The following is a 115,343-nucleotide window of genomic DNA, read 5'->3' on the forward strand; positions in this document are numbered from 1 at the left end:
CGGATCTGGAACAGGATGAGTTCAGGATCGTACTTTCCGCAACCGGTACGGGCGGTGTCGATACCGAAAGACGGCGGTCGAGGCACTCGGATCCTAGGAGTGCCCACCATCGTGGACAGGATCGCGCAGACCGTGGTCGCGGGACGTCTGGAGGTCCGCACGGAGCAGATTTTCCATGTGGACTCGGACGGTTACCGGATCGGCNGGTNGGCGATCGATGCGGTGGNGAAATGCNGGGAACGCTGCTGGAGAGACGACTGGGTTCTGGACCTGGACGTCGAGACGTTTTTCGACAGCTGCCCGCATGACCTGATCGTCAAAGCGGTGGAGACGAACACCGATCAGAAGTGGATCGTGTTGTATGTGAAGCGCTGGCTCGCAGCGCCTACACACCAGCCGGACGGCTCTCTGATCACGCCAGGTCGCGGAACCCCGCAGGGATCGGCGNTTTCACCCGTGCTGGCGAACCTTTTCCTCCACTATGCGTTCGACATGTGGATGGCCCGGAATTATCCGGACGTCCGGTTCGAGCGCTATGTGGATGACGCGGTGGTGCACTGCATCTCCCGGCGGCAGGCAGAAATTTTGCAAGCCGCAATAGGGCGACGCATGGAACAGGTGGGGCTTCGGCTCAACCCGGCGAAGACGAAGATTGTGTACTGTCAGGATTCGAACCGGCGCAAGAGCTATCCAGNAGTCGCGTTCGATTTCCTTGGCTACATGTTTCGTCCCCGGGCGGNCGTCAACAAGCGAACAGGTAGGATGTTCACCTCGTTCGCCCCGGCAATGAGCCAAGACAGGCTGACCGAGAAAGGCCGGCAGGTCCGCCGCTGGCGGATCCACCTACGCACCAATCACACCCTGGCCGATCTCGCCGAGCGGATCAACCCGCTGGTGCGGGGTTGGATGAACTACTGGGGTCATTTTCACAGGTCCCAGATGTTCGGCCTCCTGCGACGCATCAACGCCTACCTAATGCGCTGGGCCCNCAAGAAATACAAACGGCTCCGCAACGCCGGTCGCCTGCAACGGTGGTGGGAAAGGGTCATCGGAAACGAACCGGCCCTGTTCGCCCACTGGACGTGGGTCACGGACTGCGGATTCTCCTTCGCCGGACGGTAAGAGCCGTATGAACCGAGAGGTTCACGTACGGAACTGTGGGAGCCGGCGGGTGAGATTCCCGCCGGCTACCCGACTGGAGAAGCTGTCCGAGAGCGCACCCATGGACGAAGCCGAACGGAACTCCTCAAAGAAGTCGAACGGGTGACCGAGGAGACGGTCGCCGTGCTGGTGCCGGAAATCGGTGTGACCGCGGCGTGNGCGGCGGCTGGCAGGTCCCGGGCCGGGCATTACCGGCGGCATCGGAAGAGTCCGCCGCCGGCCCGGCCGGCGCCGGTGGCGCACCGGGAGCGCGCCCAGCCGCGGGCGCTCGCCCCGGCCGAACGGGCCCGGGTGCTCGACGTGCTGCACGATCCCAGGTTCGCCGACGCCGCGCCGGCGCAGGTCTGGGCGACCCTGCTCGACGAGGGTGTCTACCTCTGTTCCCAGCGGACCATGNACCGGCTGCTGGCCGAGGTCGGGGAGTCCGGCGAGCGCCGCGCCCAGGCCACCCACCCGGCGAAGGTCAAACCCGAGCTCGTCGCGACCGGCCCGAACGGGGTGTGGTCGTGGGATATCACCAAACTCCTCGGTCCGAAGAAATGGACCTACTACTACCTGTATGTGATCTTGGATGTGTACAGCCGTTACGTTGTCGGGTGGATGCTCGCGGAAATGGAGTCCGCCGCCCTCGCCGAGGCCTTGATCGCCGAGACGTGCGCGAAACAGGGCATCGGCCCCGACCAGCTCACCGTTCACGCCGACCGGGGTAGTTCGATGACGTCGAAACCCGTCGCGTTCCTGCTCGCAGACCTCGGGATCATCCAGTCGCATTCCCGCCCCCGGGTGTCGAACGACAACCCCTATTCCGAGTCCCAATTCAAGACGATGAAGTACCGGCCCGACTTCCCCGGCCGTTTCGATAGTATCGAGGAAGCGCGGGCACACTGCCGCAAATTCTTCCAGTACTACAATCATGGCCATCGGCATTCAGGGTTGGGTTTGCTCACCCCGTCGGCGGTGCACCACGGCCAGGCCGAAGCCGTCCACGCGGCGCGTGGCACCGTGCTGGACTCCGCCTACGCCGCCCACCCCGAACGGTTCGTCCGCCGCCCGCCCGTCCCACCCGGACTACCCAGGCCGGCGTGGATCAACCCGCCGGAGAACATCCCAACGCAACAAGACAGTGACACAGAGCAGGAGACTCGGTAGTTCCTACAAAATCTTGCCTCGAACAGGTTGACAGGTTCCGCCGGCGTCGGGCGGAGGCAGGGGGCTGGACATCGGTGCACCGGATCTTCCGCAGTGGCGGTGTAGACCCCGGATGGCCTCTACCGCTCAGGTGGCAAGCCCCGGGGTTTTGTCTGTCCGCCCACCCTATGGCGATCAACGTGTCCGCACTCGCGTCCCCACGGAGACCACCGCTCGCGGCTGGTGCAAGGCTGGTGGGGTGACTCTGTTATGACCTGGGTAATCCCCGGAGCCGGGAGCGGTCTTGTGTCTCTCGTGTGTACTCGGGTCGTTGGAGATCGTTTCTGCTCGTATGGTCGACGGAGGTCTGGTCGATCACGTCGAGGAGGTGGCGGTGAGCGCTTCGCCAGGTATGGCGGGGACGGCTAGGCTGATCTCCATGGAGCGAGCGGCGCGGCTGACGGCTGTCGTCACGCACGAGGGCGACTGGTACGTGGCGCGGGCCCTGGAGGTCGAGGTAACCAGCCAGGGAGCCAGCGTCGAGGAGTCGCTGGCGAATCTTCGTGAGGCGCTGGAGCTGTACTTCGAGGATCAGCCGTTCCCCGTCACCGCCGCGGACGGTCCCATCGTCGCTCCGCTGGACATCCGCCTGTCGGCGTGACACCCGCGCTGCCTCGGGTCTCCGGGGCGAAGGTGGTGAAGGCGCTGGGGCGTGCCGGCTTCGAGGAGGTCGCCACGCGTGGCTCGCACTGCAAGCTGCGGCACAAGGAGAACGCCCGGGTCGTGATCGTCCCGCTTCACCGGGAGCTGGCGACAGGAACTCTCGCCTCTGTTCTGCGCCAGGCAGGCATCGAGGCGGAGGAGCTTAGGACGTTGCTCACCTGAGCTGCGCGTGGTTCCGGGTGCAAGCTGGGTGGGTGACTCTGTCGAAGCGTGCGTCCTGGTTCCTGATCGCGGTGGGTGTGTGGACGTGGGCGATCTGGCCGAACTTCCTGCGGAACATCTGGAAGGATGATCGTTCCTGGGACGACGGCCCGACCGGCTTCTTCACCGTCCACCTGGTTCTGACCGTCGTCTCCCTCGCGGTGGGCACTGCGGTCGGGTGGCTTGGCATCCGCGCGGTCCGCGCCGGTCGTTCGAGCGTCGCCGAAGACGTCGCCCCGCCCAAGCAGCTGGTTGGCTCGGATTCTTCCCTGACGTAGGTACTTCGGTATCGGCCGGCGACGACTTTCGGCGAGATCACGCCGACCTGCCGACCTGCCGACCCGTTGCTCAGGGTCAGCGCCTGATGTGATGAAGGAACGGGGCCTCCGCTCCTTCCGGGATGACCTGGGCTGTTCCGGTTCTGTCGGTGGCATCGGGTAGACACCTGTCCATGGCGGTAGACGAAGCGAGCTCGGCACATCCGGTGGCCGACGGGTCCGTGGCGGGGACCGGCCCACAGCCGGCCGACGTGGCCGTCGCACCCCGGGCGGTTCCCGCGGCGGCGTCCGCGCCGGCGGCGGGCGGCGGGGCGCTGCGGGCGCGGGCGGAGGAGCTGCTGCGCGCGTTGGCCGGGCCGGCCGCGGTGCTGCGGGAGGACCAGTGGCAGGCGATCGACGCGTTGGTCACCCACCGGCGTCGGGTGCTGCTCGTGCAGCGCACCGGCTGGGGCAAGTCGGCGGTGTACTTCCTCGCCACCGCCCTGCTGCGCGGCGAGGCCGGACTCGGTCCGGTGGACCTGGGTCGGCGCACCGGGCCGACGGTGATCGTCTCGCCGCTGCTCGCCCTCATCCGCAACCAGGCGGCGGCCGCCGCCCGGCTGGGGATCCGTGCGGGTGAGATCCATTCCGGCAATGTCACCGAGTGGGACGAGGTCTACGCGGCGTTGCGCGCCGGCGACCTCGACGTGCTGCTCGTCGGGCCGGAACGGCTGAACAACCCGACGTTCCGCGACGACTATCTGCCCGAGCTCGCCGCGACCACCGGCCTGCTCGTGGTCGACGAGGCGCACTGCATCTCCGACTGGGGGCACGACTTCCGCCCGGACTACCGTCGGCTGCGGACCCTGATCGCCGGGTTGCGCCCGCAGGTCCCGGTCCTCGCCACCACCGCGACCGCCAACCAGCGGGTGGTCGAGGACGTCAGCGAGCAGCTTGGTGCCGGTGCCGGTGCCGGGGCGGGGGCCGGGTTGGAGTCGGAGCCAGGGACAACCCCGGGCACGCTGGTACTGCGCGGGTCGCTCGACCGCGAGAGCCTGCGGCTCGCCGTCGTCGACCTGCCCCGGGCCGAGCACCGCTTCGGTTGGCTCGCCGAACGGCTGGGTGAGTTGCCCGGCTCCGGGATCGTCTACACGCTGACCAAGGCGGCGGCGGAGGAGCTGACCGCCTTCCTGCGCGGCGAGGGGTACCCGGTCGCCTGTTACCACGGGGGCACCGAGGCCGCCGAACGCATCGCCGCGGAGGAGGACCTGCTCGCGAACCGGGTCAAGGCGCTCGTCGCCACCAGCGCGCTCGGGATGGGCTTCGACAAGCCCGATCTGGGCTTCGTCGCGCACGTCGGGGCGCCGTCGTCGCCGATCTCCTACTACCAGCAGATCGGCCGGGCCGGCCGGGCCGTCGAGACCGCCGAGGTCGTTCTCCTGCCGGCGGCGGAGGACCGCGCCATCTGGCGCTACTTCACCGACACCTCCTTCCCGCCCGAGCGCGTGGTCCGTGCGGTTCTCGGGGTGCTCGCCGACGCCGGCCGGCCGATGTCCACCCAGGCGCTGCTGGCCGCCGTCGACCTCGGCCCCAGCCGACTCGACCAGATGCTGAAGGTCCTCGACACCGACGGCGCGGTCCGCCGGGTCAAGGGCGGCTGGACGGCGACCGGAGCGCCATGGTTCTACGACGAGGCGCGCTACCGGCGGGTCGCTGCCGCGCGGGCCGCCGAGCAGCAGGCGATGCTCGACTACATCGCCACCCCCGATTGCCGGATGGAGTTCCTGCGCCGCCAGCTCGACGATCCCCACGCCGCCCCCTGCGGGCGGTGCGACCGATGCACCGGCCGCACGTGGCCGTCAGCCGTCTCGACGGCGGCCAGCACGCGGGCCCGTGAGGAGCTGATGCGCCCGGGGGTGGTCATCGAGCCGCGCCGGATGTGGCCGACCGGCATGAACCGGCTGGGCATCAGCCTGTCCGGCCGCATCCCGCCGACGGCCGGCGCCGAACCCGGACGCGTGGTGGCGCGGCTCGGCGACATCGGCTGGGGCAACCGCCTGCGGCCGATGTTCGCCGCCGGACCGGCATCCGGCCCCGACTCGGGGCCCACCGGCGGCCCCGGGCGCGATGCCGGGCTCGACAGCGGGGCCGGGCTCGACAGCGGGGGCGACGGCCCGTTGCCCGCGGAGCTGGTGGAGGCGGTCGTGGGCACGCTCGCCCACTGGGACTGGACGCGCCGGCCGGCCGCGGTGATCGCGATCCCTTCGCGCAGTCGGCCCCGGCTGGTGGCCAGCCTCGCCGAACGCATCGCCGCCATCGGCCGGCTGCCGCTGCTCGGCCAGTTGGACCGGGTCGGCGGCGGCCCGCACGCGGGCCAGGTCCACAACAGCGCCCACCGGCTTGCCGGTCTGTGGGAGGCGTTCGCCGTCCCGCCGGGCCTGCGCGGCGCGCTCGGCGCGATCGACGGCCCGATCCTGCTCGTCGACGACCGGATCGTCACCGGCTGGACGATGACGGTGGCCGCCCGCCTGCTGCGCAAGGCGGGGGCGCCCTCGGTGCTGCCGTTCGCACTCGCCGTCGACACCACCTGACGACGCCCTGGCCCCCCGGCGGGCAGCATCGCGCGGGGCGGCAATCGGGTCGGAGACCGGCGCAAAGGGAATGTTCCCACCAATGACGTTTCGGCAGCCGGTTTGGCACGCTGTGCGCACACCGAACATCACGCCGGCAAACGGTGTGACATCGAGGTGAAATCGGCCGGCTGACCATGGACATCCCCGGTATTCGTCCTAGCCTTGGCTCGCGGGGATTTCGGGACCGGCCGATCGGTGGGCGGACGAGACGGAGAGCGGGCACTGATCAAAATGTGGGAAGGCGACCGTTGCACCGCGATGGTGATGGGGGGCGGGCGGGGCTACGTCGCCCACCGGTGTGGCAAACGAGCGATCGGGAAGGACCCGGACGGGCTGTGCCGGACCCATCGCCTGGAGCGGGCGGGCGCGCAGGACACCGACGTCGGCGAGCGGAACTGGCTGCGGGACAGGGAGACCGAGCGGCGGCTGAATGAGCTCGCCCGCCACCTCGACGACTTCTACAGCCTGCCCGTCCGGCTGGAATACGCCGATTCCTCGCCGACCCGCCCGCCGACAGGGCGACTCCTGATCGATGCCGACGATCTGCTCCGGGTGCTACGCGCCCAGGACCTGATGCCGCGCCGCGCCGTCTGACCCGTACCTGCCAGCTCCGGCAGAACACGGGGAAACGTGAAGGCTCCCGGGAATCTGGCGGTGGATCGCGGATTTCCCGCGCGCGCCGGTCTCGGTCGATCAGAGGCGGCGGAACAGCAGGGCCCGCTTGACCTCCTGGATCGCCTTGGTGACCTGGATACCCCGCGGGCAGGCATCCGTGCAGTTGAAGGTGGTCCGGCAGCGCCAGACGCCCTCACGCTCGTTGAGGATCTCCAGCCGCTCGTCGGCGCCGGCGTCGCGGCTGTCGAAGATGAAGCGGTGCGCGGCGACGATCGCCTGCGGCCCGAAGTAGTCCCCGTCGTTCCAGAACACCGGGCACGACGTCGTGCAGGCCGCGCACATGATGCACTTGGTGGTGTCGTCAAAGCGTGCCCGGTCCTCGGGGGACTGAAGCCGTTCCCGGGTCGGCTCGTGGTCATCCGTGATCAGGTAGGGCTTCACCGCCCGGAAGGCGTCGAAGAACGGTTCCATGTCGACGATCAGGTCCTTCTCGACCGGCAGGCCCTTGATCGGTTCGATGGTGATCTCGGGCCCGAGGTCCTTCACGAGCACCTTGCAGGCGAGCCGGTTCACGCCGTTCACCCGCATCGCGTCCGACCCGCACACGCCGTGGGCGCAGGAGCGGCGCAACGCCAGCGAGCCGTCGACGTTCCACTTCACCCACATGATCGCGTCGAGCAGGCGATCGCTGGGATCGAACGGCACCTGGTAGCTCTCCCAGCGTGCCTCCGCGGCGAACTCCGGATCGAAGCGACGGATCTTGAGCGTGACGGTCACGGGCGCCGGTCCGGTCGCGGCCGGACCCGGGGCCGCGGCGGGCCGGGAGTCGACGACGGTCATCAGTACTTGCGCTCCATCGGCTCGTAGCGGGTGACGACGACCGGCTTGTAGTCCAGCCGGATGTCCGCCTCCGGCGAGGCGGCGGCCAGCGGTCCCGACCGGTAGGCCATCGTGTGACGCAGGAAGTTGACGTCGTCCCGGTTCGGGTAGTCCTCCCGCGAGTGGCCGCCGCGGGACTCGTTGCGCGCCAGCGCCCCCACCACCAGAACCTCGGCGAGGTCGAGCAGGAAGCCGAGCTCGACCGCCTCCAACAGCTCGGTGTTGTAACGGCGGCCCCGGTCGGACACGCCGACCTGCTGGTAGCGGATCTTCAGCGCGGCAATGTCGCTGAGCGCCTGCTTGAGCGTCGCCTCGGTGCGGTAGACCGACGCGTTGACGTCCATCGACTCCTGCAGCTCGGCGCGGATCGCGGCGGCGTTCTCGGTGCCGGCACCCGCGCGCAGCCGGCCCAGCATGTCGTCCACGAACGACGCCGGGTTCGTCGGCAGGTCGACGTGGTGCGGGGTGGCGCCTGCGTACTCGGCGGCGGCGATGCCCGCCCGCCGGCCGAACACGTTGATGTCGAGCAGCGAGTTGGTCCCCAGGCGGTTCGCGCCGTGCACGGACACGCAAGCCACTTCGCCGGCGGCGTACAGGCCGGGGACGACGGTGTCGTTGTCCGCGAGGACCTGCGCGTCGATGGTCGTCGGGATGCCGCCCATCGCGTAGTGCGCCGTCGGCTGGATCGGAATCGGGTCGTCGTACGGTTCGATGCCGAGGTAGGTGCGGGCGAACTCGGTGATGTCCGGCAGCTTCGCGTCGAGCTGCTCCGGCGGCAGGTGGGTGAGGTCGAGGTACACGTGGTCGGCGTCGGGGCCACAGCCCCGGCCGGCGCGGATCTCGGTGTAGATGGCCCGGGCCACCATGTCGCGGGGGGCGAGGTCCTTGATGGTCGGCGCGTAGCGCTCCATGAACCGTTCGCCGTCGCGGTTGCGCAGGATTCCGCCCTCGCCGCGGGCGCCCTCGGTGAGCAGGATGCCCATCTTCCAGATGCCCGTCGGGTGGAACTGGAAGAACTCCATGTCCTCCAGCGGAATGCCGCGGCGAAACGCCAGGCCCATGCCGTCACCGGTCAGTGTGTGCGCATTCGACGTGACCTTGAACACCTTGCCGAACCCGCCCGTGGCGAAGACCACCGACTTGGCCTGGAAGACGTGAATCTCGCCGGTCTTCAGCTCGTAGGCGACCACGCCGGCCGCCGCGCCATCCTGCAGCAGCAGGTCGAGGACGTAGAACTCGTTGTAGAACTCGATGTCGTGTCGGACGCACTGTTGGTAGAGCGTCTGAAGGATCATGTGGCCGGTGCGGTCGGCCGCGTAGCAGGACCGGCGGACCGGCGCCTTGCCGTGGTCGCGGGTGTGGCCGCCGAAGCGGCGCTGGTCGATGCGACCCTCCGGGGTGCGGTTGAACGGCAGCCCCATCTTCTCCAGGTCGAGGACGGCGTCGATGGCCTCCTTCGCCATGATCTCGGCGGCGTCCTGGTCGACCAGGTAGTCACCGCCCTTGATCGTGTCGAAGGTGTGNCACTCCCAGTTGTCCTCCTCGACGTTGGCCAGCGCGGCGCACATGCCGCCCTGGGCCGCGCCGGTGTGCGACCGGGTCGGGTAGAGCTTGGTGAGCACGGCCGTCCGGCAGCGCTGCCCCGCCTCGAGGGCGGCGCGCATGCCGGCTCCGCCCGCGCCGACGATGACCACGTCGTACCTGTGGAGCTGCACGCCTACCTCCTTACAGGTCCGGGGTCACAGATCGGGGTCGAAGGTGAAGATGACCAGCGTGCCGAGGGTGACGACCAGGAACGCCGAGGTGTAAAGCAGCATCTTCAGCCAGAATCGGGTCTGTGCCCGTTCGGCGTAGTCGTTGATGACGGTCCGCAGGCCGTTGGTGCCGTGCAGCTCCGCGAGCAGCAGCATCACCAGGTCCCACGTGCGCCAGAACGGTGATGCCCAGCGGCCCGCGACGAAACCGAAGTTCACCCGCTGCACGCCGCCGTCGAGAACGTTCATGATGAACAGGTGGCCGAGCACCAGGAAGAACAGCAGCAGGCCGCTGATCCGCATGAACACCCAGGCGTAGAGCTCGAAGTTGCTGCGGGCCTTCGCGGCGCCCGGCTTCGTCCGCCGCCGCGGCGAGCGCGGGGTGGCCAGCTCCGGCGCGCCCCGCTCCGCCGGCACCGCCGTCGTCGCCATCAGGTCGCGCTCCCGAACAGCGTCTCGGCGGTGTGCAGCAGCATCCGGTAGGCCGCGGGGACGAGCAGCACCACGAACAGCACGAGTTCGATGTACAGCATCTGCTTCTGGTACTTCGGTCCGGACTCCCAGAAGTCGATCAGGATGATCCGGATGCCGTTGAGCGCGTGGAACAGCACGGCGGCGACCAGGCCGACCTCGAGCAGGTTCACGATCGGGCTCTTGTAGACCTCGATCACCTCGTTGTACGACGAGGGCGAGACCCTGACGAGTGCCGTGTCAAGCACGTGCGCGAACAGGAAGAAGAAGACGAGGACGCCCGTGATCCGGTGGGCGACCCAGGACCACATTCCCTCTCGACCGCGGTACAGCGTGCCCGCTGGTGCCTTCGGCAATGAAAGCTCCTCCGGATCGGCCCAGCCGCTCGGCCAGAAAAGATCACGTCAGCGACGCCCGCGGCGCCTCGGGGTCGGCGATGCGTCGCCGGGACGGCACCGCGCGCCTTCGGCCGATGCTAGTGCCGGGCCTGGTCAGCGGCGGGTCCGGGCCCGGCGCCGGCGGGTGAACTATGCCACAGCGCGCCCGGTCGCCGCCGTCACTACGCCGCCGGTGGCGGGCCGGTCGACGGCGGCGGTGCCGGTGCGGTGGCCGGCGGTGTCCTGACGGGCGGGGTCGTCGCGGGGGTGGTCGGCGCCGGCTTGGTCGGGGGCGGCGTCGTCGGCGGCGGCTGCTGCTGGGTCGGCGACGGCGTCGGTGTGGGCGCGGCGGTGCTCGGCTGCGCGCTCGGTGGGGCCTCGGTCGCTGGGGGCGTCGTCGACCGCGGGCGAGGGGAGCGGTGCGGCGTCCCCGGGGCCACCACCGTGGGGGAGGTGAACTCCGGGGTCGTCGCCGGTGGCGAGGTGGGCACGGCGGTCGCGGGCGGGGCGGTCGTCTTCGGCGCCGTCACGTCGGTCGGCTTGGCCGGCGAGCTACCCCCGGACAGGCCCAGGGTCAGGGCGATCGCCGCGCCGGCCAGGACGACGACCGCAGCGGCCGCGATCGCGATGGTCCGTCGCCGCCGCTCCCCGTCGCCGCCGGCTCCCCGGCCGTGGCCGTTGCCGTCGGGACCGCGCTGGTGCGCCGCCTCGGAGCGTCGGCGGGCCTCGTCGAGCGGGACGAGTCCGGCGGCATGATCGTCGTCGAACAGCCCGAGGCTGGCCGTCGACGCCACGACGGGCACGACGCCGATGCGGGTCTCGTCGTCGTCCCCACCGTGCGTCGGCCCTGTCGCCTGGGCAGGCGGCCCGATCCTGGTCTGGGCATCGTGATCGGCCTGGGGTCGGGTCCGGTTCGGCGCAGTGGGTCGGACCGGCTCGTGTCGGGGTGGTCGGGGGCCACCACCGGTGGCGGGCGAGATGGCGGTCTCGTCCAGCGCCCCGAGGACGGGATCCGCGGTGATCTCGCCGTCGGCGGACTCGGCTGGCCCGCGGGACGAGATGGGGCCGCCGACGGGCGGTACCGGACCACCCGTGGTGCGTGGGCCGGTGCCGCTGGGCTGGCCGGACGCGGCGGCGCCCGCCAACGGCCCGCTCCACGTCGAGGGCCCGGTCCGGCCGCCGGGACGCCCCGCTGCCGACCCGCCGCCGTCGATCGAGGCCGAGGGCGGCGGGGCCGCCGGTTCGTCGAGGTTCTCCAGACCGACGTCGGCAGCGCTCGCACCCGCGTCGTCGTCCTCGGAGCGCGGCCGGGCGTGCATGACGGAGGCCGGCACCGGGTTGGCGTTGCGGGCCACGGGAATCAGCCGCCGGCGGATCTCCGTGACGTCCGGGCGTTCCTCCGCCGGACGGTCCATCAGGTCGCTGAGCAGGTTGCGCAGGGGACCCGCCAGCCGGAAGGCGCGGCGGCGGCCCTCGACCACGGCGGTCAGCACCGCGTAGGTCTCCGGGCCCTCGAACGGCGGCTGGCCCTCGACCGCCGAGTACAGGGTCGCGCCGAGGCCCCACAGATCGCTCGCCGGGCTGCCCGAGGAGCCGCGGACCCGTTCGGGGGCGATGTAGGCGGGGGAGCCGACGAGCGCGCCGGTCCCCGTCAGGGTCACATCACCCTCGGTCGCGGCGATGCCGAAGTCGGTGAGCCGGACCCGGCCATCCCGGCCGAGCAGGACGTTGCCGGGCTTGACGTCGCGGTGCAGCACGCCGGCGGAGTGCGCCGCGGCGAGTGCGTCGGTCAGCGCCAGCCCGATCGCCGCGACCTGGTCGAAGGGCAGCGGGCCGTGGGTACGGATCACGTCGCCGAGGCTGTCCGCGTCGACGAGCTCCATGATGATCCAGTGCCGCTGGTGCTCCTCGACCACGTCGTACACGGAGACGATGGCGGGGCTGTGCAGGCGGGCCAGCGCGCGGGCCTCCCGCAGCACCCGCGCCCGGATCGCGTCGCGCTCGTTCTGCGCCCCGGCCATCGGGACGAGGATCTCCTTGATGGCCACCGGCCGCTGGAGTAGTTCGTCCTCACCGCGCCAGACGACGCCGGCTCCACCACGCCCAATGGGCGTGTCGAGACGGTAGCGCTGAGCTACGTAACGAGGCGTGCCGTGCCGAGAGGTGTCCGGGGGCACGCTTGCCGATTTGGCCATCGTGTCAAGTCTGACAGACGGATGGATCCGCGCGCCCGACGGTCGGCGTGTTTCCGGCCGCCGGGAGAGTCGGAAACCCGACGAATGCTGACATCACGGACCGGGCCGGAAGGCGCCGAAGAGCTGGTGCATCAATGCTTGATCCTGCAACCACAGATCCTCCCGGGTATGCCAGTAGAGGGCATATCCGTGGCCGTTGCGAATCGCGCCCCGGTTGAGCACATGCACCATGACCCCGTCCGACCTGCGATACCCGAACTCCCAGTCGGCCTGCTCGGTGCCGTCCCCACCGTCGCTGGGAGCCAGCCGTACGCGCCGATAGTCCTGCACACTCCGAACGAAACCGGCCTCGTTGTGTTGCCAGTCACCGATCGCGGAGGTGTTTGCCCGACTGACGCTACCGACCCNCAGGAACGCTCTGGTAGCCGGGTCCACGAAATCGACGTTTCCGGGGCCGCCGGGGCCCTGCTGGCGCTGCCAGGTCGACGGGTAGGCCACCGACCAGCCGCCCTCGGGATCCACATAGGAGACCCAGCCCGGGGGTGCGGTGGCCGGGGTGGTGTCCCGGGCCACCGGATCGGCGGCTCCGGCCGGCGGGTCGGCCGGGCGGACGCTGGCCGCGCCGCTCGCCGCCGCGGTCCCCCGGCCTCCGGGTGTCCCGGCGGTGGCGCCGGGGCCCGGACCGGTCGACCCCACGGGTGCGCCGGCCCCGCCGCGCCCGGCGGCGACACCGGTGGCCCCGGAGCTCCCCCCGCCGCTGATCAGGACCAGGATCGCGATGATGATCGCCGCGGCCAGCACGGCGAGCGCCGACACAGCGACGAGGCGGCGGCGCGGATCGGCTTCGCGGCCCGCAGTCCGACTGCCACCCGCCGGCCCTGCCGGCGTGGACTGCCCGTCGCCCGGGTCGCCCGCCCTGCCGGCCGCGGGGCTGCCGGGAGACGCGGGGCTGCTGGGAGACGCGGGGCTGCCGGGAGACGACGGCGCCGCGGGGACGGCCGGCGCCGCGGGGGAGACCGGCGCCGCGGGGACGGCCGGCGCCGCGGGGGAGACCGGCCTGATCCGCTGCGGGATGCCTCCGCCGGCCGTGCGGGTCCCGACCCCCTCTGCGGCGCCGGCCGGCCCCACCGGCCTGATCGGAGCAGCGGGCCGGGCGGTCGTCGGGGCCGTCTGGGCGCCGCGCCGCGCCGCCGCCGCGGGGGGCGCGGAATCGGTCGCGAGGGCGGCGGGGCCGGCCGCGGTGCGCGGTCGGGTCCACGGCTGGCCGAACCGTCCGCGGCGCGTCGCGGCGACGGGTGCGGTCGGAGCCGTCGCCGCCCGGCCTGCGCCCGCGTTCCCGGCGGCCGCGCCGTCGGACGTCGTCGCAGCCGCGAGGCCAAGGCCCGGGGAGGTCGAGAGCGGATCATCACTCGCGCCGGGCGTACCACCGGCGGCAGCGGCGGTGTCCCAGGGTTCCTCGTGTCCGGCCTCGGCCCCACCAGCGGACTCAGTGCCGGCCCCGGCACCGCGACCGACCAGTCGCGCCCGCGCCGGGATCCCGCCGAGCGCCCGCATCCGGTCCATCGAACGCATGCGCTCGAGCGGGCTGGTCAGGCGAGTCCGCATCGGCTGCGCGCGCACGGGTGCGGGGGAGGCGGCCGCCACAGGCCCCGGCAGCGGTTCCACCGACTGCACCGGGGCCGCCGCTGGTGGGGGATCCTCGGCCGGACCGGGCGTCGGCGCCTGCCCGGCGGCGCCGGGCGGTAGCGTCCCGGCTGAGCCCGAGGGGTCGGCGTCGAGCGCAGGCCGGGTCGCCGGGACCTCCGCCGGTCCGGTCTCGGCTGGTCCGGTTCCGGCCGTGTCGGTCGGTGGTCCCGTGTCGGTCCGTCCCGCCTCGGTCGGGGCTGCGCCGGTCCGGGTTGTCTCAGTCCCGGCTGTCCAGACCTCGGCGAAGCCGGTTCCGACGGGCTTCAGCCCGTGGGTCCCGCTCGCGAAGGTCCCGCTCGCGAAGGTCCCGCTCGCGAAGGCCTCGGTCGCGAAGGTCTCGGCCGGAACGGTGTCCGTGCCTGCGCCGGGCGGGTCGGCGGTGCCGCCCGCAGGCGCGGAGAGCGGCACGGCGGCCGATTCGATGATTCCCGCGGAGGAGACCGTCGGTACGCCGATCACCGATGCCGGGGGCGCCGATGCCGCGGCCGTCAGTTCGGAATACCCGGGGACGGTGGCGCCGGTCGAGGATCTCACGGGCGTCACGGTCGAGGCGGGCGCGATGGATTCCGCGACATCGGGGTGTTTCGTGGCCTGCGTCTCGCCAATCTCGTCCCGATGGCTTTCGGCCGCGCCGTGTTGCTCGACTGCGATGCTTTCATCGTCAGTGCTGTGTTTTTTGGTTGCTTTCGATCGTTCGCGAGGGGGACCGGTGTCCTTGCCGGGAGGGTGGGGCGGGTCGTCGCCGGGAGCCTCGTCGATCAGCGGCCGCGAGCCGTGGCCGGGTGAATCATCGCCGTCACCCGGCTCATCCAGGGCGCGTGCATCGTCCCCGTCGTGGGCATGACCCGCATCATCGGGATCGGCTCGGCGGTGCGGATCGTCCGTGCCCTGCGGGATGGTCTCCTCGCGGAGTCCGTCGACCGTGTCGACGGACTCGCGACGGTCGGCCGGGTCGGGCGGCGTGGGCAATAGCGGCGTGGTGGGGGCGGTGCGGGCCGGTGGGCGCGGCCGGGCGGGGCGCGTCGGCCGGCCTGTCCGGGAGGAGCGCCGCTCGCCGCCGCGCTCCAGGATTTCGCGCAGCCGCTTGCGCACGATGGACAGCGGGGGACGGCTCAGCCCGTGCGGCGCCATCAGATCGTCGATCACTGGCGCCAGCGGGCCGGCGAGGCGGAAGGGCTGGCGCCGTCCCTGCATGAGCGCGGCGAGCACCGAGATCGGGTCGCCGCCGGCGAAGGGTGGACAGCCCTCGACCGTGGTGAACAGCGTGGCGCCCAGCCCCCACCGGTCACCGGCGGCGTTGCCCGCGTCCCCGCGGGCCCGTTCGGGCGGCAGGTAGGCCGGCGAGCCGAGCACCATCCCGGTGCTGGTGAGCCGGGGATCACCGTGGCTGACCGCGATCCCGAAGTCCGTCAGCCGGGCCCGACCGTCGGGGGTGACCAGCACGTTGCTGGGCTTGACATCCCGGTGGACGATCCCGAGTCGGTGCGCCGCCTCCAGCGCGTAGGCCAGACTGATGCCGATTCGGCAGGCCTCTTCGACCGGCCTCGGGCCGTGGTCCGCGATGATCCGCGACAGGGACTGACCCTCTACGTATTCCATGACGATCCACGGCAGGTCGCCGTCGTCGATGACGTCGAGCACGGAAACCGCCCCCGGGTGGTGCAGCCGTCCGGCGGCGCGCGCCTCGCGCAGCACCCGTTCCCGCGCTCGGTCGCGTTCCAGACCACTCTCGGTGATCGGTAGCCGGACCTCCTTGACCGCGACAACCCGCTGGAGCAGCTCGTCAGTGGCCCGGTGCACGACGCCGAAGCCGCCCTGCCCGAGGACGCCGTCGAGCCGGTAGCGCCCTCCGACGAGGGCTACCGCCTCGGCCGGACCTGGGTCGTCCGGGGACTCGCCTGCCATCCCTTCGTCCCTTCCCGATCGCCAGTGAGGCTCGCGTCCATGGGATCACACAGGTGCCGGCCCGCGAAGGTCGGGCATGCTGGCGTCAGCGCCCGATCGGACCACGGACTCCGACGAGAACACGAGGTGGCGAGATCAAGGGGTGCGGCGAGACCGAGGGATGTCGCGAGACCGAGGGGTGTGTCGAGACCGAGGGGTGCAGGGACATGGGGTGGAGTGTGGACGACAGAAGCTGGGAACGGCTGCGGAACGCCGCTGTCCGTGTCGCGCAGAGTGCCTACGCTCCGTATTCGGGCCTGCGGGTCGGCGCCGCCGCGCTGGTCGTCGACCGCCCGGACGCCGACGGCCGCACCACCGGGGACGAGCCGTGGATGGTGGTCGGCTGCAACGTCGAGAACGCCTCGTACGGCCTCACGCTGTGCGCCGAGTGCGGCCTCGTCTCGGCGTTGCACGCTCGGGGCGGCGGCCGCCTGTTGGCGTTCGCGTGCGTCGACGCGGACGGGCGGCCGCTGGCGCCCTGCGGTCGCTGCCGTCAGCTCCTCTACGAGCACGGCGGTCCGGATCTGCTGGTGGCCACCGCCGGCGGGATACGCCGGCTGGCCGAACTACTTCCCGGCGCGTTCGGTCCGCTCGACCTGCCGGACCCGCCCGATCTGCCGGACCCGCCCGATCTGCCCGACCCGCCCGACCCGCCGGAGCCCGCGACCGCGGCCGACGCGCCACCGCAGGCCGGCTCCCCCGCCGGTGCCACCCCGTTCGGCGGATCGGGGGCGTCGTGAGCGCCGACTTCGACGTCGTCGACCTCATCCGGGCCAAGCGTGATGGCCGCTCGCTGCCGCTCGAGGCCGTTGACTGGCTCATCGACGCCTACACCCACGGCTGGGTCGCGGACGAGCAGATGTCGGCCTACCTGATGGCGGTGGTGTGGCGCGGGATGTCCCCGGCCGAGCTCGATCGCTGGACCGCCGCGATGATCGCTAGCGGCGAGCGGCTGGACCTGACGGGGGTCGGCCGTCCCACCGTGGACAAGCACTCGACCGGCGGGGTCGGCGACAAGGTCTCGCTGGTGCTGGTTCCGCTGGTCGCCGCGTGCGGCGTCGCCGTCCCGCAACTGTCGGGACGGGGCCTCGGGCACACCGGCGGGACGCTGGACAAGATGGAGTCGATCCCGGGCTGGCGTGCCGACCTGCCGGTCGAACGGATGCGCCGCCAGCTTGCCGAGGTGGGCGCGGTGATCTGCGCCGCCGGGGCCGGGCTGGCTCCCGCCGATCGCCGGCTCTACGCGTTGCGTGACGTCACCGGGACGGTCGAGTCGATCCCGCTCATCGCCTCGTCGATCATGAGCAAGAAGATCGCCGAGGGAACGTCCGCGCTGGTCCTCGACGTGAAGGTCGGCTCGGGTGCGTTCATGACCTCGCTGGACGACGCCCGGGAGCTGGCGCGGACCATGGTCGGGCTCGGCGCGGCCGCCGGCGTCCGGACCGAGGCGGTGCTGACCCGCATGGACCACCCGCTGGGGCGCACCGCCGGCAACGCGCTGGAGGTCACCGAGGCGGTCGACACGCTGCGCGGCGGCGGGCCGAAGGACCTGGTGGAGGTCACCGTCGCCCTGGCTCGGGTGATGATCGAGCTGGCCGGCGCGAGGCGGGCGGACGGAGCCGGCGGGGCGCCGACGGCCCGTGATCCGGCCGAGGTGCGGGCGGCCCGCGATCCGGCCGAGGTGCTGGCGGCCGGGGACGCCTACCCGGTGTGGCGGGCGATGGTCGCGGCGCAGGGCGGCGATCCCGACGCGGTCCTGCCGCGGGCGACCCACGTCGAGACCGTGCCCGCACCCGCGTCCGGCTACCTGGCGAATCTGGACGCCCGGGCGGTCGGCATCGCGGCCTGGCGGCTGGGCGCGGGGCGGGCCCGCAAGGAGGACGCGGTGTCCGCGGCGGCGGGCGTGCGCTGGCGGGCGGGCATCGGCGACCGGGTCACCGCCGGGGAGCCGCTGCTGGAGCTGCACACCGACGATCCGAAGACCCTCGGCCGCGCGCTGGCCGCACTCGCCGGCGCGGTGACGGTCACCCCGCAGCCGCCGCCTCCCACCCCGCTCGTCCTCGACCACCTCCCCGCCTGAGCACGTCGGCGGAGGCGGAGGCGACCCGGCCAACGCGGCGTCGCGGTTCTGTCGGACCCGTGGCCTACGGTCGGCGCAGGAGACGGAGGAGCCGATGACGAACGACGCACCGCCCGGCCCGATCACGGTCGACGAGATCCGCCGGGTGCCGAAGGTCCTGCTGCACGACCACCTCGACGGCGGGCTGCGGCCGGCCACGGTGGTCGAGCTCGCCGACGAGACCGGCTACCGGGACCTGCCGTCCACGGACGCGCACGCGCTGAGCACCTGGCTGCGGGGAGGGGCGCACAGCGGCTCGCTGGTGCGCTACCTGGAGACCTTCAGTCACACCGTCGGCGTGATGCAGACCCAGGAGGCGATCCGGCGGGTGGCGCGCGAGTGCGCCGAGGACCTCGCGGCCGACGGTGTCGTCTACGCCGAGGTGCGGTTCGCTCCCGAGCTGCACGTCGAGCGGGGCCTGTCGCTGGACGCGGTCGTCGAGGCCGTCCTCGACGGCTTCCGCGCGGGCGCCGCCGGTACGCCGCTGCGCATCCGCGCGCTGCTCACCGCGATGCGTCACCAGGCCCGTTCGCTGGAGATCGCCGAGCTTGCGGTGCGCTGGCGGGACGCCGGGGTGGTCGGTTTCGACATCGCCGGCGCCGAGGCGGGCAACCCGCCGACCCGGCACCTTGACGCCTTCCAGTACATCCAGCGGGCGAACGGGCACTACACCATCCATGCGGGCGAGGCGTTCGGGCTGCCGTCGATCTGGGAGGCGGTCCAGTGGTGCAACGCCGACCGGCTCGGCCACGGGGTGCGCATCGTCGACGACATCACGGTCGATCCGGACGGTAAGGCGATCCTCGGGGATCTCGCCAACTACGTGCGCGACGTCCGGGTACCGCTGGAGATGTGCCCCACCTCGAACGTGCACACGGGCGCCGCGCCGAGCATCGAGCGCCATCCCATCGCCCTGCTGCGTCGGCTGCACTTCCGGGTCACGGTGAACACGGACAACCGGCTCATGAGCGACGTGTCGCTGTCGAGCGAGTTCGCGACGCTCGTCGACGTCCACGGCTACGACTGGTCGGACATCCGCTGGCTCACCCTGAACGCGATGAAGTCGGCCTTCCTGCCCTTCGACGAACGTCTCGACCTGATCAACGATGTCATCAAGCCCGGCTACGCGCCCTACGTCCGTGAGGAGCTCGCCCGATGAGCACGAGCGTGGCAGGAACCGAGCCGCCCGGCACCCAGGCGGCGCCGGCCGGCCCGATCCCGAACCGGCCCGCCCCCGCGGCCCCCGCGGCCCCCGCCGCCCCCGTGGCCGCCGTGGCCGGAGCCGACGGCCGGGCGCGTTGCCCGTGGGGCCTGTCGGCGCCGGAGTACGTCGAGTACCACGACCAGGAGTGGGGCCGCCCGGTCCGGGACACGGTGGGCCTGTTCGAACGCCTCACCCTCGAGGCGTTCCAGTCCGGGCTGTCGTGGTTGACGATCCTGCGCAAGCGGCCGGCGTTCCGGTCGGCCTTCGCCGGGTTCGACCCGGGGGTGGTCGCCGGGTTCGGGGCCGCCGACGTCGAGCGGCTGCTCGGCGACGCCGGCATCGTGCGTAACCGCCGCAAGATCGAGGCCACGATCGTCAACGCCCGGGCGGTGCTCGCCCTCGACCGGCCGCTGCCCGAGCTGATCTGGTCGCACCGGCCGCCGCGGCGGGCCAGGCCGGCCACCCTCGCCGACGTCCCGGCGAAGTCCGCCGAGTCGGTGGCGCTGGCGAAGGGGCTGCGCGCGGCCGGCTTCGTGTTCGTCGGCCCGACCACCGCCTACGCGCTCATGCAGGCCTGCGGTCTCGTCGACGATCACCTGGCGGACTGCTGGGTGCCGCACGTGCCCGAGTAACCACATCTCGGGGTGGGGTCGGCCCGGGTCGGATCAGGTGGGGAAGCCGGCGAGGACGTCGGCGGAGGCGGACAGCCCGAGGCGGGTCGCGCCGGCCTCGATCATGGCCATCGCCTTCTCCGCCGTCCGGATGCCACCGGAGGCCTTGATCCCGAGGCGTCCCCCCACCGCTTCGGCCATCGCCCGCACCGCCCGCACGCTGGCTCCCCCGGCCGGGTGGAATCCGGTCGACGTCTTGACGAACTCGGCCCCGCCGGCCTCCGCCGCCCGGCAGGCCGCGATGATGTTCGCATCGGGCAGCAGCGCCGTCTCCAGGATCACCTTGAGGATCACGTGCGGCGGCACCGACAGGCGGACCTCGGAGATCTCGGTCTCGATCGCCCGCCAGTTCTCGTCCATCGCGTTGGCGATGTCGATGACCATGTCGATCTCGGTCGCGCCGTCCGCGACGGCCCGACGGGCCTCCTCGGCCTTGATGACGGTGAGATGCGTGCCGTGCGGAAAACCGATCACCGAGGCGACGGCGAAGGCGGGCTCGGCTTCGCGGCTGCCGCGGTACGTGCTCGCCGCGGCGAGGTAGACGTGGGTCGGGGCCACACAGACCGCGCCGACGCCCAGCTTGGCGGCCTCGGCGCACAGCGCGAGCACCTCCTCGTCGGTCGCGGCCGGGGCCAGCAGCGTGTGGTCGATCAGCCGGGCGACCTCGGCCCGCCGCAGGGTGGGCCGGGCGCCCTCGGCCGAGGTGGGGGAGCCGTCCCCCGGTTCCTCGGCGGGACGGTCGGGTCCGGCGGGATCGGTTGTCATACGTTGCATCATTGCCGATCCCGTCCCGCGCTCGAGGAGTCAGTCCGTGCATCTGCACGTCGTGGACCATCCCCTGGCGGCCTCGTCGCTCACCGTGCTCCGTGACGAGCGCACGCCGCGCTCCCGTTTCCGGCCGACCCTGCACGACCTCGCCACGATGCTGGTCTACGAGGCGACGCGGGCGCTGCCGACCATGNCCGTGACGGTGACGACGCCGCTGGCGACGACGACCGGGGTGCGGCTGGCCGCCGAGGTGGTCCTCGCCCCGGTGCTGCGCGCCGGCCTCGGCATGCTGCCCGCGGCGCTCGACCTGCTCCCCGACGCCCACACCGCCTTCATCGGCCTGGCCCGGGACGAGACCACGCACCGACCCGCCGTCTACCTGGAGGCGGTGCCCGCCGACCTGACCGGCCGGCCCGTGCTGCTGCTCGACCCGATGCTCGCCACCGGCGGTTCGGCGTTGCACTGCCTGCGGCTGCTGCTCGACCGCGGGGCGCGGGGCATCACGGTCGTCGCGGTCGTCGCGGCGCCGGAGGGGCTGGCGGCGCTGGAGTCCGGCCTGCCGGCCGCGGCGGCGGCGGAACTGACGGTGGTGACCGCGGCCGTCGACGAGCGGTTGAACGACACCGCCTACATCGTCCCCGGGCTCGGCGACGCCGGCGACCGGATCTACGGCGAGATGTGAGGCGCTGTCGGCGGTCGGCCTGGGAGCGCGATGCGCGGTCCGGCGGTTATCCGAGGCGGGCGATCAGATCATCGATGGCAACGGTCAGCTCGGCCAGCCGGGACCGGGCCCGCTCGCGGGCCGCCGCGACGGCGGTGGCCGCGCCGGCCGCCACCGGCTCGACAACCTCGAGATACACCTTCAGCTTCGGTTCGGTCCCGCTCGGCCGGAAGGTCACCCGGTCGTCGCCGAGGAACAGGACGAAGACATCGGCCGCCGGCAGGACGCCGGCCGCCGGCAGGACGCCCTCCGCCGGCAGGACGCCGTCGCTGAGCAGGTCGCGCCGGCCCGTCACCGCGCGGTCCGCGAGCCGCGGCGGGGGCTGCGAGCGCAGCCTCCGCATCGCCGTGGCGATCCGGGTGACGTCGGTGAAGCGGACCGAGCGCTGCCCGGTCTCGTGCACGCCGATCCGCGCCGCCAGCTCGTCGAGAAGATCCAGCAGGGTCCGGCCGCGCCGCTTCGCGGCGGTGGCGATCAGCGCGACGGCCAGCGCCGCGGTGATGCCATCCTTGTCCCGCACCAGATCCGGGACGAGGGCGTAGCCGAGCGCCTCCTCGTAACCGAAGACGAGCTCCGGATCCGCTCGCATGATCCACTTGAAGCCGGTGAGCGTCTCGCGGTAGGTGACACCGGCGCACCGCGCCAGCGCGCGCAGGCCGGACGAGCTGACCAGGGTGGTCGCCACCGGGCCGGGCCGGCGGCGGAGCACCTGATCGGCGAGGAGCAGGCCGATCTCGTCGCCGGTGAGCAGCCGTCCGCCCACCGCGACGGCGCAGCGGTCCGCGTCGGGGTCGGTCGCCAGCACCAGATCCGCGCCGATGCGTTCACCGAGAGCCAGCGCCCGGTCCATCGCGCCCGCCTCCTCCGGATTCGGCCAGGGGACGGTCGGGAAGTCCGGATCGGGCGCGGCCTGCTCGTCGACGAGTGTGGCAGCCGCGAGCCCGGCGGCGGCGAAGACGGCGGCGAGGGTCTGGGCGCCGACCCCGTGCAGCGGGGTGTACGCGACGATCGCCTGCACGGGTTCGGGCTCACCCGGGTCGGCCGTCGGCGCCGAGTCGGCCGTCGGTGCCAGGTCGAGGACCGCCGCCACGGCGGCGTGGACGTAGTCCTCGACGATCCGTCCGTCGAGCCGGCGCCAGGTCTCGGCCAGCGGGATCGCGGCGGCCGGACCGGCGGCGGCGATGCGCCGTTCGATGTCGGCGTCGGCAGGGGCGACGAGTTGCGCGCCGCGTCCCGGGTCCGGTTCGGCGCCGCCCAGGTACACCTTGTAGCCGTTGTCGGCGGCCGGATTGTGGCTGGCGGTGACCATCACACCGGCGTCGGCCCGCAGGTGACGCACGGCGAAGGCCAGTACCGGTGTGGGCAGCGGCCCGGGCAGGACCAGGGCCCGCAACCCGGCCCCGGCGACGACCCGCGCGCTGTCCAACGCGAACGCCTCGCTGCGGTGCCGGGCGTCATAGCCGATGACGACCAGGGCAGCCGCGGCCGGGTTGCCGCCCCCCGCCCCCGGCCCCGAGCCCGTCGCCGCCCCTGAGCCCGCCGCCGTGGCACGCAGCCAGGCGGCCAGGCCTGCGGCGGCCCGGCGCACCACGGCCGTGTTCATTCCGCCGGGCCCGGCGCGCAGCGGCCCGCGCAGCCCCGCCGTCCCGAACCGCAATGGCGCCCGAAACCGGTCGTCGAGTTCGTCGAGCGCCGCCGGGTCGCGGACGGCCTCGGCGCACAGCCGGGTCAACTCGGCCCGGTCCGCGGCGTCCGGGTCGTCGGCGAGCCAGGCCCGGACCCGTCCGGCCAGCGGATCGGGCAACTCCGGCGGCAGGGCGGTGGCCGGCACCGTCACGATCTCGCCGTCCCTAGAGGCGGGCGGCGACGTCGGCGAGCAGGACCCCCATGCGCTCCGCCGCAGCCGCCCCGGCGGCCAGCACCTCCAGGTGGTTCAGCGGCTCCCCGGTCATGCCCGCCGCGAGGTTGGTCACCAGCGACACGCCCAACACCTCGGCGCCGGCGGCCCGGGCGGCGATCGTCTCGTGCACCGTCGACATGCCCACCAGGTCGGCGCCCAGCACCCGCAGCATCCTGATCTCCGCGGGCGTCTCGAAGTGTGGTCCGGGCAGGCCGGCGTAGACGCCCTCGGTCAGCGACGGGTCGACCTCGCGGGCCAGGGCGCGCAGCCGTGGCGAGTAGGCGTCGGTCAGATCGGTGAAGGCGGGTCCCACCAGCGGTGACCGCCCGGTGAGGTTGAGATGGTCGGCGATGAGGACCGGCTGGCCGATGGTCATGTCGGCGCGCAGCCCGCCGGCCGCGTTCGTCAGCACGATCGTCGACGCGCCCGCGGCGCAGGCCAGCCGCACTGCGTGCACCACCCGCGACAGTCCGTGGCCCTCGTACGCATGTACCCGGCCCAGGTAGACGAGCATCCGGCGGCCGTCGAGGCGCAGCGAGTGGGCGACCGCCCGATGACCGGGCACCTCGGTGCCCGGGGGGAAGCCCCCGAGCTCGGCGAAGGTGACCTCGGTGACCTTCTCCGCCCGCCGCGCGAGCACGTCCGCGGCCGGGCGCCACCCCGAGCCCAGCAGAATCGCCACGTCGTGCCGCCCGGCCCCGGTCAGCTCCGCCAGCCGCGCGGCCGAGGCCGCCGCGTTCGGTTCCTCCGCCTGCTCCCGCACCCGGCGACTGTACGGGGTGCGTGGGGGAGACTGGCCTCCGTGCCCCTGTTGCCGTCCCACCGCCGGCTCCCGTCCGTGCCGCTGGAGTCCGGTGAGTTCACCGAGGTCGTGTTGCGTGGACGGCTGACCGACCCCGGCGGGCCGGGGCGGCTGACGTCGAAGGTGGAGACCTTCGTCGGCCACCGGGTCGGCGCCTCCCGGTGGATCGTGCTCACCGACAGGCGGCTCCTCGTCGTCGCGCCGTTCCCGCGAGAGGGCGACTGGTTCGACGTCGTGTTCGACCGTCGCGAGGTGAGCGCCTCCCGCGGGGTCAAGCATGGCGACGTCATCACGGTGGAACTCAGCACGCCCCGCGGACGCCAGGTCCTGCGCGTCCCGGCTCGGCTGCGGACCGAGGCCGGCCGCTTCATCCGCGCGCTGCGTCGCTAGTCGGTGGTTGCGCGTGCCGGACGACCGGGACCACCTTCTCGCGTGGGTGCGCGACCTGACGCGAGGCGCGGCGGCCTGACCGGACCGTGGCGACGCAGCGGCCGATAGGGTCGGGACGGGATCCCGCGGCGGGCGTGACGATATCGCCACAGCACAGGCGTGACACCGCGCCCGGTGGGCCGAACCGGACAGCGATGGGAACAACGGACCGATGACTACAACCCAGCCGGCCACCGGCAAGCTACCGATCCCGGAGCCGGGGGTCTCCGCGGCCAGTGGGCAGCGTACGGCCATGCGCACCCACCTGTGCGCTGACCTGCGGGCGGATCACGTCGGCCGGACCGTGTCGGTGTGCGGCTGGGTGGCGCACCGCCGCCAGCACGGGCAGTCGCTGACCTTCGTCGACCTGCGAGACCACTCCGGCCTCCTCCAGGTCGTCGTCGACGGATCCGTCGACGTCCGCTCCGAGTACGTGCTGCGCGTCACCGGCACGGTGGCCATCCGGCCGGAGGGCACGGCGAACCCGGCGCTGGCGACCGGGGAGGTCGAGCTGCGCGACTGCGCGGTCGAGGTCCTGTCGGTCGCCACCCCGCCGCCGTTCCCCCTCGACGACCGGGCCGACGCCGTCGACGAGTCCACCCGGCTGGCCTACCGCTACCTCGACCTGCGCCGGGAGCGGATGCAGCGCAACCTGCGGACGCGCTCCGCGGTGCTGGGCGCGATGCGCACCGTCCTGGCGCCACTCGACTTCGTCGAGGTGGAGACGCCGCTGCTGATGCCGTCGACGCCGGAGGGCGCCCGGGAGTTCATCGTCCCGTCCCGGCAGTTCCCGGGGAGCTTCTACGCCCTGCCGCAGTCGCCGCAGTTGTTCAAGCAGTTGCTCATGGTGGGCGGGACCGACCGCTACTTCCAGTTCGCGCGTTGCCTGCGGGACGAGGACCTGCGCGCCGACCGGCAGTACGAGTTCACCCAGCTCGACCTCGAGATGAGCTTCGTCGACCAGGACGACGTGCTCGACGTGATCTCCGCCGCGGTGCTGGCCGCGGCGCGGGCGGTGCGGACCGACGCCGTGCCGCCGATCGAACGGATCACCTGGCACGAGTCGATGAACCGCTTCGGTGTCGACAAGCCGGACCTGCGGTTCGACCTGGAGCTCGTCGAGCTCACCGCGATCTTCGCCGGCAGCGGCTTCAAGGCGTTCGCCGGCGCCGAGGCGATCAAGGGCATCCGGGTGCCCGGTGGCTCGGCCGCGCACAACCGGCGCCGACTGGACGATCTCACCACGCGGGCCAAGTCGCTGGGGGCCAAGGGCCTGGTGTGGATGCGGGTGGGCGCCGGTGGCGCGCTGGAGTCGCCGGTGGCGAAGTTCCTCTCGGCGGACGAACTCGCCGGGATCGTCGCCGCGACCGACGCCGTCGAGGGCGACCTGCTGCTGCTGGTCGCCGACGAGTGGGCGACCACCTGCGAGGTGCTCGGGCAGCTCCGCAACGACCTTGGCCGCCCGCCGGCCGGGCAGGGGCCGCTGCGGTTCGTGTGGGTGGTGGACTTCCCGCTGTTCGTCGGCATCGACCCGGCCACCGGGCGGCCGAAGCCCGGGCACCACCCCTTCACCCGCCCGCATCCCGACGACATCGCGAAGCTCGAGAGCGAACCGCTCGCGGTGCGCAGCCGCGCCTACGATCTGGTGCTCAACGGCTGGGAACTCGGGTCCGGTTCGATCCGGATCCACGAGAGCGCCCTGCAGCAGCGCATCTTCGGCCTGCTCGGGATCACCCCCGAGGAGGCGAACGCACGGTTCGGCTTCTTCCTCACCCCCTTCGGCTACGGCGCGCCGCCGCACGGCGGTTTCGCGGTCGGCATCGACCGGTTGGTCGCCATCCTGGCGGGTGAGGAGAACATCCGTGAGGTCATCGCCTTCCCGAAGACCCAGTCCGGTCTCGACCCCCTGACCGGGGCTCCCACCCAGGTGACTGACCGTCAGCTTCGTGAGCTGGGCGTACGGGTGATTGCCCCGGCCACCCCGGCCACCCCGGCCACCCCGGGCGGTGATCGGGGGTAGGAACGGCTCGAATGGGTAATCAGCTCCTGCTGTCCGTGAGCCGAGCGGAACGGTGACGGCTGCCCGACACCGGCATCGGCCCCGATCCGAGGAGCCCAGGTGCAGATTCCCTTCTCGTCCTCGACGAGCTCCAGTCTCGGCATCGAGTGGGAACTGCAGCTCGTCGACCAACAGTCCCGCGAGCTGCGCGGGGAGGCCACCGTCATCCTCGACGAGCTGCGGGCGAAGGCCGGCGAGCGGGAGGCGGCGAAGGCGAAGCACGAGCTGTTCGAGTCGACCGTCGAGGTCATCACCGGAGTCTGCGGATCGGTGGGGGAGGCGACCGCCGACCTGGCCGGCACGGTGTCGCTGCTGCGCGACCTGGCGGAGCGGCGCGGGGTCGGCCTGATGTGCAGCGGTACCCACCCCATCAGTGACTACGCCGGGCAGCGCATCACCGACGACAACCGGTACTCGCGGCTGGTCAGCCAGATGCAGTGGCTGGCCCGCCGGCTGCTCATCTTCGGCGTCCACGTCCACGTCGGGGTCCGGTCCCCGGACAAGGCCATGCCGATCATGAACGCCCTGATGGTGTACATCCCGCATTTCCTCGCCCTGTCCGCGTCGTCGCCGTTCTGGCTGGGCGGGGACACGGGCCTGGCCTCGTCGCGATCCCAGGTGTTCGCCAGCCTGCCCACCGCGGGCCTGCCCTACCCGCTGGAGGACTGGCCGCGGTTCGAGTCCTTCATGGAGACGCTCATCGCGGCGGGGACGATCGAGACGATCCGGGAGGTCTGGTGGGACATCCGGCCACATCCCAACTTCGGCACCGTCGAACTGCGGATCTGTGACGGGCTGCCGACGCTGCTGGAGGTCGGGGCCGTTGCCGCCCTCGCGCAGTGCCTCGTCGACCGGATGAACACCCAGATCGACCGCGGGTACCGGCTTCCCACGCCGCAGCGGTGGCTGGTGCAGGAGAACAAGTGGCGGGCGGCCCGTTACGGCCTCGACGCGCAGATCCTGATCGACGGTCGCGGCGGGGTGCGGTCGGTCCGCGACGACCTCGTGGACCTCGTGGAGGATCTGCTCCCGGTCGCCCACCGGCTGGGCTGCGCGCAGCAGCTCGCCGACGTCCTGGTGATCCTCGAGACCGGGGCGAGCTACACCCGGCAGCGGGCGGTGGCCCGGCGGGCCGATGGAGATCTCACCCGAGTCGTCGATACCCTGCTGGAAGAGATGAATACCGGCCGTCCGGTCGTTGACCGCTAGGTGCGTCGGCGCGGCCCCGACGGCCCGGTATCCGCACACGGCGCGCGTCAGGGCCCGCGCGACGCCCGCAGGGAGGAGCCCGGCCGGCAGATGGAGGCCAACGAGACCGCGGCGGTCGCCCGCTGGGTGACCGCGCATGAATCCGAGCTGGTCGCGTTGCGCCGTGACCTGCACGCCCATCCCGAGCTCGGCCGGCAGGAACAGCGTACGGCCGGGCAGGTGGAGGCGAGGCTGCGCGCCGCGGGGTTGTCCCCGCAGCGGTTGCCGGACGTGCCCGGGCTGTGGTGTGACATCGGGGTCGGGGCGGACCGCGATCCGGCGGCCCCGGTGGTGGTCGTCCGGGCCGACCTGGACGCGCTTCCGCTGCCGGACGTCAAGGACGTCGCGTACCGCTCGACGGTGCCAGGCGTGGCCCACGCCTGCGGGCATGACGTGCACACCACCGTGGTGTTGGGCGTCGGTCTGGCCCTCGCCGAGTACACGCGCACGACCGCGCTGCCGGGCACCGTGCGTCTCGTCTTCCAGCCGGCCGAGGAGCTCATGCCCGGCGGGGCCCTGGACGTGATCGACGCCGGCGTGCTGAAGCCCGCCTCGGCGGCGATCGCCGTGCACTGCGATCCCGCGCTGGACGTGGGCACCATCGGGCTGCGAACCGGGCCGATCACCTCCGCGGCCGACGCCATCGAGATCACGATGGCGGGGCCGGGTGGCCACACCTCGCGACCGCAGAACACGGTCGACCTGGTGTATGCCCTCGCCCGGCTGGCTGCCGACATGCCGGCCGCGCTCGGCCGGCTGGTCGATCCACGGTCGGCGTTGTCCCTCGTCTGGGGGCAGGTGCAGGCCGGCACCGTCGCCAACGCCATCCCCCGTACCGGGCAGCTACGCGGGACCATCCGCACGCTGTCCCGGGAGACCTGGGAGTCCGTTCCCGCCCTCGTGACCCGGGTCGCCGAGCAGCTCGTCGCCCCCTACGGCGCGCAGATCGTGGTCGACTACCGGCGCGGTGTGCCTCCCGTCGTCAACAGCGCGGACGTCGTCGACGTGTTCCAGAGCGTCGTCGACCGCACCCTCGGCCACGGCGCGTCCACCACCGTCGCCCAGTCCCTGGGCGGGGAGGATTTCGGCTGGTATCTCAACCACGTGCCCGGCGCGCTGGCCCGGTTGGGTACCCGCGTTCCGGGGGGCCCCACCTACGATCTTCACCAGGGTGCCTTCGACGTCGACGAGCGCGCTGTCGGCATCGGGGTGCGGCTGCTGGCCGGCGCCGCCCTGGAGCTGCTACGCCGCCCACCGGCCTCCTCCTGACCGCGCTCTGCCGGCTAGGCCGTCGGCCGGGAGCGGAGCTCCTTGACGTAGTCGGCGGGAGCCCCTGCCTTCTCGGCGGAATCGGCGATCATGTCGAGGTACCACCGGGAGGGCAGGCCACCCTCGTAGGAGTTCAGCACATAGGTCCAGGCGAGAGCCTCGCCGTCCAGAGTGGACACCCTGACGCGGATGCGGGTGTACAGGCCGGTGTCCGCGCCCTCCCACACGTCGAGCCGCTCCAGGTCATAGCGGTCGAGGTCGTACAGCAGCACGTACGCATGGCTGCCGGGGGACTCGACGATCGTGGCCAGCGCCCCGTCCCAGCCCACGTTCTCACCGCCGAAGGTCAGGCGCCAACCGTTGATCCATCCAGTGCCGGTGACGGGCGAGTGGGGGGCCCGCTCCTTCATCTGCGCCGGGTCGAGATTGCCGGCGTACGCCGCGTACAAGGTCATCGTCGTCTCTCGGGGTGACGGTGCGTGGCTATAGCTGCTATTTCCGTTTCAAAGTCGGAAGAAGGGTGTCTCGTGGACTTCGCGCCTGTCGGCATCCGCCTGTGATCCTACGGAGCTCTCCGCACCGGGAGGAGCGCAGCCGTCGGGGCGGGGGAAGATGAAAGGAGAAGATGTCGGATCGGGAGGGCACGTGACGCGCATCGTCATTCTCGGTGGAGGGCCTGGCGGCTATGAAGCGGCGCTCGTGGCAGCGTCGCTGGGCGCGACGGTCACGGTCATCGACTCGGATGGGATCGGCGGCGCCTGTGTGCTCACCGACTGTGTTCCTTCCAAGACGCTGATCGCGACGTCGGAGACTATGACCAATCTCGCACTGGCGCCGGGGCTCGGTATCCGCCCGCACGGACTTGGTGCGGGGACCGAACCGGTGCTGCCCGCGGTGGCGTGGGGCATGCNAAGCGGCCTGGACGCGGGTGTCCCCCCGCTCACGCCGCCGGAGGTCGTCAGCGTCGATCCGGAACAGGTGTACGAAAGGGTCCGGGAACTCGCCAAGGCGCAGTCCCTGGACATCGAACGCCGCCTCGAGCGGGAAAGGGTCGAAGTGGTGCACGCGGCCGGCCGGCTGGTCGGGCCGCATGCGATCGAGACGAACACCGGTGAGACCTTCGTGGGCGACGTGATTCTTATCGCAACGGGGGCGAGCCCACGGGATCTTCCGACCGCCCGCCCGGACGGTGAACGCATCCTCACCTGGCGCCATCTCTACGATCTCAAGGAGATTCCGGAGCATCTGGTCGTCGTCGGCTCCGGCGTCACCGGCGCCGAGTTCGCCAGCGCCTACCGGGCGATGGGCGCCGAGGTCACCCTCGTCTCGTCCCGCGAACGGGTCCTGCCCGGCGAGGACCCGGACGCGGCGCGCGTCATCGAGGATGTGTTCGTGCGGCGCGGCATCGAGGTGCTCAACCGCTCGCGCGCCGCCTCGGTCCGCCGCATCGGCGACGGCGTGATCGTTGAGCTCACCGACGGCCGCACCGTCACGGGAAGCCACGCTCTGATGGCAGTCGGGTCCGTTCCCCGCACGAAGGGGCTCGGCCTGACCGATGTCGGTGTTCGCCTCGGTCCCGGCGGGCACGTGAACGTCGATCGAATGTCGCGCACATCCGTGCCCGGCGTGTATGCGGCAGGCGACTGCACCGGCGTTCTGCCGCTCGCGTCGGTAGCCGCGATGCAGGGCCGGATAGCAATGTGGCATGCCCTCGGGGAGGCAGTGAGCCCGCTGCGACTCGGGACCGTCTCCTCCAACATCTTCACCGAGCCGGAGATCGCCACGGTCGGAGTCACCCAGGTGATGAAGGACACGGGTGCCGTCGCGGCAGAGGTGACCACTGTGCCACTCTCGCGTAATCCTCGCGCGAAGATGATGGGGATCGAGGACGGTTTCGTCAAACTGTTCTGCCGGCCGGGTAGCGGCAGTGTCCTCGGTGGTGTGATTGTCGCCCCGCGCGCGTCGGAGCTCATCCTTTCTGTCTCGCTAGCGGTCGAACATGGTCTCACCGTCGACCAGATCGCACATACCTTCTCCATCTACCCCTCGTTGTCCGGCTCGATCACCGAGGCCGCCAGGGTTCTGCGTCCTCGGGACTTCTTCGCGGGCTTCGACAGCGCAGGGTGAAACCGACCTCGGCCGGCGTCGACCTTCGGTGGAGTGATGGCCGCGGCGGCTCCGGCCGGCGCGTCATCGGCCGGCGCGTCACCGGCCTGCGTCAGCCGTGCTTCCGGCGAGCTACCCGTGGCAGGTGGCGCAGTGTATTCGTTTGCTGAATTCTGGAAGGCGAATGATCCGGGCGGAGGATCCGGCGGGGCAAAGGACGCTGATGCCCCGGATCCGGCTGCCGCGGCTGCGGCTGCGGGCGTGCCGAGGCCGGCATACTGGAATCGCCGTTCGTGCCCTGGGTGGCGGATCTCGACGCGAGTGACTGCCTACGGCTCGACGTACAGATCGCGCGGGAGATCGCGCGCTGGGAGGCCGCCCGGCTGGTCATCCGGGCGAGCCCGGAAGGGCGCACATATCAGGTCGGCCCGGAGCGCCATGACCAGGAATGATCAGTTGCGGGCGCCGATCAGGCGGGGGACCGAGCGGCGTCGATGGCTACTCGTCATCTTCGTCATCGTGCGGCGGAAACACCGGTGGGAAGCCGTGTTGCTCCAGCCGCCGGTTCCGGAAGAATCCGCTGGTGGCGAAGCCCAGCCCCGCCCCGGCGACCAGGAGGAACGCAACCGTCGCCGCGCGGACGACCGCCCCGCCCGGAAGCAGGGCGAAGATCACGGCAAACGGCAGCATCAGAACGAAGGGGCGTGCCGCCTGCCGCATCCGCCAACCAGGGCCGGTCAGATCCCGGGAGATCCACGCGTTGTAGGTGGGAGGAAGCGTCCCACCGAGGAGATAGTGGACACGGCCCGTCAGCGGTGGCTGTTGCGCCACCGCCGGCGGCGCTGCCGTCCCCGTGTCCTGTCCGCGCACCGTTGCGCTGTCTTCACCGCCGTCCATACCCGCAGCTTACGAAGTCGACGGCCGGCAGGAAGACAGCCGACGGGCGGAGAGCCAGATCAGTCCTTGATCTCACAGAGGACGGCACCACTTGTGACCACCGCACCTACGGCAGCGGCCAGACCGGTGACAGTGCCGCCGCGGTGAGCGTTGATCGGCTGCTCCATCTTCATCGCTTCCAGCACGATGATGAGGTCGCCGGCGGCGACCGTGTCGCCGTCGGCGACAGCAACCTTCACGATGGTGCCCTGCATGGGACTGGTCAGGGCGTCACCGGTCACCTTGGCGGCCGCCGCGCCGCGGGCCGACCGTTTGGGCGCGGCGCCACGCGACGCGGTCGACGTCGAGGTGGCGCCGAGCCCGGCCGGCAGCACGACCTCGAGACGCTTGCCGCCCACCTCGACGATGACCGCCTCCCGCGGCTCGGGGGTGGTGTCGGCGTCCGTGCCGCCGCTGAAGGCGGGGATGGTGTTGTCGAACTCGGTCTCGATCCAACGGTTGTGGATGCGGAACGGCTCCGCGGCGTCGTCGGGAGCGAAGGCCGGGTCCCGCACGACCGCACGATGGAACGGCAGCGCCGTGGCCATGCCGTCGACAACCATCTCGTCCAGCGCGCGCCGGGCACGCTCCAGCGCCTCCTGGCGGGTGGCGCCGGTGACGATGAGCTTGGCGAGCAGGGAGTCGAAGGCGCCCCCGATCACGCTGCCGCTCTCGACTCCGGAGTCGAGGCGCACGCCCGGACNGGCCGGTGAGACGAACGTGGTCACCGTTCCCGGAGCAGGAAGGAAGTTGCGGCCCGGGTCCTCACCGTTGATCCGGAACTCGATGGCGTGGCCGCGGGGAGCGGGGTCGGTGAAGTCGAGTGCCTCACCCTCCGCGATCCGGAACTGCGCGCGGACGAGGTCCACGCCGGACACCTCTTCGGTCACCGGGTGCTCGACCTGGAGCCGGGTGTTCACCTCGAGGAAGCTGATCATGCCGTCGCGGGCGACCAGGAATTCCACGGTCCCGGCGCCGACGTAGCCGGCCTTCTTGCAGATCGCCTTGGACGCCTCGTAGAGGGAGGTGAGCTGCTCCGCGGAGAGGAACGGCGCCGGCGCCTCCTCGACGAGCTTCTGGTACCGCCGCTGCAGCGAGCAGTCACGGGTGCCGACGACGACGACGTTGCCGTGGCTGTCCGCGAGGACCTGCGTCTCCACGTGCCGGGGCTGGTCGAGGTAACGCTCCACGAAGCATTCGCCCCGGCCGAAGGCGGCGACCGCCTCCCGGACCGCGCTGTCGAACAGTTCGGGCAGTTCCTCCGTGGTCCAGGCGACCTTGAGCCCGCGGCCACCGCCGCCGAACGCGGCCTTGATGGCGACCGGCAGGCCGTACTGCTCGGCGAAGGCGACGACTTCATCGACGCCGGCGACGGGATCCGCGGTGCCCGGTGCGAGCGGCGCGCCGACGGCCAGCGCGATGTGGCGGGCCGCGGTCTTGTCCCCGAGGCGGCGAATGGCTTCGGGCGGCGGACCGATCCAGGTGAGGCCGGCACCGATCACAGCCTCGGCGAAATCCGCGTTCTCCGAGAGGAAGCCATAACCAGGATGAACCGCATCGGCCCCGGACGACTTGCAGGCATCGAGTATCTTGTCGATGCGTAGATAGGAGTCGCCAGGGGTCGTACCACCCAGCGCGAATGCCTCGTCGGCGACGCGCACGTGCAGTGCGTCGATGTCCGGTTCGGCGTATACTGCGACGCTCGTGTATCCGGCGTCGCGGCATGCACGGGCCACCCGAACCGCAATCTCTCCCCGGTTAGCAATGAGGATCTTACGCACGTTGCTCCCGTCCTCGTCCGGCCTGCCTGAAGTCTAGGCGAGTCGGGCCGCACAGTTCGCTCTCGTTGTGCCCGGATGTGATGCCACAGACATCCCGGCGTCATCTATCTGTTCGGTTACCAGCCAGCCCGGGTGCGTACACCCGGGCTCATCCCGGAGCGTCGCCACGAACCCGCTCCGGTGGCGAGTGGGCGACGCAGTGCCTGAGTGGGATCCGCCCAGGCCGAGCGGACGGGAGACGGACTTTCCACCGGGACCGCGCGGGCTGCCAGAAGCGCGACCACCGCGGCAATCTCTTCGGGTGTCGCGTTCCCACGGATCAAACGCAGTCGGGGCGGGCTGGCCTGTCCGTCGTCGTCCTGGGTCACGGTCCTCTCCTCACTCGACTTCCGGCCACGCGCCGTGCGCGGCCTGCCGTCCATCGTCGTCCCTCGTCGCTCGTCGCGTCGCTCGTCCAGCGGGTGCGCACGTGGGAAGCGGACCGACTGCGTGCCGGCGAGAGTCCGGGGCCGAACTACAGCGGGATGTTGCCGTGCTTCTTCGGCGGCAGGGACTCGCGCTTGGTACGCAGCAGGCGCAGGGCCCGAATGATCTCTCGGCGAGTCTCGGACGGGTTGATCACCGCGTCGAGGTACCCACGTTCCGCCGCGATGTACGGAGTCGCGAAGTGATCGTTGTAGTCCTGGATGAGCTCCGCCCGGCGGCTTTCCGGGGACTCGGCCTTGGCCAGGTCGCGCCGGTAGATGATGTTCACAGCCCCGCGGGCACCCATGACGGCGATCTCGGCGGTCGGCCAGGCGAGGTTGATGTCGGCCCGTAGATGCTTCGACCCCATCACGTCGTACGCGCCGCCATACGCCTTCCGGGTAATGACGGTGACCTTGGGAACGGTCGCCTCGGCGTAGGCATAGATCAGCTTGGCGCCTCGACGGATGATCCCGTTCCATTCCTGGGAGGTACCGGGCAGGAAGCCGGGCACGTCGACCAGGGTCAGCACCGGGATGTTGAAGGCGTCGCAGGTCCGGACGAAACGGGCGGCCTTCTCGCTGGCGTCGATGTCGAGGGTGCCGGCGAACTGCATCGGCTGGTTCGCCACGACCCCGACCGATCGGCCGTCCACCCGCCCGAAGCCGACGATCAGGTTCTGGGCGAACTGAGCGTGGACCTCGAGGAAGTCCCCGTCGTCGACCAGACGCTCGATGATCTGGTGCATGTCGTACGGGGTGTTCGGAGAGTCCGGGATGAAGGTGTCGAGCTCGGGATCGATCTCGGCGGCCGGATCGTCCACCTCGTCGTAGCTCGGGGCGTCGTCGAGGTTGTTCGACGGCAGGAACGACAGCAGCGCCCGCGCGAGCTCCAGGCACTCCGTCTCGTCGGCGGCCTGGAAGTGCGCGACTCCGCTGCGTGAGTTGTGGGTGGCGGCGCCACCCAGCTCCTCCATCCCGACGTCCTCGCCGGTGACCTCTTTGATGACGTCCGGGCCGGTGATGAACATGTGGCTGGTCTGGTCGACCATCAGCGTGAAGTCCGTGATCGCCGGGGAGTACACGGCGCCGCCGGCGCACGGGCCCATGATCAGAGAAAGCTGTGGGACGACGCCCGAGGCCATGACGTTCCGATAGAAGATCTCGCCGTAGAGGCCGAGCGAGACGACGCCCTCCTGGATGCGAGCCCCGCCGGAGTCGTTGATGCCGACGACCGGGCAGCCGGTCTTCAGCGCCAGATCCATGATCTTGACGATCTTCTCGCCGAAGACCTCGCCGAGGCTCCCCCCGAAGACCGTGAAGTCCTGGCTGAACACGCAGATCTGGCGGCCGTCGACCGTGCCGTACCCGGTCACCACGCCGTCGCCGTACGGACGGTTGGCCTGGACGCCGAAGTCGTGCGCCCGGTGCCGCGCGAACGCGTCGGTCTCCACGAACGAGCCCGGGTCGAGGAAGGCCTCGATCCGCTCACGCGCGGTCATCTTGCCCTTGGCGTGCTGGGCGTCTACCGCCCGCTGAGACCCGGCATGGACCGCGTCTTCGTTCACGCGCCGCAGTTGAGCAAGTCGCCCTGCGGTGGTGTGCGGGTCGGGAGCAGAATCCTCGGCGGACGCGGGAAGAGCCATAGGCCGCAGCGTACGACCCCTGTGGGCTCACGTGCGCGACTGTTGTGGAGTTGATCTCATCGATTCGCCGGAATCTGGGGCTCGCCTCCGGTGGGCCGTATCGAAGGTCACAGCACCCCACTTCTGGTACCCCCGGTCGGGTAGTCGGAGCGCCCAGCACGTCGTCGCACTGGCCGACTCGTGGCATCCGGCGCAGATCGGACGGAGTGAGCTTCGTCTCGCATCGTCCGGACCACAGTGGTGCCGATGCGCGCCCGGCGCCTGCGCGAGCGGGGCGGACCGCTCTGGCAGGCTGTCTGGCGTGAGCTCGACGCCGGACTCCGCTTCCGCGCAACCGCCCCAGAATTCAGCCGTGCCAGCCGTCGATGCCTTCCGAGGCCGGTCACCGAGCTCGGCTGGCGACCGGGGTCCCCTCGATGCCGCGCGGCTGACGGCCGCCGCGGNGGCGGCCGGGCTGGACCTGACCGTGATCCAGGAGATCGACTCGACCAACGCGGCCCTGGCCCGGATCGCGCGGGGGGAGACCAGCGATCCGGCTCTGGTCGGGCTCTCGCGGCAGTGGCGCGAGAGCCCGGGGCCCGGCCTCGCCCCCCTCGGTCGCGCCCCCCTCGGTCGCGCCCCCCTCGGTCGCGGTCTGGTCCTCGCCGCGGAACGGCAGACCGCCGGGCGTGGGCGTCTCGACCGCTCCTGGGTGTCCCGACCAGGCGCCGGTCTGACCGTCTCCCTGCTCATCCGGCCGCGGACCGCGGTTTCCCGGCTCGGCTGGCTGCCGATGGTCGTCGGGACGTCGCTGGTTTCCACGGTCCGAGCCGTCGCCGGAGTGCCCGCCGTTCTCAAGTGGCCCAACGACGTCCTGGCCGAGGGCGGGAAGCTTGCCGGCATTCTGGTGGAGGTCGTTCCGGTGCCGGCGTCCGCGCCCTCGGTGGTCATCGGATTCGGGCTCAACGTCAACGCGGAACCGGACGAGTTGCCCGACCGGTCCACGAGCCTGCTGCTCACCGGCGCACACCCGGCCGCCCTGGACCGGACCGAGCTACTCGCGCGGATCCTCGACGGGCTCGTCAACGCGCTCGCCGCCTGGGAGGCCGATCCCCAGGCGGCCCGCGCCGCCTACCTGGCGGTGTGCGCGACGATCGGCCGGGAGGTCCGCGTCGAGCTCCCGGACGGCTCGGCCGACACCGGCAGGGCAACGGATGTCGATCTCGAGGGACGGCTTGTGGTGGCCGGTCGTGCTTACAGCNCCGGGGACGTCGTCCACCTGCGGTGACCGGCGAGGAGGGCGTGTTCCGACCGCCTGCCGACGGCCGGTGACGGACCCGGGTGTGGCCTGTCGGTGCCGGATGCGACGATCGTCACCGTGGCGTTCCCCGACGACATCCTCACCCAGGACGAAGAGGTTGTCCTGCATCTGCACCCGCACTGGGTCAGCCTGATCGTTCCGGCGCTCTGGACGGTGGTGGCTCTCGTCTTCGCGGTGCTGGGCGTCTTCTTCGCGCCCGGTGGCGTGCTGCAGAAACCCGTCCAGTACCTGGTGCTGCTCCTCGCTCTCGGCGCGATCGCCTACCTCGGGGCGCTGCCCTGGCTGCGCCAGCTCACCACCCACTACGTCGTCACCAGCCACCGGCTCGTGATCCGGGAAGGCCTGATCACCCGCGCCGGGCGGGACATCCCGCTCGCCTGGCTGGTCGGTGCGACGGTGCAGCAGAACGTCATCGACCGCATGCTGGGGTCGGGCAGTCTGATCGTCGAGACGGCCGGTCAGCGCGGCCGGGTCGTTCTGGCGTGCATGCCGCACGCGGAGCGGGTCCAGGAGACCCTCGCGGAGCTCTCGGCGCCGTACCGGCCGCGGAGCTACCCCGACTACTGAGACCACCTCGCCACAGGTGTTCCTCAGATCGGGTCGTACTCGCGCCACCAGGCCAGGAGCCGGCCCGCATCGGGATCCTCGGTGGCGAAGCCGATCAGCTCGTCGTCCACGGTCCAGAACACCGCGAACCGGCCCGCTGCGGCCGAGCAGAGGAAGGTGCCGCGGCGCCGCGCGCTGTGGGCCCAGCGTTCGACGCTGGTCTGACCCCGGGCGCAGTCCCCGGCGTCGGTGAGCTCCGCCGACCGACGTGCGACGTCGCCCCGCAGCGCAGCGGCGTCCCGGTACCGGAGGACCGACAGCCGTGCCGGCGCCGGGGCCTCGGTTGCGACCCCGGGTGCGCAGGTCAGCGCCGCCGCCACCCCGTCGCCGTCACGGGAGGCGGCCCGGCAGTCGGTGACCGCGAACGGCCGTAGCGAGGCCAGCAACCGGGCGTCCGCCGGATCGAGCGTCACGCTCGGCGCCGGGCTCCCGACCGTGCCGCCGCCGGAGCGGCCGGAACTCGAACCGGCGGTGCTCGGGGCGGGCCGGACGGTCGTGGCGTGATCCGAGCCGCCGCTCACCAGCAGCCCGACGGCGACGCCCGCACCGATGACGATCGCGCCGGCGAGGCCGCCCACAACGGCTCGCCGCCGGCCGCCACCGGTGCCCGCAGCGCGGTGATCCCCGCCCTCGACCGGCGCCCCCCCCGGGTCGTCGACCGGTTCCGGCGAGGTGCTCTCGTCGGAATCCTGCATGCGGCCCGCCCTCCCGAACCCTGTCACTCGGCGACGCTGTCACTCGGCGACGCTGTCAATCAGCGGCGCAGCGGGTCGAACGAGTGCCACCAGTCGTTCATGCGGGCAGCCGTCGGATCGTCGGCGGAGAAGGCGATGAGGTGGTCGTCGTACGTCCAGAACTCGTAGAACCGGTTCGCGAAGAAGTAGCAGAGGCGGTTGCCGCCGGTGGCCTCGGCCGGCGAGCTCCACCGTTCCGAGCTCTGCTGCCCGTCGTCGCAGTTTCCCTCGTCGGTGTAGAACGTCTCCCGGGCACCGATCTGTCGGTCCAGTGCGGAACGGTTCGGGAAGTGGAATGCGGTGACCTCCATCCCCGAAGGCGTCTTGCAGAGGAGGGTGGCGTCAGCGTAGGCGCTGTCGCTGCGCCCCGGATCGGCGCAACCGGTCATGACGGCGGGATTGAGCAGCGACCGCAGGACGTCCCGCGGATTGCCCCCGGCCCGGCCCGCCGTGCCCGGTGCGGCGGTGGCCGTCCCGGCGCCCGCGGGGCGTCCCTGGGCGGCGGCGGTGACCGACTCGCCGCCGCTGCCCTTGCCCCCGGTGAAGGCGAGGACTCCGAACACGATCACCAGGGCCAGCAGCAACCCGCCGCCCCCGATCAGCAGACGCCGGTCGACCAGCACCTTGTTCCGGTCGGCGTTCCGGTCGGCGTTCCGGTCGGCTCCGGTCCGGTCGGCTCCGGTCCGGAGGGCGCCCTCCCCGGCCCCGCTGGTCGCAGGCTCGGAGCTGTCGGCGCCCTGCGGCGGCAGTCCGGGCAACAGACCCGGCAGGGACGCCGAACGACCCCTGTCCGGGGCCGGCGCGGTGAGGGCGTTGGGAACGGGAAGGGCGTCATCGCGGCCGGGTGCCGCGACCGGGGGAAACCCGTTCTTACCGGCTTCCGCCGGGAACGGGCCGAACGACGCGGGACGGTGGCCTGGCACCGGACGGTACCCGCCGCCAGCCGGCGGCGGGTACCCGCTGATCGGCCCGGGCGGGGGAAAGCCGCCCGGGGGACCGCCGCCGCCCCAGGCAGCGCCGGCGGTCCTGGAAGCGTCGAACGCGCTCGCCTCAGGAACCACCGTCCCGGCAGCGCTGGGCGCCCCCGGGGCGGGGCCTGGGCCGGCCGGCGTGTCGTGGGCGCCGCCGGTGGGTTCGGTGGCCCCACCTCGAGCCCCGAACGGCCCGAGAAAGGCCGTGTCGCCGTCGCCGCCCGGGCGCCCCCCAGGAGCGTTCACCAGGGGGACGGGCCCGGGCTGGGGGCCGGCGGGCGGCCGGACGCCGGGGCGTCCGGGGGAGGTCGAGCCGGGTGGGGTCAGACGGTAGGCGAGGTCGCTGTCGCCCTCCCAGGGCGGGGCCGCGCCACCGGGACCGGGCCCTGGCGGAGCGCCGGCAGGGCCCGGTCCGCCAGGGCCGGAGGCTGGTGCGGGGGCGGCTCCGGGGCCGGCGGGGAACGGCCGTGCCGTGAAGGCGGGATCGGCCGGCGAGGTGGGGCTCCCGGGAAAGCCGACCGGCGGGGGGCCGGGCGTGGACGTCCCGGGCGCCCCTGCCGTGCCGGGTGGGATGGAACCGGGCCTGATCGGTGGAGCGTAGTAGAGCGGACCGGGTGGTCCGGCCAGGCCGCCGGGCGGACCCGGGGGAGCCGGTGGCCCGGGCGGGGGGAAGTCTGCCGGGGCGACCGGCCCGGCCGGACCGGTCCGGGGTGGGGCGGCGGGCGGACCCGGCGGCGACGGCCAGGCGGAGGCTGCGGAGGTCGGCGGACCCGGTGGACCGCCCGGACCGGTCAGGCCACCGAACCGGGGCGGTGCCGACGGGATGGGCGGGCCGGGAGGTTGGACCGGCCCGCGCGTGACGCTGTCGGCTGCTGGGCCGCCGAGCGGAGAGCCGGGCCCCGTGTAGGGCGGCGGCCATGAGACATGCCCGGGCCCGGGGCCCTGCTGCAGCGGGTCCGGGGCCGCGCCCGGCCGGCCCGCGCCGCTCGCCGGGTCGGCCCCGAAGCGGTCGCCGGGTCCCGCCAGGGGAAGCTGCCCGGGAGGGAGGGTGAGTTCGGCGTCGTCGAGGTCCGGGTCCGGGTCCGGACCGTCGCCGAGGCGCGGCCCCGGCGGCGACTGCTCGGGTGAGCGCGGCGTCTCGTCGTCGCCAAAGCCGGGGCTCGGCACGGTTCCTCCCGAGATGGGTGACGGGTGCGGTCCCCAGAGTAGGCGTACCACCCTGCGAATACCGGTGGTATTGGGCTACTGCGCAACAAATGCGGCCCTATCGCTACCCGCCCGGACGCGCGGCAGCAGGCTTGCGGCGCGACGGGGGATCCCGTCAACCGGCCACGCCACGTGCCGTGCTCCGGACACCCCGTTCACGGCCGCCCTCACCGGCGGTCTGAGCTGGGTATACGTCCCGGCCGGATCAGCTCTGCGGCACCGGGTCGAAGCCGCTCCACCATTCATACAAAGCGACGCCGTCGGTTCCGGTCGCCATGAACGAGACCAGCTTGTCGTCGTAGGACCAGAAGATGAAGTGGCTGCTCTGCCGGACTGTGCAGACGGCGGTGCCCTGGGTCTTTCCCTGGTCGAAGTTCCAGGTGAAGACCTCGCTGCCACCGTCCTTGCACGTGCCGCTCGGCGTGGTGACCAGCGCCTTGCGGACATCGACGTCGCTGGTGAGGTCGCCGGCGGTGGCGTAGGCGTAGGCGGCGACGACCTTGCCGTCGTCGGAGTCGCAGTACAGCGCGGCCACGATGCGGTCGCTCTCCGCGTCGCTGTTGGGCTTGCAGTCGGTCATCGCCGACGAGTCGAGCTTGGCGAGCAGCTCGTTCTCGGCCGGGGTGAGCGCCGCGGAGGCGCTCGGTGACGGGCTCGCCGAGGACGTGGCGGACGGGCTCGCCGGCGCGGTCGGCCGGGCGCTGGGAGAGACCGAGGCGGCCGCCGCCGGCTTCCCGTCGTCGGATCCGCCGGTGAGCAGCACGACCGGGATGACGATGAGGAGCAGCACGGCGACGACGGCCGCGCCGATGATGATCGCCCGTCGGCGACCGGAGCCGCCGGGCCGAGGCCCACCCGCGGGTCCGCTACCAGGAGGCGAGTATGCCCCGTACGCCCCGGCCGGCGGGTAGCCCTGCTGGTAGCCACCGGGCGTCGGATAACCCTGTTGCTGGTAGCCCTGCTGTTGGTTGCCGGGCCCCGGGTAGCCCTGCTGTTGGTAGCCGGGCCCCGGGTAGCCCTGCTGCTGGTAGCCCTGGTCGTAGCCCGCAGTCGGTTGCGGGTAGCCGCCTGGCGGCGGGTAGCCGGTGGGCGGGTAGTCCGGTGAACCACCGTAGCTGCTGCTGGCCGGACCGCTCGGGCCGCCGGCCCCCGGCGCCGCGCCGTATCCCCCCGCCGGCGGATAGGCGGCGGTCGGCGGGTACTCCTCCGGACCCGGGTTCCGGCTCTGCCCGCCGGACGTTCCGGGCGGGTATCCACTGCCCGCACCGTCGGGAAGTATCCGCGTCTGCACCTCCTCGCCGTATTGGTCCCCGCCGCCATAGGGACCGCTGCGACCGTAGGGGTCCGCGCCACCGTAGGAATCGTCACGTCCGTAGGGATCCGCCTGGCTGCGGGGATCTGCCTGGCTGTAGGGATCCGCCTGGCCGTAGGGATCGTTGAGCGGCCGGCTCGCCACGACGGGCGGGAATCCCGGGCCCGCGGGCGGCTGGCCGACCGCTGGCCAACCACCGGCCTGGCCCGGTCGTCGGTTGCCGGCATCGTCGCCGACCAGGCGGGTTCGCTCCGCGTTGTCGTACGGCTCGGCGCTGCCCGGGTCGACCGGGTCCGGGCGGGAAGCGGCCGGTGTGCCGTGCACCCGTTGGGTTTCGGCGTCCGGGTCCTGGGGGCCTGGGCCCGGTGACTGCATGAGGTCCTCCTGTGCCGCGCGAAGGCGCCCCTGCCGCCGCGCCCCGTCCCTGCCCGCCCGGTGGCCGGGACGGCCTTGCGGTGGCGGGTCGCCCCGCTCCGCCCGCGCCCGGGACTGGATAAACCGCGTCTTCCGTCCCAGATCGGGCCCGCTGCTGATGGTAGGGCCTTTGCTGCTGGAAGGAAGGGGGGGTCGCCTTCTCGACACGCCTGCGGGGTCGGATCATCGCGTCCGACCCCCGCGGCCGCGGTTGCCGCCGGCGGCAGTCCGCCCGGCCGCGGGGCTCCGCACCGGTCCACACCGGCCGGCCGGTGTGGACCGGCGGTGCCGGCGGAGCCATCGCGCGTTGCGGGGGGGATCAGGCGGCGTAGCGGATGACGATGTCGTCCACGATCGATTCCAGGAACACCCGGTCGATGGGTTCGCCGGTGAGCAGTACGCGCTGCAGGATGATGGCGGTGCCGATCTCCATGAGTATCGCGTGATCGACGTCCGGGCGGAGTTCCCCACGAGCGATCGCGTGCTCGACGATGGCGTGGGAACTCGTCTCGCGTTGCGTCCAGAGCCCGCCACGCAGCGCGTCCCGCAGATCAGGATTGCGGGGCATCTCCGAGATCAACTCAGCGATGATCCGCCCGCGGCCGCCCCGGATGGCCTCGTGAAAGGAAGTCAGGAACTCGATGATGTCCAGGCGCAGTGAGCCCGTGTCCGGAGTCGGCATGCGTTCCTCGGCGAAGGCGTTGATCGCGTCCATCACCATCGCCAGTTTCGACGGCCAGCGCCGATAGATCGTGGCCTTGCCGGCGCGGGCGCGGGCGGCCACCCGGTCCATCGTCACGCCGTCGTAGCCGAGTTCGGCGAGCAGATCCAGGGTGGCCGATCGGATCGCGTGATCCCGGCTCTCGTCGCGAGGCCGGCCGCCCGGGCGCGGCGACGCGAGCGAGGGCTGGGTCACGAAGCATTCTCCCGACGGCTGCGGGGCGGCCGGCGCCTGCCGCGTGCGTTCCGGGAGTCGAGGAGTGACGCACGGTGGATGACCGCGAACGCGTAGCACCGGTTGGGCCCGCAGAGCGTAACTCACCGGGGATACTTCGAGTACGGGTTGGCATGTGAGCGGATAGAGCTTCCCGGTGTCCGGACGGGACCAGACGCGCCCACCACACGGGCGGCCAGCCTGCGACGTTCATACGTTTATGGGGCCGACCGGACGCGCGGGTGGGCTGCGTCGGCGCTGATGAGGCGGGTCCGGATTGGGGTGCCCATCGGTGTGCCGTCCTGGGCCGAGCCGGCGGCCCGGAGCCGAGCCGGGGTTGTCCCGCCGCGGCGCGTCCGGCGGGCGGCGGAGATCCTCGCCGTGATCAACTCTGGCCGGCGGCGCCAGGTCACGGGCGGCCCGTGGGGCGCCGCGGTCCTGGCGGTGACGCCTGGCTGCCGCCCCGGGGGCAGGCTGGATGTCGCGGCGGGACGACGGTCAGATCCGGCCGGCGTGCTCCGGGATCGGACGGTGGTTCTCCTGGCTGGCACCGGTGTTCACGACGGCCTTGGGGTCGTCGGGGTGCAGGAACACCCACTTCTTGTAGGCCCAGAAGCGGAACACCGTGCCCAGCCCGGTGCCGATGACGTTGCCGAACAGGTTGAAGGCGAGCACGCCTCGCAGGTCCAGCACGTAGCGGGCGAACCCGAGGCAGCCGAGCGCGATCAGCAGGCCGACGGTATTCAGGATCACGAAGAGGGTGTACTCGCGGCGCAGACCGGTCCGGGCGCGGTGGTTGAAAGACCACTGCCGGTTTCCGATGTACGAAAAGGTGGCCGCAACCACCGTGGAGACGGTCTTCGCGCTGAGCGGACCCATTCCGAGGAGCGTGTGACACAGGTTCGAAACCAGAAAGTCGATGGCATAGCAGACGCCGCCGACCAGCCCGAACTTACCCATCTCGTGGATGAGTACCTGCATCGGCGAGCGTGTCTGCCGGTGCCTCACCACACGCGACCTCGTTCGATTCTTACCACTCGTGGAGAGTACCGGCTGCCTCCGCCCCGGCTCGGGGCCACCCCCTCGGATGGGGCTGGCGGTGCGATCGCTGCCGCAACCGGGGCCGAGACCTCGACTGCGGGCAGTAATGTAAATCTTACCGAGGTGTGGTCGGGTCACCGGGGAGGTGTTCCCCGATCTACGATGAGTGATGCGACCGTTCCGTTGCGGCCGGCAACGTGAGTGGCGCAACCTAGCCGAATGTGGGGAACATCGACGAAGGTGGGTAGGGGGGCGGCATCCGTGACAACACGGGAGCCGACAACGCGGGAGCACGGTCACCATCGAACGGGAGGATGGACCACCATGATCTCCTTCACCAGTCGGTCGGGCGGCTGATGTCGACGTCGACCGAGTACCAGAGCCCGGCCGAGGCGGCCGCCGACGCGCACGCCGACCGGGTCCGCCCGGCGGGGCCGGTGGGCAGCACGGCCACCGTGACGGAGCTGCTGCTGACCCATGCGGCCGGTAACCCGGCCCGACGGCAGGAGGCCGGGCTGCCCGCCTCCCCGGCCGCGCGGCCGCGCCTGGGTGTCGCGGTCGTCGCATGCATGGATGCCCGGATCAACGTCGAGTCGCTGTTCGGCCTGACCGAGGGGGACGCGCACATCCTGCGCAACGCCGGCGGCGTCATCACCACGGACGTCGTGCGCTCGCTTGCGGTCAGCCAGAATGTGCTCGGCACCACGGAGATCATCCTCCTGCACCACACCTCGTGCGGTCTGGAGCAGATCACCGACGACGGCTTCCGCGACCAGTTGGAGCGGGACACCGGCGTGCGTCCCGAGTGGTCGGTCCAGGCGTTCGCCAACGTGGAGGACGACGTGCGCCTGTCGCTGCGCATCCTGCGCTCCTCGCCGTTCCTGCAGGCCACGACCTCGGTGCGCGGCTTTGTCTACCAGGTCGAGACGGGTGGGCTGGTGGAGGTCCCGGCCTGACCGATCGGTGCGGCCGCACCGATCGATGCGGTGTGGTCGATCGGTGCGGTGTGGTCGACCGTTGGAGGCGATCGATCGGGGCGAAGTGATCGGCCGGTACGAGGCGATCGGCCACGGTCATCGCCGCGGCCGGCCCAGGGCCCGGTAGGTCCAGCCGGCCGTCCGCCACCGCTGGGGATCGAGGGCGCCGCGGCCGTCGATGACGATGGGCCGCGCGACGTGTGGTCGCAGCACGGCCGGATCGAGCTCCCGGAACTCGTGCCACTCGGTGAGCACGAGCACGACCTCGGCGCCGGCCACCGCGCCGACCACCGAGTCGGCGAAGCACAGGTTCGGGTGACAGGCCCGCGCGTTCTCCGCCGCAGCCGGATCGTAGACCGACACGTGGGCCCCGGCCCGGCGCAGTGCCTCGGCCACCTCCAGGGCGGGCGAGTCGCGGATGTCGTCGGAGTTGGGTTTGAACGCGGCCCCGAGCACACCCACCGTCCGGTTCGCCGGTGAGCCGCCCAGAGCCTCCCGGGCCAGCGCCACCGCGCGCGCCCGCGCCCGGATGTTGACGGCGTCGACCTCGCCGAGGAACGTCAGGGCCCGNCCGACCCCCAGCTCGTCCGCGCGGGCCTGGAACGCCCGGATGTCCTTGGGCAGGCAACCACCGCCGAATCCGATGCCGGCCTGGAGGAAGCGGCGCCCGATCCGAGCATCATGTGCCAGTGCGCTGGCCAGTTCGACGACATCGCCGCCGGTCGCCTCGCACACCTCGGCCATGGCGTTGATGAAGGAGATCTTGGTGGCGAGGAAGGCGTTCGCGGCGACCTTGACGAGCTCGGCGGTGGTGTGGTCGGTGACGACGACCGGGACACCGTCGCCGATCATCTGGGCGTAGACCGCCCGCAGCCGCCGCTCCGCCGTGCCCTCCGGGGCGACCCCGAAGACCAGCCGGTCCGGCCGCAGGGTGTCGTCGACGGCGAAGCCCTCCCGGAGGAACTCGGGGTTCCAGGCGAGCTCCGCGCCGGGCACGCCCGCGGCGAGCTTCGCCGCGAGGCGGGTGGCCGTGCCCGCGGGCACCGTCGACTTGCCGACCACGAGGTCGCCCGGGCCGAGCCCGGCCGTGATCAGCCCGCTCACCGCCGCCTCGACGTGGCGCAGGTCCGCCGCGCCGCTGTCGGGCTGCTGGGGCGTGCCGACACAGACGAAGTGCACGTCGGCCCGCTCGACCGCCTCGGCCAGCGAGCCGGTGAACGTGAGCCGGCCGGCCTCGAGGTTCTTACGCAGCAGTGCCTCGAGACCAGGCTCGTAGAACGGCACCTCCCCGGCGGACAACCGCCGGATCCGGCCGGCGTCGATGTCGACGCCGGTGACGTCGAAACCCAGCTCGGCCATGCACACGGCGTGGGTCGCGCCGAGGTAACCCGTGCCGATGACGCTGATCCGCGGATCGGTGGACCTGCTCACGATCGGCACCTCCGCTGCGCAGGGGATCGGCGTGGATCCCCTGCGCCCCGTCGCCGCGCACCGGGAGCCACCGGCTTGGCGAGAGTAGTCACTACCCTCCGGCGTCGGCTGCCACGTCGGCCCGATCGGGCATCACCCGAGGCGGGGGAGGCGCAGCGTCCGCACGCCCGGGCCCGCGAGCGCGAGCGGGTCGACCGCGTCGTTGGCCGCGTCGTTGGCGGCGTCGTCACTGCCCGTCGCACCCGGTCCGCCGGCCGCAGCGGGCGCGGCGGCGATGGCGGTGATCCGCTCGGCCTCGATCCGGCGGGTGAGCGCCCCGGGGTCGAGATGGCGGCAGAGCACCATCGACGCGCCGGCCACCAGCGGGGCGAGCAGCCCACCGAGGAGCCCCTCGGCCGTCGCCGGCGGCGCGGTGGACAGGACCCGGTCCGCGGGCCCCAGTCCCCAGGCCGCAGCGACCCGCGCGCCGGCCCGCAGCAGCTCGACCTGCTCGGGCGGGGGCGGCGGCGGGGTGAACCGGTCGCCGTGCGGGGGGACCTCGGCGGAGTAGTCCAGCACGCCGGGAACGGGCCGCAGCATCCGGCCGCCCAGCGGGCGCAGCGACAGGGCCACCGTCTCGTCGACAACCAGCTCGGCGGTCGCGTCGAGCCGGTCCTCAGCCACGAACAACGCGCCGAGGCGGGTCGTCGGTGGCAGCGTCGAGCCCGCGGCCACGGCGAGCGCGCCGGCACCGCCGTTCTCGCCGGCGTCGGCGAGGACGACCTCCAGCCCCGCCAACCAGCCGGCGAGCGGGATGACCAGGCCCAGCCAGTGGGTCGGCAGGTCGACCCCGATGCGGTCGCCGGCACCGAGCCCGAGGGTGTCGACGAGCATGTTCGCGGTCTTGGCGATCCAGTTGTTCAGCGTGGTGGCAGAGAACTCCACCCGCTCGCCGGTCGCGTCGTCGTAGAAGGTCACCAGCGGCCGGGCCGGGTCGGTGGCGAGCCGGCGGGCGAGCAGACCGGCGATACCCCGCAGTCCCGCGGGAACGTCGCCGTCCGGCGCGCCGCCCGCGCCCGCCGGTCCCAGCAGTCGGACCGCGGGTACCAGCCGCGGCGGCACCCCGGTCACGGCGTGCAGGAGGTGTCAGCGGGCATCGGCGTGGCCGTACCGACCGCGCCGGTGCCCGTCGCCGTGGCACCCGTCGCCGTCGTGGTGGTGCCCGTCTCCACGGCCGACGAGGTGGCGATGCCCGCCGTGCCGCCCGTCGCGGTGGTGGCGATGGCCGTCGACGGTTCGCCGGCTGGACCTGCCGCCGCGCCTGGACCGGGGGCGGCCGCCAGGCCGGCGAACGCGGTGCCGAGGACGACGACGAGTCCGTCCCCCGTCCGGGCGGGGTCCTCGACGGGCAGTCCGCCGGGCAGCCGGGCGGCCAGGGCACGTGCCGCGGCCTGCTGGCCCGGGGGATAGTGGATCTCGGTCAGTTCCTGACCGGTCGTCGTCGCCGTCGTCATCGCTCCAGTGAATCCGAGCGACCGCAGCGCGTCGACCGTGGCGGCGGCGAGCCCCGTCCGCCCCGAGGCGTTGCGGACGGCGGCGACGCTGACATCGGCGCGTCCGACCGTGGTTCCGGCGGGCTCGGGGGGCGCCGCGGCCGGCCGGGCGGTGCCCGCGGGCCGCAGCGGCGCCAGCACCTGGGCGAGGCCGGCCTGGTCGGCGACCAGCACGGCGCCGTGCGGCGGGATCGTCCCCATTCCGTCGACGGCGCCGTCGACGGGCAGGGCCACCCGGGTGGGGACCGTGACGAAGCGGATTCCGCCCGAGCTCAGCCCGCTGGCCCGCTTCGCGAGGGTGAGTAGCGCGGTCTGGTCGAGTCCCTGGTCCACCCTGAGTGCTCCGCCGACCGCGCCGAGCAGCGCGGTGATCTTCGCCGGATTGGTGAGCACGCCCGCGCCGGTCGCCGTCGCCAGGAGCTTGGCGAGGAACTGCTGCTGGCGTAGGACGCGCAGCCGTTCGTCACCGAGGGCGTAGCGGGTGCGGACGAAGGCAAGCGCCTGATCGCCGTTCAGGCGGTTCTCCCCGAGGTGGCCGTTCCAGCCGGACATCGTGTCGTGCAGGTTGCGGGTGCTCCCGTCGGGCAACGGCGTCACGCAGACGGTGACGCCGCCCACTGCGTCCGTCATCGTGCGGAAACCGGCGAGATTGATCGAGATCGTGTGATCGATCTTCAGGCCGGTGAGCGACTCCAGCGTGCTGACAAGGCCGGGCACGTCGGCGAGCTGGAGCACCTCGGTCAGCTTCGCGCGGCCGTCCCGGGCCGCGGCCCGCTCGGGGGGCACGACGCGCACGAGCATGTCGCGGGGGAAGGACAGCAGGGTCGCGGAGCCGTCCCGGGCGAAGTGGGCGATGATCGTCGTGTCCGACCGCACCCCGTCGACGACGCCGTACTCCCCGCCGGTGCCCTCCCGGCTGTCGTCGCCGAGCAGCAGGATGTTCTGCTCGCCGGCCGCGCCCGCCGGCCGGGCACCGTCGATGTTCCAGTCCACCCGGGTGATGGCGCCGTCGAAGTGCCGGTAGGCGGCCCAGCCCAACGAGCTCAGCGCCAGGACGAACACGGACAGCAGCCCGGTGGCGGTGAGCGACAGCCGACGCAGGAACGAGCGGTGCCGGCGCGGCCGGCGGGGATCGAGCTCGGGCGGCAGCGGCAGCGGCCGCTGCCGTGTGGGCCGGCCGCGTGGGCTGTTCGGGCGGTACAGCCCGTCCGGCCGGGCTGGGCGCGGCGGTGCTGGCTGCGGCGGTGCTGTGCGCGGCGGTGCTGGCCGTCGCGGCCAAGCGGGCGCCGCGCGTGGTTCCGGCGCCGGTGCTCTCTCGCGCCAGTGCCACAGGTCGGGCGGAGTACTCGGGGTAGGTGGCGTCGACGCCGGACGGGCGTGGGGGCTCACGGGGTCGCGGACCCTCCTCGGTCAGGCGGTCCTCGTCGTTGATGCCGTCGGAATGCGCACCGCGGCCGTTGCAGGTGATGCGGCCGTTGCAGGTCATGTGGTCGCTGCAGGTCATGTGGTCGTTGTGGTGATGGCGTGTGGTGATGGGGATCGGTGCCGTTTCCATCTGTTAAGACGTCCGCGGCGCGCGGGACGTTGCCAGGGTGAACACCAGTGGGCCCGACAGGGGGAGGAGTGCGGGGCCGCACGTACTCCGGGTCGTACGTGGTCCGGGCCCGCGCACGGTGACCGACGGTCGGCCGCCGAGCCGAGGACCAGGGCGGCGATGTCCGGGGCCGTCGGGACCGGCCGGCGAGGTCGTTATCCTGGCGTCAATCATGGATGAGCCGGAGACGACGACCACCGAGAGCACCGACACCGCCGAGCCGGCCGTCGACGCGGCCGGCCAGACGCCGGTGGAGATCCGTCCCGTCCCGTCCCAGCCTCGCCCGTCGCGCGAGTCCCGGCCGCCCGAGCACCCGTCCCCGGCAGCCGGGACCGGGCCCGTGGCACCCGGGATCAAGTCCGCGGCACCCGGGATCGAGTCCGCGGTGGCGGGAACGGTGGGCGGCGGCGGGCGCCTCGCCCGCCGGGTGCGGCGGGGGCCGCTGCTGCTGGTGCTCATCACCGCGGTCCACCTGGCGATGTTGCTCAGCTACGCCTTCGTGTACCCCACCTGGACGGGCTACGACGAGGCCCAGCACGTCGACATGGTCTATGGACTGCAGCACGGCGCCGGCTGGCCCGCCCCCGGTGAGAAGATGATCGCCACCGGGGTGGCGGCGACCTCGGACGACTTCGATCGCGGCCGCTATCAGGACATGTTCCAGGCCGGGGGAAAGCGGCGCGGGGCCGCGCCGTTCGCGGAGATCGACCCGACACCGCGCGACCAGCGGAGGTCCTTCAACGCCCTCGGCGGCCCGACGCCGGTCGACGACGGGCGCCTGTCCAACCAGATGGTGCAGCACCCACCCCTGATCTACGCGGCTGGGGCGGTGCTGTTGCGCGCCCTGCCCGGCTCCGGCGACTGGGCCTATGACCAGCAGGTCTTCGTGCTGCGTCTGCTGAACATCCTGGTCGTCGCGCCGCTGCCGCTGCTGGCCTGGCTCGCCGCCCGCCGCTTCGGTCTCGGCGAGCCCTCGGCGTTCGCCGCGGCCGCCCTGCCGCTGGCGATCCCCGGGTTCACCCGGGTCGGCGCCACCTTCAACAACGACGGCATCCTCATGCTCGCCACCGGTGGGCTCACCGTGGTCCTGGCCGGGGTGCTGCGGGGCGACCTGCGTCGGCGCACCGCGCTGTGGGCCGGGCTGTGGCTGGGGCTCGCGCTGCTGTCCAAGGCGTTCGCGCTCACCCTGCCAGTCATGATCGTCGCCGCTTACCTGGTCGGATGGTGGCGCCGTCATGCGTTCGGCGCGACGGCGCCCGGCGTGCCCGGGTGGCGTCGACTGCGGACCGCCGTCGCCTCCCTGCCGTGGGTTCCCGCGGTGCTGGCGGTCGGCCTCGGTCTCGCCCTCGGTGGCTGGTGGTGGGTCCGTAACTACCTGCTGTACGACGCCGTCCAGCCAAACGGCTGGGCGACCAACCCACCGCGGCGGGAGCCGCTGCTGCTCCCCGACTCGTTCCTGACCTGGTTCTGGTACTTCTTCCGCACGATGATCTCGCGGTTCTGGGGCGGCCTCGGGATGTTCGAGCCGCCGCAGCTCTCCCCGATCGCGATCGTGCTCGCCACCGTCGCCGTCGTCGGGCTGAGCGTGACGGCGATCGTCGGCCGCCGCCGAGCCGGGCGGCCCGAGCGATGGTCGCTCGCGGCCGGGGTGATGGTCCTGCTCCTGCCAGTCGCGTTCGCGTACCTCGAGGTCGGCCAGCGTAGTTGGGCGGAGTACCAGCAGTACACCCGCGGGATCGCCGTCCAGGGCCGTTACCTCTACCTCGGTCTGGTCGGGCTGGGGGTCGTGGTCGCCCTCGGCCTGCGCCGGGCGCTGCCCGGCCGCGAACGGCTGGCTCCGCTGATCCTGCTGGTCGGTGCGCTGCTCATGCAGGGCGCGGCGCTGCTCGCGATCTGCTCCTACTACTGGTTGCCGCGCCGGGTCTCGTTCACCCCGGCGCGGATTCCGGACGTGGTGTCGGCGATCGGCCGTTGGGCGCCGTTCCCGGTCGGGGTGACGATCATCGTGTTCGTCCTGGCCGCGCTGCTGTTCGCCGGGACCATCGCTGCCGCCGGAGTCCAGGCCCGGCGTCAGCCGGCCGTGGCCGCCGGCCCCGCCACGGCCGCCGGCCCTGAGCCGGCCGCCGGCCCTGAGCCGGCCGCCGGTGCCGAGCCGGCCGCCGGTGCCGTGCCGGTCACCCCCGCGCAGTCGTCGGCTGCCACGGTCGACCCGGCCGCAGCGACCCCGGGTGGTCCTGTCACGGCGCGTTCGGGCGCGCAGGACTAGGGCCCCCGGTCAGGACCCCTGGTCCCGGGGCTCCGCTCGGCCGCTGACGGGGTCAGGCTCCCGTCGTGGCGACCGAGACGCGGGAGTGGTCGCCCAGCATGAGCCGGTGCGCCTTGGGCAGGGCGGCCGAGGGCACGACCTCGACGTCCCGGCCGATCAGCGAGTCCTCGATGCGCCCGATCCCGCGGATGGTCGCCCGCTCCAGGACGATCGAGTACTCGATCTCGGTTCGTTCGATCGTGCAGGAATGGAAGATCGAGGTGAACGGGCCCACGTAGGTGTCGACCAGGGTGGTTCCGCGCCCGATGATGGCCGGGCCGCGCACGGTGGAGCGGACCAGCGAGGCGCCGTCCTCGATCACGACCCGGCCCACGATCGAGCTGTCGGCGTCCACGGTGCCGTGGATCGCCGGCTCGATCGACTCCAGCAGGTGCCGGTTGGTCTCCAGCATGTCGGCCAGCCGGCCGGTGTCCTTCCAGTAGCCCTCGACGAGGTGGGAGGCGACCTCGTAGCCGCCGTCGACCAGCCACTGGATGGCCTCGGTGATCTCCAGCTCACCTCGGGTCGACGGTTTGATCGACCGCACCGCCTCGTGCACGGCGGTGCCGAACATGTAGACGCCGACGAGCGCGAGATCGCTCGGCGGGATCAGCGGCTTCTCGACGAGCCGGACGATGCGGCCCTCCGCGCCGAGTTCCGCGACGCCGAAGGAGGAGGGGTTGTCCACCTTCGTGAGGAGAATCAGCGCGTCCGGAGTGGTTCGCCGGAACTCCGTCACCAGGCTGGCGATGCCGCCGATGATGAGGTTGTCCCCGAGGTACATGACGAACGGTTCGTCGGCGAGGAAGTCGCGGGCGATGAGCACCGCGTGCGCGAGCCCGAGGGGCGCGTCCTGGTGGATGTAGGTCACGCGGAGCCCGAACGCCGAGCCGTCGCCGACCGCCGTCTCGATCTCGGCAGCCGTCTCACCGACGATGATTCCGACGTCGACGATCCCGGCGTCCCGGATGGCCTCGAGGCCGTAGAAGAGCACCGGTTTGTTCGCCACGGGGACCAACTGCTTGGCGGACGTGTGCGTGATCGGCCGCAGACGCGTTCCTGAGCCACCGGCGAGGACGAGGGCCTTCATGATCCGTAACTCTATCGCGCCGCTTTGAACTGACCGAAAGTAACAACAGGTGTGGCGGCTGTTATCGGATTGGACCGATCCCCTTTGCCGGGATGACGGGTTGTCTGTCCCCCTCGGTGGCCCGTCTTTCCTACGGCATCGGGTTGGTGACGGGTGCGCGCCACCCGATACGGGTACGTTGAGTAGTCGAAGGGTTCGCTACGGCCAGCCCGGCCGGGACGCTGACCGGCCGGCCGATCGTGCCACGACCGCGAGACATTTCCGGCCGCCTGGGAGGGGGACACGGTGACCGAGGCGCCGCCGCGTCCACCGGGCGATCCGCAGGCGAGGGGTCGTGCCGGGCGGTCCTCTCGCCGGCGGACCCACGCCCGCCGCCCCCCGGGGGCTCGCCGGGCCGCGTTGGCGGGACACATCGTGCACGACGCCCGGCGTGAGCGCTCACCGCTGGGTCGGCTGGTGATCCTGCTCGCCGCCGTGCTTTCGGCACTGATCCTGGTGACCACGGTGGGCGGCTGGACCGCCTACGAGTACTTCGGCGCGCAGATCCACCGCATCCGGCTCGGTCTCGGCGACGACCGGCCGGCGGACGCCGCCTCCGGAACCCGCAACTTCCTGCTGGTCGGTTCGGACAGCCGGGCCGGCACCGGCGGCGAGTACGAAAGCCAGGGCGCGGTGACCGACGAGCGGTCGGACACCACCATGCTGGCGCATCTCGACGCTGACGGGACGACGACGATGGTCTCGTTTCCCCGCGACACCCTGGTGCGCATCCCCGGGCACGGCCGCGGCAAGATCAACTCGGCGATCACCATCGGCGGCCCCAGCCTGTTGATCAGGACGATCGAGAACCTCACCGACATCAAGATCGATCATTATGTCTCGATCGATCTCGCCGGCTTCAAGGCGATGACCGATGCCGTCGGCGGGGTCACCGTCTGCGTCAGGCCGTTGCCCGGCGGGGGCCGGTCGAACCTGTACGACCCGTGGTCGCAGTGGCGTGGCCGGGTCGGCGAGAACCGGCTGTCGGGGGAGCAGGCGCTGGCGTTCGTGCGCCAGCGCCACGGCCTGCCGGACAACGACTTCGATCGCATCCGCCGTCAGCAGCAGTTCATCGGCGCGGTGTTCACGCAGGCGACCTCCTCCGGCGTGCTCACCAACCCGGTGCGGCTGGAGAACCTGCTGCACGCGGCGACGAAGGCGCTCACCGTCGACGACGGGACGAGCATGAATGATCTGCGCGCGCTCGCGACGCGGCTGCGTGGCATGTCCGCCGACCAGATCCGGTTCGAGACGATCCCGGTGCACGCGCCCACCCCCGCCGAGGGCGGTAACGCCCTCGGCGAGCTGCCCCGCTTCGGCTCCGTGCAGCTCTACGAGCCCATCACGCTGGAGAAGTTCCTCGCTCCGCTGCGCGGCCGGCCCAGCCGGGCGGCGGCGCCGGCGGTGAGCCCGTCGCCGACGGTGCCCCCGGCGAAGGTGACCGTCGACGTCTACAACGGCGCCGGGGTCAGCGGTCTGGCCACCTCGGCCGCCGCCGCGCTGGACCGCGCCGGCTTCCAGGTCGGGCCGGCGCGGACCTGGCGCGCCGGCGTCCAGCGCACCACGCAGGTGCGGTACCACCCGGGTGCGGTGCAGGCCGCGCGGACGGTCCAGGCCGCCGTGCCCGGCAGCACGCTGCAGCAGGACGCCACAGTTCCCGCCGGCCGGGTGAGCCTCGTTCTCGGCACCGCCTTCGAGGTGGACACGATCACCGCTGCGCCGACGCCCGCGGGCGCGGCCGCGGGCGCGGCCGCGGGGCCGACCACCGCGGGCTCACCGGCGGGCGCGTCCGTGGGCGCCGCCTCCGGTGGGGCCACCGCGCCGGCCACCCCCGCCCCCGCTTCGACCCCCGCCCCCGCCACGACCGCCGCGGAGCTCACCTCGCGTTGCACCTACTAGCCCGGCTGCACCTACTAGCCCGGCCTGATCGCCTGCTGGTGCGGCACGGCGGAGGCTGCCGCGATGGACGCAGGTTGATCTGCCAGACTCGGGCCGTGCGCGTTCTCGTGACCGGTGCCGCCGGACAGCTCGGCGCCGACCTGTGCCACCTGCTCGAGGCTCGGATGGCCGAACCGGACTCCCCCGTGCGGGCCTGGGCGGGTCTCGGCCGGGCCGAGCTGGACATCACCGACCCCGCGCGGGTCCGCGCCGTCCTGCGTGACCAGGCCCGGCCGGCGAAGATCCAGGGCGGCCTGGTTGTGATCAACACCGCCGCCTGGACGGACGTGGACGGCGCGGAGGCCGACGAGGCCGGGGCCTACGCGGTCAACGCCACCGGACCCGCGCACCTCGCCGCCGCCTGCGCCGAGGTCGACGCCACGCTGGTGCAGCTCTCGACCGACTACGTCTTCGACGGCCAGGCGACGAAGCCGTACGAGACCGGGGACGAGACCGGCCCGGCCGGCGCATACGGCCGCACCAAGCTCGCGGGAGAACAGGCTGTGCGGGCGCTGCTGCCGGCGTCCTCCTACGTCGTCCGGACCGCCTGGGTGTACGGCCGGACGGGTCGTAACTTCGTCAAGACGATCAGTCGGCTGGCCCGGGAGCGCGGGGCGGTCTCGGTCGTCGCCGACCAGACCGGCTCGCCGACCTGGTCGGCCGATCTGGCCGCCGGCCTGCTCGACCTCGTCGCCTCGCCGGCGCCGCCCGGGGTCTACCACTGCACGAACACCGGCGAGACGACCTGGTACGGATTCGCCCGCCGGATCATGACCGAGATCGGGCTGGACCCGGCCACGGTCAGCGCGACGACCACGGACGCCTTCCCTCGGGCCGCCGCGCGGCCGGCCTACTCCGTGCTGTCCACGCGATCGTGGGCGGACGCGGGTCTCACCCCGCTGCGTCCCTGGGACCAGGCGTTGCAGGCCGCCTTCGCCCTTGCCGGAGAGGACCTGCGCGGCTGAGTCCGCCCCTCGCCCCTCGCCCGTTCTCGGGCGGGCCTTGCCGAGTGGGGCCGCCGCCCGCGTCCTGAACCGGTGACGGACGCTGCCCTCACCGGCGGCGTGACCGGATCGGTGCGTCCACGACCGATCGGTGCGTCCATGAGGCTCGTCTGTGTGCGGTCCGTCACTCTGTAAAGAATTTTGCAGAGCGAGAATAATTTTAGGGACTACAAGGTTGTAGCTGCTGCAACCAGTGTGGCGTCGGGCGGGGGAGGGGACGATGACGACCCAGGCGGGCATGGAGCGGGCGCCTGTGGAGCCACCGGCCGAGGCCCGGCCGGCGGAGCTGGGCCTGCGGGAACGCAAGAAGCTGCGGACCCGCCGGGCCCTGCGGATGGCGGCCATCCGGCTCGTCGCCGAGCGCGGGCTGGACGGCGTCTCGGTCGACGAGATCGCCGCCGCGGCGGAGGTCTCCACCCGGACGTTCTTCAACTACTTCCCCACCAAGGACGACGCGATCGTCGGCATCGACCCGGAGGACATCCGCGAGATCACCGAGGCGCTCGCGGCCCGACCCGCCGGCGAGGAGCCGTTGGCCGCGGTGCGGGCGGTCATGTTGCAACGCGCCGCGCTCATCGCGCCCGAACAGGCCGACCTCTGGCGGACCCGCCTTGCGATCATCCGCCGGCATCCGCACCTGATGACGGCCAGCGCGGCGAGCTGGAGCTCCTACGAGAACGCGCTCGCCGAGGCCGTCGGCAGCCGCTGCGGCCTCGATCCGGCCCGGGATCCGTATCCCGCCGTGCTGGTCGCCGCGGTCCTGGCGATCGTGCGCATCCTGTCGGTGCGCTGGCAGGAGTCCCCGGGCGCGCCGCTGGCCGACCTGCTCGGCCAGGCCTTCGACAGCCTGGCGCGGGGCCTGCCGCCCCCACCGCCCCCACCACGTGCGGCATCGGCCTGACCGGCGCGGCCCGGACGCCGACACCGCCCGGACGCCGACACCGCCCCGTCCCCCGAAACGTTCCCGAGCATGTCCGCCGCACCAGCACCCTCCCCGAGGAAGCCGACACCGATGAAAACGACGGAACTCTGTACCGACAGCCACGATCACGAGGGGAGCTGATCATGACCCAGGCTCAGGCGTCCGCGCCCGGCGTCGAGGTCCCGGCCGACGCGTCCGCGGCGCAGGTCGCCGACAAGCGCCGGCTATGGATCATTATGGGAGCCCTGCTCCTGGGGATTCTGCTGGCCTCGCTGGACCAGACGATCGTGTCCACGGCGCTGCCGACGATCGTCGGTGATCTCGGCGGGGCGACCCACCTGTCGTGGGTGGTCACCGCCTACCTGCTCGCCTCGACGGTGTCGACGCCGGTGTGGGGCAAGCTCGGTGACCTGTACGGGCGAAAGATCCTTTTCCAGGTGTCGATCGTGCTGTTCCTGGTGGGGTCCGTCCTCGCCGGCGCCTGCACGTCGATGGGCCAGCTCATCGGCTTCCGTGCCCTGCAGGGCCTCGGCGGCGGCGGCCTGATGATCGGCGCGATGACCATCATCAGCGACCTGGTGCCGCCCCGCGACCGTGGCCGCTACCAGGGCCTGTTCGGCGCCGTGTTCGGCGTGTCGTCGGTGGTCGGCCCGCTGCTCGGCGGACTGTTCGTGGACCACCTGTCGTGGCGGTGGGTCTTCTACGTGAACCTGCCGGTCGGCGCGGTCGCCCTGGTGGCCACGGCGCTGGCTCTGCCGGCGACGACAAACCGGATCAAGCACGTGATCGACTATCTCGGCACCGTGCTGCTGGCCGGGGCGACCACCAGCCTGGTGCTGCTGACGAGCCTGGGCGGCACCACCTATGGCTGGGGTTCTCCGGAGATCGTCGGCATGGGGGTCGCGGGCGCCGTGCTGCTTGTCGCGTTCGTGTTCGCCGAGCGCCGGGCCGTCGAGCCGGTCCTGCCGCTGTCGTTGTTCCGCAACCGGGTGTTCTCGGCGGCCGGTGCGATCGGCTTCGTCGTCGGCTTCGCGATGTTCGGCGCGATCGTCTTCCTGCCGCTGTTCCTGCAGGTGGTCAAGGGCGTCGATCCGACCGAGTCCGGCCTGCAGATGCTGCCGGTCATGGGTGGCCTGCTGCTCAGCTCGATCACCTCCGGCCGGCTGATCAGCCAGTGGGGCCGCTACAAGGTCTTCCCGATCGTGGGCACCGCGGTGATGTCGATCGGCCTGTTCCTGCTGTCGTTCATCAGCCCCGACATCGCCACCTGGCAGCTCGCGCTGTCGATGTTCGTGCTCGGCGTGGGGATCGGCTCGGTGATGCAGGTGCTCGTCATCGCCGTGCAGAACTCCGTCGACCACCGGCAGATGGGCGTGGCGACCTCGGGTGCGACCTTCTTCCGCTCCATCGGTGGTTCGTTCGGTACGGCCGTCTTCGGCGCGATCTTCGCGAACGTGCTCGCCGGCAACATCAACGACCGGCTGGCGGGCCTGCCGCTGCCGCCCGGTCTCGCCGCCTCCGGGGCGAACATCAGCCCGAAGCTGCTCGCGACGCTGCCGCCGGACATCCGCTCCGGCTTCGTCCAGGCCTTCTCGGACTCGATGCAGACGGTCTTCCTGGTCGCGGTGCCGATCGGCCTGGTCGCCTTCGCCCTCACCTGGCTGCTTCCGGAGATCCGCATGCGCCACACCGTCGACACCGTCCCTCCGGCCGCTGACGACGCCGCAATCGATGCCACGTCGGCCGACGGGCCGAGCACGACCAGCGCCGAGTCTGTCGAGCGCCCGGCTGTGACGGGAACGGCGGGGCAATCCGCCGCCGATGGCCAGGGGCGTTCCTCTGGCCCGGTCGAGGCCACGGTGGTCATCGCCGCAGCAGATGACCTTCGAGCGGCCGACGTGACTGATGTCGGTAGGCGATAGCGCTAACCGGTGTCGGTAGGCGATAGCGCTAACCGGGTGCGATCGGCTGCGTGTGCGGGCGCGGCGTCAGCTCACACTGCTGCCCTGCCGTGGATGCGGTAGCGACCGCCGGATCGTCGGGGGTGGCCCGGCTGTGGACTACGTCGACAGCCGGGCCGCTCCGGTCAATGTCGTGTCAGCGACCAGTTCGAGTCAGCTCGATGGTGATCGAGAGCGTGTCGCGGGCGCTGGTGATCCGGATGACTGTGTCCGGTGACCCTGGCGCATCGACGGGCGGCGGTGTGTCGAACGAGTCTCGCCGAGGTCCGCCACGCGATCGGGTGGCGGAGGCGGCCAGCACCGCTCGAGCGATCTCTGCGAGAACCATCGAGATGACAAGGAAGTCCCGCGTCACGAGCACATAGGACCCGATGGCGAGGAGTACCGCCGTCGTCAGGGCGCGGGGCCGCCGAGTGCGGGGCCCCGGATCTTCTGACATCTGTACCTCGATTCTTGTGCGGGGGCTTGCTGCAGACTTGCGCTAACACCTTGCCTGGCCCCGAGGCGTGTGATCCCCGCGGCTCTGACCCGTCTCTGCCCAGAGGTTCTTAGTTCTTGCGGAGCCAGCCGGACGCGGTCCCTTCATTCCCGGTCTCGATGGGAACGTTGCAACAGGCGATCCGTACCGGCATGGGCCTACTGTACCGGTCCTTCGGAGACGTGTGTTTCATCCCGTCCGCGCCGGGGAAGTCTGGCTTTGCACTACGACGGTGGTCGGGTTTCGGTCCCGATGAATCGGATCGCAGGGTTCGGGTCGTACAGAAAAATCTGTACGCGCGAATTCAAAAAAACCAAGACGCTAGCAGAAGGTCGGATCGGATGCAAGAACCGCTGTCGGCGTGTCGTTGGGTCGAATCGTGCGGACGTCTAACGATGGGTTGCAGGAATTTGCGTCAACCTCATCGACTTCATGTGATAGGTGTGCGTGTTCCGGTGAGGGTTGGCCGGAAGTTTCGGTGAGATCTCGGTCTGCTGTTGCTATCGTGGCGAGCGGAAGATGCATCTCGATCATCTTCTGGGGCTTCTTGCGACCTCTGCCCAGAGGGTGAAGCCAATCGCTGCGGCCCTCAGTTGCAACCTGGGGGCCGCAGCTCCTGCCGGTGTCGATGCAGCCATCTTGCGCCGAGCCCGATGCGACACACTCTGCCGACTTCTGGCGGCGGGAGTCGCACCTCCTTGGTCGGATCCCTCGTGGCACCGACTGCTAATTTCCATAACCCATCGTAGTCGAGTGTTGGGCTCTTAGGTAACTAATTTTACGGGTCTACCTATTAATGCGGATCTTTGCCTTGCCTGTCCGCTCCGGTCTTTACTCGGTGTCGTAGGTGGTATGGGGTGGCCGGTCGGTGTTGCGTGCGGTGTTCTCGGGGCGTCCCCGTTCGGTGTGCCTGGTGGCCTGGATCACGCATCGTCATCGTCCTTCGCCGCCGCCTCTGCCGTCGACGGCGTAAGTCGAATCGGGAGGGGAGGTGCCTGAACGAGATCGGCCCGGCCATGGAGGTGTTTGTTCCGCGATCGGATCAACTGGTGGTGCTCTCGATCGTCATGGTGCTGTCTTCTTGTGCGGTAAATTCCGGCATTCGAGATCCCCGGTGTATTACCTGCAAAATTTCGGCATCCGCGCGGCATGCGTGCCGGTCCGGCCGGACCGGCGACTCTGAACGGCGGGATATGCCGGCCGCACGGATCATCCGATCCATGTGCGGCCCCGCGATCCTGATGGTCGTCGCCGATGTGCGCCACGGGAATATTTCTGATGCGGGCGGGCGGGCAGGTGTGCCGGGTACCTCGGCACGGTCCGGTGCCTGGTGACGGCCGGGCCGCCTGCGAGACTGGGGGCGATGGGTAGCGTCAGCCAGGTTCCCGGCGAGGCCNTGGACGCCGACAGTGACAGTGACAGCCCCGGTCTGCCGTCCGTCCACTCCGGACAGCTCGCCCCGCCGGCGCCAGTGCCAGCTCAGCCCTTGTCGACACGGCCGAGGTCGCGCCGCGCGCCCGGCGCGACCTTCGCGAAGCCCGGCTCTGGGATGCGGGCGGCTCTCGGTCGAGGCCGGCGGGGCGTGCGGAGACACGCGGTGTTCGCCGTACTGTTCGCCCTCGCGGTCGCCGCCCGGGTGCTGGTGCTGGTCGCCTACCCGCCGGCGCTGATGTATCTCGGGGACTCCGCCGCCTACCTGGACCAGGCCTGGCGCGATCTGTGGCCGGGGGACTGGCGGCCGTCCGGCTATCCGATCTTCCTGCGGATTCTCGACGGCCCCAGCCACGTGACCCGGATCGTGGTCGTGCAGCACCTGCTGACTCTGGTCGTCGCGATGGCGCTGTACGCGGTGGCGGTGCGGGCGGTCCGCCGGCCCTGGCTGGCCGCACTCGCCGCGGCCCCCGCGCTGCTCGCGCCGTGGGTGCTGGACCTGGGTCAGTTCGTGCTGGCGGACAGCCTGTTCGGGGTGCTCGTCTCGGCGGGCGTCGCGGTGCTGGCGGGCTGGCGGCGGCCGCGGGCCGCCGCCGCCGCGGGCGCAGGGCTGCTGCTGGGCGCGGCGCTGTGCGTGCGGACGGTGGGCTACGGGCCGCTGGCGGTCGCCGTTGTCGTGCTGGTGGCCGACGCGGTCGCCGTCGCGGTCGCCGGCCGCGGCCGGCGGGCGCCGGTGCGGGCGGTCGCCCCCGTCGTCGCGTTCGTGGTGGCGGCCGCCGTGCCGGTGGGCGCCTACGCGGGCTGGAGCGCGGCCGAGGGCAAGGGCTTCACGGTGTCCGCGCATTCCGGCTTCTTCCTGTACGGGCGGGTGGCCCCGTTCGCCGACTGTTCGACGATTTCCCGCGCCGACCTGCGTACTCTGTGTGACCCGCGNCCCACCGACCAGCGCGGCGCGCCGGTCCGCTACCTGTGGCCCGCCGACTCGCCGTTGCGCCAGGGCCACCGGCAGATCCCGCCGGGGCGGGAGGACCTCGCGGGGACGTTCGCGCACGTGGTGGTGCGCGAGCAGCCGTGGGCGCTCGTCACGTCCTCCGCCCGCTACCTCGCCGGCTACCTGGACCCGGTCCCGTACGAGACCCCGTTGACGTCCCGGGCGGACACCTGGGAGCTGCCGACCCGCGTCACCAACGTGCTGCCCCCGGACGACGCCCACGCCGACGACGGCTACTTCGTCGCCACGGCGGTGCGCTCGCCGCCGGCCAGCCTGCTCGCGGCCTGGTCCCGGATTTCCTACGCCCCGCTGCCGCTGGTCGGCCTGGGCCTGCTGGCGGGAATGGCAGCGTCGCTGCTCACGGCCGGCCGGACGATCCGGGCCCGGCGGGCGCTGCGGCGGGCCAAGCGGCCCCCGCAACGGTCAGCGGCTGCGCCGGCTCCCGATCGTGCCGCCCCTGCCGGGATCGGTCGGGTGTTCTGGCTGGCAGCCGGATCCGGGGTGTCGACCCTCGTGCTGTCCGCGGTCACCGCCGGCTTCGACTACCGCTACCTCGGCGCCGTCATCGGGCCGGTCGCCCTGGCCGCGGTCATCGGCGCGGGCGCGTTCGTCGCCGCGCTGCGGGGGCGAACCGCTGGATAGCCGGCGCGGCCCGGGCGTTACCGTCATATCGGCGGGGACGGACGGGGGCTCGCGCGCCGCCGGTTGATCGGCGGGGGGTGCGGGATGGGACGGCACCGCTCGACCGGCCCGGACGACGATGACTTCGCCGCCGGCCGCACGGCCGCCAAAGCAGCCGAGGTCCATGGTGGTGCCGCCCAGCAGGCGGCCGAGATCCACGGTGGTGCCTCACGGGAGGCCGCGGGTGGTCCTGCGGGCGATGCGCCGCCGGGGGCTGCCGGCCGCGGTCCGGCGATGCGACGGTGGTTCGTGACCGGGGTGGCTGCGGCCGGTCTGATCTTCAGCTCGCTGGGGCTGCTCGTCGCCGCGGTGGTCCCGCCGTTCACCGGGGCCGACGAGGCGCAGCACACGGCGTACGCCCTCGAGCTCGCCCACGGTTCGCTGCCGCAGCTCGACACCCCGGTGCGCGCGCGGGTGCCCGGCATGCCGGGACTGCCGGCGAGCTGCCGGGCCTCGCCCGCACAGGCCCGGGCCGCGGTCGACGCGCATGCCGACGGGCTGTGCGGGGTGCGCCTCGGCCGGGGGCTGTCCAACTTCGATCTGGTCTACACCGCCAACCATCCGCCGTTGTTCTACGCCGTGGAGGCGGTGCCGCTGCGGACCGGCGAGGCGTCGGGCCATCCGTTGGCCGGATTCCGCGCCGCGCGCGTCGTCAACGTGCTGCTCGGCGTGGGCGTCGTCGTCGCGACGGCGGCGTTGTGCCGCGGGCTGCTGCCGCGACGGCCGGGCGTCGCGGTCGGGGCGGCGGCGGTCATCGGGACCGTCGGGCTCGTCGTCGTCACCTCCGGGCAGATCTACAACGACACCCTGGCGATGGCGACCGTGACCGGGCTGCTCGCGGTGACCGTCGCCCTTGCCCGCCGCGGCCCGAGCCCGCGGATCCTCGCGGGACTCGCGGTGCTCGGGCCGGCCGCGGCGGCCAGCCGGGCGAGCGGCGCGGTGGCTCTCGCCGCCGTGGTGCCCGCCGTCGCCGCCGCCGTCGCGCTGCACACCAGGGGAAGCCGGGCTCGCCGGGCCGGCCGGGGCCTGGCCGCCGCCGGTGGGCTGCTTGCCCTCACCGTCGCCGCCGTCGGCTGGTTCTACCTGCGCAATCAGCGCCGCTACGGCGATCCCACGGCCTCCGAGCGGATCGCGGACATGTTCCCGCTCGGCGGGGCACACCCCTCGATCTGGCAGGTGCTGCGCAACGGTGATCTGTGGTGGTACGTCTACCGCGGGTTTTTCGGCCGGCCCACGCTCGTCACCGGTCACGCCGAGCAGGTCGCCGTCGGCATCGCGGTGGTCACCGGCGCCGGTCTGGCCGCGGCGGCCCTGCGCGCGTGTGCCCGACGCCGGTCCACAGGGGGTGCCCCCAGTCCGTCCGCGGCCGATCCGAGCAGCGGCGGTGGCAGCGGCGGTGGCAGTGGCGGCGGCAGCAACAGCGGCGGCGGTGGTGGTGGTGGTGGCGCGGTCGTCGGCTGGCTCCTGGTGGCCGGGCACTGCCTGCTCGTCGTCGCCACCCTGGTGGGATACGTGGCCGCCGGTGGGGCGTCGTTCACCCGCTATCTGCTGCCGATGGCACCGGTGCTCGCGATCGGCGTCGCCGCGTCCTGCCGAGCCCTGCCGCTGGGCCGGCGCGGGTTGCCGACCCTGGCCGTCGTCGCGGCGATGGCCGCCTGCACGCTGGTGCTCATCGGGCGGGAACTTGCCTGGAAGCGGCCCGCCCTCGCGCCGCTCGCCCTGCCCGACCGGCTGCGCGCCGCCTGGGCGCTGGGCGGGCCCGGCTCGCCGCGCGTCGGCCTGGCGGTCCTGGCGGCCGCCGCGATCGTCGCCGGGGCGCTGCTCGCCGCCGCCCTAGGAAAGCTCGGCGACCCGGCGGTAGACGGCCGCGGTCAGCTCCGCGGTGCGCCGCCAGGTGAAGGTGCGGGCGTGGGCGCGGCCCGCCTCGGCGTCGCCGGGGGAGGCGAGCAGGGCGAGGATCGCCTCGGCGAGGTCGTCGGCGAACGAGTCCCGGTCGGCCTGCCGGACCAGCCGCACCGGGCTGGCGACGGAGTCGACCAGGGCTCCGGTGACCTCCCGGACGGTCGGGATGTCGGCGGCGACGACCGGGGTGCCGGCGGCGAGCGCTTCCAGGGGCGGTAGGCCGAAACCCTCGTAGCGGGAGGGGAAGCACAGCACGCTGGCGCCCGCGACCGTTGCCCGCAACTGGTCGGCGTCGAGGTAGCCGGCGGTGATGACGCTGCCGGCGGGCAGCCCGGCGAGGTCGAGGGTCGGCCCCCACCCCGGCGGTCCGACGAGGACCAGCGGGGGGGCGCCGAGTTGCGCCGCCTGCAGCCGGCGCACCGCCTCCAGCAGGACCGGCAGGTTCTTGCGGGGTTCGACCGAGCCGACGAAGAGCAGGTACTGCTCGGGCAGGCCGTGCGCCTGCAGCCAGGCGGCCGTCGGCGCCGGGGTGGTGAACCAGGTGTCGTCGACGCCGAGCGGGGTGGGGGTGACCAGCGCCGGGTCGAGCCGGTAGGCGGTGATCACCTCGTCGGCGACGGCCCGGCTCGGGGTGAGCACGGCGCAGGCGCGCCGCAGCCCGCGGGGGACGAGATCGCTGTAGCGGGCGGAGGCGGCCGTGACCGTGTCCGGGGTCCGCAGGTAGGACAGGTCGTGGATGGTGAGCACGCCGCGGGCGTGGCGCAGCGGCGGGAGGACGAAGTTGGTCCCGTGCACGATGTCCGCAGCGCCGGTGAGCCATTCCACGGGCGGCTGCTCGCCGCGGATCCAGGCGTCCTGGAGCAGTCGCGCCGGGGCTCGGCGGGCGGCCGGGCGCACCCCCGCCGGCAGGCTCCCGGCGAGCTCGTCGAGCCCGCGCCACGTGAACGCCGTCGCCGCCAGCTCCCAGGAGGTGTCGAGCCGGGCGAGGCCGGCCAGCAGGTGCTCGGTGTAGCGGCCGACGCCGGTGCGCCGCCCGAGCAGCGGCGTGCCGTCGAGCACGATCCTCATCCGGTGCCTCCCGCCGCTGTCGTGTCGCTCCCGCGCTGCCCCGTCCCGGCCAGCCCCCGTCCCGGCCAGCCCATGTCCCGGTCAGTCCTGGTCCCGGTCAGTCCTGGTGCCGGTCAGTCCTGGTAGAGCCGGCGGCGGTCGGCGATGTCGCGCCACTGGTGGGCGAACGCGTCGTCCGAGAAGGTCTGGGCCCGTTCGACCGCCGCGGCCGCGAGCCGGCCGCGCAGGTCGTCCTCGGCGGCGAGCCGGCGGGTGAACGAGGCGACCTGCTCCGGTCCGGTCCACCGGTAGCCGTCGACGCCGTGCCGGACGATCTCCCGCTGCCCGGCGCGGTCGATGACGACCGGCACGCAGCCGCCGGCCATCGCCTCGACGGTGGTCATCCCGAAGTGCTCCGCCGTCCAGGGACGGCGTCGGTCGTCCTCGCCGTAACCGGTCGCCGACCAGAACACCGAGCTGGTCGACAGCAGGTGCTCGACCTGCGCCCGCGGGGCGTTCGGGTGAACCTGCACCGGCAGGCCGGCCCCGGCGGCGCGGACCTGCTCCAGGTAGGGCCGTTGGGAGTCCTCGCAGCCGCCGACGACGTGCATCGTCCAGCCCGGCAGGTCGCCGGCGCGGTACAGCTCGCCGAACCACTGCACCATCTCAAGCTGCCGCTTGGCGTGCCCGAGGCCCGGCATGAAGAACCGTCCGACGGTGACGACGGCCTTCTCCCGGACCGGTGCCGGGTGCAGCCGCTGCACCTGGATCGGGGGGAACAGCACGTCGGCGTCGCGCTTCCACAACCGCCGGATCCAGCCCCGGGTGAACTGCGAGTTGGCCATGACCACGTCGTAGCCGTCGAGGTAGGCCAGGTCCGCCGGGTCCCGCAGCAGCCAGGGGAAGCGCAGCGGCAGGCGGGCGATCGGTCCCTCGTCGCCGTCGGTGACCCGCGGCCGGCTCACCGCGACGCCGAGTTCGCGCACGTCCGCGGCGCCCGGCGAGAACGCGTCGCTGACCAGGGTGAGCTCGGTGCCGTCGGTGGTCGGCGGCAGCGGCACCTCGAACGGGGCGAAGTCGGCGCCGATCTCCAGCTTGGCCAGCACCCCGCCGCCCGCGTCGAGGACCCGCAGCGACGTGCCGGCCGGTGCGCCCGGACGGCCGATGTCGGCGCGCAGGGTGCGCCGCTCACCCGGGCTGACGGCGAGGATGCCCGACCCGTTCGTCCAGGTCCACTGCCGGCGGCGGCCGCCCTCCGGTGGGTACCAGCCCTGGCCGAAGCTGACCGCCGGGCGCACCCCGCGCAGCAGCGGGCCGGCGGTGCGCACCGCGGCCTTGCGCCAGGCCGCCATGTCGTGGTCGAAGGGCGTCGGGAAGAAGCACAGGTACGCCGAGCGGCGGGACTGCGGCGCGATGCGGCTCATGTACGAGCCGTTGACGAACAGGTCGTAACCCGCGGACACCGCCGCGATGGCCTCCTCACCGCGGTCCGGCAGCCGGACATAGCGGCAGCCGGCGAGATCCAGGCCGAGATGGCTGCCGAGCTGGTCGAGGTCGACCTCGGAATGCCCGAGGATGTCGACGCTCGCGCCCTCGGCCGCCAGCACCTGGGCGATCATGCCGTTGTGGCGTTCCCCGCCGCCCATCGAATGCCAGAACCGGTTGTAGACGGCGGCCCGCACCCCCCGCGCCGGCCGTTCGTCGGCGCTGGCGGCCGCGCTGGCCGTGGCGGCCGCGGTGGCCGCAGCGGCCGCGGTGGTCGGCGCGGCGGGATCCGTGGCGCCACTCGCGAGCTCGCTCATCGGGAGACCAGCCAGCTCTGCAGGCTCGAGCGCCGCTCGGCGGCGGTGCGGCCGATCTCGCGCCGGGCCCGCAGCATCGCGGGCAGCAGCCGCAGGTACGAGCCGTACACCCGCAGCCGCAGCAGCGTCGGGCGCAGCGCCGGCCGGCTGCGGCCGCGCCACGCCTGGCGCAGGGTGCGCACCGCGATGGAGGCGGTCGTCGCCGGGTAGCGCAGCACCGCGGACAGCGCCAGCGTCGCCGTCGCGTCCTTGGTGAGCATCAGCAGCCGGTTGCGGTCGGTGTGGAAGACGAACAGCGGCGACCACTCGACGCTCGACGCCGAGTGGATGTGCCGCAGCACCGCGCCTGGGACGTAGCGGATCGTGTACCCCCGCGCCCGGATCCGCCATGACAGGTCGGTGTCCTCGTAGTAGAGGAAGAACGCGTCGTCGAACCAGCCGAGCTCGTGACCCAGCGACGACCGGATGGCCATCCCGTTGCCGCAGGCGGTGAACACGTCCTCCGGCTGGTCGAACTGGCCGGCGTCGACCTGCTGGTAGCCGCGGTCCGCGCCATAGCCGTCGGTGAGCACGATCCCGCCGACGTTGTTGATCACATCGACGCGCGGGGCCTCCCCGACGACGGTGAGCGTCACCGTCGTCGACTCGCGGCCGACGGCCAGTTCGGCCCGGCCGCCGTCGGCGGCACCGGTCGGGCCGTCCCAGCTCAGGACGACCTGCTTACCCGACTCCGCCGCCCAGGTGAATCCGAGGGTGACCGGCCCACCGTCCGGGATCGGGACGCACAGCTCGCCGTCGCCGCGGGTCCAGAAGTACGGGGCCTTCGCCGGCCCCTCGGCGCCATAGGTCAGCTTCTCCCAGAGCACCTCGCGCAGCGCCTCGCGCCCGTTCACCGTCACCGACGACACCCGGACGCCCAGCTCCCGGGAGTCGTGCGGGCCGGGCACGAAGGTGGGCGTGCTCAGCCGCATCCGCAGGAAGCGGGGCAGGAACACGACCTTGCCGGTGGCGGCGCCGAGGTGCTGGCCACCGGGCTCGCCGAACGGCCCCAGCAGGGCCGCGNGCCACGTCGGTTCGGGAACGGCGTCGTTGTTCACCAGCACCGCGTACGGCGTGGTGACCTGGCGCAGGGCGAGGTTGTTGCCGCCGGCGAAGCCGAGGTTGCGGTCCGAGGGCACGACCCGCACCCAGGGGTAACGCTCGGCGAGCAGCTCCCGGGAGCCGTCCGCGGAGGCGTTGTCGACGACCCAGGTCTGGAAGGCGAAGCCCGCGTCCTGCTTGGCGATGCCGTCGAGGCAGGCTGGCAGCAGGTGCGCCCCGTTCCAGTTGACGATCACGATGGTCGCCAGCGGCTCGGTCCCCGCGCCGCCGCCCGGCCCGGCGGTGGTTCCCGTCTGCTTCCGCTCCGTCATCCGCGCAGCCTCGCCTCGTAGTCGACCTTGAGAAGCCCGTCCGCCTGCGGGCCGCTGACGCCGAACAGCTCCTCGAACCGGCGGGTCGTCACCGGGGCGCCGGTGGTGGCGTCCGAGACGTGCACCTTGACCGCGAACGCCCCGAGTAGTTCGGGTAGGTGCGGGATGGAGAAGTCCACGATGTGCCGCCCGGGGCCGACGGCGAGCCCACCGGGGGGCGTCTCCATCATCCAGATGGGCACCTCGCTCTGCCCGACGATGTAGGTGTGCAGATAGATCTGCTCCGGGGCGCCCTCGGTGACGTCGAGCTCGACGCTGACCGTGAGCCGCTCGCCCGGGTCGTACTGCACCATCGGCAGCCCGCCGGGATCCAGGCTGAAGGCCACCGACTGGGGGCGGACGGTGGCGTACTCCCACGACACCGGACCCTCGGCCGGCAGGCTGCCCAGCTTCTGCCGCAGCAGCTTCGTGCCCACGGCGGGGTTGCCGTCGTAGATCAGCGAGCCGGACTCCAGGACCAGGATCCGGTCACACATGCTCTCGATGAGGTCGAGGGAGTGGGTGACGAACAGGATCGTGCGCCCCTGCGCCCGGAACTCGGCGATCTTGGCCAGGCACTTGCGCTGGAACGCCTCGTCGCCGACGGCGAGCACCTCGTCGACGAGCAGCACGTCCGGATCGACGTGCACGGCCACGGCGAAGCCGAGGCGCACGTACTGGCCGGACGAGTAGTGCTTCACGTCGTCGTCGATCTTGTGCCGCAGCTCGGAGAAGTCGACGATCGAGTCGAACAGTCGGTCGATCTCCCGCTTGGACAGCCCGAGCAGCGAGGCGTTGAGGTAGACGTTGTCCCGCCCGGACAGCTCGCCGTTGAACCCGGCGCCGAGTTCCAGCAGCGACGCGATCCGGCCCTGCACCGAGACCTGTCCGCTGGTCGGGCGCAGGATGCCGGCGAGCACCTTGAGCAGGGTCGACTTCCCTGAACCGTTCGCCCCGGCGAGCCCGACCGTCTGGCCGCGCCCGATCGTCACGTCGACGTCGCGCAGCGCCCAGAAGTCGTCCCCGGCGGGGCCACCGCGGCGGACGAACCGTTCCTTCAGGCTCGTCGCGCGGTTGTGGTACGAGACGAACCGCTTGCTCACCCCGGTCCCCTGGATCACCACCGCCGAGTCGGGGACGGCCTCGCCGGGGCCGACCTGCTCGGGGGCACCGAGGGGATCGACCGCTGCGGGCCCGCCGGCCGGCGCCGCACCGTTCGCGCCGGGGACGCCCCAGGGATCCGACCGACCCGGCGGCGTCGCGGCGACCTCCGGGTAGGACGGCGGGGCGAGGTCGAGCGGTGTGGGGTCGAGCGCGGTGGGGTCGCGCGCGGTGGGGTCGCGCGGTGCGGGGTCGAGCGCGGCGGGGCCGGCCGGCGCGGCGCCGTCGACCGGGCCACGCGGGGCCGCGGGACGCCGCCCCCACGGCGGGGAGGCCGCACCGCGCTGGTACGCGGACGAGTGTCGGGCCACTACAACTCCTTGCTGGCCGCCGGCGGACGTCTCACCATGATCGCACCGCGGTCGGCGTGCTGGCTCCAGGGCTCGCGGCGGCGGACGACGACGTCGCCGGGCCGCCGGGAGCCCACCTACAGATCCTCGGCGAAGTCCGCCTGCATGGTGCGGAACACGTGGAACCCCACCCAGAGCAGGACGACCGAGATCGCCCCTGCGACGGCGAGATGTTCCAGGTAGAACGTGTATCCCGGGTCCGCCTGGACGGGGGTCGAGCCGGTGGAGCCACCCCCAGGATCGTAGATCGCGCGTTGGAACGTGATGACCACCACTGCCATCGGGTTGAGCAGGTACACCCAGGTCCACTCGTGCAGCCGGTTCTGGATCAGGCCGAAGGCGTAGACCATCGGGTTCAGCCAGAACCAGGCGAGCAGGGCGACGTCGAGCAGGTGGGAGGTGTCGCGGTAGCGCACGTTGAGGGCGCTGACCAGCAGCGACAGTGCGACCGTGAACGTGATGGCGACGGCGCCNGCGGGCACGAGCAGCAGCAGGTCGGCGCCGATCAGGTTGTAGCCGAGGATCAGGATCACCACGAAAAGCACGAGCAACTGGAGCAGGAAGTGCACGGCGGCGAACCCGACCGCCGACAGCGGGAGTACGGCGAGCGGGAACCGCACCTTCTTGACCAGGTTCGCGTTCGCGACGACGCTGCCGCACGCCGAGGACACGCTGCCCGAGAAGGCGTTCCAGATCAGCAGCCCGGACATCAGGTAAATGCCGAACCGCGGAATTCCGGACTTGAGGACGATCTGGAAGACGAACGTGTACACCACGAGCAGGAGCATCGGGTTCGCCAGCGACCAGGCGAAGCCCAGCGTGGAACCCTTGTACTTGACCTTCAGATCCTTGCGGATGAGATTGCGTAGCAGTTCCCAACGCACCCTCGTCTGCGCCCGGCTGCGGCGGGCCAGCCGGCTCGGGTCCATCGCGTGCTGCCCCGGGCCGGGGCCCGCCGGATGCGGGGACGGGGCCGTCGGCGTACCCGCCGGCAGCGGAGCGTCAGCCAGATGTGACATGACCGGCCCTCCCCGTCCCCCGGAGGTCGGGCCGCCGGTCCCCGGCACGGCGTGGCTGGAGCTGCACCTGTCCGCTCCTCACTCGACACGACAGAGATCTGACAGTACCGAGAACCGTCTCCGGCCCGGCACGCCCCCGGCCGGGGCAGCGCCGGGACACGCCCGCCGGACGCTGCGCCCCCCGAAGGGTGATGCGCCCCACGGAGGGTGTTGTCCCGATCGCGGGTGAATGGCCGATGGAGCGCGATGGCGAACCGGCCCGCTTCTCGGCGGAATCGTGACGGTACCGTGCCCGGACCGAGCCGGCGCCGCCACCCGGTCCGCTACCCGGTCCGGTGACCGGTGCCCGGAACGGGGTTCATAGTATCGACCCGTCCATCTGGCTTCGGCCGGCCGATGCCGCGTGGGGGATTCCCGACGTTTGGCGGCCGTCGGGGCCGACCCGGCGGAGGCGGCCGTACCGGTCGCATGGAGCGGCCGTTCCGGTCGCATGGAGAGGACGGCCGTGTTCACCGACGTCCGACTACGCGAAGTGTGGTCGCATCTGGAGTCGGGCGGGGCACAGGCCCTGACTCTCGATGTCTTCGACACCTTGTTGTGGCGCATGGTGCCCGAACCCACCCACGCGTTTGTACTGCTGGGCCACCGGCTCGCCGACGCCGGCCACCTGCCGCCCAGCGTCTCGCCGGGAGAGTTCGCCCGGCTGCGCGTGCACGCCGAGCATGTGGCGCGGATGCACGCCCATGACGCCCGCGGCACCCACGAGGTGCGCCTGGACGAGATCTGGCAGGTGCTGGCGCCCGCGCTGCCGGGGACCGCCGGGGTGCAGGACCTGATCGACGCCGAGGTCGCGGTCGAACGCGAACTGTGCCGGGCCGACCTCGCCGTGGTCGAGCTCGCCGAGCTCGCCATGACCAAACTCGGCCTGCCGGTGTACCTGCTGTCGGACACCTACTTCTCCGCCAGCCAGCTCGAACGGCTGCTGAACCGGCCGGAGCTCTCGGGGGTGCAGTTCACCCGGATCTTCACCTCCTCCGATGCCGGGACCTCGAAGAGCGACGGGCTGTTCCAGCACATGCTGGCCGCGTCCAGTCTCCAGCCGTCCCGGGTGGTTCACCTCGGCGACCATCCCGTCGCCGACGTCGAGGGCGCCCGTGAGCACGGGCTCGTCGCCATCCACTACCCCAAGTACGCCGGATCGCTGCGGCAGACCCTCGACCTGGAGGGACTTCGTAACCAGCCCAGCGACGACGTCCCCATCGACCCGGTCGACGGCGACTTCGGGATGACCGCCCTGCGCGCCCGGACGCTGCACCGCGCGGACGCCCTCGCCGTGCCCGCCGGACTGCGCCGCTACTGGGAGACCGGGGCCACCGTGTTCGGCCCGGTCTTCGCCGGTTTCGCCGAATGGGCGGTGGAGCGGGCACGGGACTTCGGCGCCGACCACATCCACTGCCTGATGCGGGAGGGGGACTTCCTGTCCCGCCTGCTCGTCGACCCGGGCGAGGACGTCGGCATCTCCGTGTCGACGATGTGGGCGTCCCGGCAGGTGTGTGCGCTGTCCAACGTGTTCGAGGGCAGCCCGGAGGAGCTGAAGAGCTTCCTGGTCCGCCGGCACGCGCCGAGCGTCGGCCAGCTGCTGCGCCAGCTCGGTGTCCGGCTGGAGCACGTCGCCGGCATCTCCGCGCTGGCCGACCGGCGCCTCGACGTGCCGGGCCTGCTCGACGACACCCTCGAAGAGCTCTGCTCGGACGAGCGGATCCGCAGCGAGATCGTGCTGACCGCCACCCGGCTGCGCGAGCGCTACGTGCGCTACCTCGACAGCCAGCTCCCGGAGACCGGCCGGGTCGTCTTCCTCGACCTGGGCTGGGGCGGCACCATTCAGGCGCTGCTCACCCGCCTGCTGGCCTCCACCGGCCGCAAGCTGGACATCCTCGGCCTGTACCTGGCGACGAACCAGGCGGCGATGAGCCACCGGCTCGCCGGTATGGAGCTGGAGGGCTACGTGGCCTCCGGTGGCCAGCCGGAGACGATGGCCAACCAGCTCATGCGCAGCCCCGAGGTGCTCGAGCAGCTCTGCATGCCCGACGTCGGGTCGCTGGTCTCGTTCGACGAGATGAGCAACCCGGTCCTCAGCATCGACCGGACCTCACGCACCCAGGTCGCCCAGCGTGCCGCGGTGCAGGACGGCATCCTCGCCTTCCAGCGGGAATGGCTGCGTTACCGGCGCTCGGAGACCCCGATGCCGTCGCTGGTCTCCGCCGNGGCGCGCCGCGCCGGGCTGCGCACGCTGACCCGGTTCGTCGCCCGCCCCACCGCCACCGAGGCCGCCGCGTTCGGCTCCTGGGCCCACGACGACAACTTCGGCTCCGACGCCACCGAGGGTCTGCTGCCGCCGGAGCTCGTGCGCCGGATGCCCTATCTCACCCCGGCCGACATCGACCGCATCTCCATGCGGGAGCTGTACTGGCCCGCGGGCGTCGCCGGCGTCGCGAACCGGCCGCTCGCCGTCATCAGCGGGCTGGCCGCGGCTGCCGGCGTCCCGCCGGAGGAGGTCTCGCCGGAGGCCGCCGCCGGCCCCGTCGAGGTCTACGTCGACACCGGGGCCGACTTCGTCAACGGGGTGAAGGAGACGGCGCTGACCCGGTCGGCCCGCGACGGGCTGTCGCTCGTCCGGCTCAGCCTGGAGGCCGTCGGCGCCCGCCGCATCCGCATCGACCCGGCCGGCCGGCGCGGGCTGCTGCGGCTGGACTGGCTGACGCTGTCGTTCCACATCAACAACATCGCCGAGCCCTACAAGGTGACCATCACCTCGCTGGACGACCCCGCCCAGCAGCTCGCGCTCATCGGCCTGCGGCTGCTCCAGTCGAACCTGGTGGAGATCCTCGGCGACGACCCCCAGTTCGTCTACACGATCGACCTCGCCTCCCAGCCGCATCTCGCCGGGGTCTACGCCCTCGACGTCGAGATGGCCTTCGGCTGGATGGGCATCCGGGGCGACTCGCTGATCCTGCCCGCCGCCGGCCCGGCCCGGGACGGGCTCCCCGTCCGGGCGGCCCGCAAGATCCGGCGCGAGCTCGGAGGACTGCGGTGACCGACCAGCGGGACCCCGAACCCGCCGCCATCGGACCGCTCGACGGTGCCGACGCCCCGGGCGCCCCGGGCGAGGGCGCAGAGCCGGGCGAGCCCGCGGTCCGGGGCCCGTTCGAGGTTCGCGGCGGCCCGTCCCGCCAGCCCGGCCCATCCCCGTCCGCGGTGGCGGTCTCCTCGGTGGCGTCGGCGACCGACGTGGCGACGCACGCCGTCGCCGAGACCGGTCCCACGGCCGGGACCGGGTCGGTTGATCCGGAGGAGCACGGTGCCGTCCGGGACAGCTTCGCCGAGCTCGCGGCCATCGCCGCCGCCAGCGACCGCGCTGGCGGCGACCCCGTCGGGACCGATCTGGCCGGTAGCGGCCTCACCGGTAGCGGTCCCGCCGGGGCCGACCTCACTGGGGCCGATCTCGGCGGGGCCGATCGTGGCGGGACGGGCCCCGGGTTCGGCCTCGCCCGCCAGGGCGACCACGCCCTCGACGTGGGCGACGCCGCCGAGCCGACGCTGGCGCCGTTGCTGCTGCACTCCCTGTCCGACCTGCGGGAGATCTGGGTGCCGCTGATCGAGGCGTCCGGCGCGCGCAGCGTGGCGGAGATCGGCTCGGAGAGCGGGGTCACCACCTCCCTGCTCGTCGACCTGCTGCGCCGCGGGGGCGGTGGTCGGCTCGTCGTCGTCGACCCGAACCCGGGGGTGGCGCCGGCTGCCGGCGGCGGGCTCGACGTGCAGGTCATCCGCGGTTACAGCCCGCAGGCCCTCGACGACCACGCGCCGACCGACGCCTACCTCATCGACGGGGATCACAACTACGCCACCGTGCGCGGCGAGCTCACGGCGATCGCCGACGCGGTCGCCCGGTTCAGCCGCTCGTACTTCCCGCTGGTGGTCCTGCACGACGTCGGCTGGCCGGCGGGGCGGCGCGACCAGTACTACAACCCGGACCGGGTGCCCGCGGACGCCCGCCAGCCGCACTCGTGGGACGTCGGCGTCGAGATCGACGATCCCGGCGTGGTCCGCGGCGGCTTTCGCGGGATGGGGGCGTTTGCCTGGGCGCTGACCGAGGGGGGCCCGGGCAACGGGGTGCGCACGGCGATCGAGGACTTCGTCGCCGAACACGCCGACCTGCGGTTCTTCACAGTCGCGCCGATCTTCGGCCTGGGCGTGATCGTCGACCGTCGGGCGCCGTGGGCACGCCAGATCGCCGACCTGCTGACGCCCTGGGTCTCCAACCGCCTGCTGTCCCGGATGGAGCGCAATCGCGTCGACCTGTACCTGCACGTGCTGCGGTTGCAGGACGCGGCGGCGGCGGTGGCCCGTGCGCGGCAGCGGGAGTGGGCCCGGCTCGACGACGAGCGCAGTCGGCTTGCCGCGGTCGAACTGGAGCACCTGCACCGCATCGGCCAGTTGGAGCACGAGCTCGCCGAGCTGCGCCGGCGCGAGGCCGAGGACGCCGAGCGCGCCGTCCACGGCCACCGGGCGGCCGCCGACGCCGACGAACCGAAGCTCATGCAGGTCGCCCGGATCGCCGGCTCGGCGCTGCGGTCCCGGCTGAGCCCGACCGGGCAGGAACGGCTGGCGCGGGTGCAGACCCGGATCGCCGACACCGGCACCGGCCGCACCGCCCTGCCCGCCCTGCGTCGCCGGCCGAGTGCCTCGCCGCGGGGTGGCCCGAACGATCCGGACGGCCCCCCGCGCGGGTAGGCCCATGGCCTCCCCGATCCTGGACGGCCCCGATCCTGGACGGGTGATTGCAGGAGGTTGGTGACGATCCAGGTCGGGTCGACGGCCATCAACCTCCAGCAATGCGCCAGGAACGACCGGCGGATGGTTGAAAGTCGATGGACGCCGCCCGGCTGGCGCGGACCTGACGGTCTTCGCCAAAGCCGCGCCACGGTGCGGCTGCCATCATGAGGTCGCCCCTGTCGCTGTCCTCCCCCGAGGTGGATCATGGCTGTGCTCCGGATCGTCGCCGACCTGCCGTCCCGGTCCCTGCCGGCCTCCCGGCGCTTCTACGCGGCCGTCCTCGGGCTTGAGCCGGTTATGGACCATGGGTGGGTCGTGACGCTGAGCGATCCCGATCGACCGGGACCGCAGCTCAGCCTGCTGACTCACGATCTGACCGCGCCGGCCGTCCCGGCCGTCTCGGTCGAGGTCGACGACGTCGACGCCGCCCATGCCGCGGCTCTCGCCGCCGGTGCCGACATCATCTACCCGCTCACCGACGAGCCTTGGGGGGTGCGCCGGTTCTTCGTCCGGGATCCGGACGGCAACGTCGTGAACGTCCTCGGCCACTCCCGGCCCTGAGGATCGGGCCCGTCGTCAGCAGACCGGCTGTCAGCAGACCGGCTGGTAGGGGACGTCCGCGATGTGCCGCTGCCATTCGGCATCGTCGATCTGTTTCGACGGGTCGGCGCAGGCGGCGGCGATGAGGCTGGCATCGTCGATGCGGCTGATCCGCACGGTGTAGTCGTCGCTGGCGGTGGCGATGCCATTGCCATCCGGTGTCCACGCCAGGGCCTGGATCCAGTCGCCGTGCCCGCTGATCGTGCCGACCGACGCCGGGCGGCCGGTGCCGGAGACGTCCCACAGGTGCACGGTGGTGTCCCAGCCCGCGGTGGCCAGCGTCCTGCCGTCCGGGCTGAAGGCCAGGTCGAACACCCACTTCTCGTCGGCGGGGAAGGACGCGGTGGCCGCCGGGCGCGACGGGTCGGTGATGTCCCAGATGCGGGCCGTGCCGTCGTAGGCGCCGGTGGCCAACCGCCGCCCGTCTGGACTGAACGCCACCGCCCACACGTAGTCGGTGTGCGCGGTGATCGCCGCCAGCGGCCGCGGCCGGCGCGGATCGGTGATGTCCCACAGCCGGGCGGTCCGGTCGGCGCTCGCGGTGGCCAGCAGGTGGCCGTCGGGGCTGAAGGCGACTTCGTTGACCCAGCTCGTGTGCCGGTCGAGCACGGACAGCGCGGTGGGATGGCGCCGATCCGTCACGTCCCACAGCCGGGCGGTGTTGTCGTAGCCGGAGGTCGCCAGCGTCCGTCCGTCCGGGCTGAACGCGGCGTCGAGGACCCAGCCGTTGTGCCCGAGGATCACGGCGAGCTCGGCGGGATGGCGGGGGTCGCTGATGTCCCACAGGATCGCCGACCGGTCGTAGCTGACCGTGGCCAGCGTCCGCCCGTCCGGGCTGAACGCCGCGTCCAGGACCCAGGACGTGTGCCGGTTCAGGGTCGACAGCTTCACCGGATGCGTCCGGTCGGAGATGTCCCACAACTGGACGAGGTTGTCCGCGCCGGCCGAGGCGAGCAGCCGCCCGTTCGGGCTGATGCCGACGCCCAGCGCGGACGCCGTGTGCCCCGTGAGGACGCTGGCGGTCGCCGCGGCGAAGGAGGTGCGCAGCGCGGCGCGGGCCTCGCGCACCGGGCTGATGCGGTAGGCGGCCAACGACAGCCGGGCGGCGAGGTCCGCATCGGAGTTGCGCACGGCTTCGGCGGCCAGCGCCACCCGGGCCGCCGTCTCCTCCCGGCTCGGCCGCTGGCCGCCGCCCGTGGTCAGCGCCAGCGGCATCAACGCCGCGATCAGCAGTACCGCGAGGATGGGTGCGGCGAGCAGCGCGATGCGCCGCCGGTCCCACCGGCCGCGGCGCCGGCTCGGCGCGGCGAGGTCGCCCGCCGCGCCCACGCCCGCCGGGCCGGCGTCGGGACCGCCCCGCTCCGGGTCGCCGACGGCCCGGGCATGGTGGCCGGGGCCGGCGGCGGGCGGCGTCTGGTCCCGATCGGCCGGCGGCGGCCACGCTCCTGCGGCGCCGAGGTCGGCGCGTGCGGCGGGGCCGCCACGCCCCCCCTGCGCCGCCTCGCCGGCGGCATGGTCAGCGGCATGGTCGGGGGAGGTCCCGGGCCGAGCCGGATCGGCAGGCCGGGGCCGCACCCCCGGCTCGGCACCCGGCGGCGATCCGTTGCCCTCCGCCCCGACACGCTGGGGTGGGGCCAGCATCGGCGCCCCGGACCGGATGACGCGGGTCACGTCCGGATCAGGATGGGTCGAGGGCCCCATCCCCACCAGACGCAGGAACAGCTCCTGCGCGGTCGGCCGGGCGGCCGGATCCTTGCGCATCGCCTCCTCGACGATCGGGCGAAGCGCCGGGTCGAGGCCGTCGAGCAGCGGCTCGCGGTGCACGACCCGATAGAGCTGGACCGGTGTCGGGCCGTCGCCGAAGGGAAACGACCCGGTCCCCGCGTAGGTGACCAGCCCGCCCCAGGCGAACACGTCCGCCGCGGCCGAGACGGGTTCGCCGTTGGCCTGCTCGGGTGCCATGAACGCCGGGGTGCCGACCCGCTGGATCTCCTGGCTCAGCATCGTCTGGGCGTCCAGCGCCCGCGCGATCCCGAAGTCGATCACCCGCGGGCCGAGGGAGGACAGCAGCACGTTGGACGGCTTGAGGTCGCGGTGCACGAGACCCGCGCCGTGGATGGACGTCAGCGCCGCCGCGACGCTCACCGCGAGGCGTTCCAGATCGGCCGAGCGCAGCGGGCCCTCCGCGGCCACGCTCTGGGCGAGGGTCAGCCCATCGATGTACTCGGTGACGAGGTAGGGCAGCCCGCCCGGAGGGTCGACGACGTCGAGCACCTCCGCGGTGCAGAACCGGGCCACCCGGCGGGCGATGTCCGCCTCGCGCCGGAACCGGGCCCGGAACTCGGGCACCCGAGCCAGGTCCGGCCGGATCACCTTGACCGCGACGAGCCGGCCCGCGTACCCGGTCACTCCGGGGCGGCCCCGCCCGAGGTAGACGGTGCCCATCCCACCCTCGCCGAGCCGGCCCAGCAGCTCGACGTGGATGAGTTCCCGCGGGTCGTCGCGGTCGAGCGGCGCGACCGGGCCGCCCGGTCCCGACCCACCCGCCGCAGCCCCGCCGGCCGCAGACGGGTGGCTCACCGGGCCATGCGGCTCGGCCTGCGTGCCGCTCGGCGGCGGGGATGGCGCGCCGGGCGCGCCAGCGGATCCCGCGCTGGCGGCGCTCGCGAGCCCGGTCGCGGCGGCCAGGGCGGCGTGCCGCAGCGGGTCCTGAGGCAGCGACTGGTCCTGGGGCAGGAGCGGGTCGTGGGGCAGGAGCGAGTCGTGGGACAGCAGCGAGTCGTGGGGCAGCGAGTCGTGGGGCGCCGGCCTGGGGGCTGCCGGCGTGGCGGGCGCCGCGGACTGAGGCGATGTTCCCCCGGCGGGTGTGGGCGGGAACAGTACCGCGGCGGGTCCAGGCTCGACGGCCGGGCCCTGGTCGGGCGGCGGTGCGGGCTGGGGTGTCGTCCCCCGCGCCCTGCCCGTCTCCCGCTTGCGGCGCAAGGTCCCCCCCGAACTGAGATGGTCGACACCGCGGACCTCATGTGCACGATCATCATCTCATGGTCCGTTGAGCCCGGCCGGTGCCGTCTCGGTCGGTCCGGGCTCCGTGCCAGTGTGCCGCTGCGCGCGTGAGCGTGCACGCTGTGCAGTGCATAACGAAGCCTATGCCGGCATCGTCCCGGATTCGGCGGGTCAGCGTGGTTGCGGGTGGCGAGCGCCGTCGGCCTCGTTGGCCTCGTCGGTCTTGGCGGTCTCGTCGGTCTTGGCGGCCTCGTCGGCCTCGGTACTCGGCGCCGGTGGGCCGCCGGGTGCCGGTAGGGAAGTCGGCTGCGCGCCCTCGGGCCCGTCGGGCCGGGGCTGCCCGCTCGCCAGGGTGTCCCGGTGCAGCCGGGCCGCGCGGTTGCGGGCAGCCTCCCGCAGCCCCTGGGTCCGGGAGTCCGTCAGGACGACCCCGCGGCCGGGCCGGGACGGGCGGGCGTCGCGCTCGCCGATGACCAGCACCCACAGGCAGCCGACCAGGGTCGCCACCGCGAGCGCGCACACCGCGACGGCGATGAGGACCAGCGTCCCCTCCGACCACGGCGACCAGGCCGTCATGTCGTCCCACGCGTCGCCGAGATCGCCGTCCTCCGGCCGCCAGAAGTGCGGGAACACCATGCTGATCGACCAGACCTGCAGGGTGACCGCGCCCGCGAGGAACAGCAGCGGCATGACCCGCGACAGGTACCGGCCGGTGGCCGCCGCCCCCAGACCGATGCCGATCGCCAGCGACACCAGCCCGGCGTACAGGTATCGGCCGGAGATGCCGCTGACGTGGAACTGCTTGTCGAAGTTCTTGGCGGACTGCACCGCCATCAGCCCGAACAGGCCCCACGTGACCCACAGCAGGAGCAGCAGGTCGACCCGGATACGCCAGTTGCGGGCCCGGATCAGCGCGAGTGCGAAGAAGAAGATGACCAGGGCGGTGCCGGTGCGGACCGGGACGGTCGTGAGGTTGACCTCGAACCAACCGAACGATCCCCACCAGCGCAGGATCGTCCCGTTGATCAGGATCTCCCGGTAGGCGCCCCAGTCGTCGCCGAGGTACTGGCCCAGCGGGAAGCCGGGCGTCTCCGGCTGGAAGGCCCCCCAGCGCACGACGTTGACGATCCACCACCAGCCGCCCAGGGCGACCATGATCGCCCCGCCGAGCAGGATCTGCCGCCAGGGCGGTCGCTGCGCGGCGGCCGAGGGCCCGGCGGGTCCCGCGTCGGCGAGCCGGAACGGCCGGATGTCGGCCCGACCGCCGCCGGTGCTCGCCGCGCCGCGGCCGGTGCTCGCCCTGGGTGGGGGCGTGCCGGCCGGGTCCGCCGCGGGCGCGCGCGCCCGCAGCGCGCGGGCGTCCCGCCGGGCCCGGGACCAGGCCAGCACGTAGGCCAGCGCGNCCATCGGGACCAGCACGATCGCCAGCGATTTCGTCATCAGGGCGAGGCCGACGAAGCCACCCGTCCAGGCCGCCGTGCGCAGTGAGGTGTCCCCGCGCAGCACGTAGACGATGCTCACGGTCGCCAGCCCGGCGGTCAGGACCAGCAGGTTGTCGTTGTTGACGCTGGAGCCGATGTGGGCCAGCTCCGGGATGGCCAGNGGGACCAGTGCCGCGCAGGTCCCCGCCACCCGGCTGCCGTCGGACAGCCGGTGCGCCCCCGCCCAGGCCAGCAGCGGCAGCGGGGCCACCATCGCCGCGCTGACCAGGCGCAGGATGCCGATGATCTCGTCCCAGCGCAGGTTGTCGCCGCCGCCCGGGATCGCCTTGAGGATCACCGCGTTGACCCAGTAGTACAGCGGCGGGTGCTGGACGATCTGCTGGATGCCGCCCCTGGGCGCAGGCGTCCGCTCCAGTTCCTCCCAGCTCGGCCGCTCGTCGCGGGGCGTCGCCCGCGCGGCGGTGAAGGGCCCCGCGGAGAGGTCACGCGGCCGCTTGTCGGAGCCGTAAGGCGCCGCCATGATCGCGCCGACCCCGCCGCGAGTCACGATCACGTGCCCCGGATGGGGCCAGCCTTTGCCCTCCACCAGGCGCATCACGGCGTCGACGTGATTGGGCTCGTCGGGCGCGTGGTACTGCGGCATCATCACCGACCAGCCCGCCAGCANCGCCGTGAACAGCAGGGTGATCGCCCAGACGGTGGGGGGCGCGGTGCGCAGGATGCGCCACGGCCGAAAGCGGGTCCCGTCGGGGATCACGGCCGGGGCGGGCGCGGTGGCGGCGCGGGCCGCTGCGGTCGAATCCACGGAGTCACCCAAGCTCTGCACGGTCCCATCGGACGAAGGTGCTGTCATGCTACGGACACCCCCGCTCGGTTGACTGCCCGNGTATCCGCACATCGGCCCTGGTCGCGGACGGTGGCAAAGTGCCTTCTGGCGTGCCGCAGGTCACCGTCCGCAGTGTTCCCCCGAGACTCGAGTCACAGTCCGGCGGTGTCCGTGGTAGGCCCGCCTCAGGCCGCACGCCTCAGGCCGGGCGCCCACCGCTCGGCACCGCGAGCCCACGTCTCAGCCCGCGAGCCCACGTCCCAGCCCGCGAGTTCGTGCCTCGGCCCGCGAGCTCGTGCCTCAGCGCCAGGAGTCGATGTGGCCGACGACCTTTGCCGGTGACCCGGCGACGACGGCCTTCGGTGGGACGTCGCGGGTGACCACCGAGCCCGCCGCCACCACCGCGCTCTCGCCGACGGTGACACCCTTGAGGACGATCGCGCCGGTCCCGATCCAGGCCCGGTCCTCCAGCACGATCGGTCCGCTCACCGGCTGCTCGACACCGTCGACGACCATGGGATGGAAGTCGTTGTCGAGAAGCTGGGTGTTCCACGAGACGTTGCAGTAGGCCCCGATGGAGATCCGTTCCCGGACGAGGATCTTGGCGAACCCGTTGACGTTCGCGCCGGGGCCCAGTTCCAGCACGCCGGAGTCGACGACGACCCGCACGCCCCGCTGCAGCGAGACGACCCCCTCGCAGCGCAGCCGGCCCTCCGGATGCACCCGGATGATCGAGGTGTCGCGCTTGGTCGACAGGCCGAACCCGCCGAGGCCGACCCGCAGCGCCGCGCCCTCGGCGAACTCGATGCGCTCCCGACCCTCGATGACGGTCGGCGAGCCGAGCCAGATCGGCTGCTTGTGGGCGAGCGGGTACCGCAGTCCTGCGACGAACGAACGGGCCGAGGTCTCCCGGGCGGCCCGCAGCGTCCGCACGTGCCGCACGTATTCGCGTAGATCACTTCTGAACGCAGCCACGGCTCAAACAGTAGGCGCCGACGTGGCCCGGTCGTCGGCCCGGTCGTCGGACCTCGGGACGGGACGTGCCACTCTAGAACGGCGCGTCCGAATGGACGGACCGCGCATCACCGCCACGGACCGGCGATCGGAGTGGGGACGACGTCGGGCCGCGNCATGCACCGGCCCNCCGCCCCGCAGCGGCGATCACCGCCGGGAACGACGACCGGGAGCCACACCGACGTGAGTGTCAGCGCCATCCACAAGCCCGACCATCCGGAGGGCAGCACGCCGACGCAGCCTGCGGCCGGCGACGACCTCGTCGCGCTCGGACCCGACGTCCCTTACGTCACCATCGTTCTGCCCTGCTACAACGAGCAGGACCATGTGGTGCGCGAACTGGAGCGCATCACGGCGGCGATGGACGCCAGCGGGTACGCCTACGAGATCCTCGCGATCGACGACAAGTCGACCGACAACACCCTCGCCGTCCTGNGCGACGCGGCCCCCCGCTTCCCCCGGATGCGGATCATGCCGTTCCGCCGCAACGGTGGCTCGGGCACGGCCCGGCGCATCGGCACCCAGGAGGCCCGGGGGAAGATCGTCGTCTGGACCGACGCCGACATGACCTACCCGAACGAGCGCATCCCGGAGTTCGTCCGCTACCTGGACGACAACCTCGACGTCGACCAGGTCGTCGGGGCCCGGCTCACCGAGGAGGGGACCCACAAGTGGGCCCGGGTGCCGGCCAAGTGGCTCATCCGGATGATCGCCCAGCGGCTGTCCGGGATGAAGATCCCGGACCTGAACTCCGGCCTGCGCGCCTTCCGTCGCGAGGTCTCCCTGCCCTACCTGCGGCTGCTTCCGCCCGGCTTCAGCTGCGTCACCACGATCACGATGTCGTTCCTGTCCAACCAGCACCCGGTCGACTACATCCCGATCGACTACGCGAAGCGCGCCGGGACGTCGAAGTTCCACCCCTTCCGCGACGCGCGCCGCTACATCCTGCAGGTGCTGCGGATGGTCATGTACTTCGACCCGCTCAAGGTGCTGATGCCGATCGCCCTGTGGATCATGGGGCTGGGCTTCGTCAAGCTGATCGTGGACCTCGTCCGCTACGACTTCCACGTGGCGACCTCGACCCTGCTCGCGATCCTCGTCGGCTTCCAGATCGCCGTGCTCGCCCTGATCGGTGACCTGGTCGCCCGTTCCCGCAGCAACACCTGACCATGCGCGTCGCGGTCATCGGCCCGACCCACCCGTACAAGGGCGGGATCGCCCAGCACACGACCGAGCTCGCGCACCGGCTGGCCGCTCTGGGGCACCAGGTCGTGATCGAGTCCTGGTCGGACCAGTACCCGGCGCGGCTCTACCCGGGCGTGCAACGCGTCGCAGAGCCGGAGATGGAACCGTTCGGGTCGACCCGCTACCCGCTGTCCTGGCGCCGGCCCGAGGGCTGGGTCCGGCTCGGCCGGCGGCTGCGGCGCGAGGCCGACGCGGTCGTTCTGGTCGTCGTCACCCCGATCCAGGCGCCTGCCTACCTGGCCATCCTCACCGCGCTGCGCGGCCGGGCCGGGCGCCGGGGCGGCGGCCCGCGGGTGCTGGCACTGTGCCACAACGTCCTGCCGCACGAGCGGCGCGCGGTGGACGAGCCGCTGATCCGGGCGGTGCTGCGGCGGGTGTCCGCGGTGCTCGTGCACACCGCGGCACAGGCCGAGCTCGCCGCGACGCTCACCCCGGCGCCGGTGGTGGTGGCCGAGATGGCCCCGCACCTGTGGTCCTCGCCGACCCGGCGGCGCCCGGAGGTGACCGAGCCCGCCACCCAGGCCGAGCCCGGCGTCCGGGCCACGGCGGGTGGCCGGCCGCGGCGCAGCCTGCTGTTCTTCGGGCTGGTACGGCCCTACAAGGGGCTCGACGTGCTGTTGCGGGCGCTGGCCCGCGGCCCGGCAGACGTCCGCCTCACCGTCGCGGGGGAGTTCTGGGGCGACGCCGCGCAGACCACCCGCCTCATCGCCGACCTCGGCCTGACCGACCGGGTCGACGTGCGGGCCGGTTACGTCGACGCCGCCGAGGTGGCCGGCCTGTTCGCGGCCGCGGACGCCCTGGTGCTGCCGTACCGGGCGGGCACGGCGTCGCAGAACGTCGATCTCGCGCACCTGTACGGCCTGCCGGTGATTGCAACGACCGTGGGCACCCTCGCCACCGCGGTCCGTGACGGCGTCGACGGCCTGCTGGTCCCGCCGGACGACGTCGACGCGCTCGCCGCGGCCCTGCGCCGCCTCTACGAGCCGGGCGTGCTCGCCGACCTGCGGGCGAAGGTCTCCCCGCCCGACCCGCAGGCGGCCTGGGGAAACTACCTCGACGCGGCGCTCGGCGCGCTCGGTGACGGGTGAGGATGCTCAGCCAGGTCCGACCGTGGTCCGGCCTGCCGCCCGGCTCGTCGCGTCGCGTCCGGAGACGATCACCTGAGGTATATCTGACGGGTCCAGGCGCGAACGGGGCCCACATGGCGGGCAGACTGTCCGTCAACAACGGCCGGAACGGAAGGCGGACTGGTGAGCCCCGTACGTGACGACGCCCTCGCCTTCGTGGGTCACCAGGTCCACGTGATGCGCCGCCGTGAGGTCGGCACCCTGCTGGAGTGGGCGGGCGAGCTGACCGGGCGCACGCTGCTCGACGTGGCCGGCGGCGACGGCTACTGGGCCGGTCAGGCCGCCCGCCGCGGGGCTCGCGCCGTCTGCCTCGACCTGGCGCGCCACAAGCTGGAGTTCGGTCGGCGGCTGCGCGGCCATCCGGGGCTCGTCGAGGGGGACGCGCTGGCGCTGCCCTTCGCGGCGACCACCTTCGACGTCGTCATGTCGGTGTGCGCGATCGAGCACTTCGACGACGGGCCGGCCGCGCTCGCCGAGATGGCCCGGGTGCTGCGCCCCGGCGGCGACCTGGTGATGTCCGCGGACGCGCTGACCCGGGCGACCGCCTGGCCGGACCTGTTCGACCGCCACCGCGAGCGCTACCACGTCAAGCACACCTATCCGGGCGAGCACCTCGCGAAGCTGCTCGACGACGCCGGGCTGGACGTCGTCCGGCAGACATACATGTTCCGCAGCGAACGCGCCGAGCGGCTGTACCTGACGTTGTCCGCGAAGGGCGGCCGGGCCGGTTGGAACGCGGCGGCGGTGCTCTCCCCGGCCGTCGCGCTGGCCGACCGCCGGGCCCCGGACACGGCCGGCAGCGTGGTGCTCACGCACGCCCGCAAGCGGGGGAGCTGAGTCGATGGCCCGGCGCTCACGGCCCGGTGAGGGGCCGCGCCGCACCCCACCGCGCACCCCACCCCCACCGCGTACCCCACCCCCGCCCCGCACCGGCCCGCCCCCGCCGCCGAGCTCCCGCTTCGCTCAGCGCGCGGTCGCCGCGCTCCTCACGGTGCTGCTGTTCGGCCTGATCATCTTCGGGGCGGGCGCCGCGGCCGACGCCGCGGACGGCGAACGGTGGTGGGGATATCTCATCGGCGGACTGTTCTGCGTGGTCATGGTCGCCGCCGCCCTGCGCAGTCGCCAGCGCTGAGCCGGGGCTACCGGCTCGGGGTATCCGGCTCGGGGCTTCCGCTACCTGCCCACTGAGCTGCGGCTACCCGGGCGGGTGCCGCCCCGGCGCCCCCCGGGCCCGCGCAGATCGGCACCTGGGTGGCGCTCGACGGGCCCCTGAATCGGGGCCGCTGAGGGGCCCGGGCAGACTGTGACCCGTGCGTGTGGGCTTCCTCGTCGAGCAGTTGCTCGCGCCGGTTCCGGGTGGGACCGGCCGCTATTCCGCCGAGCTCGCGACCGCCCTCGCCCGCCGTGCCGCGCCGGGGGACGGGGTGGTCGGCTGGTGTGCGGCGCGGCGCGGCGTCGACGCCGCGGGGCTGCCGGGCGTGCTCGGCCCGTTGCGCCTCGGGCTGCCCCGCCGGGCGTTGGCCGCGGCCTGGTCGCGCGGTGTCGGCCCCGCGCCGACCGGCGTGGACGTCATCCACGCGCCGACCCTCCTGCTCCCGCCCGCGGGCGGGACCGCCGGCCGCGTGACCGGCTCGGTGGTCGAGACCCTGCGTGGTTCTGGCCGGTCCGGCACATCGGACCGGTCCGAGTCCGTCCGGTCCGAGTCCGTCCGGTCCGAGTCCGTCCGGTCCGGCGACCGGCCGGCGGGGGGTCCGGCGCGGCCGCCGCTGGCCGCGTGGGCCGCGCACAGCGTCGCGCCGGCGCTCGGGGACGCCCTCGACCGACGCCGGCCGCGACCGAAGCTGGTCGTGACGATCCACGACGCGGTGCCCTGGACCCATCCCGAGACGCTGACCCCGCACGGGGCGCGCTGGCACCGGCTGATGGGCGAGCGCGCCGCCCGGCACGCCGACGCGGTGATAGTCCCCACCCTGGCCGTCGCCGCCGAGGTGGCCCGGCACCTGCCGATCCCCCCCGAGCGGCTGCACGCCATCGGCGAGGGGGTGGCCGAGGCGGTCGTCCGCGTGCCGGCCGACGCCGATGCCCGTGCGGCCCGCCTGGGCCTGCCCCCGCCGGGTGGCTACCTGCTCACCCTGGCCACGCTGGAGCCGCGCAAGGGGCTGGACACCGCGCTCGCCGCGCTGCGCCGGCCGGATGATCCGGGCCTGCCGCTGGTGCACGTCGGCGCGGCCGGCTGGGGCGGACTCGACGTGCGCACCGAGGCGGCGCGGCACGGTCTGGACGGCTCCCGAGTCCGCACTCTTGGGCGGATCAGTGACGAGGATCTCGCGGTCGTGCTCTCACGCGCCGGGGTGCTGCTGGCGCCGAGTCGGTCGGAGGGCTTCGGCCTGCCTGTGGTGGAGGCGATGGCGCACGGGGTGCCGGTGGTGATCTCCGACGCCCCGGCGCTGGTCGAGGTCGCGGGGGACGCCGCGCTGGTGGCCGGCGTCGGCGACGCCGCCGCGCTGTCGTCCGCGGTAGCCCGGATTGTCGGCGATTCGGACCTGCGGGGGCGGCTGTCGGACGCCGGACGCACGCGTGCGCAGGCATTTACCTGGAATGCGGCGGCGGAGGCGACGTGGGCGCTCTACCGTCGAGTCGGCGGCTCCCCTGCCGTGTCAGTCGCCGCTGACGGGCGGGCGTAGTGTTGCCCCCGTTGGGAAGCAAGCGGTCACCGTGAAGCAAGCGGCCACCCCTGTCAGGGTGGCGCGTCAGGGAAGGAGCGCCGTGGGACCCCGGGTGCTCGTCGACGCGACTTCGGTCCCGGCCGACCGTGGTGGCGTAGGGCGTTATGTCGACGGGCTGGTCGCGGCGCTGGGCGCGGCCGGTGCGGATATGGCGCTGGTCTGCCAGCGGTCGGACGAGGAACGCTACAGCCGGATGGCTCCACATGCCACCGTTCTGTCCGGGCCGGCGGCCATCGCCCACCGGCCGGCGCGGCTGGCGTGGGAGCAGACCGGGCTGCCACTGGTCGCGGAGCAGGTGAATGCCGACGTCATCCATTCACCGCACTACACGATGCCGCTACGGGCCCAGCAGCCCGTCTGCGTGACCATCCACGACGTCACCTTCTTCACCGAGCCGGACATGCACACGGCGGTGAAGGGGACGTTCTTCCGCTCGGCGATGCGCACCGCGGTGCGCCGCGCCGCCCGGATCATCGTCCCGTCGAAGGCGACCCGGGACGAGCTCATCCGCGTGCTCGACGGGGAGTCGACCACCACCGACGTCGCCTACCACGGCGTCGACACGTCGACCTTCCACCCGCCGACCGAGGAGGACAAGCTGCGGGTGCGTCGCCGCCTCGGCCTGGGCGACGCGCGCTACGTGGCCTTCCTCGGGATGCTGGAGCCGCGCAAGAACGTCCCGAACCTGATCCGCGGCTGGGCCGAGGCGGTGCACTGGCGGGACGAGCCGCCCGCCCTCGTGCTGGCCGGCGGTTCGGGCTGGGACGACGACGTCGACGCCGCCGTCGCCTCGGTGCCCAGCCACCTGCGGGTGATCCGGCCCGGCTATCTGCGGTTCTCCGACCTGCCGGGGTACCTGGGCGGGTCGTCGCTGGTGGCCTACCCCTCGCACGGCGAGGGGTTCGGGCTGCCTGTGCTGGAGGCGATGGCCTGCGGCGCGCCGGTGCTGACCACCCCGCGGCTGTCGCTGCCGGAGGTCGGCGGGGACGCCGTCGCCTACACCCAGCCGGACCCGGACTCCATCGCCCGCGAGATGGGCGCCCTGCTCGACGATGCCGAGCGACGCAACCAGCTCGGGCAGGCGGGCCTCGCCCGGGCCCGGGAGTTCACCTGGGCGGCGAGCGCCGAGGCCCACCTGGCGAGCTACGCGCGGGCCGTCGCCGAGCGCTGAGCGCCCGCGGGCGGCTCGCGTCCGGCCCACCGACCGCCGATCGACGGGGGCCGGTGGGCGCGAGCCTGCCCGCCGACGCCGCGCCTCATGGCCGACTCCCCGCGGGCGGCCGGCCCCGGGGCGAAGACCGCCGCAAAGGGCGCGCTACGGTCTCCTCGGCACGGATGCCGCTCGCCGTCGCCATGGCGGCGCGGGCCGTGCCGGTCGGACGGATGGCGGGCCGGTGAGGTGGACGGGCCGGCGGAGACGGGTGGGCCGGTGAGACGGGTGGGCGAGGACATGGGTGTGGAGCCGGAGATACGGGTCGTCGTCGTGACCTTCCGGTCCGGGGAGATCATCGGTGCGTTCCTCGACTCCCTGGCGAAGGCGACGACTCGGGCGTACGAGGTCGTCATCGTCGACAACTCCCCGAAGCTCGACGCGGGCACCCGGGCGGCGGGGGAGCGCCCCGAGGCGCGGCTGCTGCGCCCGGGCCGCAACCTCGGCTACGGCAGCGCCGTCAACCGAGGTGCCGCCGGCGCCGACGCGCCCTGGCTGGTGATCTCCAATGCCGACATCTCGTTCCAGCCGGGGGCGCTGGACGAGCTGATCGCCGCGGCGCAGCGCTGGCCTGGCGGGGGTGCCTTCGGTCCCGGGATCACCAACCCGGACGGTGCCCTCTACCCCTCGGCCCGCGACCTGCCGTCGTTGGGGCGGGGAATCGGCCACGCGCTGTTCGGCTGGTGCTGGCCGACGAACCCGTGGACCGCCTCCTACCGCCGGGAGCGGGGCGCTCCGCGGGAGATGACCGCCGGCTGGCTGTCCGGCTCCTGCCAGCTCCTGCGCCGGGAGGCGTTCGAGGCGGTCGGCGGTTTCGACGAGTCGTACTTCATGTTCATGGAGGACGTCGACCTGGGCCGGCGGATCGGGGCGGCGTCCTGGCAGTCGGTGTACGTGCCGTCGGCGGTCGTCGAGCATCTCGGCGGGCACTCGACGAAGCGGTCGTCCCGGCGGATGGTGGTGGCCCACCACCGCAGCATGTTCCGCTACCTGTCCCGGCAGTACCCGGGGCCGGCGCGCGCGCCCCTGCGGTTGCTGCTCGGCGCCGGGCTCGGCGCCCGGCTGCTGCTCGCCCTCGCCTTCGCCAAGGACAGTGCCGGGGCCCGGGCGACCCGGTCCGCGGAGCTGCTCACGGATCGCGGGACCACCACCGGGGGATGAACCGCGGCGGCCGGGCGCGCGTGGTAACGGCGCGCTGAACAGAAAGTATCTGCCCCATGGCGGCACGTTCGGGGTAGTGGTCCCGCTGNCCATCCGTCTTTAAGGGCTACCGCATGTCCTGCGACACTAACTGTCCATGGACGCAGTGATGCTTGTCGGCGGTCAGGGGACCCGTCTACGACCACTCACGATGTCGGCCCCCAAGCCGATGTTGCCGGTCGCGGGGGTGCCGGTCACCGCGCACATGCTGGCCCGGGCGCGCGACGCCGGGATCGAGCGGGTGGTGCTCGCCACCTCCTACCGGGCGGAGGTCTTCGAGGAGTACTTCGGGGACGGGTCCGCCCACGGCCTCGAGCTGGAGTACGTGACCGAGACGGAACCGCTGGGCACGGGCGGCGCCATCCGCAACGTCGCGGGGCGGCTGCGCGGCGGCCCGGACGACCCGGTCGTGATCTTCAACGGTGACATCCTGTCCGGCCTGGACATCCAGGCCCTGATCCGCCGGCACACCGCGGCGGACGCGGCCGTCACCCTGCACCTGACCGAGGTGCCCGATCCGCGGGCGTTCGGCGTGGTGCCCGTGGACGCGGACGGCCGCGTCACCGAGTTCCTGGAGAAGACGCCCGACCCGCCCACCAATCTGATCAACGCCGGCTGCTACGTGTTTCGCCGTTCGGTGATCGACACCATTGCCGTGGGTCGGCCGGTATCGGTCGAGCGGGAGACCTTCCCCGCCCTGCTGGCCGCCAGCACGCCGGTCATGGGCTACCCGGACAGCACCTACTGGCTCGACCTCGGCACGCCGGCGGCGTTCGTCCAGGGCAGCCGCGACCTGGTGACCGGCCGCATGGTCTCCTCGGCGCTGCCCGGACCGGTCGGGGACTGCCTGGTCCTGGCCGGCGCCGCCGTGGCCGCCGATGCCAAGATCGGCGGCGGCGCCACGGTGGGGGCGCGCGCCCGGGTGGGCGCGGGCGCCGCGGTCGACGGCGCCGTGCTCTTCGACGGCGCGGTCGTCGAGGCCGGCGCCACCGTGCGGGACAGCGTGATCGGCCGCGATGCTGTGATCGGTCCCGGCGTCCTGCTCGACGGTGTGGTCGTCGGCGACGGCGCCGTCATCGAGCGGGGTAACGAGCTGCGGGCCGGTGCGCGGGTGTTCCCGGGCGCGGTCCTCACCGCCGGCGCGGTCCGGTTCAGCTCCGACCGCACCTGATCCGGGCGATCCCGGCCGACTGTTGCGGCCGACTATTGCGGCCGATCGTCGGATGGGTCCTGATTGACGGGCCAGACTGATGTCCGTGCCGGTCAGTGCCGCACTCGGCGCCTCACTCAGCGCATCGGACGCGCTCACCGCCGTCATCGTGCGCACCTTCGCCGTGCTGCGGGTGCTGGGCCTGGTCACCACGGCGCTGTACCTGGCGGTCTGGTGGTCCTGGTACGGCCGGCACCCGCTGGGGCTCGCCGCCGCACTGCTGGAGCTCGCCTGGGGGCTCGGCTACGTGGCGCTGACCCTTCGTCGCGGGCTCGGCTCCGGGTTCGTCCTCGCCAACGTCGGCGCGGGTGCGGCCGGGGCGCTCGCCGCCGGTGCCGCCGTTCCGGCGGTGTCCGTCGGCGGTGCGGGGACCTGGGTCTACCTCGGCTGCGCCCACGCGGCCCTGGTCGCGGGCGCGATGACCAGCCGGCGGGTGTTCGCCGGCGTTCTGGTCACGCTGTGCGCCGCCCTGGTGGGCGGGGTGGGCGTGGCCGGGTGGCTCGCCGCGGCCGTGCCCACCGGCGTGGGCTGGACGGCGTCCGCGGCGGCGCGCGCGGCGTTGGATCCCGGCGGCGCCTATCGCCGGGTCGCCGTCTCCGTTCTGCTCGTCACCTGCCTGTCCCTGCTCACCCGGTTCGGGGTGGGGCGGCTGCGGGCGACCGCGGGCAGGGCCGACGGCCGGCTGCGGGCGGCGGCGGACCATGAGCGGGCCGAGACGATCGCTGCGGCCCGTGCCCGGGCGGAGCGGGAGCGGGAACGGGTCCTGCACGACACCGTGCTCAACACCCTCGCCGGCATCGCCTGGGGCGGTGGCGACGACGCACGGCTCGCCCGGACCCAGGCCGAGGATGCCATCGCCGCCGTGCAGGGGCTGCTCGACGGCCCGGCCGGCACGGCCACCCGCAGCCTCGACGCCCGGCTCGACGCCGTCGCCGACGCCGCCCGGCTGCGCGGGCTGCGGGTGCGGCTCGGCCGGACCGGCAGCGTCGGCATGCCCGGCTCGCCCCTGCCGGGCACCGCGAGCGGGCCGGACCTGCCGGCCGAGGTGGCGGCCGCGCTGGCCGCCGCGACCGCCGAGCTGCTGTCCAACGTCCGCCGGCACGCCGGCACCGGCCAGGCCTGGGTCACGGTGCACCGCACCCCGACCGCGGTCGGGGTGATGGTGCGGGACGAGGGGCGGGGTTTCGACCCGGCCGCCGTGCCCCCGGATCGGCTCGGGCTGAGCCGATCGGTGCAGGCCCGGCTCGCCGAGGTCGGCGGTCGCGTCCGGCTGGCCGCCGCCCCCGGCCGCGGCACCCGGGTCCTGCTGACCTGGGCGCGGACCGCGCCACCCGCCGACCCGGGCGCCGCGGACGGGCCGCCGGGATGGGCCGGTTCGGCCGCCGTCCGCCGGGCCTCGTCCGCCCGGCAGCCCCAGGCTCTGTCCGCCCGGCTGTCCCAGGCTCTGTCCGCCCGGCTGCCCGGTGGGCTGTCCGCCCGCCCTCCCGGTGAGTTGCCGGCCCGGACGTCCGCGGAAGCCGGCGAGGCGGGACCGAGGCTGGCGTCCGCCGAGGGGCTGCGCGACGTCTACACCGCGAGCCTGCGCCGCGCGGTGGCCTTCGCGGCCGTGATCTGGTACCCGTTTACCGGGCCGGTGCTGCTCGTGCTGCCCGGCGGGCTGCGCACGTCTCCGGCGGCCATCGGGCTGTGGCTCCTGCTCGGTGCCGCGGTCGTCGTGGTGACCCGGCGGGTGCGCCGCCGCCCGGCCACCCGGCTCGAGGCCCTCGGCCTGGTGGCGTGCGGGCTCGCGGTGATGGTCGCCACCGCCGCGCTGGTCGGCACCGCCGATCCAGGGGCGAGTCGGGTCGCGGCCTGGCCGGTGCTGGTGCTGCCGCTGCTGCTCATGCAGGTCACGGTGTCCCGGCCGGCGGTCGAGTGGATCGCCGCCCTGGGGTGCGCGGCCGCCACGCTCACCGGCGTCGCGGTGTTCGGCGCCGTGCCGGGGCCGTTGCCGTTCGCGCAGCTCCTCTCGGCGCTCAACGCCCTGGCGGCGTTGCAGATCATGGCCGCGATGGGCGGGCCGGTGCTGCGCCGTTCGGCGGACGCGGCGGCCCGGGCTCTCGGGCGGGAGGCCCGCCTCGCGGCCGGGCGGGAGGCCGAGGTCCGGATCCGGACGGATCGGGCGCGGACGCTCGGCATGATCGAGCGTGAGGTCCTGCCGCTGCTCGCGGCGGTGCGCGACGGTCTGCTCGACCCGCGTGACCCGGCGGTGCGCGAGCGGTGCCGGCGGTTCGCCGCCATGATCCGCCGCACCCTCGTCGCCAGCCACACCGCCGCGCTCGGCGACCTGGCGACGGCGCTGTTCGACGCGGAGTCCCGTGGCGTCCGTATCGACGCCCAGGTCGCCGGGGATCTGCGGGTGGCCCCGGCGCCCGTGCGCGCCCGGCTCGAGGCGCTGCTTCCGCGGGTGCTACAGGCGATCCCGGGCCCCCGGGCGCTGCTCACCCTGATCTGCGACGCCACCGGAGGCAGCCTCACGCTCACCGCGGCGGGCACGGCGATCCCGCCGGACTGGGCGCGTGCGATCACCGGCCCGGGCCCGGGGGCCCCCGGCGGCGCGCCCCGGCCGGGCGCCACGGCCGTGGCGGTCAGCGCGGACGGCGACGACGGCCAGCTCTGTCTGCAGATGAGCTGGGTGGTGGCCGCCGGTGGCGAGACCGACCCGGCGGCCGGCGTGCCCCGCGGCGCCGGCCGGGCGACGGCGAACACCGATCGGTGAATGCGGCAATTTTCGGCCGTCGGCGGGGACAATCGGCCCCATGAGGTTCAGCGTGGAACGCGACGTGTTCGCCGACGCGACCGGCTGGGCCGCCCGGCATCTCCCGAGCCGGCCGGGTCTGACCCCGAACGTGCTGACGGGCCTGCTACTCGAGGCGGCGGCGCCGGCGGCCGGCCCGCAGCCGGGCGCCGGCCTGCTCGTCTGTGCCTTCGACACCGAGGTGGCCGTGCGGGCGCCGGTGGCGGCGGCGGTCGAGGAACCGGGCCGGGTCCTGGTGCCCGGCCGGCTGCTGGCGGACATCGTGCACAGCCTGCCCGCGACGACGGTCGAGGTCGCCGTCGACGGCGACCGGCTGGTGCTGCGCTGCGGCAGCGTGCGCTTCACCGTCCCGCTGATGGACCTCGCCGACTATCCCGAGCTGCCGCGCTTTCCCGCCCCCATCGGCGAGGTGAACACTCTCGGGTTCGCCGCGGCGGTCGGCCAGGTCGCCCCGGCGGCCGGGCGGGACGAGACGGTGCCGGTGCTGACCGCGATCCGGCTGGAGATCTCCGGGCGCGGCCTGGTCCTCGCGGCCACCGACCGGTACCGGCTGGCGGTGCGCGCCATCCCCTGGCAGCCGACCGTCGACGATCCCTGGGCCCTGGCCCACGTGCCGGCCAAGGTGCTCGCCGAGGTGGCCCGCACGCCCACCTCGGCCTCCCGGATCGTGATCGGGCTCGACCTTGCCGACCCGGCGGGCGCCCGGCTGGGCCTCGCCGCGGCCGGGCGGCAGACCATCGTCCGGCTCATCGACGGCACGTTCCCCAACTACCGCAAGCTCCTGCCCGAGACGGCCGCGTACACGGTCACCGCGCAGACCGCCGCGCTCGCCGCCGCGGTCCGCCGGGTGGCCGTGGTCGCCACCCGGACCGCGCCGCTGCGCTTCACCTTCACCCGGGACCAGGTCGTCGCGGAGGCGGGGGACGGCAGCGGGGCCCAGGCCAGCGAGACGATCCCCGTCGAGTACTCGGGGCCCGAGCTGTCCGTGCTGTTCAACCCCTCGTACCTGCTGGACGGGCTCGGGGCGGTGGAGGACGACGAGGCGACCATCGGGTTCGTGGCCGCCGACCCGGCCGAGGCCACCGCCCGGCCGGCCGTGCTCACCGGCAAGGACAGCGGCGGGGTCCGCGGCCCCGGCGGCGGTCCCGTGGACGAGGGCGCCTTCCGCTACCTGCTGATGCCGATTCGCACCGGCTCCGCCGCCTGACCCAGGCCCGGGTCACGGGCGCCGGCCAGCCGGTGGGGGTCTCGGCCAGCCGGCGGGGATCGGTCGGTCGGCGGGGGTCGGTCAGGGTGCGGGGTCGGTCAGGGTGCGGGGTCGGTCAGGGTGCGGGGGTCGGGCTGGTGGGGGACAGCGACATGGTGCCCGCGCCCGGCGTGGGCGTGGCGGCGGTCGCGCCGGCCGGGGCCGTCAGCGGGCCGTCGGCCGACACGTCGAGGGTGCCGCCCTGCGCGCCCGACTCGGGGGCGGTCGGCGAGTCCCAGGTGGCCCCGGCCGGATCCGGGTTGGCGTGCTTGGCGACGAAGTCCTTGATGACGGCCGCGGAGACGGTGGTGCAGCGCTGGGTGCGGTCCCAGGCGGTCAGCACGAAGTGCTTGCCATCCGGGAACGCCGACCGGGTCCAGGGAACGCCGATGAACCGCGGACCGGCGTTGGCGGCCAGCGACCGCAGCTTCTCGACCTGGGCGGCCGGCAGGCTCTTGTCGTACCACCCGACGATGAAGCCGTGTTCGAGGTTGTGGACGGCGCGCTCGACCGGGATGCCCGACGCCGGGTTGTAGAACGCGATGCCGTCGGGCAGCGGGTCGGGGTTGTGGCTGCCCGAGGACGGCGGCGACGCCTTGTAGCTGACCGCCGTGCTGACGTGCGTCGAGCCCTGGGAGGCGTCGTTCACGGTCCCGGTGCAGCCGGCCGCGGCTGCGGCCGAGGAGGCCGCCGTCACGTAGCCGACCTCGCGAGTCTTGTTCTTCGAGTGGGTGTCGGCGACGCTGTAGATGATGATCCCGACCAGGAGCAGCACCACGACGAACCCGGACGTGCCGTAGATGAGCAGCGCGCGCCGACGTTCGGCGCGCTTCTGCTCGCGGCGCAGCTGTTCGAGCCGGACGTTGCGCTCGGCGCTCTTCTTCCCCACGAAGACAGATCCTACGAACTGTCGAACCAGTTCTGACAGGCAGGATGCGTTCGACCCGCCGGAGGGCACCCAGACCGCCCGGTTTCGGCGCCCTGCGTCACCTCCATACCGTCACGTTCCACCCGGTAACCGGGCGTAGCGGACGCCCGGTGCGGGGAGGTCACCGGCGCAGGAGGAACGGCTCCGGATCGCGGGGCGGGCGCGGGGTGGCGGGCGCGGCGGCGTGCCCGACGCCCACCGCGCCCATCGGCACCCAGCCGGCCGGCAGGTCGAGCACCGTGCCGACCACCTCGGCGCAGAACAGCGTCGAGGAGACCCAGCAGGAGCCGAGACCCTCGGTGGCCAGCGCCACCAGCAGGTTCTGCACCCCGGCACCGACGGCGACGGTGAACATCCGTTCCTCGGCCGCCGCCCGGCGGGCGTCGGGGTAGGGGTGTGCCCCGTCCAGAACCATGATCGGAACGATGAGCAGCGGGGCGCGGCGCAGCACGTCCCCGCGCCGCAGCCGCCGGTCCACCGCGGCCTCGTCGAACCCGTCGCGGCGCAGGTCCTCGGCCCAGGCGGTGGCCATCGCGGCGAGCAGCTCGGCGCGCCGCTCGGTGACCAGCACGAAACGCCACGGGGTGGTGTGATGCGGGGCCGGGGCGGTCAGTGCCGCCGCGACCGCCCGTTCGACCGCGGCCGGGTCGACCGGGTCGGCGGTGAACTCCCGCACGGTGCGCCGCTCGCTCAGCGCCGCCCGCCGCGCCTCCAGCGAGCCGAGGCGGAACATGTCCTCGCCGCTCGGCCGCAGCAGCGAGCGCGCCCCCGTCCCGTCGTCGGGCAGCCGGCCGTACCCGCGCACGACCGCCACCGGGGTGGCGCCGAGCTTGCCCTTGACCAGGTCGGCCGCAGCCGCCAACTCGTCGGCCTCGGCGACCTCGGTCATGCCCAGCTCGTTGCCGTAGCCGTCGATGTCGCCGATGTGGCTGCGCAGCGCGGCCATGCCCGCGACACCGATGGCCATGTCGGTCAGGCCGCGCCGCCACGGCCGCCCCGCGGTGTCGGTGATGACGACCGCCACGTCCACGCCGAGCAGCGCCGCGACGCCGGCCCGCAGCCGGGCGGCGCTGGCGTCCGGATCCACCGGGAGCAGGGCGAGGGAGTCCTTGGCGATGTTCGACGCGTCGACCCCGGCACTCGCCAGGACGAAGCCGTGATGCGTCTCGACGATCCGGGTCGGCCCGCGGCGGGCGACCTCGCGGACCGACTCGCCGTCGATCGCGGACTGGCGGGCGGCTTCCCGATCACCGGCAACGGTGATCAGCCGTCCCTCGGCCTTGGACACGATCTTCGAGGTGACGACGAGGACGTCGCCGTCGGCGAGCGGCCGGCCGGTCGCGGCCGCCGCCGTGGCCACGGCGGCGGCGAGATCGTCACCCGGCCGGATCTCCCCGATCCCGGTCAGCCCGAACACCGTCAGCGTCCCGCTCGGCGGCACCCCCGCGGGTCCCCCGGACCGCTGCTGCTCAGACACCGGCGACCTCCAGCGCCGCCCGGACGATGGCCACCGTCGCCGCCAGGTCGGTCATCAGCAGGGGCCGGGGGAGCACGGTCGCCCCGGGTACGACCGCGCCGGCGTCGACCGTGTCGACCAGCCAGCCGTCGAGCAGTCCCGCCGGCGACCCGGCGCCGGCCGCCTCGGGTGGCGCCGCCGCCCGCCCGCGACCCCCGTAGTGCACCCCCACGGCCTGCGCGGACGTCTCCACGCCAATGGCGGTCAGGCAGGCGTCGGCCATCCCGCGCACCGCCGCCCCGCCGATGATCGGCGAGACCCCGACGACCGGCGCCGCAGTCTCCCGCACGGCGTCCCGGATGCCCGGCACGGCGAGGATCGTGCCGATCGAGACGACCGGATTCGAGGGCGGGAGCAGCACGACATCGGCCTCACCGATGGCGTCGAGCACCCCCGGCGCCGGCTTCGCGGTCTCCGCCCGCAGCGGCACGATCGCCTGGGCCGGCACGGCGGCGCGCAGCCGCAGCCACCATTCCTGGAAGTGCACGGCACGCTGGCCGTCCTCGTCGGCGATGACCACGTGGGTCTCCACCCGGTCGTCTGTCATCGGCAGCAGTCGCACCCCGGGCTTCCAGCGTTCACACAGCGCCCGCACCACGTCCGACAGCGGGTAGCCGGCGTCGAGCATCTCGGTGCGCACCAGGTGGGTGGCGAGGTCGCGGTCGCCGAGCCCGAACCAGGCCGGTCCGACCCCGTAGGCGGCGAGCTCCTCGGCCACGACGAACGACTCGTCCTCGCGGCCCCACCCCCGTTCGGCGGAGATCCCGCCGCCAAGGGTGTACATCACCGTGTCGAGGTCGGGGCAGATGCGCAGGCCGTGCAGGGTGATGTCGTCGCCGGTGTTGCCGATCACCGTCACGTCGGCGTCGGGCAGCGCCGCGAGCACGCCGCGCAGGAAGCGGGCGCCGCCGATCCCGCCGGCCAGGGCTGTCACTCTCACATCAAGCGATCCTGGCACCGACGCCCGCCGGGTGGGTCACCGGCCGGTCGGGGCGCGTCAGCCGAGCCGGGGGCGGGCGAACAGCGGCGCGACCCAGCCGTTGAACTCCGGCCGGGCGGGTAGCGAGGTGTCCCGGCAGAACGAGGCCAGCAGGAAGTGCACGAGATGGCTGGTCGGCCGGCTGGGCGCCGGGTTGGCCAGGCCGCCCTCGATCGTGGCGACGACCGCGTCCGCGGCCAACGCCCGGTCGGCCTCGGGCACGTAGTCGTGCACCGCGGCCAAGGCGAGGCCGTGCAGCCAGGCGTGCAGCCGCTCGTGGTACTCCATCACCGGCTCGGCGTGCGGGGCACGCTCGGCGACGCACGGATGCAGCGTGCGCCGGCGTTCCACCGAGTCGAGGGCGAGGAAGAGCTTGTCCGCCGGGTCTCCGGGCAGGCCCGCGATCCGTTCCACCTCGACGTCGAGCAGGCGGTTGAGCACCGCTGCGAACGCGTGGTCCTTCGACCGGAAGTACCAGTAGACGGACCCGGGCTCGATCCCGGCGGAACGGGCGATCTCCGCGATGGACGTCCCGGCGAAACCGCGGGCCAGGAACTGTTCCTCGGCGACGGCGAGCAGCGCGTCGATCCGTTCTTCGCGGGGAACCTCCTGGCGGTTTCGTGGCACCTGATCAGCGTAACGACTCCGGCGCCTGGGGAGGAGTGATTCGTATGGAAGCACACGGCGCCCGGCTGCGATACCCAGACGTCGCCCGGAGCAAACGTCGACATCTGATGAGTGACGCACCTCACATGAATGTGGGTGCCAGTAACCCGCCCTTGCGAATCCGGTGGCATCCGGGCAGGTCAGGGGCCTGCCGTGGAGGGGTTCGCGGATAACCGGGCGGTCGTCCGGGGATGACCGGATCGTCATCCCGCCGTCTTCGCCAGGGTGCCGGCCGGGATGTGTCGTCGCTCACCCGGTTTCTCTTGATTCCGGTTAGAGAGAGCTGTGAGAGTGAACGTGAGCTCTCCACGTCGCTGGAAGGACCGTCATGTCCGACATCAGGACCACCAAGAGCCTCGAAGCCCTGTCCGCCTCCCTCAACCGCGCGCTTGCGGGGGCGCGGGCCCCCCAGGTCGTCGCCGCCCGCCGGGCGCAGATGCGGCGGTCCGCGGCGATGGCCGCCGCGTCCCCCGCCCACGGCGAGGCCGACCAGCCGCACCGCCGCGCCCAGGCCGAGACGGACGTCCTCGCCGCCCGCAGCCGGACCAACATGCTGATCGGCACGCTCGACCGGTTGCGCCGGCCCGGCACCGGATGGCGCGCCGCCGGCCGCGCCACTCCCTGATCCAGACGGGCGCTGATCCGTCCGGGCGCCCCGGGCCGCCGGCGTCCCCCGCTGCCGGCGTCCCGGGGTTCGTCCCCGGCCCGCACCCGACCCCCGGCGACGCCCTCCCCGGGATGCCCCAGGTTCCGGCTCCGCTGTGGTGTCGTCGCTTCTGCTTCTGTCCGCAACCCCGTGTCCCTTCGACACCGGTGGCGACGGGCCGGGCCCGTCGACCCGCCGGGCGGCGGCCGACCCGGCGCCACTGGAGAACCTGAGGTACTCATGACCAGTACGGCGGCGACTCCCGACGGCGTGGGCGGCCAGGCGGCCGAGCCCGGCCACGACCCGGGCCTGCCCCAGCCGTCGCCGAGCGCCGACGCCGTGCCGTCCGCGTCGGCGATGCGCCGAGCGCTGCGCCGGGCCCGTGACGGCGCCACCCTCGACGCCGTCGAGGCGGCGGTGCTGCTGGCCGCCCGCGGCGAGGATCTCGCCGATCTGTGCGCGTCGGCGGGCCGGGTGCGCGACGCGGGCCTGGCCTCCCTCGGCCGCCCGGGCGTCGTCACGTACTCGCCGAAGGTGTTCATCCCGCTGACCCGGCTGTGCCGGGACCGCTGCCACTACTGCACGTTCGCCACCGTGCCGCACCGGCTGCCCGCGCCCTACCTCACCGTCGACGAGGTGCTCGACATCGCCCGGGCGGGCGCGGCGGCCGGCTGCGCCGAGGCGCTGTTCACCCTGGGCGACCGGCCGGAGGACCGTTGGCCCGCGGCCCGGGAGTGGCTCGACGCCCACGGCTACGACTCGACGCTGGGCTACCTGCGCGCCGTCGCGATCGCTGTGCTGGAGGAGACCGGCCTGCTGCCGCACCTGAACCCGGGCGTGCTGAGCTGGGCCGAGCTCGCCCGCCTCAAGCCCGTCGCCCCGTCGATGGGGATGATGCTGGAGACGACGGCGACGCGGCTGTGGTCGGAGCCGGGCGGCGCGCACTTCGGCTCGCCCGACAAGGAGCCGGCGGTCCGGCTGCGGGTGCTCACCGACGCCGGCCGGCTGTCGATCCCCTTCACCACCGGCCTGCTGCTCGGCATCGGCGAGACCCGGGCCGAGCGCGCCGAGACGATCTTCGAACTGCGCGGGCTGGCCCGCCGGTACGGCTCCATCCAGGAGGTGATCGTCCAGAACTTCCGGGCCAAGGACGACACCGCGATGCGCTCCGCGCCCGACGTCGGCGCCGAGGAGCTGGCCGCGGCCGTCGCCGTGACCCGGATCGTGCTCGGCCCGACGATGCGGGTGCAGGCCCCGCCGAACCTCGTCGACACGGCCGAGTGCGCCCTGCTGCTGGCCGCCGGCATCGACGACTGGGGCGGCGTCTCGCCCGTCACCCCGGATCATGTCAACCCCGAGCGTCCCTGGCCGGACCTGGACGTGCTGCGCGAGGTGACGGCCCGGGCCGGCTTCTCGCTGCGCCCCCGACTCACGGTGTACCCGTCGCACCTGGACGAGCCGTGGATCGACCCGCGTGTCGCCGGGCATGTGCGCGCGCTGGCCGGCCCGGACGGGCTGCTCGCCGGGGGCGCCCGACCCGTCGGGCGGCCCTGGCAGGAGCCCGACGGCGGTCTCGGTGACACCGGCCGCGTCGACCTGCACACCGCGGTCGACACCGTCGGACGCCACAGCGCCACCCGGGCTGACTTCGACACCGTCTACGGCGACTGGGAGTCGCTGCGGGCGGAGGTCAGCGCGGCCGGCACGGGGGTCGACGGCGTCGTGGGCACCGGCAGCCGCGCCGTCGCGGCCCGGGCCGCCGCCGGTCTCGGTGCCGCCGGTGCCGCCGGTGCCGGCGCGCCGGAGCGGATCGACCCGGAGGTGCGGGCCGCGTTGCGCCGTGCCGGCACCGACCCGGCCGGGATCACCGACGCCGAGGCCCTGACCCTGTTCGGGGCCGAGGGGGCGGCGCTGGAGGAACTCTGCTCGCTTGCGGACGGGCTGCGCCGCGACGCGGTGGGCGACGACATCACCTACATCGTCAACCGCAACATCAACTTCACGAACGTCTGCTACACCGGCTGCCGGTTCTGCGCGTTCGCGCAGCGCCGCGGGGACGCCGACGCGTACACGCTGTCGCTGTCGGAGGTGGGCAGCCGGGCCGCAGAGGCGTGGTCGGTCGGCGCCACCGAGGTCTGCGTGCAGGGCGGCATCCACCCGGACCTGCCCGGCACGGCCTACTTCGAGCTCGCCCGCGAGATCAAGCGGGCGGCCCCGGGGCTGCACCTGCACGCGTACTCCCCGATGGAGGTCCTCAACGGGGTCACCCGGACGGGGATGTCCGTCGAGGACTGGCTGGTGGCGGCGCGGGAGGCCGGCGTCGACTCGATCCCGGGCACGGCGGCGGAGATCCTCGACGACGAGGTCCGCTGGGTGCTGACCAAGGGCAAGCTGCCCACGGCGAGCTGGGTCGAGGTGGTCAGCACCGCGCACCGGGTGGGTCTGCGCTCGACGGCCACGATGATGTACGGCCACGTGGACACCCCGGCGCACTGGGTCGCGCATCTGCGGCTGCTGCGCCGCATCCAGGACTCCACCGGGGGCTTCACCGAGTTCGTCGCGCTGCCGTTCGTTCACCACAGCTCGCCGATCTACCTGGCCGGCGTGGCCCGGCCGGGCCCCACGGTGCAGGAGAACCGGGCGGTGCACGCGATGGCGCGCATCCTGCTGAACGGCTCGATCGACAACATCCAGTGCTCCTGGGTGAAGCTCGGCGTCGACGGCTGCCGCTCGGTGCTCGTCGGCGGGGTGAACGACATCGGCGGGACGTTGATGGAGGAGACGATCAGCCGGATGGCCGGCTCCCAACACGGCTCGCGGCGATCCGTGGCTGAGCTGGAGGAGGTGGCCGCCGGGGCGGGTCGTCCCGCTCGGCAACGGACCACGACGTATGGGCGGGTGCCGGACGAGCGCTTTCACGCTGCCCGGGGCGGCCCCGTCCGGACCATGCTGCCGGTGGTGTCCTGACACCCGCCAAGTCGGCGCCATCAGAAACTACTCTAAGTAGTCGCGAGGGTCGGCTTGGCCGGAGGTGATGCCTGGCCGTTATAGGTTTAAGACGCTTGTCTGATTGCGTCACTGCCCGTTTAGGCCCTTTATGTCCGTTAGCTTCGGGCGGCATAATGCGGTCATCGCCGTCGGACCGATTGCACACAGTTACTGATCGGAAGGCCGCCTGGACCCTCGGCGATGGTGTGCAGTGACTGTGAGCTATGTTCTCATCGCTGGTTGTAGAAGATGTTGCGCCGGTGGGGTTGANGCGACCGACTCGGAAGCGTGTAATTACCGGCGTGTCATTCCCCTCGCTGGCGGGGTTCGTGCGGTAGTGCGTCGCCTGACCGGTGTGGAACCAGTCACCTGCGCGCCGGCGCCCAGGGGGTGGCCGACCGCACCGCGACGGGTCTGGAGGAGTCCCCATGGAGCACACCGACGCGGGCGTCCACACCGTCCTCGCGGACGTCGAGCGTCCCGCTGAGCATGACCCGTTCGGTGACCACTCCGAGCGGGTGCTTGCCGAACGGCCCACCCAGGCCACACCTGAGCCGTGCCTGCGGCCGGCGCTGGCCGCGGCCGGCGTCCCACCGGCCCGGTCGGGCTCGCCCGACCTCGGCACCGGTGCCACCCCGTTCGCCCTCGGCCCGGGGGCCGGGGCGGACGTCGACGTCATCGTGCGCGCGGGCGATGAGGTCGACGCCGACGACGACCCGGCCGTCGACGATCCCGACGTCGACGATCCCGACGTCGACGATCCCGACGTCGACGAGCTGGCCGTCGACGAGCTGGCCGTCGAGGCCGCCGACGACCCCACCGGCGACCTGCCGGACACCCTCGCCCCAGTGATCGATCTGGGGCTGGGTGACCTGCTCGGCGAGGCGATGGAGTGGCAGGAGCGCGCTCTGTGCGCGCAAACCGATCCCGAGGCGTTCTTCCCCGAGAAGGGTGGCTCGACCCGGGAGGCCAAGCGCATCTGTTCGGGCTGCGAGGTCCGGGCCGAGTGCCTCGAGTACGCCCTGGAGAACGACGAACGGTTCGGGATCTGGGGCGGCATGTCCGAACGGGAGCGACGCAAACAACGGCGCCGAGCGGTCTGAACCCGGGCGGTGGGTGGCGTCCGGCGGGGTGCAGGCGGCCCGGCCGCGCCGCGCGCCCTCGCGGCTCCGCCCGGACCGCGCCCGTCGACGGTGACGTCGCGGGTCGTGGTCGTCTGCGTGCACGGCCGGCGGCCGGGCACCGCGCAGGCCCTGCGGTCGGCGGTGTCCACGCAGGCGCCGCCGCCCGATCAGGCCCTCGACCTGCAGGTCGTCGAGGTCCGCATCGGCGGCGGTGCCGACGTCCCCCGCTCGGTCGCTCCTGCCGCCGCGGCCCCTTCGGCCGCGGCTGCCCCTCCGGTCGACGCCGCTCGCCCGGCCGACGCCGCTCGCCCGGTTGACGCCACCCCGTGGGCCGCCGTCCGTCTCCCCCGGCCGCGCGGCGCATCCCCGGCCGAGACGGACGCGGATCCCGCGCTCATCTCTGGTGACGGGACCGGCGCGCCGTCGACGGCCGGGGCAGCCGACCGACCGGAGCAACCCCGCCCCGGTCGGTCGACGGTGGTCCACCTGGCCGCCGGCACCCGCTTCGGAGTGGCGGTGGCTGCGGGCCTGGCCCGCCTCGGCGGGCCGCCGCGGGACGGCTACGTCTGGCTGCTCGACGACGGCGCCCTACCCGCCCCCGACGCCCTGCGCACCCTGCTGGCCTGCGCGCGCCTCGACCCCGGTGCCGCCGTGCTCGGTCCCAAACTCCGCGCCGGCCGCTCGGCGCCGTCGCCGACCGGGTCGCCATCGGCGCCGCTCCTGCTGGAGGCGGGAGTGAGCGTCGACCGCGCGGGCCGCCGGCACACCGGTGTGCGGCCGGGCGAGATCGACCGGGGCCAGCACGACGGGGTGCGCGACGTGCTCACCGTGGCCTGCTCCGGCATGCTCGTCCGGGCGGCCGCCTGGCGGCTGCTCGACGGCTTCGACCCCGAGCTCGACGGCGGTCACGACATCGACCTCGGCTGGCGGGCCGCCCGCGCCGGGCTGCGGGTCGTCGTCGTGCCCATGGCGACGATGACCGTCCCCGCCGAGGTCGTCGTCCCCGCCGAGGTCCCTGGCCCGGCTGCCATCGCGTCGGCCGGGCCCGGGAGTCGGTCGGGGCGGGGCCGGCGGGACAGGCAGGCCTGGGCGCCGGCGGACCGCGTCGGCGCGCTTCGGGTCCGCCTGGCGAACACGGCGCGACCGCTGCTGCCGGGGGCCGCCGCAGCCATCCTGGTCGGGGCACTCCCGCGGGCGCTGGGCCTGCTGGCGCGAGGGCGCCTTCGGGCGGCGGCCACCGAGATCGCCCTGCCCTTCGCCGTGCTGGGCCGGCCGCGCCTGCTGGCACGGATGCGCCGGCGCGCCGCGTGTACCCGCGCCGTGTCGCATCACGCCATCCGCACCCTGTTTCCCGCCCGGCTGCGCCGCCGGGCGGATGCCCGGTTGGCCCCGGGTGTCGGGGCCGGCGAGATCGGGGCCGGCGAGATCGGGGCCGGCGAGGTCGAGGTGCGCCGCAGCGGCCCGGCCGGGGGCGGCGTCCTGGCGGCTGCCCCATCCGGCCGGCGATCTACCCGGGCGGCGGTCCTGCTCACGGCCCTGCTCGGCGTCGTCGGTCTCGTCGCGATGCGCGGGATGCCGGCGGATGTGCTCGGCGCGGGCCTGCCGCTGCCTGCCGGGGCCCACGACCTGTGGACGGCGGTCTGGTCCGGTCGGGTCGGCACCGCCGGCGCCCCGCTCGACGGCGCGGGGCCGCCCCCGCCCTGGACCGCGCTGCTCGCCGCCGTCGCGAGCCTGCTCGGTGGCCGGCCCGGGGCGGCGGGCTGGCTCCTGCTCGCCGCCGGGCCGGCGCTTGCCGGGCTGACGGCTCACCGGGCGCTTGCCCGTCTCGGTCCCCGCCCGGCCGCCCGCTTCGGGCTCGCCGCGGCCTACGGGGCGAGCCCGGCGATGACCGGCGCGGTCGCCGCCGGCCGCGGCGACACCGTCGGCGCGCTGATCCTGCTGCCGGTCGTGCTTGCCGCCACCGACTCGGCGCTGCGCGGCCGGGCGGGTCCGGCCGGCGGGCGCCTGCGCGCCGTCTGGATGCTGGCCGTCTGCCTGGTCGGCTTCGTCGCCTGCGCCCCGTCGACGGCGCCGCTGGTATGGATCGCCCTGCCGACCGCGGCGCTGCTCACGGCCAGGCGGCGGCTGCTCGACGTCGCCGCCGGGCTCCCGGCGACGATCATCCCGTTGATCCCGACGCTGCACGCGGGGGGCGCGGGGATCCGTGCCGAGCCGGCGGCGGCGCTGGCCCGGTTCCCCCAGGCCTCCGTGGCGCTGGTGGCGGGTGCGGGGGAGCGCCCGAAGGCCGCTGTGGTCGGATTCCTGGTCGCTTGCCTGGCCTGCTGGCTGCTGGGCCGGTGGTCCGGCGGGGGCGGGGCGGGGCGGCCTGGCCGGGTCGGCTGGTCGCTGGCAGCGCTGGGCCTGCTCGCCGTGCTGCTCACCCCGCGCCTGGCCGGGGACGCCGACCAGCGAGTCGCCGGCGGCGAGGGCTGGTGGGTCGGCCCGCAGTACGGTCTCGTCCTCGCCGGCGCACTGATCGCGGCGGCGGGCGCGTGCCGCCCGGTCCGCGGCGCGCGGCGCGGCCGGAGAACTCCCAGGTCCGGAGCGGCACCGGGCACCGGCCGGCTGGCCCGGATCGTCGCACTCCCGGTGACGGCGCTGGTCCTCGCCGGGGCCGCCGCGCTCGCCGCCGGTCATCTCGTCGCCGGCCAGGGATGGCACGCCAGCCCGACCGCCTGGGGCCGGGACTCCGCCACTCCCGCGGACCAGGCCGATCCCCTGGACCAGGTCGGGGGCGTCGGTGACGCCGGGGGGGCGGTCGCGGGTGTCACCGGCGCCGCAGCCCCCTGGTCGGGCACCGGCGCGTCGGCGGTGGCGCGGGCGGTCCAGGCCGAGACCCGGACCGCGCCCGCCGGTTCCCGCCTTCTCGTCCTGTACCGGTCCGACCGGTCCGGCCTGATCCGGTACACCCTCGCCGCGGCCGGCGGGCCCCGCTTCCCGGCCGGTCAGGCCCGCCCGCCCCGGCGGGCCGCCGCCTTCCTCGGCGACGTCGTCGCCGATCTCGCGGTCGGCGGTGACCAGTCGGCCGGCTGGTTGCCGCTGCTCGGCGTCACCGCGATCGCCGTCCCCGCCGTGGCCGCGCCGGCGGACCTCGTCACCCGCCTCGACGCGACCCCGTCGCTGATGCGGGGCCGGGGCCGACCGGGAGTGCTGCTCTGGCGCCCCGTGGTCCCCGACCAGACGGGGCCGGCACGGGCGTCCCACCTGGCCGCTACCGCCGGCCCGCCGGCCTTCGTCATGGACTCGGACCTGCAGCCGGAGACTGCTCCTCGCGATCCCGCTCCCTCGGGCCCCTCCCGCCGGGACGGCGCGTCGTCCGAGCCCGCGTCGTCCGAGCCCGCGTCGTCCGAGCCCGCGTCGTCCGAGCCCGCGTCGTCCGAGCCCGCGTCGTCCGAGCCCGCGTCGTCCGAGCCCGCGTCGTCCGAGCCCGCGTCGTCCGAGCCCGCGTCGCCTGATCCCGCGCCCCCGGACGCGAGGACTGCTCGCGGTCCCGCCTCCGCCGGGGGCGCCACGTCGCCGGGGATGGCGATACCCCTGGCGATCGAATCCCCGGCGATCGAGCCCCTGCCCGCGGCGCCGACCAGTGCCCGCCGGCTGCCGTCCGACGGGCACGTCGCGGCCCTGCCCGGCGCCACCCGGTCCCCGCGACGGGACCTGGTCCTCGCGGTCCCGGCCGGGACCGGGTGGCGCGCGTGGCTGAACGGCCGGCCGCTGCGGCCGTTCGCCGCCTGGGGCTGGGCGGCCGGCTTCCGACTGCCCGCCGAGGGCGGCACGGTTCGGCTGCACCGCGACGACGGCCGCGGACCCGAGCTGGCGCTCGTGCAGGCCGCGGCGCTCGGCGCACTGCTGCTGCTGGGTATCCCGGTACTGCTGGGTATCCCGGTACGGCTGGGTATCCCGGCCGCACGCCGGCCGCGCCGCACCCCGGATGACACCGATGCGTCACCCACCGATGGCCCGTCCGGGCGTGAGATCGGCCCCCAGCGCGGACCCCGGGACGGGTCGGCCTGGGCCCGTTCCTCGGCCGCCGGAGCTGATCCCGGCGGCCCCGGCGGGCTCCCACCGCCAGCCGATGGCTCCTGCGGGCGTGATGTCGGACGTGCCGCCCGGGCCGGCAGCGGGTCGGCGGGCGGCTCGGGATCGGTGGGGGAGGCGCCGTGACGACCGCATCCGGACGGCCCGCGGCGACGAGGTCGCCGCTGCGCCGCCGCGCCGCCGCGCGGGTGCTCGTGTCGGTCGCCGTCGTCGGCCTCGGCGGAGCCTTCCTCGCCGACGAGGGCGCCAGTCCCGCGCCGGCCGAGAGCTGGCCCGTGTCGGCCGCGCTGCTGGCCTGCCCGGATCTGACGACGACGCCTTCGGGTGCCCGTGATCCCGTGCTGGCCGGCCCCCTCGACCTCGCCGTACGCACCGCGGGGACGGCCGGCGGCCGGGTACGGGTCGCCACTCGGGCCGCCGAGCTGCGCACCCGCTTCGGTGGCGCGGCGCTGACCCAGCCACCCTCCGCGGCGAGGGGCGGCCGCGGCTCGGTGCTCGTGTCCGCCCAGGGCGCTTCGGCGGCCGGGTTGTCCGCGATCGTCACGGGAGTCGGCGACGGCGCGGGCCCGGCGCGGGCGCGCTGCCTCCCGCCGCGGGTCCGGAGCTGGTTCGCCGGGCCGTCGACGACCGCCGGCCGCGACCCGATCGTGATCCTGTCGAATCTGGCCGACCAGCCCGCCCAGGTCGGCGTACGGGTGTTCACCGATGGCACGGCCAGCCCACCGCAGGACATCTCCGTGCCGCCCGGGCAGGCGGTGACCCGCCGGCTCGCCGCGCTTGCCCCGGAGGCCGCCGTGACGGCGCTCGACGTCGAGGTGCGTTCCGGCCGGGTGCTCGCCTGGATGGTGGACCGGTCGAGCCTCGGTGGCCCCTTCACCGCACCCCGGCTGGTGCCGGTGACCGCCCCGCCCGCCCGCCGGCTGCTGCTCGGCGGGGTGCTCGTCCCGGCGGGACCGCCGGGCCCGGCGGCGCGCCTGGTGCTTGCCGCGCCCGACAGGGAGGCCACCGTGTGCGTCAGCGTGCTGACCGCGGCCGGCCGGCACACCCCGGTCGGCCTGGAGGCGGTGCGGGTGCCGGCTACCGGCGCGATCACCCTGCCGGTGCCGTTGCCGCCGGGCGGGGCGTCGGCGGTCCTCGTCGAGTCGACCGCCGGCGCGGCCGCGGTGGTTGCCGAGCTGGGCGTGGCCTCGGGTTGGCCGGGGGTGTCGACCTGGGCCGGCGCCGTCCGGCTCGGCGCCTCGTCGGGACGCCGCGGCCTGGACGCGTTCGGCCAGGGCGTCGGGCTGTCCGACCCGACCGGACCCACCGCCGGCGCCGGCACCGCGCCCGACGCGGCGGTCGACGTGCCAGCGCCGCCGGTGGGAGCCGCCGGAGCCGTCGTGCTCGCCGCGCCGGCGGGGCCCGTGACGGCCTGGCTCGACGGTGATCCCGTGCGGCTGGGGGCCGGCACGGTGGCCCTGGTCCGCGGACCGTCGGGCCCGGCCGGGGGGCGCCTCGTCGCGATCGGCGGCCCGCTGGTCGCGACGGCGGTCGTCGGCGCCGCGCAGGCGCCGGACCCGTCCGGGCTGGGTACCGCGCAGCCGCCTGTCCCGCCCGCGGTGCCGCCGTGGGACACGCCCCCCACCGGTCCCCCCGTCGCCAGGCCGGCCGCGTCCCCGCTGGTGCTGCCGAAGATCCTGTCCGCGGTCGTCCCGCTGGGGGGCGCGCCACGCCTGCTCGATGCCCTGCCGGCGGTGGCGGATCCCGCGGTGCCGTACCGCTGAGCGGGGTCCGCCACCGGTGGGCCGGACCTCGGCGGGCGAAAGCCGCCGATCAGCCCCGATCCGCCAGGTGTCCGGTCAGGCGGGGTGGGCGCCCGGCGCGGCGAGGAAGACCCGGCCGGTGCCGGTCAGGGTGACCGCCGCTCGGCCCGCCACCAGCACCGATCCGCCGCGGCGCAGCTCCAGCGGGGCGAGGGCGGTCCCGTCGTCGGCCGAAGCGGTGACCTCGACCCGGCCCTCGACCGCGAGCAGCACCGTCGGGCGCCCCACCGGCACGCTGCCGCCGGTGCAGACGGCCTCGGTGAGGGCGAAGTCGGCGACGGGGACGTCCCAGCCGCGCAGCAGCCCGCCAGGAGAATCCGCGACGGTGCGGGGATTGTGGATCGGCGCGTCGCTCGGAGTGGGATCGAAGATCCGCAGCAGCTCGTCGACGTCGATGTGCTTGGGGGTCAGGCCGCCGCGCAGCACGTTGTCGGAGGTGGCCATGATCTCGATGCCGAGCCCGGCGACGTAGGCGTGCAGCATCCGGGCCGGCTGGAACAGGCCCTCCCCGGGGCGCAGCGTCACGTCGTTGAGCAGCAGCGCCGCCGCGATGCCCACGTCGCCCGGGTGCGCCGCCGCGAGCCGCCCGATGAGGTCCGCGGCCCGCGCGACGTCGTCGCCGCCGCCGTCCACCGGGTCCCGGGAAGCCGGTCCGCCGTCGCGGTCGCCGAGGGCAGCCTCGTCACCGGCCGGGCCTCGGCCGCGCGCGCGGCGTAGCCGGTCGGCCGCCGCGACGAGAGCGCCGATCAGCTCCCCGGCGGGGCCGGCGGGCATGGTCAGCAGGGTCCGCAGCACCGTGGCCGCCCCGGCGGCCGGATCGTCGGCCAGGGGGCGGAAGGCGGCCAGGAGGGCCGGTGCCCCCAGCCCCTGCGCGACCGTGAGGGTGCGCGCCGGGTCACGGACGCCCGCGAGCGCCCGGAACGGGGAGAGGGCGACGATGAGCTCGGGCTTGTGGTTGCGGTCGCGGTAGCGCCGGCGGGAATCGTCGACGGCGAGGCCGGCGGCGTCGTCCGCGTCGAAGCCGGCGGCGGCCTGGGCCAGGTCGGGATGCACCTGCAACGACAGCGCCTTGTCCGCCGCCAGAACCTTGAGCAGGAACGGCAGCGGGCCGACGAGGTCGGCGGCCGGGCGGCGGGCGCCGTCCGCCTCGACGAGCGCCGGCGCCACGGGATGGGTCCCGAGCCACAGCTCCGCGACCGGACCGCCGGCGGCGGGGGTGCCGAGCAGCTCGGGGATGGCGGTCGCCGACCCCCATGCATAGGGCTGCTCGGCCCCGTGCAGCGCGAGCAGGCGGGGGAACCCCGCCGGCACCTGTGGGCCCGCGCCGGAGAATTTGCCGGCGGGCGGGGACGGGGCACCGGCAGGCGGCGTGGGCGCGGAATTGCTGGTCACGGTCTCCTCGGACGGGCGTGCTCCGTGGGGGCGGGGGTTGGCCGCCGCCCCGGTGCGGGCGGTGGACGGTCGGGCTACTCCTCCTCGCCCCAGCCGTGGCCTTCCGGGTCGATCACGGCTGGATCGACGCCCATCATCTCGGCCACCTCGTGGATGATCGCGTCCAGCACGAGTTCGGCCAGGTCCTCGCTGTCCACTGCCCTGGCCTCTATGGGCCGGCGATATACCACGATGCGGCGGGGGGTGCCCGAGCGGCCCTTTCCGGTGGCCGGCTGGAATCGGGCGAGCGGGATCTCCTCGTCGGTCACCGCCACCGGCGGCACGTCCTCGACGGCGAACTCGACGTCGGACAGCTCCGCCGACCACCGGTGGTCGAGATGCTCGACGGCGTCCAGCACGAAGTCGTCGAAGCGATCCCCGCGGGTGGCGTAGGCCGGCACGTCGGGCGGCAACAGCGCCCCGCGGATGCCCCGGCCCCGCCGGTCACGGCGCCGACGGGGGGGAATCGGCCGGGCCGCCGCCGGGAACCGCTCGAGCTCGGTCACCCTGTGAGCGTAGCGTTCGTGGCAGGGGCCCGTGTCGGTCCCGGCGGCCGTCGTGATCCGGTCGCTGCGCCAACCCCGCCATCCGGCGACTGACCCCGAATCCCCCTCCCAGCCCGAGGAGGTTCCACGATCTTGATGATCTCGATGCCGTGCCGGATGCTCTTGCCGCGCGCGAGTTCGGACGCGCGGTGCAACGATATGGTCGACAACGCGTGACGATTCAGCCTCGCGCCACGCGACACGACGATAGGTGGTGGCCGTCGCCCGTTCCGGGGGCTACCGTCCGGAACGTGAAGCCTCGGCGCTGCTCCCNCTCGGCCTGTTCCGCAGCCGCGGTCGCCACGCTCACGTATGCCTACGCCGAGTCGACAGCCGTACTGGGCCCGCTGTCCCCGTACGTCGAGCCGCACTCGTACGACCTGTGCGGCCCGCACGCCGACCGGCTCACCGTGCCGCTCGGCTGGGCGGTCGTCCGGCTCGAGGCCGAAGCGTCACGTGAGGGTGGCCGTGAGGTGGCCGGGGATGACCTGGAGGCGCTGGCGGACGCCGTGCGCGAGGCCTCCCGGCGCGGCCCCGAGGCCCCCCGGCGTGGTCCCGAGCCGCCCCAGGGTCCCCAGGGTGGGCCTCAGGCGCCTCCAGGGGGTCGCCGCGGTCACCTGCGGGCGGTGCCCAGCCCTTCCTGAGGTGACCCGGCGCCGGTGACCTCCGACGACCGGGGACCGGGAGGTAGCGGCGGGCCTGGCCGCCCGCCGCTCCCGTAACCGACCGGGGCCGCGCGGCTGTCGGGGGCCGGCCGCGGAGGTGCGTGGTCGGCGGCGTGTGGCACGCGTGGGCTTCCCCGGACGCGGTCCCGGGTCTGTCGGACCCGGCGGATATGGTCAACCGAGTGCGGCCGCAGTGGCGCCGTGCAGGCCCGGGGGACCATTCACCCGGTGCGGGGGACACCAGGGAGAAGGGTGGGGACCGGATGCGCGACCTGTCGCGGATCTTCAAGGCGTACGACGTCCGGGGTGTCGTGCCGGCAGAGTTCGACGCCGAGATCGCCCGGCTGACCGGCGCCGCGTTCGTCCGGTTGCTCGACGCGGAGCGGATCGTCACCGCCCACGACATGCGGGAGTCGTCCATCCCGCTCGCCGCAGCCTTCGCCGAGGGCGCGGCCGGCCAGGGCGCCGATGTGGTCCTCGCCGGCCTCGGCTCGACGGACCTGCTCTACTTCGCCGCGGGCTCGCTCGACATCCCCGGCGCGATGTTCACCGCCTCCCACAACCCGGCGAAGTACAACGGCATCAAGCTGTGCCGGGCGGGCGCGGCGCCGATCGGCCAGGAGACCGGGCTCGCCGAGATCCGGGCGATGGTCGAGCGGGGCGTGCCCGCCGGCCCCGGTCGCGTCGGTACGGTCACCACGAGTGATCTCCTCGCCGACTACGTGCGCCACCTGCACACGCTGGTCGACCTGTCCGACATCCGGCCGCTCACCGTCGCGGTCGACGCCGGCAACGGCATGGGCGGGCTGACCGTCCCGGCGACCTTCGCCGGCCTGCCACTGACGGTGGTCCCGCTCTACTTCGAGCTGGACGGCTCCTTCCCCAACCACGAGGCCAACCCGATCGAGCCGGCGAACCTGCGCGACCTGCAGGCCGCGGTCCGCGCCTCCGGGGCCGACCTCGGGCTTGCCTTCGACGGCGACGCCGACCGCTGCTTCGTCGTCGACGAGCGCGGAGAGATCGTTTCTCCGTCGGTCATCACGGCGCTGGTGGCGGACCGTGAGCTTGCCCGCGAGCCGGGTGGGACGATCATCCACAACGTCATCGTCAGCAAGGGGGTGCCCGAGCTCGTCACCGAGCGTGGCGGCATCCCGGTCCGCACCCGCGTCGGCCACTCGTTTATCAAGGCCGAGATGGCCCGAACGGGCGCGATCTTCGGCGGCGAGCACTCCGGCCACTTCTACTTCCGGGACTTCTGGCGGGCGGACTCCGGCATGCTCGCCGCGCTGCACGTGCTCGCCGCGCTGGGCGGCCAACCGCGGCCGCTGTCCGAGCTGCTCGCCGGCTACGTCCGCTACAGCGCCTCCGGCGAGATCAACTCGGAGGTGGCGGATGTCGTCGCCGCGACGCAGGCGGTCGAGAAGGCCTACGCCCCGCACGCCACCGACATCGATCATCTCGACGGTCTGACCGTCTCGTTCGCGGACGGATCCTGGTTCAACCTGCGCCCGTCCAACACCGAGCCGCTGCTGCGGCTCAACGTCGAGGGCCCCGATGAGGCCACGATGCGCCGGCTGCGCGACGAGGTCCTCGCGCGCGTCCGGGGCGGAAGGGAATCCTGATGAGTCTCGACCCGCTGCTGCTGGAGATCCTCGCCTGCCCGTGCAGCAAGCACGGGGAGCTGCGGCCCGATGAGCTGGACGGCGCGCCTGTGCTGGTCTGCCTCGCC

General features: G+C 73.4%; 81 protein-coding genes and 25 pseudogenes (1 of these 106 running past the window's edge). 62 read left to right on the forward strand and 44 right to left on the reverse strand.

Features of this window, described 5'->3' with window-relative positions; genetic code table 11:
* Window positions 1-15: 15 nt before the first annotated feature.
* The 14 genes and pseudogenes from UK82_RS36195 to UK82_RS06640 form a co-directional block, all read left to right on the forward strand.
* Window positions 16-204: pseudogene (locus UK82_RS36195) on the forward strand (group II intron reverse transcriptase/maturase); the annotation flags it as partial.
* Between the two features lie 31 nt (window positions 205-235).
* A pseudogene (locus tag UK82_RS36205) lies at window positions 236-447 on the forward strand (group II intron reverse transcriptase/maturase); the annotation flags it as partial.
* A 1-nt stretch (window position 448) separates the two neighbouring features.
* Window positions 449-694 (forward strand): annotated as a pseudogene (locus tag UK82_RS36210) (reverse transcriptase domain-containing protein); the annotation flags it as partial.
* Between the two features lies 1 nt (window position 695).
* A pseudogene (locus tag UK82_RS36215) lies at window positions 696-739 on the forward strand (hypothetical protein); the annotation flags it as partial.
* 1 nt (window position 740) lies between these two features.
* Window positions 741-988, forward strand: a pseudogene (locus UK82_RS36220) (group II intron maturase-specific domain-containing protein); the annotation flags it as partial.
* Window position 989: 1 nt separating this feature from the next.
* Window positions 990-1,122, forward strand: a pseudogene (locus tag UK82_RS41360) (hypothetical protein); the annotation flags it as partial.
* A gap of 54 nt (window positions 1,123-1,176) precedes the next feature.
* A partial coding sequence (locus UK82_RS41365; protein WP_255354257.1) for a hypothetical protein occupies window positions 1,177-1,319 on the forward strand: 143 nt, incomplete at its 3' end.
* A 1-nt stretch (window position 1,320) separates the two neighbouring features.
* Window positions 1,321-1,557 (forward strand): annotated as a pseudogene (locus UK82_RS36230) (IS3 family transposase); the annotation flags it as partial.
* A 1-nt stretch (window position 1,558) separates the two neighbouring features.
* Window positions 1,559-2,310 (forward strand): annotated as a pseudogene (locus UK82_RS06615) (transposase); the annotation flags it as partial.
* A 373-nt stretch (window positions 2,311-2,683) separates the two neighbouring features.
* The gene (locus tag UK82_RS06620; protein WP_236705587.1) at window positions 2,684-2,950 is read left to right on the forward strand and encodes a type II toxin-antitoxin system HicB family antitoxin; all 267 of its coding nucleotides are present in this window, start codon (window positions 2,684-2,686) and stop codon (window positions 2,948-2,950) included.
* Window positions 2,951-2,982: 32 nt separating this feature from the next.
* Window positions 2,983-3,174, forward strand: a complete 192-nt coding sequence (locus UK82_RS06625) for a type II toxin-antitoxin system HicA family toxin (RefSeq protein WP_236705588.1) — start codon at window positions 2,983-2,985, stop codon at window positions 3,172-3,174.
* Between the two features lie 32 nt (window positions 3,175-3,206).
* Window positions 3,207-3,491: an SCO4848 family membrane protein gene (locus UK82_RS06630; protein WP_044884260.1), complete on the forward strand. Its 285-nt coding sequence runs from the start codon at window positions 3,207-3,209 to the stop codon at window positions 3,489-3,491.
* A gap of 173 nt (window positions 3,492-3,664) precedes the next feature.
* Window positions 3,665-6,061 (forward strand): RecQ family ATP-dependent DNA helicase, encoded by a 2,397-nt coding sequence (locus UK82_RS06635; protein WP_236705589.1) that lies wholly within the window; start codon window positions 3,665-3,667, stop codon window positions 6,059-6,061.
* Between the two features lie 300 nt (window positions 6,062-6,361).
* Complete coding sequence (locus UK82_RS06640) at window positions 6,362-6,697, forward strand: hypothetical protein (protein WP_236705590.1); 336 nt, start codon at window positions 6,362-6,364, stop codon at window positions 6,695-6,697.
* A gap of 99 nt (window positions 6,698-6,796) precedes the next feature.
* Here the strand turns inward: UK82_RS06640 and UK82_RS06645 are convergent, their stop codons facing one another.
* The 7 genes and pseudogenes from UK82_RS06645 to UK82_RS06670 all read right to left on the reverse strand — a co-directional run.
* A complete protein-coding gene (locus tag UK82_RS06645; RefSeq protein WP_044884262.1) occupies window positions 6,797-7,558 on the reverse strand; it encodes a succinate dehydrogenase iron-sulfur subunit in 762 nt (253 codons plus the stop codon).
* Window positions 7,558-9,120: succinate dehydrogenase flavoprotein subunit (gene sdhA / locus UK82_RS06650; protein WP_236705591.1), on the reverse strand; the 1,563-nt coding region annotated here is incomplete at its 5' end. The genes UK82_RS06645 and sdhA, both read right to left, overlap by 1 nt.
* Window position 9,121: 1 nt before the next feature.
* Window positions 9,122-9,312: pseudogene (locus tag UK82_RS36235) on the reverse strand (FAD-binding protein); the annotation flags it as partial.
* A 24-nt stretch (window positions 9,313-9,336) separates the two neighbouring features.
* Window positions 9,337-9,783: a succinate dehydrogenase hydrophobic membrane anchor subunit gene (locus UK82_RS06655; protein ID WP_044884264.1), complete on the reverse strand. Its 447-nt coding sequence runs from the start codon at window positions 9,781-9,783 to the stop codon at window positions 9,337-9,339.
* Window positions 9,783-10,178, reverse strand: a complete 396-nt coding sequence (sdhC, locus tag UK82_RS06660; protein WP_009740429.1) for a succinate dehydrogenase, cytochrome b556 subunit — start codon at window positions 10,176-10,178, stop codon at window positions 9,783-9,785. Before sdhC ends, UK82_RS06655 begins: the two co-directional genes overlap by 1 nt.
* A gap of 203 nt (window positions 10,179-10,381) precedes the next feature.
* On the reverse strand, window positions 10,382-12,394 hold the full coding sequence (locus tag UK82_RS06665; protein ID WP_044884265.1) for a serine/threonine protein kinase: 2,013 nt from the start codon (window positions 12,392-12,394) through the stop codon (window positions 10,382-10,384).
* A gap of 408 nt (window positions 12,395-12,802) precedes the next feature.
* Window positions 12,803-15,985: pseudogene (locus UK82_RS06670) on the reverse strand (protein kinase); the annotation flags it as partial.
* Between the two features lie 206 nt (window positions 15,986-16,191).
* Between UK82_RS06670 and UK82_RS06675 the strand changes: the two are divergent.
* The 4 genes from UK82_RS06675 (at window position 16,192) to UK82_RS06690 (ending at window position 19,979) form a co-directional block, all read left to right on the forward strand.
* Window positions 16,192-16,764, forward strand: a complete 573-nt coding sequence (locus UK82_RS06675; RefSeq protein WP_055406640.1) for a cytidine deaminase — start codon at window positions 16,192-16,194, stop codon at window positions 16,762-16,764.
* Window positions 16,761-18,104: a thymidine phosphorylase gene (locus tag UK82_RS06680; protein ID WP_044884268.1), complete on the forward strand. Its 1,344-nt coding sequence runs from the start codon at window positions 16,761-16,763 to the stop codon at window positions 18,102-18,104. The genes UK82_RS06675 and UK82_RS06680 overlap by 4 nt, the downstream gene beginning before the upstream one ends.
* Before the next feature lie 94 nt (window positions 18,105-18,198).
* On the forward strand, window positions 18,199-19,302 hold the full coding sequence (locus UK82_RS06685) for an adenosine deaminase (RefSeq protein WP_044884269.1): 1,104 nt from the start codon (window positions 18,199-18,201) through the stop codon (window positions 19,300-19,302).
* The gene (locus tag UK82_RS06690) at window positions 19,299-19,979 is read left to right on the forward strand and encodes a DNA-3-methyladenine glycosylase I (RefSeq protein ID WP_236705592.1); all 681 of its coding nucleotides are present in this window, start codon (window positions 19,299-19,301) and stop codon (window positions 19,977-19,979) included. Before UK82_RS06685 ends, UK82_RS06690 begins: the two co-directional genes overlap by 4 nt.
* A gap of 33 nt (window positions 19,980-20,012) precedes the next feature.
* Here the strand turns inward: UK82_RS06690 and deoC are convergent, their stop codons facing one another.
* Window positions 20,013-20,792 carry a deoxyribose-phosphate aldolase gene (gene deoC / locus UK82_RS06695; protein ID WP_236705622.1) on the reverse strand — a complete coding sequence of 260 codons (780 nt, stop codon included), beginning with the start codon at window positions 20,790-20,792 and terminating at the stop codon, window positions 20,013-20,015.
* Window positions 20,793-20,829: 37 nt separating this feature from the next.
* On the opposite strand from deoC, the gene UK82_RS36240 reads away from it, so the two are divergent.
* On the forward strand, window positions 20,830-20,979 hold a 150-nt coding region (locus UK82_RS36240), incomplete at its 3' end, for a uracil phosphoribosyltransferase (protein ID WP_304438039.1).
* Between the two features lies 1 nt (window position 20,980).
* Window positions 20,981-21,468: pseudogene (gene upp / locus UK82_RS06700) on the forward strand (uracil phosphoribosyltransferase); the annotation flags it as partial.
* Between the two features lie 46 nt (window positions 21,469-21,514).
* On the opposite strand, the gene UK82_RS06705 reads toward upp, so the two are convergent.
* Together UK82_RS06705 and UK82_RS06710 are read right to left on the reverse strand one after the other, a co-directional pair.
* Window positions 21,515-23,344 (reverse strand): phospho-sugar mutase, encoded by a 1,830-nt coding sequence (locus UK82_RS06705; RefSeq protein ID WP_055406642.1) that lies wholly within the window; start codon window positions 23,342-23,344, stop codon window positions 21,515-21,517.
* A gap of 13 nt (window positions 23,345-23,357) precedes the next feature.
* A complete protein-coding gene (locus UK82_RS06710; RefSeq protein ID WP_055406643.1) occupies window positions 23,358-24,170 on the reverse strand; it encodes a purine-nucleoside phosphorylase in 813 nt (270 codons plus the stop codon).
* A 39-nt stretch (window positions 24,171-24,209) separates the two neighbouring features.
* Between UK82_RS06710 and UK82_RS06715 the strand changes: the two genes are divergently transcribed.
* From UK82_RS06715 to UK82_RS06730, 4 genes are all read left to right on the forward strand, one after another.
* Entirely contained in the window at window positions 24,210-24,599 is a 390-nt protein-coding gene (locus tag UK82_RS06715; RefSeq protein ID WP_044884274.1) for a hypothetical protein, read from the forward strand.
* 211 nt (window positions 24,600-24,810) lie between these two features.
* A complete protein-coding gene (gene aspS / locus UK82_RS06720; RefSeq protein ID WP_055406644.1) occupies window positions 24,811-26,658 on the forward strand; it encodes an aspartate--tRNA ligase in 1,848 nt (615 codons plus the stop codon).
* A gap of 99 nt (window positions 26,659-26,757) precedes the next feature.
* Window positions 26,758-27,906: a glutamate--cysteine ligase gene (locus UK82_RS06725; RefSeq protein WP_044884276.1), complete on the forward strand. Its 1,149-nt coding sequence runs from the start codon at window positions 26,758-26,760 to the stop codon at window positions 27,904-27,906.
* A gap of 90 nt (window positions 27,907-27,996) precedes the next feature.
* Window positions 27,997-29,214, forward strand: coding sequence for an amidohydrolase (locus UK82_RS06730; protein WP_044884277.1), 1,218 nt, complete (start codon window positions 27,997-27,999; stop codon window positions 29,212-29,214).
* A 14-nt stretch (window positions 29,215-29,228) separates the two neighbouring features.
* Here UK82_RS06730 and UK82_RS06735 read toward each other — a convergent pair whose 3' ends face one another.
* On the reverse strand, window positions 29,229-29,669 hold the full coding sequence (locus UK82_RS06735) for a gamma-glutamylcyclotransferase (RefSeq protein ID WP_044884278.1): 441 nt from the start codon (window positions 29,667-29,669) through the stop codon (window positions 29,229-29,231).
* A gap of 190 nt (window positions 29,670-29,859) precedes the next feature.
* Here UK82_RS06735 and UK82_RS36245 point away from each other — a divergent pair.
* The 3 genes and pseudogenes from UK82_RS36245 to UK82_RS33960 all read left to right on the forward strand — a co-directional run.
* Window positions 29,860-30,124 (forward strand): FAD-dependent oxidoreductase (locus UK82_RS36245; protein ID WP_236705593.1); only part of this gene is annotated, 265 nt, incomplete at its 3' end.
* A 1-nt stretch (window position 30,125) separates the two neighbouring features.
* Window positions 30,126-31,341: pseudogene (locus UK82_RS06740) on the forward strand (NAD(P)H-quinone dehydrogenase); the annotation flags it as partial.
* 272 nt (window positions 31,342-31,613) lie between these two features.
* Window positions 31,614-31,772: a hypothetical protein gene (locus UK82_RS33960; protein ID WP_157871707.1), complete on the forward strand. Its 159-nt coding sequence runs from the start codon at window positions 31,614-31,616 to the stop codon at window positions 31,770-31,772.
* Window positions 31,773-31,818: 46 nt separating this feature from the next.
* Here UK82_RS33960 and UK82_RS06745 read toward each other — a convergent pair whose 3' ends face one another.
* The 5 genes and pseudogenes from UK82_RS06745 to UK82_RS06755 form a co-directional block, all read right to left on the reverse strand.
* Window positions 31,819-32,217 carry a DUF5313 family protein gene (locus UK82_RS06745; protein ID WP_055406646.1) on the reverse strand — a complete coding sequence of 133 codons (399 nt, stop codon included), beginning with the start codon at window positions 32,215-32,217 and terminating at the stop codon, window positions 31,819-31,821.
* A gap of 59 nt (window positions 32,218-32,276) precedes the next feature.
* A partial coding sequence (locus tag UK82_RS36250; RefSeq protein ID WP_236705594.1) for a biotin/lipoyl-containing protein occupies window positions 32,277-32,959 on the reverse strand: 683 nt, incomplete at its 5' end.
* Window position 32,960: 1 nt separating this feature from the next.
* A pseudogene (locus tag UK82_RS36255) lies at window positions 32,961-34,037 on the reverse strand (acetyl/propionyl/methylcrotonyl-CoA carboxylase subunit alpha); the annotation flags it as partial.
* Window positions 34,038-34,153: 116 nt separating this feature from the next.
* Entirely contained in the window at window positions 34,154-34,459 is a 306-nt protein-coding gene (locus UK82_RS31050; RefSeq protein WP_313949792.1) for an acyl-CoA carboxylase subunit epsilon, read from the reverse strand.
* Between the two features lie 92 nt (window positions 34,460-34,551).
* Window positions 34,552-36,147, reverse strand: a complete 1,596-nt coding sequence (locus UK82_RS06755; protein ID WP_044884282.1) for an acyl-CoA carboxylase subunit beta — start codon at window positions 36,145-36,147, stop codon at window positions 34,552-34,554.
* Window positions 36,148-36,591: 444 nt separating this feature from the next.
* Here UK82_RS06755 and UK82_RS06760 point away from each other — a divergent pair.
* Window positions 36,592-37,387: pseudogene (locus tag UK82_RS06760) on the forward strand (biotin--[acetyl-CoA-carboxylase] ligase); the annotation flags it as partial.
* A 117-nt stretch (window positions 37,388-37,504) separates the two neighbouring features.
* Entirely contained in the window at window positions 37,505-38,014 is a 510-nt protein-coding gene (locus UK82_RS06765) for a PH domain-containing protein (RefSeq protein ID WP_044884314.1), read from the forward strand.
* A 23-nt stretch (window positions 38,015-38,037) separates the two neighbouring features.
* Here the strand turns inward: UK82_RS06765 and UK82_RS06770 are convergent, their stop codons facing one another.
* Together UK82_RS06770 and UK82_RS06775 are read right to left on the reverse strand one after the other, a co-directional pair.
* The gene (locus UK82_RS06770; protein ID WP_236705596.1) at window positions 38,038-38,748 is read right to left on the reverse strand and encodes a hypothetical protein; all 711 of its coding nucleotides are present in this window, start codon (window positions 38,746-38,748) and stop codon (window positions 38,038-38,040) included.
* A 59-nt stretch (window positions 38,749-38,807) separates the two neighbouring features.
* Window positions 38,808-39,710: a hypothetical protein gene (locus UK82_RS06775; RefSeq protein ID WP_055406648.1), complete on the reverse strand. Its 903-nt coding sequence runs from the start codon at window positions 39,708-39,710 to the stop codon at window positions 38,808-38,810.
* Between the two features lie 972 nt (window positions 39,711-40,682).
* Between UK82_RS06775 and UK82_RS06780 the strand changes: the two genes are divergently transcribed.
* Window positions 40,683-40,886, forward strand: a complete 204-nt coding sequence (locus UK82_RS06780; RefSeq protein WP_055406649.1) for a hypothetical protein — start codon at window positions 40,683-40,685, stop codon at window positions 40,884-40,886.
* Window positions 40,887-41,169: 283 nt separating this feature from the next.
* On the opposite strand, the gene UK82_RS06785 is transcribed toward UK82_RS06780, so the two are convergent.
* From UK82_RS06785 to UK82_RS06795, 3 genes are all read right to left on the reverse strand, one after another.
* Window positions 41,170-42,651, reverse strand: a complete 1,482-nt coding sequence (locus UK82_RS06785; RefSeq protein ID WP_055406650.1) for a hypothetical protein — start codon at window positions 42,649-42,651, stop codon at window positions 41,170-41,172.
* Between the two features lie 358 nt (window positions 42,652-43,009).
* The gene (locus UK82_RS06790; RefSeq protein WP_044884287.1) at window positions 43,010-43,606 is read right to left on the reverse strand and encodes a TetR/AcrR family transcriptional regulator; all 597 of its coding nucleotides are present in this window, start codon (window positions 43,604-43,606) and stop codon (window positions 43,010-43,012) included.
* A gap of 516 nt (window positions 43,607-44,122) precedes the next feature.
* The gene (locus UK82_RS06795; protein ID WP_173667248.1) at window positions 44,123-44,605 is read right to left on the reverse strand and encodes a GtrA family protein; all 483 of its coding nucleotides are present in this window, start codon (window positions 44,603-44,605) and stop codon (window positions 44,123-44,125) included.
* Between the two features lie 416 nt (window positions 44,606-45,021).
* On the opposite strand from UK82_RS06795, the gene UK82_RS06800 reads away from it, so the two are divergent.
* A complete protein-coding gene (locus UK82_RS06800; RefSeq protein WP_055406746.1) occupies window positions 45,022-45,621 on the forward strand; it encodes a carbonic anhydrase in 600 nt (199 codons plus the stop codon).
* A gap of 117 nt (window positions 45,622-45,738) precedes the next feature.
* Here UK82_RS06800 and UK82_RS36260 read toward each other — a convergent pair.
* From UK82_RS36260 to UK82_RS06815, 4 genes and pseudogenes are all read right to left on the reverse strand, one after another.
* On the reverse strand, window positions 45,739-46,212 hold a 474-nt coding region (locus UK82_RS36260; protein ID WP_236705597.1), incomplete at its 5' end, for a UDP binding domain-containing protein.
* A 1-nt stretch (window position 46,213) separates the two neighbouring features.
* Window positions 46,214-47,082, reverse strand: a pseudogene (locus UK82_RS36265) (UDP-glucose dehydrogenase family protein); the annotation flags it as partial.
* A 123-nt stretch (window positions 47,083-47,205) separates the two neighbouring features.
* Window positions 47,206-48,174: a TIGR03089 family protein gene (locus tag UK82_RS06810; RefSeq protein WP_370657176.1), complete on the reverse strand. Its 969-nt coding sequence runs from the start codon at window positions 48,172-48,174 to the stop codon at window positions 47,206-47,208.
* A gap of 5 nt (window positions 48,175-48,179) precedes the next feature.
* Window positions 48,180-49,697, reverse strand: a complete 1,518-nt coding sequence (locus UK82_RS06815) for an LCP family protein (protein WP_055406747.1) — start codon at window positions 49,695-49,697, stop codon at window positions 48,180-48,182.
* A gap of 674 nt (window positions 49,698-50,371) precedes the next feature.
* On the opposite strand from UK82_RS06815, the gene UK82_RS06820 reads away from it, so the two are divergent.
* Window positions 50,372-52,465: a glycosyltransferase family 39 protein gene (locus UK82_RS06820; RefSeq protein WP_055406651.1), complete on the forward strand. Its 2,094-nt coding sequence runs from the start codon at window positions 50,372-50,374 to the stop codon at window positions 52,463-52,465.
* Between the two features lie 52 nt (window positions 52,466-52,517).
* On the opposite strand, the gene UK82_RS06825 is transcribed toward UK82_RS06820, so the two are convergent.
* Window positions 52,518-53,594, reverse strand: coding sequence for a glucose-1-phosphate thymidylyltransferase (locus tag UK82_RS06825; protein WP_044884291.1), 1,077 nt, complete (start codon window positions 53,592-53,594; stop codon window positions 52,518-52,520).
* A 399-nt stretch (window positions 53,595-53,993) separates the two neighbouring features.
* Between UK82_RS06825 and UK82_RS06830 the strand changes: the two genes are divergently transcribed.
* The 6 genes and pseudogenes from UK82_RS06830 to UK82_RS36275 all read left to right on the forward strand — a co-directional run.
* Window positions 53,994-55,532 (forward strand): LCP family protein, encoded by a 1,539-nt coding sequence (locus tag UK82_RS06830; protein ID WP_044884292.1) that lies wholly within the window; start codon window positions 53,994-53,996, stop codon window positions 55,530-55,532.
* A 95-nt stretch (window positions 55,533-55,627) separates the two neighbouring features.
* Window positions 55,628-56,536, forward strand: a complete 909-nt coding sequence (rfbD, locus tag UK82_RS06835) for a dTDP-4-dehydrorhamnose reductase (RefSeq protein ID WP_173667249.1) — start codon at window positions 55,628-55,630, stop codon at window positions 56,534-56,536.
* A gap of 259 nt (window positions 56,537-56,795) precedes the next feature.
* Window positions 56,796-57,476, forward strand: a complete 681-nt coding sequence (locus UK82_RS06840; protein WP_052681000.1) for a TetR family transcriptional regulator — start codon at window positions 56,796-56,798, stop codon at window positions 57,474-57,476.
* A gap of 164 nt (window positions 57,477-57,640) precedes the next feature.
* On the forward strand, window positions 57,641-59,419 hold the full coding sequence (locus tag UK82_RS06845; RefSeq protein WP_236705599.1) for an MDR family MFS transporter: 1,779 nt from the start codon (window positions 57,641-57,643) through the stop codon (window positions 59,417-59,419).
* Window positions 59,420-62,301: 2,882 nt separating this feature from the next.
* Window positions 62,302-63,122, forward strand: a pseudogene (locus tag UK82_RS42400) (hypothetical protein); the annotation flags it as partial.
* A 151-nt stretch (window positions 63,123-63,273) separates the two neighbouring features.
* Window positions 63,274-64,095 (forward strand): annotated as a pseudogene (locus UK82_RS36275) (DUF2142 domain-containing protein); the annotation flags it as partial.
* Between the two features lie 777 nt (window positions 64,096-64,872).
* On the opposite strand, the gene UK82_RS31055 reads toward UK82_RS36275, so the two are convergent.
* The 7 genes and pseudogenes from UK82_RS31055 to UK82_RS36290 all read right to left on the reverse strand — a co-directional run.
* A complete protein-coding gene (locus UK82_RS31055) occupies window positions 64,873-66,009 on the reverse strand; it encodes a glycosyltransferase family 1 protein (protein WP_083507078.1) in 1,137 nt (378 codons plus the stop codon).
* A gap of 113 nt (window positions 66,010-66,122) precedes the next feature.
* Window positions 66,123-67,790 (reverse strand): glycosyltransferase, encoded by a 1,668-nt coding sequence (locus tag UK82_RS06865; RefSeq protein WP_055406653.1) that lies wholly within the window; start codon window positions 67,788-67,790, stop codon window positions 66,123-66,125.
* The coding region (locus UK82_RS06870; RefSeq protein ID WP_236705600.1) for a glycosyltransferase family 2 protein at window positions 67,787-68,852 on the reverse strand (1,066 nt) is incomplete at its 5' end. The genes UK82_RS06870 and UK82_RS06865, both read right to left, overlap by 4 nt.
* Before the next feature lies 1 nt (window position 68,853).
* Window positions 68,854-69,202: pseudogene (locus UK82_RS36280) on the reverse strand (glycosyltransferase); the annotation flags it as partial.
* Window positions 69,199-70,713 carry an ABC transporter ATP-binding protein gene (locus UK82_RS06875; RefSeq protein WP_055406655.1) on the reverse strand — a complete coding sequence of 505 codons (1,515 nt, stop codon included), beginning with the start codon at window positions 70,711-70,713 and terminating at the stop codon, window positions 69,199-69,201. The pseudogene UK82_RS36280 and the gene UK82_RS06875, both read right to left, overlap by 4 nt.
* A gap of 116 nt (window positions 70,714-70,829) precedes the next feature.
* Window positions 70,830-71,225: ABC transporter permease (locus UK82_RS36285; RefSeq protein WP_396230475.1), on the reverse strand; the 396-nt coding region annotated here is incomplete at its 5' end.
* 1 nt (window position 71,226) lies between these two features.
* Window positions 71,227-71,771, reverse strand: a pseudogene (locus UK82_RS36290) (ABC transporter permease); the annotation flags it as partial.
* Between the two features lie 505 nt (window positions 71,772-72,276).
* Here UK82_RS36290 and UK82_RS36295 point away from each other — a divergent pair.
* The 4 genes and pseudogenes from UK82_RS36295 to UK82_RS06895 all read left to right on the forward strand — a co-directional run.
* A partial coding sequence (locus tag UK82_RS36295; RefSeq protein ID WP_313949793.1) for an HAD-IA family hydrolase occupies window positions 72,277-74,035 on the forward strand: 1,759 nt, incomplete at its 3' end.
* A 1-nt stretch (window position 74,036) separates the two neighbouring features.
* A pseudogene (locus UK82_RS41970) lies at window positions 74,037-74,865 on the forward strand (haloacid dehalogenase); the annotation flags it as partial.
* Complete coding sequence (locus UK82_RS06890; protein ID WP_055406656.1) at window positions 74,862-76,562, forward strand: class I SAM-dependent methyltransferase; 1,701 nt, start codon at window positions 74,862-74,864, stop codon at window positions 76,560-76,562. The pseudogene UK82_RS41970 and the gene UK82_RS06890, both read left to right, overlap by 4 nt.
* A gap of 246 nt (window positions 76,563-76,808) precedes the next feature.
* On the forward strand, window positions 76,809-77,165 hold the full coding sequence (locus UK82_RS06895) for a VOC family protein (RefSeq protein WP_044884642.1): 357 nt from the start codon (window positions 76,809-76,811) through the stop codon (window positions 77,163-77,165).
* 30 nt (window positions 77,166-77,195) lie between these two features.
* Here UK82_RS06895 and UK82_RS06900 read toward each other — a convergent pair whose 3' ends face one another.
* The 5 genes and pseudogenes from UK82_RS06900 to UK82_RS06910 all read right to left on the reverse strand — a co-directional run bounded on the left by UK82_RS06900 (window position 77,196) and on the right by UK82_RS06910 (window position 83,450).
* On the reverse strand, window positions 77,196-79,688 hold the full coding sequence (locus tag UK82_RS06900; RefSeq protein ID WP_255354260.1) for a protein kinase domain-containing protein: 2,493 nt from the start codon (window positions 79,686-79,688) through the stop codon (window positions 77,196-77,198).
* A 690-nt stretch (window positions 79,689-80,378) separates the two neighbouring features.
* On the reverse strand, window positions 80,379-81,596 hold the full coding sequence (locus tag UK82_RS36300) for a hypothetical protein (protein ID WP_236705624.1): 1,218 nt from the start codon (window positions 81,594-81,596) through the stop codon (window positions 80,379-80,381).
* Window positions 81,597-81,610: 14 nt separating this feature from the next.
* Window positions 81,611-81,809: pseudogene (locus tag UK82_RS36305) on the reverse strand (hypothetical protein); the annotation flags it as partial.
* Between the two features lies 1 nt (window position 81,810).
* Window positions 81,811-82,295, reverse strand: a pseudogene (locus UK82_RS36310) (hypothetical protein); the annotation flags it as partial.
* A gap of 480 nt (window positions 82,296-82,775) precedes the next feature.
* Window positions 82,776-83,450, reverse strand: a complete 675-nt coding sequence (locus UK82_RS06910; protein WP_236705601.1) for a DapH/DapD/GlmU-related protein — start codon at window positions 83,448-83,450, stop codon at window positions 82,776-82,778.
* A gap of 222 nt (window positions 83,451-83,672) precedes the next feature.
* Here UK82_RS06910 and UK82_RS36315 point away from each other — a divergent pair.
* The 11 genes and pseudogenes from UK82_RS36315 to dnaN form a co-directional block, all read left to right on the forward strand.
* On the forward strand, window positions 83,673-83,924 hold a 252-nt coding region (locus UK82_RS36315; protein WP_236705602.1), incomplete at its 3' end, for a glycosyltransferase.
* 1 nt (window position 83,925) lies between these two features.
* Window positions 83,926-84,656 (forward strand): annotated as a pseudogene (locus UK82_RS06915) (glycosyltransferase family 2 protein); the annotation flags it as partial.
* Between the two features lie 2 nt (window positions 84,657-84,658).
* The gene (locus UK82_RS06920; RefSeq protein ID WP_055406657.1) at window positions 84,659-85,822 is read left to right on the forward strand and encodes a glycosyltransferase; all 1,164 of its coding nucleotides are present in this window, start codon (window positions 84,659-84,661) and stop codon (window positions 85,820-85,822) included.
* A gap of 162 nt (window positions 85,823-85,984) precedes the next feature.
* The gene (locus tag UK82_RS06925; RefSeq protein ID WP_055406658.1) at window positions 85,985-86,698 is read left to right on the forward strand and encodes a class I SAM-dependent methyltransferase; all 714 of its coding nucleotides are present in this window, start codon (window positions 85,985-85,987) and stop codon (window positions 86,696-86,698) included.
* Between the two features lie 4 nt (window positions 86,699-86,702).
* Entirely contained in the window at window positions 86,703-86,993 is a 291-nt protein-coding gene (locus UK82_RS06930; RefSeq protein ID WP_044884639.1) for a hypothetical protein, read from the forward strand.
* 178 nt (window positions 86,994-87,171) lie between these two features.
* Window positions 87,172-88,545 (forward strand): glycosyltransferase family 1 protein, encoded by a 1,374-nt coding sequence (locus UK82_RS06935; protein ID WP_055406659.1) that lies wholly within the window; start codon window positions 87,172-87,174, stop codon window positions 88,543-88,545.
* Window positions 88,546-88,627: 82 nt separating this feature from the next.
* Window positions 88,628-89,758, forward strand: coding sequence for a glycosyltransferase family 1 protein (locus tag UK82_RS06940; RefSeq protein ID WP_044884637.1), 1,131 nt, complete (start codon window positions 88,628-88,630; stop codon window positions 89,756-89,758).
* A 279-nt stretch (window positions 89,759-90,037) separates the two neighbouring features.
* On the forward strand, window positions 90,038-90,958 hold the full coding sequence (locus tag UK82_RS06945) for a glycosyltransferase family 2 protein (protein WP_044884668.1): 921 nt from the start codon (window positions 90,038-90,040) through the stop codon (window positions 90,956-90,958).
* Window positions 90,959-91,094: 136 nt separating this feature from the next.
* The gene (locus UK82_RS06950; RefSeq protein WP_044884636.1) at window positions 91,095-92,168 is read left to right on the forward strand and encodes a sugar phosphate nucleotidyltransferase; all 1,074 of its coding nucleotides are present in this window, start codon (window positions 91,095-91,097) and stop codon (window positions 92,166-92,168) included.
* Between the two features lie 79 nt (window positions 92,169-92,247).
* A complete protein-coding gene (locus UK82_RS06955) occupies window positions 92,248-94,965 on the forward strand; it encodes a sensor histidine kinase (RefSeq protein WP_055406660.1) in 2,718 nt (905 codons plus the stop codon).
* A 40-nt stretch (window positions 94,966-95,005) separates the two neighbouring features.
* Window positions 95,006-96,211: a DNA polymerase III subunit beta gene (gene dnaN / locus UK82_RS06960; protein ID WP_044884634.1), complete on the forward strand. Its 1,206-nt coding sequence runs from the start codon at window positions 95,006-95,008 to the stop codon at window positions 96,209-96,211.
* Between the two features lie 115 nt (window positions 96,212-96,326).
* Here dnaN and UK82_RS06965 read toward each other — a convergent pair whose 3' ends face one another.
* The 4 genes from UK82_RS06965 to UK82_RS06980 all read right to left on the reverse strand — a co-directional run bounded on the left by UK82_RS06965 (window position 96,327) and on the right by UK82_RS06980 (window position 100,300).
* Window positions 96,327-97,139: a DUF3105 domain-containing protein gene (locus UK82_RS06965; protein ID WP_044884633.1), complete on the reverse strand. Its 813-nt coding sequence runs from the start codon at window positions 97,137-97,139 to the stop codon at window positions 96,327-96,329.
* A 160-nt stretch (window positions 97,140-97,299) separates the two neighbouring features.
* Entirely contained in the window at window positions 97,300-98,655 is a 1,356-nt protein-coding gene (locus UK82_RS06970; RefSeq protein ID WP_082121789.1) for a coenzyme F420-0:L-glutamate ligase, read from the reverse strand.
* A complete protein-coding gene (gene cofD / locus UK82_RS06975; protein WP_044884632.1) occupies window positions 98,648-99,634 on the reverse strand; it encodes a 2-phospho-L-lactate transferase in 987 nt (328 codons plus the stop codon). The genes UK82_RS06970 and cofD overlap by 8 nt, the downstream gene beginning before the upstream one ends.
* A 57-nt stretch (window positions 99,635-99,691) precedes the next feature.
* A complete protein-coding gene (locus tag UK82_RS06980; RefSeq protein WP_044884631.1) occupies window positions 99,692-100,300 on the reverse strand; it encodes a TetR/AcrR family transcriptional regulator in 609 nt (202 codons plus the stop codon).
* Between the two features lie 367 nt (window positions 100,301-100,667).
* On the opposite strand from UK82_RS06980, the gene UK82_RS06985 reads away from it, so the two are divergent.
* From UK82_RS06985 to UK82_RS07005, 5 genes are all read left to right on the forward strand, one after another.
* Complete coding sequence (locus tag UK82_RS06985) at window positions 100,668-100,964, forward strand: hypothetical protein (protein WP_044884630.1); 297 nt, start codon at window positions 100,668-100,670, stop codon at window positions 100,962-100,964.
* 261 nt (window positions 100,965-101,225) lie between these two features.
* The gene (locus UK82_RS06990) at window positions 101,226-103,952 is read left to right on the forward strand and encodes a bifunctional FO biosynthesis protein CofGH (protein ID WP_044884629.1); all 2,727 of its coding nucleotides are present in this window, start codon (window positions 101,226-101,228) and stop codon (window positions 103,950-103,952) included.
* A gap of 449 nt (window positions 103,953-104,401) precedes the next feature.
* Window positions 104,402-105,076, forward strand: a complete 675-nt coding sequence (locus UK82_RS42405; protein ID WP_055406661.1) for a WhiB family transcriptional regulator — start codon at window positions 104,402-104,404, stop codon at window positions 105,074-105,076.
* Window positions 105,077-105,166: 90 nt separating this feature from the next.
* Window positions 105,167-109,297 carry a glycosyltransferase gene (locus UK82_RS41825; protein WP_304438036.1) on the forward strand — a complete coding sequence of 1,377 codons (4,131 nt, stop codon included), beginning with the start codon at window positions 105,167-105,169 and terminating at the stop codon, window positions 109,295-109,297.
* Window positions 109,294-110,934: a DUF5719 family protein gene (locus tag UK82_RS07005; protein WP_044884628.1), complete on the forward strand. Its 1,641-nt coding sequence runs from the start codon at window positions 109,294-109,296 to the stop codon at window positions 110,932-110,934. Before UK82_RS41825 ends, UK82_RS07005 begins: the two co-directional genes overlap by 4 nt.
* Before the next feature lie 75 nt (window positions 110,935-111,009).
* On the opposite strand, the gene UK82_RS07010 is transcribed toward UK82_RS07005, so the two are convergent.
* Window positions 111,010-112,365 carry a type I phosphomannose isomerase catalytic subunit gene (locus tag UK82_RS07010; protein ID WP_055406662.1) on the reverse strand — a complete coding sequence of 452 codons (1,356 nt, stop codon included), beginning with the start codon at window positions 112,363-112,365 and terminating at the stop codon, window positions 111,010-111,012.
* A 74-nt stretch (window positions 112,366-112,439) separates the two neighbouring features.
* Window positions 112,440-112,832, reverse strand: a complete 393-nt coding sequence (locus UK82_RS07015) for a metallopeptidase family protein (RefSeq protein WP_044884664.1) — start codon at window positions 112,830-112,832, stop codon at window positions 112,440-112,442.
* Between the two features lie 290 nt (window positions 112,833-113,122).
* On the opposite strand from UK82_RS07015, the pseudogene UK82_RS41975 reads away from it, so the two are divergent.
* From UK82_RS41975 to UK82_RS07025, 4 genes and pseudogenes are all read left to right on the forward strand, one after another.
* Window positions 113,123-113,222, forward strand: a pseudogene (locus UK82_RS41975) (DUF3499 domain-containing protein); the annotation flags it as partial.
* Window position 113,223: 1 nt separating this feature from the next.
* Window positions 113,224-113,593, forward strand: a pseudogene (locus tag UK82_RS31060) (DUF3499 domain-containing protein); the annotation flags it as partial.
* A 284-nt stretch (window positions 113,594-113,877) separates the two neighbouring features.
* Entirely contained in the window at window positions 113,878-115,236 is a 1,359-nt protein-coding gene (locus UK82_RS07020) for a phosphomannomutase/phosphoglucomutase (RefSeq protein ID WP_044884626.1), read from the forward strand.
* Window positions 115,236-115,343: the 5' portion of a Trm112 family protein gene (locus tag UK82_RS07025; protein ID WP_044884625.1), read on the forward strand. The gene runs 96 nt beyond the window's last position; 108 of the gene's 204 nt are visible here — the first part of the coding sequence; its start codon is at window positions 115,236-115,238; its stop codon lies beyond the right edge, outside the window. The genes UK82_RS07020 and UK82_RS07025 overlap by 1 nt, the downstream gene beginning before the upstream one ends.

It is taken from the genome of Frankia sp. ACN1ag (assembly GCF_001414035.1).
Classification (GTDB): domain Bacteria; phylum Actinomycetota; class Actinomycetes; order Frankiales; family Frankiaceae; genus Frankia; species Frankia torreyi.

Bases quoted from the DNA above. Each gene is read 5' to 3' on its own strand.
- UK82_RS06635 (WP_236705589.1), top strand. From the start codon at position 3,665: ATGGCGGTAGACGAAGCGAGCTCGGCACATCCGGTGGCCGACGGGTCC.
- UK82_RS06640 (WP_236705590.1), top strand. From the start codon at position 6,362: ATGGTGATGGGGGGCGGGCGGGGCTACGTCGCCCACCGGTGTGGCAAA.
- UK82_RS06645 (WP_044884262.1), bottom strand. From the start codon at position 7,558: ATGACCGTCGTCGACTCCCGGCCCGCCGCGGCCCCGGGTCCGGCCGCG.
- UK82_RS06655 (WP_044884264.1), bottom strand. From the start codon at position 9,783: ATGGCGACGACGGCGGTGCCGGCGGAGCGGGGCGCGCCGGAGCTGGCC.
- UK82_RS06665 (WP_044884265.1), bottom strand. From the start codon at position 12,394: ATGGCCAAATCGGCAAGCGTGCCCCCGGACACCTCTCGGCACGGCACG.
- UK82_RS06675 (WP_055406640.1), top strand. From the start codon at position 16,192: ATGGGGTGGAGTGTGGACGACAGAAGCTGGGAACGGCTGCGGAACGCC.
- UK82_RS06685 (WP_044884269.1), top strand. From the start codon at position 18,199: ATGACGAACGACGCACCGCCCGGCCCGATCACGGTCGACGAGATCCGC.
- UK82_RS06690 (WP_236705592.1), top strand. From the start codon at position 19,299: ATGAGCACGAGCGTGGCAGGAACCGAGCCGCCCGGCACCCAGGCGGCG.
- deoC (WP_236705622.1), bottom strand. From the start codon at position 20,792: ATGCAACGTATGACAACCGATCCCGCCGGACCCGACCGTCCCGCCGAG.
- aspS (WP_055406644.1), top strand. From the start codon at position 24,811: ATGACTACAACCCAGCCGGCCACCGGCAAGCTACCGATCCCGGAGCCG.
- UK82_RS06730 (WP_044884277.1), top strand. From the start codon at position 27,997: ATGGAGGCCAACGAGACCGCGGCGGTCGCCCGCTGGGTGACCGCGCAT.
- UK82_RS06735 (WP_044884278.1), bottom strand. From the start codon at position 29,669: ATGACCTTGTACGCGGCGTACGCCGGCAATCTCGACCCGGCGCAGATG.
- UK82_RS06745 (WP_055406646.1), bottom strand. From the start codon at position 32,217: ATGGACGGCGGTGAAGACAGCGCAACGGTGCGCGGACAGGACACGGGG.
- UK82_RS31050 (WP_313949792.1), bottom strand. From the start codon at position 34,459: ATGGACGGCAGGCCGCGCACGGCGCGTGGCCGGAAGTCGAGTGAGGAG.
- UK82_RS06755 (WP_044884282.1), bottom strand. From the start codon at position 36,147: ATGGCTCTTCCCGCGTCCGCCGAGGATTCTGCTCCCGACCCGCACACC.
- UK82_RS06770 (WP_236705596.1), bottom strand. From the start codon at position 38,748: ATGCAGGATTCCGACGAGAGCACCTCGCCGGAACCGGTCGACGACCCG.
- UK82_RS06780 (WP_055406649.1), top strand. From the start codon at position 40,683: ATGCCCGGGCCCGGGGCCCTGCTGCAGCGGGTCCGGGGCCGCGCCCGG.
- UK82_RS06785 (WP_055406650.1), bottom strand. From the start codon at position 42,651: ATGCAGTCACCGGGCCCAGGCCCCCAGGACCCGGACGCCGAAACCCAA.
- UK82_RS06795 (WP_173667248.1), bottom strand. From the start codon at position 44,605: ATGCAGGTACTCATCCACGAGATGGGTAAGTTCGGGCTGGTCGGCGGC.
- UK82_RS06800 (WP_055406746.1), top strand. From the start codon at position 45,022: ATGTCGACGTCGACCGAGTACCAGAGCCCGGCCGAGGCGGCCGCCGAC.
- UK82_RS06820 (WP_055406651.1), top strand. From the start codon at position 50,372: ATGGATGAGCCGGAGACGACGACCACCGAGAGCACCGACACCGCCGAG.
- UK82_RS06825 (WP_044884291.1), bottom strand. From the start codon at position 53,594: ATGAAGGCCCTCGTCCTCGCCGGTGGCTCAGGAACGCGTCTGCGGCCG.
- UK82_RS06840 (WP_052681000.1), top strand. From the start codon at position 56,796: ATGACGACCCAGGCGGGCATGGAGCGGGCGCCTGTGGAGCCACCGGCC.
- UK82_RS06845 (WP_236705599.1), top strand. From the start codon at position 57,641: ATGACCCAGGCTCAGGCGTCCGCGCCCGGCGTCGAGGTCCCGGCCGAC.
- UK82_RS31055 (WP_083507078.1), bottom strand. From the start codon at position 66,009: ATGAGGATCGTGCTCGACGGCACGCCGCTGCTCGGGCGGCGCACCGGC.
- UK82_RS06865 (WP_055406653.1), bottom strand. From the start codon at position 67,790: ATGAGCGAGCTCGCGAGTGGCGCCACGGATCCCGCCGCGCCGACCACC.
- UK82_RS06895 (WP_044884642.1), top strand. From the start codon at position 76,809: ATGGCTGTGCTCCGGATCGTCGCCGACCTGCCGTCCCGGTCCCTGCCG.
- UK82_RS06920 (WP_055406657.1), top strand. From the start codon at position 84,659: ATGCGCGTCGCGGTCATCGGCCCGACCCACCCGTACAAGGGCGGGATC.
- UK82_RS06930 (WP_044884639.1), top strand. From the start codon at position 86,703: ATGGCCCGGCGCTCACGGCCCGGTGAGGGGCCGCGCCGCACCCCACCG.
- UK82_RS06945 (WP_044884668.1), top strand. From the start codon at position 90,038: ATGGGTGTGGAGCCGGAGATACGGGTCGTCGTCGTGACCTTCCGGTCC.
- UK82_RS06950 (WP_044884636.1), top strand. From the start codon at position 91,095: ATGGACGCAGTGATGCTTGTCGGCGGTCAGGGGACCCGTCTACGACCA.
- UK82_RS06955 (WP_055406660.1), top strand. From the start codon at position 92,248: ATGTCCGTGCCGGTCAGTGCCGCACTCGGCGCCTCACTCAGCGCATCG.
- dnaN (WP_044884634.1), top strand. From the start codon at position 95,006: ATGAGGTTCAGCGTGGAACGCGACGTGTTCGCCGACGCGACCGGCTGG.
- UK82_RS06985 (WP_044884630.1), top strand. From the start codon at position 100,668: ATGTCCGACATCAGGACCACCAAGAGCCTCGAAGCCCTGTCCGCCTCC.
- UK82_RS06990 (WP_044884629.1), top strand. From the start codon at position 101,226: ATGACCAGTACGGCGGCGACTCCCGACGGCGTGGGCGGCCAGGCGGCC.
- UK82_RS42405 (WP_055406661.1), top strand. From the start codon at position 104,402: ATGGAGCACACCGACGCGGGCGTCCACACCGTCCTCGCGGACGTCGAG.
- UK82_RS07020 (WP_044884626.1), top strand. From the start codon at position 113,878: ATGCGCGACCTGTCGCGGATCTTCAAGGCGTACGACGTCCGGGGTGTC.